This is a genomic window from Gilliamella sp. B14384G12 (genome assembly GCF_016101825.1).
Lineage (GTDB): Bacteria > Pseudomonadota > Gammaproteobacteria > Enterobacterales > Orbaceae > Gilliamella > Gilliamella apicola_N.
Genome location: NZ_JACFPU010000006.1, coordinates 1 through 115,343, shown reverse-complemented (window position 1 = coordinate 115,343; position 115,343 = coordinate 1). Strand labels below are relative to the sequence as shown.

Annotated in this window: 99 protein-coding genes, 1 tRNA gene and 2 pseudogenes (1 of these 102 running past the window's edge); 58 read left to right on the top strand and 44 right to left on the bottom strand. The window is 34.9% G+C overall.

Annotated features, from left to right (window positions below; genetic code table 11):
- The 4 genes in view from H3S73_RS08100 to H3S73_RS08085 are tightly spaced (at most 29 nt apart) and all read right to left on the bottom strand, a layout consistent with a single transcriptional unit that may run on beyond the window.
- Nucleotides 1-2,714, bottom strand: partial view of a non-ribosomal peptide synthetase gene (locus tag H3S73_RS08100; protein ID WP_198236340.1) — the beginning only. The gene continues 3,427 nt to the left of window position 1, outside the view; the window shows 2,714 of its 6,141 coding nt (coding positions 1-2,714); it begins with the start codon at nucleotides 2,712-2,714; the stop codon falls past the left edge of the window.
- Between the two features lie 7 nt (nucleotides 2,715-2,721).
- The gene (locus tag H3S73_RS08095; RefSeq protein WP_198236339.1) at nucleotides 2,722-4,488 is read right to left on the bottom strand and encodes an ABC transporter ATP-binding protein; all 1,767 of its coding nucleotides are present in this window, start codon (nucleotides 4,486-4,488) and stop codon (nucleotides 2,722-2,724) included.
- The gene (locus H3S73_RS08090; RefSeq protein ID WP_198236338.1) at nucleotides 4,478-6,232 is read right to left on the bottom strand and encodes an ABC transporter ATP-binding protein; all 1,755 of its coding nucleotides are present in this window, start codon (nucleotides 6,230-6,232) and stop codon (nucleotides 4,478-4,480) included. The genes H3S73_RS08095 and H3S73_RS08090 overlap by 11 nt, the downstream gene beginning before the upstream one ends.
- Nucleotides 6,233-6,261: 29 nt before the next feature.
- The gene (locus tag H3S73_RS08085; RefSeq protein ID WP_086318649.1) at nucleotides 6,262-8,262 is read right to left on the bottom strand and encodes a TonB-dependent receptor domain-containing protein; all 2,001 of its coding nucleotides are present in this window, start codon (nucleotides 8,260-8,262) and stop codon (nucleotides 6,262-6,264) included.
- Between the two features lie 147 nt (nucleotides 8,263-8,409).
- Between H3S73_RS08085 and H3S73_RS08080 the strand changes: the two genes are divergently transcribed.
- Nucleotides 8,410-9,342 carry an AraC family transcriptional regulator gene (locus H3S73_RS08080; protein ID WP_198227341.1) on the top strand — a complete coding sequence of 311 codons (933 nt, stop codon included), beginning with the start codon at nucleotides 8,410-8,412 and terminating at the stop codon, nucleotides 9,340-9,342.
- An 8-nt stretch (nucleotides 9,343-9,350) separates the two neighbouring features.
- Here the strand turns inward: H3S73_RS08080 and H3S73_RS08075 are convergent, their stop codons facing one another.
- Nucleotides 9,351-10,538 carry an MFS transporter gene (locus tag H3S73_RS08075; protein ID WP_198236337.1) on the bottom strand — a complete coding sequence of 396 codons (1,188 nt, stop codon included), beginning with the start codon at nucleotides 10,536-10,538 and terminating at the stop codon, nucleotides 9,351-9,353.
- Between the two features lie 950 nt (nucleotides 10,539-11,488).
- On the opposite strand from H3S73_RS08075, the gene H3S73_RS08070 reads away from it, so the two are divergent.
- From H3S73_RS08070 to asd, 11 genes and pseudogenes are all read left to right on the top strand, one after another.
- Nucleotides 11,489-12,211 carry a GntR family transcriptional regulator gene (locus tag H3S73_RS08070; RefSeq protein WP_198236336.1) on the top strand — a complete coding sequence of 241 codons (723 nt, stop codon included), beginning with the start codon at nucleotides 11,489-11,491 and terminating at the stop codon, nucleotides 12,209-12,211.
- Entirely contained in the window at nucleotides 12,208-12,891 is a 684-nt protein-coding gene (locus tag H3S73_RS08065) for a GntR family transcriptional regulator (protein WP_025316782.1), read from the top strand. Before H3S73_RS08070 ends, H3S73_RS08065 begins: the two co-directional genes overlap by 4 nt.
- Before the next feature lie 11 nt (nucleotides 12,892-12,902).
- Nucleotides 12,903-13,370: a PTS sugar transporter subunit IIB gene (locus tag H3S73_RS08060; RefSeq protein ID WP_198236335.1), complete on the top strand. Its 468-nt coding sequence runs from the start codon at nucleotides 12,903-12,905 to the stop codon at nucleotides 13,368-13,370.
- 17 nt (nucleotides 13,371-13,387) lie between these two features.
- Entirely contained in the window at nucleotides 13,388-14,221 is an 834-nt protein-coding gene (locus tag H3S73_RS08055; protein ID WP_198236334.1) for a PTS sugar transporter subunit IIC, read from the top strand.
- Nucleotides 14,202-15,023: a PTS system mannose/fructose/sorbose family transporter subunit IID gene (locus tag H3S73_RS08050; RefSeq protein WP_198227351.1), complete on the top strand. Its 822-nt coding sequence runs from the start codon at nucleotides 14,202-14,204 to the stop codon at nucleotides 15,021-15,023. Before H3S73_RS08055 ends, H3S73_RS08050 begins: the two co-directional genes overlap by 20 nt.
- Before the next feature lie 12 nt (nucleotides 15,024-15,035).
- Nucleotides 15,036-16,115: an SIS domain-containing protein gene (locus H3S73_RS08045; RefSeq protein WP_198236333.1), complete on the top strand. Its 1,080-nt coding sequence runs from the start codon at nucleotides 15,036-15,038 to the stop codon at nucleotides 16,113-16,115.
- A 2-nt stretch (nucleotides 16,116-16,117) separates the two neighbouring features.
- The gene (locus H3S73_RS08040) at nucleotides 16,118-17,116 is read left to right on the top strand and encodes an SIS domain-containing protein (protein ID WP_198236332.1); all 999 of its coding nucleotides are present in this window, start codon (nucleotides 16,118-16,120) and stop codon (nucleotides 17,114-17,116) included.
- A gap of 17 nt (nucleotides 17,117-17,133) precedes the next feature.
- Nucleotides 17,134-17,565 carry a PTS sugar transporter subunit IIA gene (locus tag H3S73_RS08035; protein ID WP_198236331.1) on the top strand — a complete coding sequence of 144 codons (432 nt, stop codon included), beginning with the start codon at nucleotides 17,134-17,136 and terminating at the stop codon, nucleotides 17,563-17,565.
- A 214-nt stretch (nucleotides 17,566-17,779) separates the two neighbouring features.
- Nucleotides 17,780-18,523, top strand: a pseudogene (locus H3S73_RS08030) (hypothetical protein).
- Nucleotides 18,524-18,535: 12 nt separating this feature from the next.
- Nucleotides 18,536-19,849 carry a prolyl oligopeptidase family serine peptidase gene (locus tag H3S73_RS08020; RefSeq protein ID WP_198236329.1) on the top strand — a complete coding sequence of 438 codons (1,314 nt, stop codon included), beginning with the start codon at nucleotides 18,536-18,538 and terminating at the stop codon, nucleotides 19,847-19,849.
- A gap of 176 nt (nucleotides 19,850-20,025) precedes the next feature.
- Nucleotides 20,026-21,129 (top strand): aspartate-semialdehyde dehydrogenase, encoded by a 1,104-nt coding sequence (gene asd, locus H3S73_RS08015; RefSeq protein ID WP_025316790.1) that lies wholly within the window; start codon nucleotides 20,026-20,028, stop codon nucleotides 21,127-21,129.
- A 50-nt stretch (nucleotides 21,130-21,179) separates the two neighbouring features.
- On the opposite strand, the gene H3S73_RS08010 is transcribed toward asd, so the two are convergent.
- From H3S73_RS08010 to nagB, 3 genes are read right to left on the bottom strand one after another with little or no spacing between them, the layout of a single operon-like run.
- Nucleotides 21,180-22,412, bottom strand: a complete 1,233-nt coding sequence (locus H3S73_RS08010; RefSeq protein WP_198236328.1) for an ROK family protein — start codon at nucleotides 22,410-22,412, stop codon at nucleotides 21,180-21,182.
- A gap of 35 nt (nucleotides 22,413-22,447) precedes the next feature.
- A complete protein-coding gene (gene nagA / locus H3S73_RS08005; protein WP_198227363.1) occupies nucleotides 22,448-23,590 on the bottom strand; it encodes an N-acetylglucosamine-6-phosphate deacetylase in 1,143 nt (380 codons plus the stop codon).
- An 11-nt stretch (nucleotides 23,591-23,601) separates the two neighbouring features.
- The gene (gene nagB / locus H3S73_RS08000; RefSeq protein ID WP_198227365.1) at nucleotides 23,602-24,408 is read right to left on the bottom strand and encodes a glucosamine-6-phosphate deaminase; all 807 of its coding nucleotides are present in this window, start codon (nucleotides 24,406-24,408) and stop codon (nucleotides 23,602-23,604) included.
- 246 nt (nucleotides 24,409-24,654) lie between these two features.
- Here nagB and nagE point away from each other — a divergent pair, with 246 nt between their 5' ends.
- Nucleotides 24,655-26,148, top strand: coding sequence for an N-acetylglucosamine-specific PTS transporter subunit IIBC (nagE, locus tag H3S73_RS07995; RefSeq protein WP_086325886.1), 1,494 nt, complete (start codon nucleotides 24,655-24,657; stop codon nucleotides 26,146-26,148).
- A gap of 191 nt (nucleotides 26,149-26,339) precedes the next feature.
- On the opposite strand, the gene tusC is transcribed toward nagE, so the two are convergent.
- From tusC to fkpA, 3 genes are read right to left on the bottom strand one after another with little or no spacing between them, the layout of a single operon-like run.
- Nucleotides 26,340-26,693 (bottom strand): sulfurtransferase complex subunit TusC, encoded by a 354-nt coding sequence (gene tusC / locus H3S73_RS07990; RefSeq protein ID WP_198227369.1) that lies wholly within the window; start codon nucleotides 26,691-26,693, stop codon nucleotides 26,340-26,342.
- Nucleotides 26,694-26,722: 29 nt separating this feature from the next.
- Nucleotides 26,723-27,091: a sulfurtransferase complex subunit TusD gene (tusD, locus tag H3S73_RS07985; protein WP_232352458.1), complete on the bottom strand. Its 369-nt coding sequence runs from the start codon at nucleotides 27,089-27,091 to the stop codon at nucleotides 26,723-26,725.
- Between the two features lie 17 nt (nucleotides 27,092-27,108).
- Nucleotides 27,109-27,927 carry an FKBP-type peptidyl-prolyl cis-trans isomerase gene (gene fkpA, locus H3S73_RS07980; RefSeq protein ID WP_198227371.1) on the bottom strand — a complete coding sequence of 273 codons (819 nt, stop codon included), beginning with the start codon at nucleotides 27,925-27,927 and terminating at the stop codon, nucleotides 27,109-27,111.
- A gap of 236 nt (nucleotides 27,928-28,163) precedes the next feature.
- On the opposite strand from fkpA, the gene fabZ reads away from it, so the two are divergent.
- From fabZ to rnhB, 4 genes are read left to right on the top strand one after another with little or no spacing between them, the layout of a single operon-like run.
- Nucleotides 28,164-28,610: a 3-hydroxyacyl-ACP dehydratase FabZ gene (gene fabZ / locus H3S73_RS07975; protein WP_086325882.1), complete on the top strand. Its 447-nt coding sequence runs from the start codon at nucleotides 28,164-28,166 to the stop codon at nucleotides 28,608-28,610.
- 40 nt (nucleotides 28,611-28,650) lie between these two features.
- Complete coding sequence (gene lpxA / locus H3S73_RS07970) at nucleotides 28,651-29,430, top strand: acyl-ACP--UDP-N-acetylglucosamine O-acyltransferase (RefSeq protein ID WP_198227375.1); 780 nt, start codon at nucleotides 28,651-28,653, stop codon at nucleotides 29,428-29,430.
- Nucleotides 29,430-30,572 carry a lipid-A-disaccharide synthase gene (lpxB, locus tag H3S73_RS07965; protein ID WP_198236327.1) on the top strand — a complete coding sequence of 381 codons (1,143 nt, stop codon included), beginning with the start codon at nucleotides 29,430-29,432 and terminating at the stop codon, nucleotides 30,570-30,572. Before lpxA ends, lpxB begins: the two co-directional genes overlap by 1 nt.
- Before the next feature lie 35 nt (nucleotides 30,573-30,607).
- Complete coding sequence (gene rnhB / locus H3S73_RS07960; protein WP_198227379.1) at nucleotides 30,608-31,198, top strand: ribonuclease HII; 591 nt, start codon at nucleotides 30,608-30,610, stop codon at nucleotides 31,196-31,198.
- Nucleotides 31,199-31,204: 6 nt separating this feature from the next.
- On the opposite strand, the gene H3S73_RS07955 is transcribed toward rnhB, so the two are convergent.
- Nucleotides 31,205-31,804 (bottom strand): YiiX family permuted papain-like enzyme, encoded by a 600-nt coding sequence (locus H3S73_RS07955; RefSeq protein ID WP_198227381.1) that lies wholly within the window; start codon nucleotides 31,802-31,804, stop codon nucleotides 31,205-31,207.
- Between the two features lie 92 nt (nucleotides 31,805-31,896).
- Nucleotides 31,897-33,186, bottom strand: a complete 1,290-nt coding sequence (locus H3S73_RS07950) for an NAD(P)/FAD-dependent oxidoreductase (RefSeq protein ID WP_198227383.1) — start codon at nucleotides 33,184-33,186, stop codon at nucleotides 31,897-31,899.
- Between the two features lie 335 nt (nucleotides 33,187-33,521).
- On the opposite strand from H3S73_RS07950, the gene H3S73_RS07945 reads away from it, so the two are divergent.
- From H3S73_RS07945 to rraA, 5 genes are all read left to right on the top strand, one after another.
- Nucleotides 33,522-34,493, top strand: coding sequence for an HlyD family secretion protein (locus H3S73_RS07945; RefSeq protein WP_144092639.1), 972 nt, complete (start codon nucleotides 33,522-33,524; stop codon nucleotides 34,491-34,493).
- Nucleotides 34,475-35,614, top strand: a complete 1,140-nt coding sequence (locus H3S73_RS07940; protein ID WP_086325876.1) for an ABC transporter permease — start codon at nucleotides 34,475-34,477, stop codon at nucleotides 35,612-35,614. Before H3S73_RS07945 ends, H3S73_RS07940 begins: the two co-directional genes overlap by 19 nt.
- Nucleotides 35,615-35,628: 14 nt before the next feature.
- Entirely contained in the window at nucleotides 35,629-36,816 is a 1,188-nt protein-coding gene (locus H3S73_RS07935) for an ABC transporter permease (RefSeq protein ID WP_086325875.1), read from the top strand.
- 72 nt (nucleotides 36,817-36,888) lie between these two features.
- On the top strand, nucleotides 36,889-37,791 hold the full coding sequence (locus H3S73_RS07930; RefSeq protein WP_198236326.1) for a 1,4-dihydroxy-2-naphthoate polyprenyltransferase: 903 nt from the start codon (nucleotides 36,889-36,891) through the stop codon (nucleotides 37,789-37,791).
- Between the two features lie 90 nt (nucleotides 37,792-37,881).
- The gene (gene rraA / locus H3S73_RS07925) at nucleotides 37,882-38,370 is read left to right on the top strand and encodes a ribonuclease E activity regulator RraA (protein ID WP_086308241.1); all 489 of its coding nucleotides are present in this window, start codon (nucleotides 37,882-37,884) and stop codon (nucleotides 38,368-38,370) included.
- Nucleotides 38,371-38,456: 86 nt separating this feature from the next.
- Here rraA and dprA read toward each other — a convergent pair whose 3' ends face one another.
- Nucleotides 38,457-39,563 (bottom strand): DNA-processing protein DprA, encoded by a 1,107-nt coding sequence (dprA, locus tag H3S73_RS07920; RefSeq protein WP_198236325.1) that lies wholly within the window; start codon nucleotides 39,561-39,563, stop codon nucleotides 38,457-38,459.
- Nucleotides 39,564-39,718: 155 nt separating this feature from the next.
- Between dprA and def the strand changes: the two genes are divergently transcribed.
- Nucleotides 39,719-40,231, top strand: coding sequence for a peptide deformylase (def, locus tag H3S73_RS07915; RefSeq protein ID WP_086308187.1), 513 nt, complete (start codon nucleotides 39,719-39,721; stop codon nucleotides 40,229-40,231).
- 56 nt (nucleotides 40,232-40,287) lie between these two features.
- Here the strand turns inward: def and grpE are convergent, their stop codons facing one another.
- Complete coding sequence (gene grpE / locus H3S73_RS07910; protein WP_086308186.1) at nucleotides 40,288-40,872, bottom strand: nucleotide exchange factor GrpE; 585 nt, start codon at nucleotides 40,870-40,872, stop codon at nucleotides 40,288-40,290.
- Between the two features lie 158 nt (nucleotides 40,873-41,030).
- Here grpE and nadK point away from each other — a divergent pair, with 158 nt between their 5' ends.
- Complete coding sequence (nadK, locus tag H3S73_RS07905; RefSeq protein ID WP_232352957.1) at nucleotides 41,031-41,906, top strand: NAD(+) kinase; 876 nt, start codon at nucleotides 41,031-41,033, stop codon at nucleotides 41,904-41,906.
- A 99-nt stretch (nucleotides 41,907-42,005) separates the two neighbouring features.
- Here the strand turns inward: nadK and H3S73_RS07900 are convergent, their stop codons facing one another.
- On the bottom strand, nucleotides 42,006-42,506 hold the full coding sequence (locus H3S73_RS07900; RefSeq protein WP_086328803.1) for a phosphatidylglycerophosphatase A: 501 nt from the start codon (nucleotides 42,504-42,506) through the stop codon (nucleotides 42,006-42,008).
- A gap of 92 nt (nucleotides 42,507-42,598) precedes the next feature.
- The gene (gene argF / locus H3S73_RS07895) at nucleotides 42,599-43,609 is read right to left on the bottom strand and encodes an ornithine carbamoyltransferase (RefSeq protein WP_198227395.1); all 1,011 of its coding nucleotides are present in this window, start codon (nucleotides 43,607-43,609) and stop codon (nucleotides 42,599-42,601) included.
- Between the two features lie 268 nt (nucleotides 43,610-43,877).
- Between argF and carA the strand changes: the two genes are divergently transcribed.
- Both carA and carB read left to right on the top strand, forming a co-directional pair.
- Nucleotides 43,878-45,038: a glutamine-hydrolyzing carbamoyl-phosphate synthase small subunit gene (gene carA, locus H3S73_RS07890; protein ID WP_198236324.1), complete on the top strand. Its 1,161-nt coding sequence runs from the start codon at nucleotides 43,878-43,880 to the stop codon at nucleotides 45,036-45,038.
- Between the two features lies 1 nt (nucleotide 45,039).
- Nucleotides 45,040-48,255: a carbamoyl-phosphate synthase large subunit gene (gene carB, locus H3S73_RS07885; RefSeq protein ID WP_198236323.1), complete on the top strand. Its 3,216-nt coding sequence runs from the start codon at nucleotides 45,040-45,042 to the stop codon at nucleotides 48,253-48,255.
- 60 nt (nucleotides 48,256-48,315) lie between these two features.
- Here the strand turns inward: carB and H3S73_RS07880 are convergent, their stop codons facing one another.
- The gene (locus tag H3S73_RS07880; protein ID WP_025316813.1) at nucleotides 48,316-48,735 is read right to left on the bottom strand and encodes a GFA family protein; all 420 of its coding nucleotides are present in this window, start codon (nucleotides 48,733-48,735) and stop codon (nucleotides 48,316-48,318) included.
- A gap of 993 nt (nucleotides 48,736-49,728) precedes the next feature.
- Between H3S73_RS07880 and H3S73_RS07875 the strand changes: the two genes are divergently transcribed.
- Nucleotides 49,729-49,805 (top strand) — tRNA-Met (locus H3S73_RS07875).
- 40 nt (nucleotides 49,806-49,845) lie between these two features.
- On the opposite strand, the gene metF is transcribed toward H3S73_RS07875, so the two are convergent.
- Together metF and metE are read right to left on the bottom strand one after the other, a co-directional pair.
- Nucleotides 49,846-50,721 (bottom strand): methylenetetrahydrofolate reductase [NAD(P)H], encoded by an 876-nt coding sequence (gene metF, locus H3S73_RS07870; RefSeq protein WP_065738109.1) that lies wholly within the window; start codon nucleotides 50,719-50,721, stop codon nucleotides 49,846-49,848.
- Between the two features lie 112 nt (nucleotides 50,722-50,833).
- Nucleotides 50,834-53,107 (bottom strand): 5-methyltetrahydropteroyltriglutamate--homocysteine S-methyltransferase, encoded by a 2,274-nt coding sequence (gene metE, locus H3S73_RS07865; protein ID WP_198236322.1) that lies wholly within the window; start codon nucleotides 53,105-53,107, stop codon nucleotides 50,834-50,836.
- A 200-nt stretch (nucleotides 53,108-53,307) separates the two neighbouring features.
- Between metE and H3S73_RS07860 the strand changes: the two genes are divergently transcribed.
- A complete protein-coding gene (locus H3S73_RS07860; protein ID WP_198236321.1) occupies nucleotides 53,308-53,568 on the top strand; it encodes a hypothetical protein in 261 nt (86 codons plus the stop codon).
- Nucleotides 53,569-53,739: 171 nt separating this feature from the next.
- Here the strand turns inward: H3S73_RS07860 and H3S73_RS07855 are convergent, their stop codons facing one another.
- A complete protein-coding gene (locus tag H3S73_RS07855; protein ID WP_198236320.1) occupies nucleotides 53,740-54,291 on the bottom strand; it encodes a DUF1440 domain-containing protein in 552 nt (183 codons plus the stop codon).
- A gap of 367 nt (nucleotides 54,292-54,658) precedes the next feature.
- Here H3S73_RS07855 and H3S73_RS07850 point away from each other — a divergent pair, with 367 nt between their 5' ends.
- From H3S73_RS07850 to H3S73_RS07825, 6 genes are all read left to right on the top strand, one after another.
- Nucleotides 54,659-56,011 (top strand): Nramp family divalent metal transporter, encoded by a 1,353-nt coding sequence (locus tag H3S73_RS07850; RefSeq protein ID WP_198236319.1) that lies wholly within the window; start codon nucleotides 54,659-54,661, stop codon nucleotides 56,009-56,011.
- 271 nt (nucleotides 56,012-56,282) lie between these two features.
- The gene (gene recN / locus H3S73_RS07845) at nucleotides 56,283-57,944 is read left to right on the top strand and encodes a DNA repair protein RecN (RefSeq protein WP_198236318.1); all 1,662 of its coding nucleotides are present in this window, start codon (nucleotides 56,283-56,285) and stop codon (nucleotides 57,942-57,944) included.
- Between the two features lie 53 nt (nucleotides 57,945-57,997).
- A complete protein-coding gene (gene coaBC / locus H3S73_RS07840) occupies nucleotides 57,998-59,224 on the top strand; it encodes a bifunctional phosphopantothenoylcysteine decarboxylase/phosphopantothenate--cysteine ligase CoaBC (protein ID WP_198236317.1) in 1,227 nt (408 codons plus the stop codon).
- Nucleotides 59,208-59,666, top strand: a complete 459-nt coding sequence (gene dut, locus H3S73_RS07835) for a dUTP diphosphatase (protein ID WP_025316822.1) — start codon at nucleotides 59,208-59,210, stop codon at nucleotides 59,664-59,666. Before coaBC ends, dut begins: the two co-directional genes overlap by 17 nt.
- A gap of 2 nt (nucleotides 59,667-59,668) precedes the next feature.
- A complete protein-coding gene (gene slmA / locus H3S73_RS07830; RefSeq protein ID WP_307785753.1) occupies nucleotides 59,669-60,256 on the top strand; it encodes a nucleoid occlusion factor SlmA in 588 nt (195 codons plus the stop codon).
- Nucleotides 60,257-60,316: 60 nt separating this feature from the next.
- The gene (locus H3S73_RS07825; RefSeq protein WP_198227417.1) at nucleotides 60,317-61,153 is read left to right on the top strand and encodes a mechanosensitive ion channel domain-containing protein; all 837 of its coding nucleotides are present in this window, start codon (nucleotides 60,317-60,319) and stop codon (nucleotides 61,151-61,153) included.
- Between the two features lie 58 nt (nucleotides 61,154-61,211).
- Here H3S73_RS07825 and cysE read toward each other — a convergent pair whose 3' ends face one another.
- Together cysE and H3S73_RS07815 are read right to left on the bottom strand one after the other, a co-directional pair.
- Nucleotides 61,212-61,991: a serine O-acetyltransferase gene (gene cysE, locus H3S73_RS07820; RefSeq protein ID WP_198227479.1), complete on the bottom strand. Its 780-nt coding sequence runs from the start codon at nucleotides 61,989-61,991 to the stop codon at nucleotides 61,212-61,214.
- Nucleotides 61,992-62,162: 171 nt separating this feature from the next.
- The gene (locus H3S73_RS07815) at nucleotides 62,163-63,398 is read right to left on the bottom strand and encodes an oligosaccharide MFS transporter (protein ID WP_198227419.1); all 1,236 of its coding nucleotides are present in this window, start codon (nucleotides 63,396-63,398) and stop codon (nucleotides 62,163-62,165) included.
- 200 nt (nucleotides 63,399-63,598) lie between these two features.
- Here H3S73_RS07815 and H3S73_RS07810 point away from each other — a divergent pair, with 200 nt between their 5' ends.
- Complete coding sequence (locus tag H3S73_RS07810; RefSeq protein ID WP_198227421.1) at nucleotides 63,599-64,603, top strand: LacI family DNA-binding transcriptional regulator; 1,005 nt, start codon at nucleotides 63,599-63,601, stop codon at nucleotides 64,601-64,603.
- Between the two features lie 47 nt (nucleotides 64,604-64,650).
- Here the strand turns inward: H3S73_RS07810 and H3S73_RS07805 are convergent, their stop codons facing one another.
- A complete protein-coding gene (locus H3S73_RS07805; protein WP_198236316.1) occupies nucleotides 64,651-64,845 on the bottom strand; it encodes a GH32 C-terminal domain-containing protein in 195 nt (64 codons plus the stop codon).
- Nucleotides 64,838-66,307 (bottom strand): glycoside hydrolase family 32 protein, encoded by a 1,470-nt coding sequence (locus H3S73_RS07800; protein WP_198236315.1) that lies wholly within the window; start codon nucleotides 66,305-66,307, stop codon nucleotides 64,838-64,840. The genes H3S73_RS07805 and H3S73_RS07800 overlap by 8 nt, the downstream gene beginning before the upstream one ends.
- Before the next feature lie 320 nt (nucleotides 66,308-66,627).
- On the opposite strand from H3S73_RS07800, the gene H3S73_RS07795 reads away from it, so the two are divergent.
- Together H3S73_RS07795 and H3S73_RS07790 are read left to right on the top strand one after the other, a co-directional pair.
- Nucleotides 66,628-67,587, top strand: a complete 960-nt coding sequence (locus H3S73_RS07795; protein WP_198236314.1) for an aminoimidazole riboside kinase — start codon at nucleotides 66,628-66,630, stop codon at nucleotides 67,585-67,587.
- A 4-nt stretch (nucleotides 67,588-67,591) separates the two neighbouring features.
- Nucleotides 67,592-68,152 carry a sugar O-acetyltransferase gene (locus tag H3S73_RS07790; protein ID WP_198236313.1) on the top strand — a complete coding sequence of 187 codons (561 nt, stop codon included), beginning with the start codon at nucleotides 67,592-67,594 and terminating at the stop codon, nucleotides 68,150-68,152.
- 22 nt (nucleotides 68,153-68,174) lie between these two features.
- On the opposite strand, the gene ispC is transcribed toward H3S73_RS07790, so the two are convergent.
- The 12 genes from ispC to miaB all read right to left on the bottom strand — a co-directional run bounded on the left by ispC (nucleotide 68,175) and on the right by miaB (nucleotide 82,294).
- Nucleotides 68,175-69,353 carry a 1-deoxy-D-xylulose-5-phosphate reductoisomerase gene (ispC, locus tag H3S73_RS07785; RefSeq protein ID WP_198236312.1) on the bottom strand — a complete coding sequence of 393 codons (1,179 nt, stop codon included), beginning with the start codon at nucleotides 69,351-69,353 and terminating at the stop codon, nucleotides 68,175-68,177.
- A 2-nt stretch (nucleotides 69,354-69,355) separates the two neighbouring features.
- Entirely contained in the window at nucleotides 69,356-70,117 is a 762-nt protein-coding gene (deoR, locus tag H3S73_RS07780; protein WP_198236311.1) for a DNA-binding transcriptional repressor DeoR, read from the bottom strand.
- Nucleotides 70,118-70,170: 53 nt separating this feature from the next.
- Complete coding sequence (gene deoC, locus H3S73_RS07775) at nucleotides 70,171-70,836, bottom strand: deoxyribose-phosphate aldolase (protein ID WP_065738126.1); 666 nt, start codon at nucleotides 70,834-70,836, stop codon at nucleotides 70,171-70,173.
- A 244-nt stretch (nucleotides 70,837-71,080) separates the two neighbouring features.
- A complete protein-coding gene (gene frr / locus H3S73_RS07770) occupies nucleotides 71,081-71,638 on the bottom strand; it encodes a ribosome recycling factor (RefSeq protein ID WP_086308174.1) in 558 nt (185 codons plus the stop codon).
- Between the two features lie 30 nt (nucleotides 71,639-71,668).
- Nucleotides 71,669-72,403 carry a UMP kinase gene (gene pyrH / locus H3S73_RS07765; RefSeq protein WP_025316834.1) on the bottom strand — a complete coding sequence of 245 codons (735 nt, stop codon included), beginning with the start codon at nucleotides 72,401-72,403 and terminating at the stop codon, nucleotides 71,669-71,671.
- Between the two features lie 122 nt (nucleotides 72,404-72,525).
- Nucleotides 72,526-73,386, bottom strand: a complete 861-nt coding sequence (gene tsf, locus H3S73_RS07760; RefSeq protein ID WP_144092608.1) for a translation elongation factor Ts — start codon at nucleotides 73,384-73,386, stop codon at nucleotides 72,526-72,528.
- A gap of 85 nt (nucleotides 73,387-73,471) precedes the next feature.
- A complete protein-coding gene (gene rpsB / locus H3S73_RS07755) occupies nucleotides 73,472-74,209 on the bottom strand; it encodes a 30S ribosomal protein S2 (RefSeq protein WP_065738129.1) in 738 nt (245 codons plus the stop codon).
- Nucleotides 74,210-75,023: 814 nt separating this feature from the next.
- Entirely contained in the window at nucleotides 75,024-76,205 is a 1,182-nt protein-coding gene (locus H3S73_RS07750) for a serine hydrolase (protein WP_198236310.1), read from the bottom strand.
- Between the two features lie 13 nt (nucleotides 76,206-76,218).
- Nucleotides 76,219-77,325: a peptidoglycan glycosyltransferase MrdB gene (gene mrdB, locus H3S73_RS07745; RefSeq protein WP_198227435.1), complete on the bottom strand. Its 1,107-nt coding sequence runs from the start codon at nucleotides 77,323-77,325 to the stop codon at nucleotides 76,219-76,221.
- Nucleotides 77,326-77,327: 2 nt separating this feature from the next.
- Nucleotides 77,328-79,265, bottom strand: a complete 1,938-nt coding sequence (mrdA, locus tag H3S73_RS07740) for a penicillin-binding protein 2 (protein WP_198227480.1) — start codon at nucleotides 79,263-79,265, stop codon at nucleotides 77,328-77,330.
- 18 nt (nucleotides 79,266-79,283) lie between these two features.
- Complete coding sequence (locus tag H3S73_RS07735) at nucleotides 79,284-80,303, bottom strand: PhoH family protein (protein ID WP_232352956.1); 1,020 nt, start codon at nucleotides 80,301-80,303, stop codon at nucleotides 79,284-79,286.
- A gap of 563 nt (nucleotides 80,304-80,866) precedes the next feature.
- Nucleotides 80,867-82,294 (bottom strand): tRNA (N6-isopentenyl adenosine(37)-C2)-methylthiotransferase MiaB, encoded by a 1,428-nt coding sequence (miaB, locus tag H3S73_RS07730; protein ID WP_086326513.1) that lies wholly within the window; start codon nucleotides 82,292-82,294, stop codon nucleotides 80,867-80,869.
- A 559-nt stretch (nucleotides 82,295-82,853) separates the two neighbouring features.
- Between miaB and H3S73_RS07725 the strand changes: the two genes are divergently transcribed.
- The gene (locus H3S73_RS07725) at nucleotides 82,854-84,119 is read left to right on the top strand and encodes an N-acetylmuramoyl-L-alanine amidase (RefSeq protein WP_198227437.1); all 1,266 of its coding nucleotides are present in this window, start codon (nucleotides 82,854-82,856) and stop codon (nucleotides 84,117-84,119) included.
- A gap of 45 nt (nucleotides 84,120-84,164) precedes the next feature.
- On the opposite strand, the gene rsmG is transcribed toward H3S73_RS07725, so the two are convergent.
- Nucleotides 84,165-84,764, bottom strand: a complete 600-nt coding sequence (gene rsmG, locus H3S73_RS07720; RefSeq protein ID WP_198236309.1) for a 16S rRNA (guanine(527)-N(7))-methyltransferase RsmG — start codon at nucleotides 84,762-84,764, stop codon at nucleotides 84,165-84,167.
- Nucleotides 84,742-86,634 carry a tRNA uridine-5-carboxymethylaminomethyl(34) synthesis enzyme MnmG gene (mnmG, locus tag H3S73_RS07715; protein WP_086326516.1) on the bottom strand — a complete coding sequence of 631 codons (1,893 nt, stop codon included), beginning with the start codon at nucleotides 86,632-86,634 and terminating at the stop codon, nucleotides 84,742-84,744. The genes rsmG and mnmG overlap by 23 nt, the downstream gene beginning before the upstream one ends.
- Before the next feature lie 950 nt (nucleotides 86,635-87,584).
- Here mnmG and hda point away from each other — a divergent pair.
- Nucleotides 87,585-88,268: a DnaA inactivator Hda gene (gene hda / locus H3S73_RS07710; RefSeq protein WP_065738138.1), complete on the top strand. Its 684-nt coding sequence runs from the start codon at nucleotides 87,585-87,587 to the stop codon at nucleotides 88,266-88,268.
- A gap of 1 nt (nucleotide 88,269) precedes the next feature.
- Nucleotides 88,270-89,049, top strand: a complete 780-nt coding sequence (locus H3S73_RS07705) for a Cof-type HAD-IIB family hydrolase (protein ID WP_198236308.1) — start codon at nucleotides 88,270-88,272, stop codon at nucleotides 89,047-89,049.
- Between the two features lie 73 nt (nucleotides 89,050-89,122).
- Here H3S73_RS07705 and H3S73_RS07700 read toward each other — a convergent pair whose 3' ends face one another.
- On the bottom strand, nucleotides 89,123-90,625 hold the full coding sequence (locus H3S73_RS07700; RefSeq protein WP_198227443.1) for an MFS transporter: 1,503 nt from the start codon (nucleotides 90,623-90,625) through the stop codon (nucleotides 89,123-89,125).
- A 287-nt stretch (nucleotides 90,626-90,912) separates the two neighbouring features.
- Here H3S73_RS07700 and H3S73_RS07695 point away from each other — a divergent pair, with 287 nt between their 5' ends.
- The 4 genes from H3S73_RS07695 to H3S73_RS07680 are packed head-to-tail and all read left to right on the top strand — an operon-like array spanning nucleotide 90,913 to nucleotide 97,556.
- Nucleotides 90,913-92,481: an oligogalacturonate-specific porin KdgM family protein gene (locus H3S73_RS07695; RefSeq protein WP_198236307.1), complete on the top strand. Its 1,569-nt coding sequence runs from the start codon at nucleotides 90,913-90,915 to the stop codon at nucleotides 92,479-92,481.
- Between the two features lie 48 nt (nucleotides 92,482-92,529).
- Nucleotides 92,530-94,095: an SGNH/GDSL hydrolase family protein gene (locus H3S73_RS07690; protein ID WP_198236306.1), complete on the top strand. Its 1,566-nt coding sequence runs from the start codon at nucleotides 92,530-92,532 to the stop codon at nucleotides 94,093-94,095.
- A gap of 20 nt (nucleotides 94,096-94,115) precedes the next feature.
- The gene (locus tag H3S73_RS07685; protein WP_198236305.1) at nucleotides 94,116-95,282 is read left to right on the top strand and encodes a polysaccharide lyase family 1 protein; all 1,167 of its coding nucleotides are present in this window, start codon (nucleotides 94,116-94,118) and stop codon (nucleotides 95,280-95,282) included.
- A gap of 30 nt (nucleotides 95,283-95,312) precedes the next feature.
- A complete protein-coding gene (locus H3S73_RS07680; RefSeq protein WP_198236304.1) occupies nucleotides 95,313-97,556 on the top strand; it encodes a hypothetical protein in 2,244 nt (747 codons plus the stop codon).
- A 291-nt stretch (nucleotides 97,557-97,847) separates the two neighbouring features.
- On the opposite strand, the gene H3S73_RS07675 is transcribed toward H3S73_RS07680, so the two are convergent.
- The gene (locus H3S73_RS07675) at nucleotides 97,848-98,483 is read right to left on the bottom strand and encodes an RpiB/LacA/LacB family sugar-phosphate isomerase (RefSeq protein WP_198236303.1); all 636 of its coding nucleotides are present in this window, start codon (nucleotides 98,481-98,483) and stop codon (nucleotides 97,848-97,850) included.
- Nucleotides 98,484-98,733: 250 nt separating this feature from the next.
- On the opposite strand from H3S73_RS07675, the gene H3S73_RS07670 reads away from it, so the two are divergent.
- From H3S73_RS07670 to kdgR, 4 genes are all read left to right on the top strand, one after another.
- Entirely contained in the window at nucleotides 98,734-99,906 is a 1,173-nt protein-coding gene (locus H3S73_RS07670; protein ID WP_086326199.1) for an oligogalacturonate lyase family protein, read from the top strand.
- 49 nt (nucleotides 99,907-99,955) lie between these two features.
- Complete coding sequence (locus tag H3S73_RS07665) at nucleotides 99,956-100,750, top strand: gluconate 5-dehydrogenase (RefSeq protein WP_065739115.1); 795 nt, start codon at nucleotides 99,956-99,958, stop codon at nucleotides 100,748-100,750.
- A 96-nt stretch (nucleotides 100,751-100,846) separates the two neighbouring features.
- Nucleotides 100,847-101,167 (top strand): cupin domain-containing protein, encoded by a 321-nt coding sequence (locus H3S73_RS07660; protein WP_065601995.1) that lies wholly within the window; start codon nucleotides 100,847-100,849, stop codon nucleotides 101,165-101,167.
- 117 nt (nucleotides 101,168-101,284) lie between these two features.
- Nucleotides 101,285-102,079 (top strand): DNA-binding transcriptional regulator KdgR, encoded by a 795-nt coding sequence (kdgR, locus tag H3S73_RS07655; RefSeq protein WP_198236302.1) that lies wholly within the window; start codon nucleotides 101,285-101,287, stop codon nucleotides 102,077-102,079.
- 6 nt (nucleotides 102,080-102,085) lie between these two features.
- Here kdgR and H3S73_RS07650 read toward each other — a convergent pair whose 3' ends face one another.
- From H3S73_RS07650 to tusB, 3 genes are all read right to left on the bottom strand, one after another.
- Nucleotides 102,086-103,192, bottom strand: a complete 1,107-nt coding sequence (locus H3S73_RS07650; protein WP_198236301.1) for an anhydro-N-acetylmuramic acid kinase — start codon at nucleotides 103,190-103,192, stop codon at nucleotides 102,086-102,088.
- Between the two features lie 4 nt (nucleotides 103,193-103,196).
- A complete protein-coding gene (tsaC, locus tag H3S73_RS07645; RefSeq protein WP_198236300.1) occupies nucleotides 103,197-103,760 on the bottom strand; it encodes an L-threonylcarbamoyladenylate synthase type 1 TsaC in 564 nt (187 codons plus the stop codon).
- A gap of 165 nt (nucleotides 103,761-103,925) precedes the next feature.
- Nucleotides 103,926-104,207: a sulfurtransferase complex subunit TusB gene (gene tusB, locus H3S73_RS07640; RefSeq protein WP_198236299.1), complete on the bottom strand. Its 282-nt coding sequence runs from the start codon at nucleotides 104,205-104,207 to the stop codon at nucleotides 103,926-103,928.
- A 134-nt stretch (nucleotides 104,208-104,341) separates the two neighbouring features.
- Between tusB and tsaE the strand changes: the two genes are divergently transcribed.
- From tsaE to purT, 10 genes and pseudogenes are all read left to right on the top strand, one after another.
- Nucleotides 104,342-104,809, top strand: a complete 468-nt coding sequence (gene tsaE / locus H3S73_RS07635; protein WP_198236298.1) for a tRNA (adenosine(37)-N6)-threonylcarbamoyltransferase complex ATPase subunit type 1 TsaE — start codon at nucleotides 104,342-104,344, stop codon at nucleotides 104,807-104,809.
- Nucleotides 104,810-104,876: 67 nt separating this feature from the next.
- Nucleotides 104,877-105,581 (top strand): annotated as a pseudogene (locus H3S73_RS07630) (N-acetylmuramoyl-L-alanine amidase); the annotation flags it as partial.
- Between the two features lie 20 nt (nucleotides 105,582-105,601).
- A complete protein-coding gene (gene mutL / locus H3S73_RS07625; RefSeq protein WP_198236296.1) occupies nucleotides 105,602-107,461 on the top strand; it encodes a DNA mismatch repair endonuclease MutL in 1,860 nt (619 codons plus the stop codon).
- On the top strand, nucleotides 107,458-108,369 hold the full coding sequence (miaA, locus tag H3S73_RS07620) for a tRNA (adenosine(37)-N6)-dimethylallyltransferase MiaA (protein WP_198236295.1): 912 nt from the start codon (nucleotides 107,458-107,460) through the stop codon (nucleotides 108,367-108,369). The genes mutL and miaA overlap by 4 nt, the downstream gene beginning before the upstream one ends.
- A gap of 304 nt (nucleotides 108,370-108,673) precedes the next feature.
- A complete protein-coding gene (gene hfq, locus H3S73_RS07615; RefSeq protein WP_065738153.1) occupies nucleotides 108,674-108,919 on the top strand; it encodes an RNA chaperone Hfq in 246 nt (81 codons plus the stop codon).
- A gap of 21 nt (nucleotides 108,920-108,940) precedes the next feature.
- Entirely contained in the window at nucleotides 108,941-110,236 is a 1,296-nt protein-coding gene (gene hflX / locus H3S73_RS07610; RefSeq protein ID WP_198236294.1) for a ribosome rescue GTPase HflX, read from the top strand.
- A gap of 23 nt (nucleotides 110,237-110,259) precedes the next feature.
- Nucleotides 110,260-111,477, top strand: a complete 1,218-nt coding sequence (gene hflK / locus H3S73_RS07605) for an FtsH protease activity modulator HflK (protein WP_198236293.1) — start codon at nucleotides 110,260-110,262, stop codon at nucleotides 111,475-111,477.
- A 17-nt stretch (nucleotides 111,478-111,494) separates the two neighbouring features.
- Nucleotides 111,495-112,457 (top strand): protease modulator HflC, encoded by a 963-nt coding sequence (hflC, locus tag H3S73_RS07600; protein ID WP_198236359.1) that lies wholly within the window; start codon nucleotides 111,495-111,497, stop codon nucleotides 112,455-112,457.
- 19 nt (nucleotides 112,458-112,476) lie between these two features.
- Nucleotides 112,477-113,775 carry an adenylosuccinate synthase gene (locus H3S73_RS07595; RefSeq protein WP_198236292.1) on the top strand — a complete coding sequence of 433 codons (1,299 nt, stop codon included), beginning with the start codon at nucleotides 112,477-112,479 and terminating at the stop codon, nucleotides 113,773-113,775.
- Nucleotides 113,776-113,866: 91 nt separating this feature from the next.
- A complete protein-coding gene (purT, locus tag H3S73_RS07590; RefSeq protein ID WP_198236291.1) occupies nucleotides 113,867-115,048 on the top strand; it encodes a formate-dependent phosphoribosylglycinamide formyltransferase in 1,182 nt (393 codons plus the stop codon).
- Nucleotides 115,049-115,343 lie beyond the last annotated feature (295 nt).

Below are 115,343 nucleotides of genomic sequence, written 5' to 3'. Positions count from 1 at the left end.
ACACCACCAATCCAGAGTTCACCAGCCACCCAATCGGGGCAATCCAGTCCTCGCGAATCGACAACACGATAACATTGATTAGTGAGTGGATAACCATAAGGAATTGAGTGCCAGTGAGGCTCTATTTTGCTAACTTCATAAGCATTAGACCAAATTGCCGCTTCCGTAGCTCCCCCCATGGCAATAAAACGCCCATCTTGGCGCCAGGTGTGATAACGCTCGGGTAGATCCAAACCAATCCAGTCGCCAGATAACAACACTAGTCTTAATTGTGCTGGAGCGGTCAGTTCAAATCCTTCGCTATAAGTTAATAGCATATCGAGCAGGGCTGGCACACTATTCCAAATGGTCACATTGTATCGCTCAATTGCCTGACACCAAGCTTCAGGATCTCGCGCCTGTTTTTCTGTCAAAAGAACCAAACTACCACCCGCATTGAGTAAGCCGAAAATATCATATACCGATAAGTCAAAATAAAGAGCAGCCAATGCAAGTACTCTGTCCGCAGGCTTTACTTGATAACGCTGATTGATATCCAGACATGTATTCAACGCCGAACGATGGCTAACAACAACACCTTTAGGAACCCCAGTCGAACCAGATGTATAAATGATATAAGCCGGCTGGTCAGGATGGACATCAATGATTATTGGTAGTGATGTTTCTTTTGCCGTGTACCATGAAATAAAGGGTATTTCACCAGATAGAATATCGTAATCATTCAGTTCTTCTCTGTGATTAATAATCACTGCGGCAACCTCGGCATTACGTAATATTGTTTGAATACGTTCAGTAGGTTGTTCGGGCGCTATTGGTACATAAACACCACCGAGACGTAAAATGGCCAATACGGCAACAATTTGTCCTAATCCTTTTCGCATACAAATTGCGATCCGTTGCCCCGGTTCGCGAATATGTTTACTAAGTACACCCGCCAAACTATCGGCCGATGAACATAATTCTGCATAGGTTATTGTTCGATCGTCAGCAATTACTGCAATAGCGTCCGGGTTCGTTGCCGCTTGTATGAAGATCCCATGATGTAATAGGCTAGCAGTGACAGGGGCACTAGTGTTGTTAACCAACTCCCGATGATGCCGTTGTGATTCAGGTAATTCGATAACTGGCGATATTTGCCATTGTACTTCCTCTTCAATTAGGTTTTCTACCAAAGAGCAATATGCACTAAACATCTCTTCAACAACATCCTCATTAAATAGGGCATCATGAGAATCCCACTGCAAAATAACCTGCTCTTGTTGCTCAAAAACCACTGAGTCAATCCAAACCTGCGGTGTTTGCGATATCCCCCAGCCGGGTTCACCTAAAATATTGTTATTACCATACTGTTTTCTACCTAAGTTGCTAGTAAATACCAAGGGAGCACCATAAGGATGCTGATGCTGCTTTTTTAGCTCTCGCAGGATTTCTACACCAGAAAATCCTCGGTGATCAAATGCGTCTGTAAATAGCATTTGGTTACGTTGAGCCTGTTGCGCAAATGTTGACTCATCAACGTTTAGATTGAGTAAGAGAATATTCGTAAAATCGGCAATCATAGATTCAACAGCAGGATGAAGCGGTTGCCGATCAAACAGTGTCAAATTGATCAGTAAATTGGGCTGATTACTCCATCGAGCACAAACGGCAGCAAAACAGGTTACAAGTGCCATTGTAGCCGTAATACCAAATTGACTGGCATATTGCTGAAAAATAGCCCAACGAACGGCAGAAATAGTATGGCTACGCCGATGCATTCTAACAGTAGTTATTTGTTCCGGTAGAATGGCTAATGGTAGTGCAGGTGCAGCAGGAAACGTATGAAGCAGAGACAACCAATACTCTCTATCTGTTTGATAACTTTGTGCTGTCTCTTGCGCTTTCTGACTTAAATAACTACAAAAATCGTAATGAGGGTCAAGTTCTGGTAGTAAAGAACCCTGTAATATCAAACTTAATTCATCAAAAATCAGAGTAAAACTAGCAGCGTCAGCAATCAGTAAATCTAAATTAACATGAATCCGGCACATTTTATTAGATAATAAACTGACTTGTACATCAAACGTTTCCCCTTCCTCAACATTAAGTCGTCGGTGACTAAGTTGTTGCCTTATCATAAACAATTCATGTTGTTGCGAGTAGGTATCTAAATTTTGTAAGTCATGAACAGTAATCCCTCGCCAACGATCTTTCTCGTGCCAGCACTGTTGTGCATTATCGGTAAAATGAACATGAAACATACGATGACGGGAGGTTAACTGTCGCCAAGCACTTTCCAGTTGTTCTACATTCATGTTAGAACTGTTGAACTCCTGATAAAGATGGCAACCTACTCCGCCTAAAATTTGATGAGACTGACGACCAATAAAGTAGGCATGTTGCACAGGAGTCAACGGAAATGGCCGTTGATCAACCATAACAGGATAATCCGATCTGGTCTGATCAAGCTGCTGATTCTGGGGTACAGAAGATAATAACTGGCTCCAGCCCCTGATTGTTGGGTTTTCATAAAGTTGGCTTAATGCAACAATATACCCTTGTTGCCGAAATTCGCTTAACCACAACATGATTTGCATTGAATCTAATCCGGCATCAAGTAAAGGGCTATCGACAGAGAAGTGTTCAGGAATATCAGACAGCTTCTCAATCACCGCCTGATATAACACATCACATTGTGTAAAATCGTTTAATTTTGTCTGTGTTGAAGTAGTCATCGCGTTATCATTCCTCGTTTGATGGGGTAAGCTGCCATGAGAGCGATTGCTGTTGACGCTGCCACAATTGAGCATAAAGACCATTTTGGCGAAGCAGGGCATCATGATCCCCTTGTTCCACCAAACATCCAGCGTTCATAACAAGTATTTTCTGAGCCTTTTGTATTGTGTTTAAACGATGAGCAACAATTACAACAGTACAATGCTTAGATAATTTTTCTAATGCTCGATGTATTGCCAGTTCAGTGGAAGCATCAATACTGGCTGTCGCTTCATCCAATAAAATGATAGGGGCTTTTTTTAATAATGCCCTAGCAATTGAAAGTCGTTGACGTTCTCCGCCTGATAATGAGTAACCATTATCACCAAGAATTGTTTGATAACCATTGGGCAACTGCTGAATAAATTCATCAGCTTGAGCTAGTTTAGCTGCCTGAATAACTTGCTCAGCTGTAGCGGTATGATTACCCATCAAAATGTTGTCAAATACTGATGCAGAAAACAAAACAACATCTTGAAATACCATGGCAATATTGCGATGTAAGATCTCACTAGAAATTATCTTAGTATCATGTTCACCCCAAAGAATCTGACCGGAGCTTGGTATCCACATTTGACCAATCAGTTGCAACAAAGTGCTTTTCCCTGAACCACTTGGACCAACAATAGCCGTTATCGCATTACTCTGAATGTGGCAGTGAATATTTTGTAAGGCTGGACAGGATTGCTCAGGATAGGTAAAACTGACCTGTTGCACAGTAATTTCATTGGATTCAGGGATTACAGAGGAATTCCCATCATTATATGGTGCAACTGGTGTTTCACTCAGTAGTTTTTTGATACGTTCCATGGCTCGTGAACTAAATCGAAGTTTTATTAATCCATCGCCAAGTGTTTGTAACTGCCGATAGACAATCAGTGAAAAAAAATTGATCAGGATAAAGTGCTGAATATCTAAATGTTCCTGAAACAACAAATATCCACCTGATACGAGCAATAATAGAAAACTGAACTCACTGACAAAACCAAACAGTGCGACTAATGTTGAGGGTTTAGTTTCCAACATAAGCTGCGCTTGATATTGTTGAAACAATGCATTAGAAAGACGCTTCCAGGCTGTACCAAACTGGCCAAAGCAGCGAATAACGTTAATACCTTGTATATAATCATATAACTCTGCTTGTGCATCACTGGCAGTATCCAACATTTTTTCATCATAACGACTAATGACTCGCTGCGTTAATGTCATAACCCAAAAGGAAAAGGGAATCGTTATAATGACAAGCAAAGCTAAAAAGATATCAATCCAACATAGAAATGCCAATAGTAATAACATCGTGACTATTGTACTGGTAAAGACAGCTAAAAAATGCGTCCAAAGCCATTCGATTAGCTCAAGATCGGATGTTAAACGAACACTTAAATCACCTGTTCGTTTGGCTGAAAACCAACCTAGTGGTAAAGCGTGTAGATGGTTAATAATTCGAATTCTAGCTTCAGCCATCATGGCATAAGTACCACCAAAAACGTGGCTTAACGCCAAATTACTTAAATAAATTCGCCCCAGCAGGCAGGACAATAAACCGACCGTGCTTAGCAGGATTATCTGTAATGAAATGGTTGTATTGAAAACGGATAAGATAAGTTGTGCAACAATGTAATAACTTACAGTCAATAAACAACCATCAAGTGCCGCCAGAAATAATCCTTTCGTTAACCGACGATCTTGATAACCAACCAACTGATAACCGGCGCGAATAAATTTAATGATCATCTATTTTCTCTCCATCCAACTCGATATCTTGCCAGAGTTGGCAATAACAGGGACAATTCAGAAGCAGTTCGTCATGGCGTCCCTGACCAACCAATTTTCCTTGATCGACAACGATTATTTGATCTGCATGGATAATCGTTTTGAGGCGATGGGCAATCATTAGAACACTTCGCCCATTGCAAAGATTAGAGATAGCCTGTTGAATAAGCCATTCGCTCTCACTATCTGCATAAGCAGTTGCTTCATCCAGAATTAAAAGAGGGGCATCCTTTAATAATGCTCTGGCAATAGAAAGGCGTTGGCGTTCGCCTCCCGATAAGCGGGCGCCATTTTCACCAATTTGGGTATCATATCCTTGTGGTAGAGAGAGAATAAATTCATGAGCACAAGCTGCCTGTGTTGCTGCAATTACCTGCTCATTATTAGCATCCGGTCGGCCGAGTAATAAATTTTCCATAACTGTACCATTAAAAAGATATACATTCTGAGATACCATTGATATCTGTTTAAACAACTCTTCCACAGGCCAATGCTGGATATTGAGCCCACCTAAAGTGATTTCACCGTTATCACAGTCAAGTAATCGTGTTGCTAAACGTGCAATCGTTGTTTTCCCTGACCCACTGGGTCCAACAATAGCGGTTAATCCATGTGGCAATGTATTAAAGGTTACTTCTTGAAGGGCTGTTTTTTGATGATCGTAACGGTAAGAAACGAGAGAGAACGACAGCACAAGGTTTCCCGTTGGTAAACTCGCTTTATCAATCTTTTGAGATACTGTCATCTGTGATGCATTTACTATCTGGTTAAGACGATCTAACGAACCCTGCCGCTGGGCTTGTTCCGATGACGCAAATACAAGCCGTAAAAATGGCTGAAGTATCACAGGAGTAACCAATAAACACAGCAACCAATCAACTGGTGCTAAATTCCCTTGAAAACAGCGCCAAGCTCCAATAGGAGCCACCAAGACTAAATTGCTTGAAAGTAAACAACTAAAACAATTCCAGCCGAACATATTCTTTTTACAATAGTTTTCTATCCAAGGTGCGACATCACGAATTGTCTGACTGAGTTGACGAAACGAATCAGCTCTCAGCCCAAAGCTTTTAATCACGGCAATGCCACGGATATATTCACTCACCTTTTGGGCTATATTGATCTGCAATTCTCCCCACTGACGCGCTTGTCCGTTACTATCTCGCATAGATAACCACTGGCACCAAACCGCCACTGGCAATAATAGAATCGCAGCAAACGCCATCGACACATCTACGTAAATTAACAATGATAATCCAACGATCGGCAGAGTGAGTGCTGAAGCTACATCAGGCAAAAAATGAGCTAGAAAACTTTCTAATGCGGCGATATCATCATTAATTACTTTACGTAAATCACTTGCTGTATGAGTGCTAAAAAATGATAAGGGAACTAATCCCAGCTTGTGAGTTAAATGCAACTTTAAATTATAAGCTAGTTTTAATGCGCCATGATGAGCACTAACATGGCTAATCACAATTAATCCCCAGCGAAGCAACATTGCAATGAATGCCGCAACCAGGCATGAATAGATAAGTTCAACAGACATTGCGGCAATAGTCAGTTTTCTCACCATAATGTAAAGTATCCAAATGGGTACCAGCGTCATAATGGTTGAGATGATTGCTGTCAGTATTGATATCCAAAAAGCCTTACCCATTAACTTTACTAATAGGATAAAACTCAGTGGTTCAGAAATGTTCATAACTTTCCCCGAACTTATATGAACCAAACTTAAAATAACTCAACTTTTATGTTAACACCCGCAGTTAAGCCTTCGTTGAATTGAGCAAAAGCTCTATTACCTCGTGCGTAACCGTATGTGCGGTAGCGTTTATCAAAAATATTGTTGATATAACCAGACATAGTAATTCTTTCATTGATTTGCCAACCAAGACTAATATCAGTTGTACTATAACTACCTTGACGTAGTTGATTACTACCATCAAAGTAAAGAGGGCCAGTCACATTCACAGCTATTCTAGGCATTACAGCGCCTATTGACGTTGCAACTAAGCCATCTACACTAAACCCAGCACCATACCTAGGAATAAAAGGAACTCGATTATTAGCATAATCATCAGCAGTCACATTACTAGCAAACTTAGAGTGGGCTAAATTGCCATTTAGTGTTGCCACCCATCCGGTTGTAAATAACCATTTTGCATCAGCTTCAATACCAAAGGCATTTGCACTACCTGCATTTTTCAATGTTTGAGAACCCATCGGACCAGAGTAAAGCTGCATATTCCGAGTATGGGTATAGTAGACGGCGCTTTGAAGCTGAAAATCATCTATTTCATAGCGTGAGCCAATCTCATAGTTAATCGATTTTTCAGCAACAAAAGGCTCTGCGTGAGTACCAGCTTGTGGCGTAATAGTAAAGCCGGCAGACTTATATCCTTGTGCGACGCGCGTATAAATACGCCAGTTCGGCGTTAAAAGATAACCAGCAGAAAACTGACCTAATACTTGATTATCACTATTATTCCCGGCGGACCAGAAGCTATTTTTACCATAATGCGTCTTCGCTTTATCATGAGAAGCGCGTAAACCGGCCCCCAAATCAAATAGGGAAACATGCCAAGTTCCATCCATATAAATGGCTAATGATTGCGAGGAGACTGAAGAATCTGTTGAACTGGATTTGCGAGTTTCATCAATATCCAGTCGGTATAACCCCAATACACCATCCCATAAGCGGTTATCACCTTGTGTTGCTGCGCGAATTTCCTGTGTATTTTGATTCCAATGCTCCGAGGATTGCGCTGAGAAAGGACCATAAGGAAAACGACGTTCATATTTCAGTTGTTGCCAAGCACTATTAGCCGTCAGTAACCAATCGCCGAAATCATAACTTCCACTTAGAGTCTGACTATGTGTACGACGATGCATACGCGGATCTAAACTACCCGCAGACGTTAATAGTTTGCGACTGTGTGTATTTTTAAAGTCTAAATATGTATCCTGAGTTGAGTGAGTTCTATCTTCTGTTGCACTAAAATTGATTTCCCAGGGTGCGGCTATTGGAGCTAACCTGAATTTAATATTACCCGTATTTTCATCTGATCCACCCAATCTTTGTGAACCAGTGGATGGGTTATTGAATGCGCCTGGTTGTGACTGACGCAACAATGTGACGCTTCCATAGAATAAATCCTCTACCAAAGGGCCACTGAGATTAAAACGGCTATGATAACCTTTTCGGCTAGCAACACCACCATCAATGTAACCACGAAATAGGTTATTAGGCTTTGCAGTGCTAATATTAACTATACCGCCCTGTGCGCTGCGGCCATAAAGAGTGGCTTGTGGGCCTTTCATCATGGAGACATGATCTACGTCTATCAAAGACTGAACTAAATTAGTCGACAATTGTGGTACGCCATCAACATAAAATGTGATTGCAGGCGTATATAGATCCTGAGCAGAAGAGATACCTCTTAGTGATATCGCAGGAAATAGTAAATTACCACTGTTTTGTATATTCAAGCCGGGCAATACCCGAGAGAGTTTTTTAGTATCATCTACCCCTGCGGCTTCGAGTTCCGCCTGAGAAATAGTATTAGAAGATACATTCAGTGAAGAGGCTGCATTATTAGATTGTTTACTTGCAGTTACAATAATAGTATCAAAGTTAGTTTCTCGATCGCTTTGTTTAGATATTTGTTCTGCTAACAATTCCTCATTATATAACAAACCTAAACCACACAAATATATAAGGGTTTTTTTCATCGATTATTATCCACTGTTACTTTCTTTTTGAGAAAAAACTCATTGTAAAATAGAAATTGGATAATGCTGGTGTACAAAATCTTCAAAAAAAGTATAATTAAGGATAATGATAATTATTATCATTTAATGATGATGGAGAGGTGAGAGATGAAAACCATTCGCTATAGTAAAAATACCCCTAAACTGGTAACAAAAGACAAGCAACTCTCTGAAAGCATTGAATGGTTTAATATACAAGGATTACTTAATGCTGGCTTTGTAGAAATGGCTCCGTTACAAGATATTCGAAATGATACAAAGGTTGATAAGCATTTATCATTAGTGTTTATGCTCAATGGATCAGTGCATCATCATATACATGGTTCTCAATCAGTGGTGTCTTATCAACCCAATAGAGTCTATCTCTCTTACTCACACGATACTATATATGGCACCGATTTTTTCCCTGCTAATTACTGCTATAACATAATATTGTTACAATTCTGTCCTGACAATCTATTAGAGATATTCAATGAGCGCTCACTAAATAGCTATCGTGCTAATATGCAATTTTCTTCACCAAATTTCTGTATTTGGCGGTTAACACTTACACCTATGCTCAAAGATATAGCACAACGATTGCAAGCAGCCAGAAGATCTTCTGATGCTTTATCACAACTCAATATACAAAGATTAAGCCTTAACGCACTGTGGTTAACATTAGAGCAATTAAATTACTCCTCATCGACAGATGGAGAACCGTTCAGGAGCAGCTTAACTGGTCGAGATCGCAAAAATGTAATTAATGCACAATTAGTTATACACGAGCAATTTCACACTCATTTAATCATAAAGGATATTGCTAAAGTTATTGGAGTGAGTGAGTCTAAATTAAATAGAGACTTTAAAAAGATGTTCGATATTGGTATACACCGCTACATTATCAACTATCGTTTGCAACAGGTGACAAAATTACTGAATGAAAGCACATTAACCGTCAGTGATATTGCAACTCGATGCGGCTTTACGTGTGCCGGTCATCTCTCCAGACGATTTGTTGAGGTGTTTGGTATCACACCTCATGCTTATCGTTGCAATTAATACAAAATCTATACTGCTTTTAGAATTGAGCTTCGATACAAAAAAATAAGTACGAATAAAGCACAGCCTAAAGTGAGATTGAAAAGTGTAACGTAACCCATATAATGAGCAACTATACCACCGATATAACCAGAACATCCGGCAGCAAGCGCTGCTCCGCATTGAAATAATGTAAAATCTAATCCAGCTTGCTTCAACGACGCTTGTGTGGTTAGGAACGAGTAAAGACAAACTAAGCCCACGGAAAAAGTGTAGTTAAAAAACAGATAGCTAATAATAAGCCATATTGGATTTATATCAGGTTGAAGACTTAATATGATAAAGCAGCTGATTGACAAGCATTTAAATAGGGTCGCCAATAAGAGTGCCCAGCGATAGCCTATAATCCGGATAAAGAGCATACCTGATAAAGTACCTAGCATCCCGCAAGCAGCACCGCCAAAACTGGTTACTTTGCCTAAATTCTCTAGAGAAAGTCCGGCGTCAATCGCAAAAGGAGATAGCATAGATGAAATTAAACGACCACTAATCTCAAAGAAAAAGACTAAAACGATCGCCTTTAGCATCATTGGTTGCTTTAGTGTTTTAATGAGAGATGGTCTCTGATAGCTTTTTTCTGTAACAGGAAGCTGATTGATACTCGGCGCTAATAACAAAGGTAGCAATAAAAAGAGTAGTAATGCACTATAGACAAGTAAGGAGGATTGCCATCCCCATTTATCACATAGATAGATTAACCCGCCACCGCCTACTGCCATTCCTAAATAACCACATCCAATCCGTAATCCATTGCCGATACCGTATGATTTTGAATTTAAATTCTCAATCATATAAGCATCACAAGCAATCTCACTCGTGCAACAAACTAATGATAATAAAATTAATAGTGAGATTAGTGTGATGAACATATTTTCATGTATGAATGATAGGCCAATTAATATCACCGCCAGAGCCACTTGTCCTGCAATGACAATTTGTTTGCTTCGAACTTTCCCTGATGTAGTAACTCTATAACGCTCAACCCCCCCCGCCCAAAGAACCCGAAGTGTCCAAGGAATCATAGCAAGTGACACTAAACCAATCGTGTACAAATCCACATTATGACTCCGTAGCCAGGCAGGTATCGCTTGAAAGACAATACCACCGATTAATGTTTGAACAAAATAAAATGAGCCAATTGCAAATATAAGTTTCAAAAGAACGCCACCATTAAATATAAAAATATCCACAAAAGTACAAAGTTTTTTTCATCAATTATTATCCACTGTTACTTTTTGGAGCCAAAAACTCATTCTAAAATAGATATTGGATAATACTGGTGTACAAAATCTTCAAAAAAAGTACAATCAAGTTTAATGATAACTATTATCATTTGGTTGTGATAAGGATTACTTTGTTTTTAGTCGTTATTTTTATAATAGTAATGATTAAAATGGTAAGACTTTATTGTGATGAGTGTATCAATTTTCGAATTGATCAGGCTCAGCAATATATTTTTCGAATAACTTCATTTTTTTTATTTCACTTTTATTTGTCATCAAACCTCCAATAGATTATTCATTTCTATTTATTAGAAATTGAAATAAGAAAGTAAGTAAAAAAAAGTAATAAAAGGTATATTTCATCGGAAAGAGCACCATTCATATGGCACTTGATATTATTATTCTTCATATTGTAAGAAATCCCCAAAATATTAATTAATATCTCGCTGTCATCTTTTATTATCTCGATTCCTATCTAGGTTTGGATCGGAAATATGCCATTGAAGCACAAAGGAGCCTATTTTTTGCTAGTAGGTTTCTGGCTTTGCAAATCTGTCGTTAGCTATGCGAGTAATCCTCTCTCGCCGACCAATTTTAAATAAAAAAGCTTACTCATTTGAGTGGGCTTTTTTATTATCTGTCCATTGTTTCTTATATTTAATCACTTTCATTAATTAAAACTAATCATCTGAATTAAATAGATTAATCACCATTATTAATTTTATCTGAATAATTTTAAGAGATTACGATAAAAATTGTGATCTCTATATCAATTTTGGTTCTCAAAATTGACAACATGTATTTTTTTTATTATTTTTTAAAACATCTTATATGGATTAAGATATATCTAATGGATAAAAAAGCCCACAAATGGAGTGTGACCTTTGGAATATCGTGATATCGCTGTAAAAACAGATGTTGAAGAAAAAATTAGAGCTAATCTCAACATAATTAAAGATAAATCGACAGAAAGAGGACTTGCCGAATACTTTGGTGTCAGTCGAACCACGGTACGCAACGCCTTGAATGATTTAGCGATGGAAGGATATGTTTTTCAAAATGATAAAAACTTACCATTCCATAAAGTTTTTGAAATTAATATGCTAAAGATGTCTTCATTTAGTGAAGAAGTTCAAAAAGAAGATGATATTCAAATAAAAATAAAAGTACTTTCCAACCAGATAATTAAAATGCCTGCTGATTTGAGAGAATTCTTTGGTTCAAATGATCAGTTAATTAGAATTATTCGACAACGCTTTTTAAACCAAGATCCCCTCTCTTATGAAATTACTTATTTACCATCATCAAAATTTAAAAATTTAGATAAAATAGATTTAAACGGTACTTCTCTTTATGAATTTTTAAAAGAACACTACCATTTTACACCAAGCCACGGTAGAGAAGAGATTACTTATGAGGCAGCTACTGATGATAAGGCCAAATATTTACAAGTTGCTGAAGGTACACCAATTTATAAAGTATCAAGCTATAGTTTTGATAATAATTTCCAACCATTTGAACACACCGATCAGTATTTAATTGGCAATCGATTTCGATATCATTTATCGGCTAAAAATATCTTCAATTATGAGGTAACACATCAATGAAGTTATTTGAAAAAGTAGCCTCTCATTTAATGGATGAGATAAATACTGGACATTATAGGGTTGGATCTGAATTACCACCAGAAGGACAGTTGCAAAAGGATTATGCCGTCAGTAGAACAACTGTTCGAAAAGCAATTGATTTGCTGGTTGATAAAAATATGGTGGTTAGGAAAAAAGGAGTTGGTTTATTTGTTGCCCCAACCTTATCTACCCAAAATATTTTAGAAATGACAGGGATTATCAAACCACATATTTACCAGAATCATAAAAAAATTATTAAAGAGACCTATTTAAGGCAAGCCGGAAGTTACTATAGCCAATTATTAAAGATAAAACCTTCCGAGCTAATCTATTACATTAGTTTTTTAGAAGTTGCAAAAAACAGTGTAGTTAAAGAAATTTTTCTCTTACCTCTTAATAATTTTCCCGATTTCCAAATATCTATAATCAAAGTTTTATCAGCACTCGAAATTACTAATTCGGGTAAAAAAAAGGTCGATATATTAGAGCAAGATTTGCAGCTAATTGTGGCAAATGCTGAATTAGCAAAACAGTTACGATGCAAAATTAACGATCCATTATTTAAAATTTCTAATCACTATTTTGATATTAATAGAGAACCAATAGCCATTGAATATAAGTTTGCTAGTAATACTAAATATGTGGTTGATTTCACCTAGGAGGTACTCAAATGATTAAATTATTACGTGTTGATCACCGTTTAGTTCACGGTCAGGTCGTTGTTTCATGGTTTGAAAATGTTGGCGCTAATACAATTTTAGTTGTCAATGATGCTGTAGCAGGTGATGAACTTCGTAAATCAGCAATTCGTTTAGCTAAGCCAGAAAACGCAAAATTGGTAATGAAGTCTGTTGATGACAGTATTGAAGCAATTAACTCGGGTGTAACGGATAAATATCAAATGTTAATCGTTGTTGAATCCGTTGCGGATGCAGAAAAATTAATCCGAGGCACTCAAGGAAAAATAACTAGCCTTAACTTAGGAGGAACTAAACCTCGTGATGGAACTAAGAATTACTCTAAAACGATCAATTTAACAGAATTAGAATCAGAACTATTAGCTGGATTACAGCAAGATGGTGTTGAAGTTTATATACAACAAATACCAAATGAATCTAAGCAGAAATTTGAAAAATAGACTAAAAGGAATACAAAATGAGTATTGTTATTACAGCAATTATTTTGGCCTTGATTGCTATGTTAGCTAATGGTGAATACTTTTTAGGTTCATCAATGTTATCAAGACCTCTCGTTACCTGTACTTTAGCAGGATTAGTAATGGGAGATATCACCCAAGGTATTATTATTGGTGCAACCTTAGAATTAGCCTTTGTTGGTTCATTTTCCATTGGAGCATCTATCCCGCCAGAAATTATATCAGGGAGTGTACTCGGAACGGCTTTTGCAATTGGAGCCGGTAAAAGTACGGCTGTTGCTCTAACTTTAGGTATTCCTATTGCTTCTCTGGTACTAATTGTTAAAAACTTATGTTTCTTATTTATTTTACCTTTCTTTGTTCATAAAGCAGATAAGTATGCGAGTGAAGGAAACGGTAAAGGGGTTGATAGGATGAATATCTTCGGTGGTTTCTTTTCCATCAACCTCCCAATTGGATTAGTGGTCGGACTTTCTTATCTATTTGGTAGTGAAGCAATTAAAGGCTTGCTTGAAGTTATTCCAGATTTTGTCATTAATGGTTTAGGAATCGCAACGGGCTTATTACCTGCATTTGGTTTTGCTATGTTAATGAAAATTATGATCAAAAAAACCAATGCAACATTCTTTATTCTTGGTTTTGCTGTAGCAGTATATATGAAAGTACCTGTCACTGGTGTTGCTATTTTTGGCGCATGTATGGCGTTAATTCTTACTGGTTACTCTTCATTTACCGGCAAAAAATTAACAACCTCAGACAATCAAGAAGTTAATAATTATTCAGGCAATGCTTTAGTAGGACAGGAGATCGACTATGAAAATGAAGAATTCTAAACTTTTAACTAAAAATGATTTAATGAAAACCTTTTGGCGTTCTTTTACTGCGGAGTGGTCATGGAATTATGAACGACAAATGAATTTAGGTTATTCTTTTGCGATCCGTCCCGCTTTAGAAAAAATTTATAGTCAAAAACCAGAACAATTAACTAGTGCTTATCAAAGACATTTAGAGTTTTATAACGTTACGCCTTGGCTAGTTACTTTCCCGTTAGGTATTTCCATTGCTATGGAAGAGCAAAATGCCCTGAATGATGAGTTTGATGAAAGTTCAATTAATGATGTCAAAGTTGCATTAATGGGGCCATTAAGTGGTTTGGGTGATTCATTCTTCTGGGGAACCTTACGAGTTATTGCCACAGGTATTGGTACTTCATTAGCAATGCAAGGCAATATCTTAGGACCACTTCTGTTTCTATTAATTTTCAATGTCCCTGCTATTTTAGCTCGTTATTATGGTCTATTCGTTGGTTATAACATTGGTGCATCTTTTATTGAAAAAGTTCAAAAGACTGGCTTGATGGATAAATTATCTTATGGGGCCTCTATCTTGGGGTTATCGGTTGTTGGCGCTATGGTAGCGACGATGGTGACACTCAATATGCCATTAACAATAGGATCTGGCGACGATGCCACATCATTACAGGATATTTTTAATGGTATTGTGCCACAAATATTACCTTTGTTATTTACCTTATTTATCTTTTTATTAGATAAAAAAGGCCTTAAAGCACCTTGGATTTTATTACTTATAGCTTGTATCGGTATTTTTGGCGCTTGGAGTGGATTATTAGGATAATAAGGGGAAAAAATGAAAAGTATCGCTGATTATGTTGCATTAGAGCCTGAATATTATCAGAACATCTTGGATGATTATCAAACACTGTTCACCCAACATATTGACTTAAGTAAAATTAAACAACTTGACTCAATTGTCATATTTGCAACAGGTTCAAGTTCTAATGCAGCTTATGGAGCAAGATCTTTAATGAGTAAAATCTTAAAGATACCTGTTTATATTGAGGATCCATCAATCGCTGCTAATTATTTACATTACAGTGATCCTAATACTTTGTATTTTGCTATTTCACAAGGTGGGGAAAGTTATTCAACGATTCATTTAGTTGAAGAATTTATAAAAAATAACCAAACCATCTATACGCTCACCAGCAATCCCAATAGCCCACTGTATAAAATTAGTAATCATGTGTTATCTATGGGAATTCCCGTTGAGGAAATGCCTTATGTAAGTGCCGGTTATAGCGTAACCATTCTTGATTTAATATTGATTTCCTTAGTGATTGCTCAAAAAAAGGGTAGTTTAAACGATCAACAATTTAACAGCTATCTGGATCAACTTCAGAAAGTAACTCATTTACTTCCTAAAGTCATTGAACAATCCCAAATGTGGGTCAATCAATATCAACATCAGTTTTATCACGCTAAAAGAGTAATATTTATTGGTTATGGCGCAACCTACGGAGTTGCTAGAGAAGGCGAAACAAAATTTACCGAAACCGTACGTAATACCGCTTTTGGTAAGGAACTCGAAGAATACATGCATGGCCCATATTTAGGATTACATGAGGATGATCATATCGTGTTTCTTGAGCCCCACGGCCAGTTAGCTCAACGAGCAAACTTATTAAAAGTATTTTTAGATAAACATGTTAAAAATGTCTCAACCATTTACGCCAACAGCAGTAACAATCTTAAAGAAGAGGACTTGTGCCTTAATGTCGATATAGATGAATTATATGCATCATTGTTTATGACTGTCCCTATTCATCTATTAAGTTACCAAGTTTCAAGATTAAAAGGTCATAACCTTGAAAAATCAACCTATCCAGAATTTGATGAAATAACTAGCTCGAAAATTAAGAGGATCTAAAAATGAGAAAATATGATGAAAAGAAAGAATTAGACAGCATGAATGGTGCTTTAGCATTGAGACCACAAATTAATGAATTTATCGATAAAATCCACGAGCGTGGTTATAGCAATGTTTGTTGGTTAGGTATTGGTGGTACTTATGCATCATCAATGCAAGCGGTTGTCCATATGAAGGAAAAAACAGCCATTGAAACTTTCGTTCAACATGCTGCTGAATATTTAGTCACAGGCAACAAACGTATCACTAAAGACACATTGATTATTATTTCTTCTGTAACAGGTACAACACAAGAAGTTGTTGCTGCTATTGATAAAATTAAAAAAGAAGTTGGTTCAACTGTATTCGCTTTCATGGATAAAGCAGATACTCCATTAGGAAATATGTCAGATCATGTGGTTGTTTACCCAATGAATGAACAATTAAAATTCTTTATGACAGCGGATCGTTTAATGTTTTTAGCGGGTGAATTCCCTGATTATGATGAGTTTTATCAAGAAATGGATCAACATTTTGCCAAAAATATCGTTGCTGTTGCGAAAAAAGCCGATAAATTTGGTCAAGAAGTTGCTGAAAAACACCATAACGACTCAATGCACTATTTTGTTGGTGCGGGTAATCAATGGGGTGCAACGTATTCTCATGCTATGTGTTATTGGGAAGAACAACATTGGTTACGATCAAAATCAATTGAATCAGCAGAGTTCTTCCATGGTACGTTAGAAGTTATCGACCGTGACACTGCAGTCACTGTTTATGTTGGTGAAGATACTCAGCGCCCATTAAGTGAAAGAGTGGCTAAATTCTTACCTCAGATCTGTGGTAATTACACCATTATCGATACCAAAGATTATGAATTACCAGGCATATCAGAAAAATATCGTGGAAACCTTTCACCATTTGTTTTCCGTGCTATTAATAACCGTATTGATGCTTATGTTGAACATTTAAATCGTCATCCAATGACAATCCGTCGTTATTATCGTTGTTTAGATTACTAAAATAGGAACTTAACCCGATGATTTCTGTATTAGTCAGTACACATGGTTCAACAGCGAAAGGCTTAATTGAAACAACTGAAATGATTTGTGGTAAACAATCTCAGTGTGAAGCTGTTTCGTTTGCAATGGGACAATCAACAGATGATTTTCAACAACAACTGCAACAAAAACTAAAAGATTTACAAGCTTTTGGATCAGATATTGTATGTTTTGTTGATTTAAAAGGTGGAACACCATTTAATACTTTAGTTAGATTGATGGCTGATTTTCCTAATATAGAAATAGTCACTGGTGTAAATGTGCCCATGTTGTTAGAAACTTTTATGCAACGCGATGATGTAAATCTACCAACATTGTTGCCAGATATTATACAAGCTGGAACTCAAGGAATTGAGCGGTATAATATGGCCTCAATGAGTGTAGATGAATCAAGTGATGAAGATTTCTAAAATCGACAACTCACCAAACTTAAATAAGCCCGAATTATCGGGCTTTTTTATCAAAATAAATTATTTAAATAGCAATAATAATCTATAGGTATTGGTAAATTGTGAATCAATACAAATAAATAATAATAACCATTTGATATATCATGATATAAATGATAGAAATAGGTAATTACTTAAGTTTCATTTTTTATAAATATGATAAAGGGAAACGATAATGTTCTTATTCAAAAAATATTTTTATATCATTATCATCTTTTTATCATTAATGAACTGCATTAGTTGTGTATCTAAAAACTCTTATTCATCAGTCGACAACTATGGTTGGATGGAAACCGATCAAGCACGAACCAATGAATGGTTATTAACAAAGTCACATGAAACCCAAAAAATACTTAATGCTCTGCCTTGGAAAGCTTCTGTAGTAAAACGATTTAATACCTTAACAGCCTATGATTCCCAACCATTCATATGGAATATTCAGCGTGTTGGCGATCATTGCTTTTACCTGAAAGAAACGGAGAACCATCCTTATAATCGTTTGTTTGTTAAAGATCGACTTGGCAAAGAAAAATTATTAGTCGATCCGCCAGTAGGATATGGTATATATAATTTCTACCCATCAAATGATGGTAAGCATGTTGCTTATGCTATTTCTGAAAATGGCTCTGAAATTTCAGCTATCAATGTGATTAATGTAAAAACTAGAGCACACCTACCCGATAGCATATCCGGCATTACTATGCCAAATTTAGTATGAACGCAGAATAATTCATCTTTTTTCTATCATCGTAATGATCTTGCTGATTCTGATAATCGAAAGTCAGGAACGGAAAAACTTTATCTTCATCGTTTAGGCACCGATATTGAAAAGGATTTAGCTATTTTTGGCAAAGCCAATATTGTGAATTATCAAGCTAATACTGACCAATATACCTACTTATCTCTATCTGCCAACTGAGCCGTTGCTTCAGTGGAATCTTCAATATCCGGTGATACCATAGATTTGTATTTAACCGACTCTACTTCTCTTAATTTGGAAAACAAACATTGGAAAAAGATCATCGATAGAAAACAAAATGTAACGGATTTTTTGGTGCAAGATAATTGGCTTTACTTGGCTAAATATAACAACTTTTCAGGTTATACCATTTCTCGATTAAACCTTGATAATATCCATTCGCCAGAAGAAAAAATAATAGAATGGAAAAAAGGGGAACTGACGGAGTTTACAGCAAGCAAAAATGCTATTTATCTTGCTTATTATGAATCTGGAACATCTAAATTTGTTACTATTCCTTTCGCCGATATACATACTATCAAATCCATTCCGATTACTAATGGTAATGAGGTAACGGCTATTTTTTCTAGTTCAGATCACAAAGAGATTTTATTTACTCAACAAAATTGGAATATACCACCAAAAATATGGCAATATGATCCTGATAGTCAGTTAATTGAAGATTCTAAAATAATAAAGACTGATGCATCACTATTTGCAGATTATGAATCAGAGCAAAAATGGGTTAAATCCAATGATGGCGAGCTCATTCCTCTTACCCTTATTCATCGAAAAGGAATCAAACTTGATGGCAATAATCCAACTTGGTTAACGGTTTATGGAGCCTATGGCGAAAGTAATTATCCTAATAATTATGATACCACCCGTTTAATTTGGCTTGAGAAAGGGGGAATTATTGCTATTGCCCACGTTCGTGGTGGTGGAGAACTCGGACCTAAATGGCATCATGATGGAAAAGGAAAAAATAAAATAAATTCAGTCAATGATTTTATCAAATGCGCGAAATACCTTATTGATCATCGTTACACAAACTCATCCAAGCTAGTCATTAGTGGTGCCAGTGCCGGTGGCATTGTAATTGGCGTGGCATTAGCAACACATCCGGAACTTTTTGCCGCCGCATCAATCACCTCAGGTATGTTGAATATGAGCCGTTTAGATCAAATACCAATTGGTAATGCTAATTTTCTGGAATTTGGTTCACCTTTTAATAAGCAAGAATTTAATAATCTGCAAACGATCGATGCTTATCTTAATCTACGTGAAGATGTTAACTACCCACCGGTTATGATTTCAGTCGGATTGAAAGATGAGCGTGTATTTCCTTGGCAGAGTGCAAAATTTTCAGATCGACTTAATGAGATTAATCACACCTCTTTAGACGAACAGGTCTTGGTAATTGCTAATGAAGATGCAGGCCATTTTGTTAATAATTTTGTCAATATAGTGGTGTTTTTTATGTGGAAAACGAATATTACTGACTAGCTTATGATGTGCTAATTTTTGTATAACATTCAGTTTTGTCTATAAAATTATATATAACACCACGTTATCATATCCGCTACTACAAAAATAATTCTTATCTTACTTGTTTTATTACAATATTTTGTTTTAATAGTAGATAATCTTTACCTATAACATCTACTTATTGGAAATAAACTATGAAAAATGTTGGTTTTGTCGGTTGGCGAGGAATGGTTGGTTCTGTTCTTATGCAACGAATGGTTGAAGAACATGATTTTGATTATATCAACCCTGTTTTCTTTTCTACATCACAAGCTGGTCAAGCTGCGCCTACTTTTGGCGGTAAAACAGGAACATTACAAAGTGCAGATAATATTGATGCGTTAAAAGCATTAGATATTATTGTGACCTGCCAAGGTGGTGATTACACGTCTGAAATTTATAAAAAATTACGTGCAACAGGCTGGCAAGGTTACTGGATTGATGCCGCATCAACTCTACGAATGGAAGATGATGCTATTATTGTTCTTGATCCTGTAAATAAAGCTAACATCCATGCCGCTTTAGACAAAGGAATAAAGACCTTTGTTGGTGGTAACTGTACGGTAAGTTTGATGTTAATGTCACTCGGTGGATTGTTCGCAGAAAATTTAGTTGATTGGATATCTGTTTCTACTTACCAAGCGGCTTCTGGTGGTGGTGCTCGTCATATGCGCGAGTTATTAACACAAATGGGAATGCTTAATGCTGAAGTAGCTAAAGAACTACAGGATCCTAATTCTTCTATCTTAGATATAGAACGCAAAGTTACCCAAAAAATGCGAGATGGTAGCTTACCAACGGATAATTTTGGTGTTCCATTAGCTGGTAGTTTAATTCCTTGGATCGATAAAGCTTTAGATAATGGTCAAAGTAGAGAAGAATGGAAAGGTCAAGCTGAAACGAATAAAATTTTAGGTACTAGCGAAATTATCCCTGTTGATGGACTTTGTGTGCGTATCGGTGCATTACGCTGTCATAGCCAATCATTCACAATTAAGTTGAAAAAAGACATCAGTGTTCCAGAAGTTGAAAAATTACTTGCTGCGCATAACGATTGGGTTAAAGTTGTTCCAAATGATCGTGAACTTTCAATGCGAGAACTCACTCCTGCTGCTGTTACAGGTACATTAACTACACCTGTTGGACGTTTACGCAAACTTAATATGGGTAAAGACTATTTATCTGCCTTTACCGTTGGCGATCAGTTATTATGGGGTGCAGCCGAACCATTAAGAAGAATGCTTCGTATCTTAGCTTAATCAACAAAAAAGCCCGGTTAACGGGCTTTTTACGCTATAAATAAATGCCATTATACAGTTATATCGTTTTCGAGTAATATCATTAATAATGAACCATTAAATAAAGCTTGTTGCACCAATGCAAATGCACCAATTGCCGAACGGTCATTGAGTGATGAACAATTGATAGTAAGATTTTTTCTTAACTCTTCTAAGCTTTGTGCATTTAACGCGCAGTTTACCGCATTTAACAATATTTCTGATGATTTAGTTAATTCACCCGCTAACACGATTTGTTGTGGATTAAAGATATTGACCATAATAGCAACTGCACGACCTAGATTTTCACCCGCATCTTTGATTAACTTGATGGAAAGTTCATCACCTTGATTTGCATAATGACAAATATTAGCAATACTGCATTCATCCAGAGATAATTGAGTTGGGTAGCCTTGTTCAATCATCTGTTTGGCTCGATGCTCAATCGCATTATTAACCACTCGATTTTCTAAACAACCAAAATTGCCACAATGGCAGCGTTCACCTAACGCATCGACTTGAATATGACCAACTTCACATGCACTTTGATTATGATTAGTTAGTAATTGTTGATTAATAATAACACCAGAACCGACTCCTCGATGGACACGTATTAAAATAGAATCATCCACATTCTGTGTCGTACCAAAATAGCTTTCAGCCAATGCCAAACTTTGAATATCATTACCTAAAAAAATTGAAACATTAAATTGTTTTTGTAACTCTTTAGCTAATGGCCATTCTTTAACTTGAATGTGAGGCATATAACGAATCATACCATGTAAAGAATCAATCAATCCAGGAAGTACGACTGATATAGCAATAAGATTTTTTATTCTTTTATTATTTTCTTGAATAAATTGCTCAATTAATTTAATCAGATATTTTTGCGCAAGCTCCTGCGTAAAATGCGTTAATGGATATACATTCGATGCTAAACAGCGACCACCAATATCATAAAGTTCAATTGTTACATGTGAACGACTGAGCTGAACAGCAATAGTCTGATAATTGTTAAATTTAGCTTCAATTGAAACAGCAGGACGCCCTCCCGTTGACTGTTGTGCATCAACTTCTCTAATCAGTTTTTTTTTAATTAGTTGGCGAGTAATCTTAGTAATGCTGGCTGGTGCTAAATGGCTAATTTCAGCTAATTGAATACGAGAAATAGGAGCATGCTGAACGATCAAACGATAAATCATAGCGTAATTTAGCTGTTTGATCAGATCAGCATTTCCAACTAAGTTTAGATAATTAAAGGTCATACGATATCTCAATATTTCATTAATTATCTTACATTCTAGCCGTTGATCTCTCCATTAACAACCGTTTTAGTAATAGTAAAGTTACGATCAAAGATAACTAAGTTGGCTATTTTACCTTCACTAACGCTACCAAGGGTTTTATCAACACCGATTGCTTTCGCTGGATAAAGGGTTGCCATTCTTAATGCTTCGTCCAATGCAATACCAACATATTCGACTGCATTTTTTACTGCATCAATCATGGTTAAAGCTGAACCGCCTAATGTACCTTTTTCATCTACACAACGACCATCTTTATAATAAATGGTTTTACCTGCAAATACCGCTGATGTTAAATTTGACCCAGCCAGCAACATAGCATCAGTAATTAATATCAAGTGATCTTGTTTGATTTTATGGCTGTTTCGGATATTTGCCCAGCTAACATGTTGTCCATCGGCAATAATACCAACATAAACGTCAGGTTCATCATAAATTGCACCAACTACACCTGGTTCGCGCCCAGTAATATATGGCATAGCATTAAATAAATGTGTACCTAAACGAATACCAGCATTAAAACCTCGACGGCAATCATCGTAATGACCGTTGGAATGGCCAACTGAAACATGAATACCAGCATTAACCAATTGTTTAATAAAATGAGCTTCAACTTTTTCTGGTGCTAAAGTAATAATTTTAATAACATCGGCATTATCACAAAGGAAGTCGATCATTTCTTGAGATGGTAGACGGATGATATTTTCATCATGGATACCTTTCTTCTCAGGATTGATATAAGGCCCTTCAAGATGTAAACCCAATGCTTGGTTAGGATGTTTAACTAAGTATTCACGCATCACTTTTACCGCTTTTATCATAAATTCATCTGTTGATGTGATTAAAGTCGGTAAATAGCTAGTACACCCATAAGCAAGATTAGTCTCTTGCATTTTTTCTAATGTTTCAACGCTTAACGCATCAAGTGTTTCATTAAATTGCACACCACCACAACCATTTACTTGGATATCAATAAACCCAGGCGCAACAATAGCACCTTGTAAATCTTCAATAGTGATATTTGCAGATAGTTCGTCTTGTTTACAGATCTTAGCAATCTTATCGCCGTCGATAATAACGGCGTGATTTTCAAGAATTTCATAACCTGTATAGATACGACAATTTGTTAATGCGTACATTGGTTTATCCTTTATAAAACGGTCACTTTTAGATTATCAGCTTCCATTTGTTTAAAATATTTTAAGGTTTTTACTTTAAGATCATCAGTACTTGGCTCATCACAAACAATAAGCGATGCTGGATGCATTTGTAATGCAGTCACAGTCCAAAGATGATTAACCGAACCTTCAACTCCTGCTTGCAGTGCTAAACTCTTATTATGACCACAAACTAATAAAATGACTTCTTGTGCATCCATTAAAGTTGCAACACCAATAGTCAATGCATGTTTTGGCACTTGGTTAACATCATTATTAAAAAAACGGGAGTTAGCAATTCGTGTATCTTCGGTTAATGTTTTAATGCGAGTACGAGAGCAAAGCGAAGAGCCTGGTTCGTTAAAAGCAATATGTCCATCTTGCCCAACACCACCAACAAACACATTGATCTTACCATAACTTTTAATTTTTTCTTCATACTGACGGCATTCTTCGTCAATATCTGCTGCATTACCATTTAATATATGGATGTTGTTTTTATCAATATCAATATGGTTAAAGAAATTTTCATACATAAATGTGTGATAACTTTCTGGATGATCCTCTGGAAGTCCTACATATTCATCCATATTAAACGTAACCACATGTTTAAAACTTACCTTGCCTGCTTGATATTGTTTAATAAGTTGTTCATACATGACCAATGGTGAACTTCCTGTTGGTAATCCCAAAACAAACGGACGATCAGCTGTCGGTTTGAAATCATTGATTTTTTTTACAATGCGCTGCGCCACCCAGGCCCCAACTTCTTGTGCATTTTGTAAAGGAATAAGCCTCATGCGATAATACCTCTTTTGATATAATTAAATAACTTTTTTTTATAAATAAAATATGTTGACTGTATTTTACTATATTAACTAAATTAATCAAAAAAAATCGTGACATAAATCACATAAAATGCATAATTAATTTGCGAAGTAAAATAATATAAGGTGAAATAGGATCGATCGTTTACTACTATTTGAAAATGTATAATAAAAGATCATTTTTAAATATAGTTTTAATAAATATATGAGGTTAAACTAATGGGAATTTTAGCTTATATGCAACGTATTGGGCGCTCGCTTATGGTGCCAGTTGCTGTATTGCCTGCTGCTGCAATACTTATAGGAATAGGGAATTGGATTAATGGTATGCCATGGGGCTCCGGTAGCATTGTTGCAACATTTTTAACTCAATCTGGTGGTGCTATTATCGGTAATATGGCAATATTGTTTGCAATTGGTGTGGCTTACGGTATGTCTAAAGACAAAGATGGCGCGGCAGCGTTATCGGGATTAGTCGGATTTTTAATTATTACCACACTTTTATCAACTAAGTCATATGCCCTTTTTAATGGGATTGATATTGAACAAGCTGGTTGGGAAAAATTAGTACCACTTGCATATGACAAAATTAATAATCAATTTATTGGGATATTAGTTGGGGTTATTTCTGCGGAAATTTACAATCGATTTAATTCGGTCGAATTACATAAAACGTTAGCTTTTTTCAGTGGTAAACGTTTAGTCCCGATTATTGTATCTATTGTAATGCTCTTGGTTTCCTTTATTTTATATTTTATCTGGCCAATGGTTTTTAGTATTTTGACTTCATTTGGTGAACAAATCAAAGATTTAGGTTCAGCTGGAGCAGGTATTTATGGTTTCTTTAACCGTCTACTAATTCCTGTTGGTTTACACCATGCGCTAAATTCAGTATTTTGGTTTGACGTAGCAGGTATTAATGATATTGGTAATTTCTTGCAACCGGAAAAAAGTCTTGCGGCGGGTACGGCAACGATAGGGATTACTGGCCGTTATCAAGCAGGTTTCTTCCCAATTATGATGTTTGGTTTACCTGGCGCAGCATTAGCTATGTATCATACAGCGAAAAAAGGGAATAAAGATAAAACGGCTTCAATTATGTTAGCAGCTTCTTTCGCCGCTTTCTTTACTGGTATTACTGAACCGTTAGAATTTGCCTTTATGTTTGTAGCGCCAGTGCTTTATTTAATTCATGCTATTTTAACTGGTATTTCTCTATTTATTGCTGCAACTATGCAATGGATATCTGGATTTGCATTCAGTGCTGGTTTAATCGACATGTTACTGCAATCAGGCAACCCATTAGCTGTTCATTGGTACATGCTAATCCTTCAAGGTTTAGTGTTCTTTGTTGTTTACTATGTAGTTTTCCGTTTTGTGATTGTTAAATTCAATTTAAAAACACCTGGACGTGAGGATGATGATAGTGCGGACACCACAGTAGAAGAAACACAACAAAAAGCAACAACAAGTGATTTATCAACACTTGCTCAGCAATATTTAGCAATCGTTGGTGGTAAAGAAAATCTAACCAATATTGATTCTTGTATCACACGTTTACGTTTAAGTGTAAAAGACACAGATCTAATTGATGAACAAGCGGCAAAAGCTCTTGGCGCTATGGCAGTAATTAAATTAGGGAAAACAGGTGTACAAATTGTAGTTGGTCAGCAAGCAGAAAAAATCGCCAATCATATGAAAGAATTAGTATAGTAAAAAGTTAATAAAATTATATTAATAAAATAATCCACAATATTTATACAGTATAAAAAATAGCGTGGATTATTTATTTTGCCTCATCCAATCTCATAAAAATTACGTTAATCCTAATCCATTAGCTGTCTCTTTTTATAAATCTTGTTTGTAAAAAAGTTTCAGATTATCTATACGTTTCAGTATAAAAATTAGAATGTTAAGATTACATCTTGGATATTTAATAATTGATTTAATGATTGGTTATTAATAACTTTACAAGCAATATTCTGTGTTACCTTAGCAAGGTTTCGTGTATTAAGTGAAGATTCGCATACATAAACATCTTCAATATCATAAAGTTCAAGCATATTAAATGTCGCAATATAATCACGCATTAAAATGTGTTCTGGAGATTGATTAGGCAACAGATGGAATACACCATCATCAATAAAAAAAACAGAAATATGATTAAATGCGGATGCAGCTAAGGCTATATCCAATGCTTCTCGACCTTTAGCACTGCCATGAGGTGGTGAACTAATAATAATTGCGACTTTTTTCATTTACCAGCCTTAATACTAAAATTTTAATACTAAAATTGAATAGTTCGATCTGTTTCTGCAATAGATGCACTTAATTCACCAAGCCCAGTTAACTGAAAACAATCAGCAAGATTCGTTTCAATAACACCTCGTCTTTGAGCGGCAGCGACACAAATAGTTAACGTTAAACAATACTCTTTTGCCAACGCCTGCCATGCCGATACTAAATCAAATTCATCACTAGCGGGATCGGTAAACTTATTACCATTATAGATACCATCTGCATAAAAAAAGATATTTTTAATTGTATGGGAAGTTTTGGATAGCAAAGTTTGTGCAAATTGATAGGCACAATAAGCAGATTGGGTCCCATATGCGGGACCCATAACAACAAGTGTATAACTTAATGAATCAGTCAAAATTAGTCAGCTAAATCTTATTTAGCACTATTGTTGTTTTTATTTTGATCAGATGTTGATTGTTCAGTTTTATCATTGTTATCACCATCAATACCAAGTAATTCAACTTCAAAGACTAATGTTGATGCTGGTTGAATACCTGCTTTATCATCTTGACCAGGAAAACTTTGATCACCATATGCTAAATCTGGTGGTACCACAAGTTTGATTTTACCGCCCACACCAACTAATTGAATTCCTTCAGTCCAACCTTTAATTACCGCATTAAGAGGGAAAGTTGCAGTTTCACCTCGGTCATAAGAACTATCGAATTTACGACCATCTGTTAAAGTGCCTGTGTAATGAACAATAACGGTGTCATCAGCTTTTGGATGGCGATCTGAACCTTCATTGATGATTTGATAAAGTAATCCAGATTTCGTTTGTTTAACACCTTCTTGTTTAGCAAATTCTTCCCGGAATTTATCACCAGCAGCAGTATTTTCCGTTTTTTCTTTTTCAAAACGAGCTTTACTTTCTTCTTGAATTCGTTTACCAAATGCTTCTAAAACATCTTTGACTTCATCTTTTGAAAGTTGAGAAGCATCACGGAATGTTTCATTAAAACCACTAATTAGATATTCTTTATCTGGACTAATTTCATTTTGCTCCAAATTTGTTGCCATGTATGAAGCAAATGAAGAGCCTAATGCATAAGCTTCTTTTTGTGCATCAGTTGATATGGTCACTTTATTGGTACTGGCGTTGTTATCGGTTGTATTTTTTTTATCATCACACCCAACCAATGCTAATACGATTGCACTACTTACTAATGTCATTTTAATCAATGATTTCATACTACCTCTCCGAGTTAGAAACTTTTATAGCTCAATTTTACTATTTGAATTATTATAAATGATTTAATGTAAGATAATATAGTTTTTACAAATCATTTATGTAAATAAATTATAATAACATAGCATAAGCAGATTCATATAAAAGAAAAGTACTATTCAAATCATTCTTGAGTGAAAGCCATATCCTCAGTTATAATAGGTGCAATTTATAGCAAATAATATAAAGGATAGCTATTTTGACTACCGAACTTAATACCCTTGATATTGAAGAAATCATCAGTTTATTGCCTCATCGTTATCCATTTTTGATGGTTGATCGTGTACTTAGCTATGAAAAAGGCAAAACATTAAAAGCCATTAAAAATGTCACTTTCAATGAACCATTTTTCCAAGGCCACTTTCCAAATAAACCGATTTTTCCTGGCGTTTTAATTCTAGAAGCGATGGCTCAAGCAACTGGAATTTTAGCTTTCAAAAGTATTGAAGAGTTATCTCCGGGACAACTTTATTATTTTGCGTCAATTGATAAAGCTCGCTTTAAACGCCCTGTAGTGCCTGGTGATCAACTCGTATTAGACGTTGAATATATTAAAGAACGTCGTGGTATTGCATTGTTCCATGGTGTTGCAACCGTTGATGGTAATCTGGTTTGTGAAGCCGAAATGATGTGTGCACGTAAATAATATTGATTTTGAAATATCCCAAAAGTATTAAGGAAATGCTATGTCAACGGAAATACATCCAAGTTCAGTAATAGAAAAAGGGGCTAAGATTGGCAATAATGTCAAAATTGGACCTTTTTGCTTTGTTGGTGAAAATGTTGAAATTGGTGATGGGACTTTTTTAAAATCACATGTAGTCATCAACGGTCACACTAAAATTGGTAAAGATAATCAAATTTATCAATTTACTTCAATTGGTGAAGTTAACCAAGATTTAAAATATCGTGGTGAACCAACGCGCACTGAAATTGGTGATCGCAACATGATTCGCGAAAGCGTAACCATTCACCGTGGCACCGTGCAGGGTGGTGAATTAACGCGTATTGGCAATGATAATCTATTTATGATTAATGCGCATGTTGCTCATGATTGTGTTATTGGTGATCACTGTATTTTAGCTAATAATGCAACTTTAGGCGGGCATGTCCAATTAGATGATTATGTAATTATAGGCGGCATGACAGCCGTACATCAATTTTGTGTTATTGGTTCACATGTTATGGTGGGTGGGTGCTCTGGAGTTGCTCAAGATGTACCACCTTATGTTATTGCCCAAGGTAATCATGCAACGCCTCACGGTGTAAATTATGAAGGTTTAAAACGCCGTGGATTTAGTAAAGAGGCTTTGCAAGCGATTCGCAATAGTTATAAAGTTCTTTATCGAAATGGCTTAACATTAGACGATGCCAAAGTAGAGATTGAAACCATAGCTAAACAGTATCCTGAAGTCCAATTATTTATTGATTTCTTTTCACGTTCAACACGTGGCATCATCCGTTAATGATAAATAAACGATTAACCATTGCGTTAGTCGCAGGGGAAACCTCGGGCGACATTCTTGGTGCTGGTTTAATTCGTGCACTCAAAAATCATCATCCCAATATTGAGTTTATCGGTATTGCTGGGCCAAAAATGCAAGCTGAAGGCTGTAAAGCTTGGTATGAAATGGATGAACTTTCGGTTATGGGCATCGTAGAGGTGTTAGGTCGATTACGTCGTATTTTAGCTATTCGTCGCGACATCACTAAACGCCTCATTGAGTTAAAACCTGATATTTTTATTGGTATCGACGCCCCTGATTTTAATCTTTCGTTAGAAGGCAAACTTAAACAAGCAGGCATTAAAACCATTCACTATGTGAGTCCTTCGGTTTGGGCGTGGAAGCAAAAACGAGTATTTAAAATTAAACGCAATACTAATCTTATTTTAGCGTTTTTACCTTTTGAAAAAGCGTTTTATGATAAGTTCGATGTTCCTTGCCGTTTTATTGGACATAAAATGGCAGATGATATCCCACTAAATCCAGATCAAAAAGCAATGCGTCAGCAATTAGGTATCCCTCTTGATTGTCTTTGTTTGGCCTTATTGCCTGGTAGCCGTCACGCAGAAGTCTCTTTACTGTCAGAACCATTTCTAAAAGCCGCACAATTATTACGCCAGCGTTACCCTGATTTGCATATTGTGGTACCGTTAGTTAATACCAAAAGACGTAAAGAGTTTGAACAAATCAAAGCTCAAATCGCCCCTAATCTTGAAGTGCAGCTATTAGATGGTCAAGCCCGTGAAGCGATGATTTCAAGCAATGCCACTATCTTGGCATCTGGCACAGCAGCATTAGAGTGTATGTTAGCCAAATGCCCAATGGTAGTAGGATATAAAATGAAAGCCTTTACTTTTTGGTTAGCTAAAAAAATAATCAAAACGCCTTATGTTTCTTTACCCAATATTTTAGCGGGAAAAGAACTTGTACCCGAACTATTACAACAAGATTGCACACCAGAAAATATCGCCAATCATATTATCCCTTTTTTAGAAGGAGATAATACCGAAGTTAAAAATACCTTTCTCACTTTACATAAACAAATTCGTTGTAATGCTGATGAACAAGCTGCACAAGCAGTATTAGATGTTTTAAAGGATTAGCGTTTTAAAAATACGCTGTTAGAGGATTTATATCGTTGTTAGAATTTACTTACCCTGATGCTACATTAATAGCGGGTGTCGATGAAGTTGGAAGAGGACCGCTATGTGGCGATGTTGTTACTGCAGCAGTTATTTTAGATCCAACTAAACCTATCGTTGGTTTAACCGACTCAAAGAAACTTACTGAAAAAAAACGTGAACAGTTATTTGAAGTGATAAAAGACAATGCATTAGCTTGGTGTGTCGCCAGAGCATCGGTGGATGAAATTGATGAGCTAAATATTTTACATGCTACTATGCTGGCGATGCAGCGAGCAGTATCTGGCTTAAAAATCAAACCCAATTATGTCTTAGTTGATGGCAATCGTTGCCCCAATTTTGGCATTCAAACCCAATCCGTTGTTAAAGGTGATCTATTAGTGGCAGAAATCAGTGCTGCATCGATTTTAGCTAAAGTCACACGAGATCGCGAGATGGTCGAGTTAGATAAACTTTATCCCCAATATGGTCTTGCTAAACATAAAGGTTACCCAACCAAAGATCATTTAATTGCAATAGAAAAACATGGCATTAACCATTTATATCGTAAAAGCTTTGCACCAATAAAAAAATTACTGCAATGCTAAAGTCAACTACCAGCGCTTATCAACAGTGATTAATAGTGGTGAATTAAACATCGCAACAGGTGAAATTACAGTTTCTTGATAAGGTATCTTATTACCATAGCGTTCTTTTAATTTTTGTTTAACCGCTGGTGATGACAGATTAAAATCTTTAATGGTTTGTAATTGACCAATTTTCAGTTTAAGTCCCCGATTATAAATTTTCCAAACTAATTCTGAACAATAAATATAGTTATCATCCCAACCAAACCAAATATCGTAAGGTTTGTTTTCAAATGTTTTGGCGACCTGTTTTAAATTGGTAATTTCTTTTTGTGATAACGTATGATCTTTTAAACGTTTTATCACATATTTTTTATTTTTTCCGCGATTTATCCAATTATCTAAAGGTGTATAAACCACTTTACTTGCTGCTTCAAAAACATAAGGTTTGCCATTTTTAGTAAAAATGATACCCATATGACTATAAGGCGACTTAGTTGCCTGCTCAACGGCTTTACTTTGGTTTGATTGAGAAGATTGGAAAATAATATCACCATCTTGTGGTTGATAATTTGCTAAAGCTGTATAGCTAGCGAAAAGTAAACCAAAAATGAAAATAAAACGCATTAACCACTACCTATAAAATCGAATCAATTAAAGTAGTAGTATAATCTAATAAAGCTACTTAAAAAAATTTTAAGTAGCTGTTATTTTAATAATTAATTACGATTACAAAAAATGGAAGTCGATTTGGTTTTGTACATAAATTTACTAGCACGAGCAAAACGAATCGTTTTAAAGATACCCAATAAACTGGCTTGATGCATTCGATACAATAATCGATGAATAATTAATGCAAACCAACCTTTAACACTCATTTCACTCTTTCCAGCTATTTTGACCACACCTTGTGCAGTATCATGTAAAGAAATGATTGTTCCATTATCGGTATATTTAAATGATTTCAATGGATTGTTATTTAGTATATTGATAATATTTTCATAACATATTTTTGCCATTTGATGTGCAGCTTGAGCGGTAGGTGGTGAGGCATGACCATTCTCTTGCATTGCGTAAGCACAATCACCAATAACAAAAATACTGTCATCACGGGAAGTTTGCAATGTCGGTTTTACCACCAATTGATTGGAACGACTAGACTCTAAGCCTGAAATTTCTTTTAAATAATCAGGTGCTTTAACACCCGCAGTCCAAATCATAATATCAGCTTTGATGATACCGCCATCTTTTGGATAAAATCCATCATTTTCCGCTTTTGTAATCATGGTTTTTGTTAATACATGAATACCTTGTTTTTCAAGCGTTTTAGTAATACTTATCGCTGTTTTTTCTGGCAAAGCAGGTAAAATACGATCAGTTGCTTCAATAACTGACACATCTAGAAGATCCGAACACATTTTGTTACGACCACAGGCGCCAAATTTTTCTACCATATTTGGTAATTCAGAAGCTAATTCAACACCGGTTGCTCCACCACCAACGATTGCAATTCGGATTTTATCTTCATCAGTGCTTTGATGATCATCAATGATTGAACAAAAACTAGTGAATTTATTGATCAAGGTTTCTCGCAAACGAATAGCCGCATTTTGATCATCTAAGAAGATACAATGTTCTTTAACACCAGGTGTACCAAAATCGTTAGAGGTACTACCAATGGCAATAACCAGAATATTGTAATCAATAGAAATAGATTCATCATTATGGTTGATAACCGTAATTCGCTTGCTATCTCGATCAAGATCGGTAAATGTACCTTGGGTAAACTCAAAATTATGCTGTTGACCTTGAGATGCATAATAAATATTATCAACTTGCTCATCAAGGACACCCGTTGCTACTTCATGTAATAATGGTTTCCATAAATGATAACTATTTTTATCAACTAAGGTAATTTGAGCTTTGTCCGTTTTGCCTAATTTATCACCTAGATCAGTAGCGAGCTCTAAACCGCCAGCACCACCACCTATAATAATTATTTTTTGCATAATTAAAGCCTTATTAATTTAATTAAAAATATCTTACTAAATAAGTAGGTTTTTATCTATTTCTTTTGACTGATGATATTCATAAATAAAATCTATTAAAATGGTGGTTTAGAATTATTGAAATTTATTTAAGGGTGAAATAGAATGTAAACAATCAAGTTATTAATTATTCCATGTAATCTTTATTTTGGTTTAAAAATATAGCTTTGTTTGTTTAAGTAAAACACTATATCGTGTGATATAGTAATCATTAATGACGTATGTTAATTCTTGATTGCGTACAATTATCCTAGTTCTTTAGGCCTTTTCTTACAATTGTCATTCAAAACAAATTTATGAATAAAAAAATTTTTATTGTTATAGCATTGATTGTTATATTAATTTCGATGACGATCTTAATTCGTGCTCATCATAGCGAACTTATCTTACAAGGCGAAGTTGATGCGCCTAATGTTAGCATTTCCTCTAAAGCAAAGGGGCGAGTGCAAGTTATTCATGTGAATCGTGGTGATGATGTCAAACTAAATGATGTCTTAATTACGCTTGATAGTCCAGAACTTTTAGCACAAGTTAAAGCGGCCGAAGCAGCACGAGATCAAGCACAAGCACAAGTATCACTTTCTGAACATGGCACACGTGAAGAAAGTATTCGTTATTATGAAGCATTACTTGAACAAGCTAAAGTAGCTTATGACAATGCCTCAAAAGAGTACAATCGTAATAAAGCAATTTCAGCAAAAGGCTTTGTATCACAATCAATATTAGATAATGCGCTGAAAACGCGTGATGCTGCTTATCAACAAGTTTTATCAGCACAGGCTAATTTAGATCAAGCACGAAATGGTGATCGTGTTGAACAACGACAAATTTATGATGCCAAATTAAAAGAAGCTGAAGAACAACTTAAGCAATTACAGATCCAATTTGATGACTTGCAAGTTAAAGCCCCAGTAGATGGAGAAGTAGGTTCGATTCCTGCTGAAGTAGGCGAATTATTTAATGCCAATAGTCCACTATTAACCGTTATTCGATTACCACAAGCTTATTTTGTGTTTAATATTCGTGAAAATATTATGCCTCATATTCATAAAGGTGATCATATTAAGCTAGAAGTTCCCGCACTTGGTAACAAAGAAGTTGAAGCGGAAGTTCGTTTTATTTCACCAATGGGTGATTATGCAACCAAACGCGCCACTCGTGCAACCGGTGATTTTGATTTAAAAACGTTTGAAATTAGACTTTATCCAACTAAACCTGTAGAAGGCTTACGCGCAGGTATGAGTACATTATGGAAAATAGACAACTAGTTTTAGACTTCTGGCATCGCTTTAAAGACGCTTTTAACGATGAAATACCAGTTATATTTAAGCGATTTACTTTCCATTGGTTAATGTGGATTTTACCGCTAATTATCTTTGTGTTAATTAGCAGTATCTTTCACAAAGGTGTACTGTTTGATCTACCGGTAGGCTATGTTGATCAAGATAAAAGCTCTTTATCTCGTGAAATAATACGGGATCTTAACGCTGGCGCACATGCCAATTTGATTAATTATGACAATCAGCTAAAAATGGCTGAGCATGATTTAGAAAAAGCCAAGATTTATGCCGTTCTTTATATACCACCTAATTTTGAAGCGGATGTGTTAGCTGGCCGCCAGCCAACACCAATGCTTTATTATAATGCTCTATATTATAGTGCTGGTTTATATTCAATAATGGATTATTCAGGGTTAATTGCATCATTAAACACCCAATATCGGACTACCATGGCAACCAGTATTGGTTTACCCGTTCCAAAACTTGCTCAAGTTAATTTCAATTATGATGGGCTATTTAATGCAAGTGGTAACTCGATGTACTTCCAACAATTTTCGGCAGTAGTACATTTGTTGCAATTATTTGTGGTTACGACAACTATTTATATTTTGTCGCAATTACCCAAACGCACTCGACCTAGTTATCCATTTGTATTAGGTAAATTAGCCCCTTATACCATTTGGTATACCATGTTATTGATGTTTGAAATAGCAATGCTGGTTTTATTTTCTGATGCTCGAGTATCCGGTTCGCCCTTTGCTATGATGATGGTGGTTTTCTTTTATGTAATTGCGGCACAAAGTATTGGTATTTTGCTTTACACGTTTACCAAAACAACATTAGATGCATATACTTATATTGGGGTTTTAGTAGGGCTTGCATTAACCTATTCAGGCGTGGTTGTACCAGAGTTATCTATGCCTTGGATAGCTAGGTTTATCTCATCACTTGAGCCTTTAACTTATGCGCTCAATAAATTGTTTGATCTATTTTTACGGCATTCTAGTTATCTATCCGTATTAAAAACCTGTAGTATTTTGATGATCTATCCAATAATTATTACAGTGTTAGTTAGAAAACGTTTAGTCAAGCGTTTACATTCACAGTAAGAGGCAATATTTGGATGCTTAAGCTATTTTTTTCTTCAGCTGTAAAAATGTTTTTCTTTATGCTAATGCGACCAATGTGGTTATTGATGCTATTGTCTGTCTCATTAATGAGTCTTGTTTATCTTAATGGTACTATCACTAATTTACCCGTTGCTATTGTCGATCAAGATCATACCGCGACGAGCCGCAGTTTGATTCGTTCTTTAACTACCAGTTCTAAAATCAATGTCCTAACCTATGAAAATTCATTACAAGCTTATGATGATATAAACAATCGTAAATTGTTTGCAGTTTTTACCATTCCAAGGGATTTTGAAAAACGCTTATTAAATGGTCAAGATGTAACCATTCCTGCTTATGGCGATGCTTCTAGCCGTTTAGCTAATGGTTTGATACAAGTTGATATTAAGGGAATATATCAACAAATATTGACCGAATATAATATGCGAGTAATGCGTAATGGCGGGTTTTCTGATCAGCAGATTAATATCATTTTATCGCCAATAAAAGGGCAAACGATGCCACTTTATAATGCTGGTATCAGCTTTGCAGCAATAACCTTTCCTGGACTATTAGTCATGTTGTTGCAACACTCCTTTTTAATTGCCTCAACGCGAATCAATATTACCCTACACTCCTTGCCACAAGGTAAGCCACCAAGGATTGTTATATTCGGAAGTCTATTCGGTATTATTCCAATATGGTTATTTTTATCTATAGTCCTATTTGGATTATGGCCATGGCTACTCGGTTATCGGCAATTAGCCAGTATACCTGAAATTATTATTATGACATTTCCTCTATTATTAGGAATTTTGGGCTTAAGTAAATTGCTTACAGAGTGTTTACGCCGAGCGGAGATGATCTATTTAACTTTAGCTTTTTTAACCACGCCCGTATTTTACCTATCTGGTACCATATGGCCACTTGATGCGATGCCTTTATGGGTACAAACAGTATCGAGAATGCTGCCATCAACATGGGCAACGAATATGATTGCCGGCGTAAATCAGATGGGATTAGGTCTGTCAGACAATTTATTTAATATATTTATGATTCTTTTTCTCGGTGTAATGTATGGTTCATTAGGCTTTTTTATTGCTGCACTACGAGAAGGAAAAGTCAGAGGATATTTCAAAAAATTAAAGAAATTTTTACGGCCTAAAAATCCAAAAATTCATAATAAACCGTCAATTAGTTAGTACTAAAACGTGAATATATTATTGATTACTGATATGATGAATGCATGATTTTTTAAATAAATAATATGTTGTATGCCCAATAAATATTATCCATGGATTATTAGTTTACGCCCTAAAACATTAGTATTATCACTTTGTGCCATTTTGATGGGTAATACGCTTGCGTATTGGGGTCGGTCTTTTGATCCACTGATTATGCTCTTATCAATTATTACCGCATCATTACTACAAATTTTATCGAATCTAGCCAATGATTATGGTGATGCGATTAAAGGCAGTGATGATCAAAACTTAACTGGGCATAAACGGGGTTTGCAGTTAGGTTTAATTACGCTTAATCAATTAAAAAAAGCATTATGGATTAATACTTTTTTATGTATTGTATTTGGACTGACTTTAATTTATTTAGCTTGTAATAATATTTATGAAATTTTAAGTTTTATACTATTAGGAATATTATCTATTATTGCAGCAATAACTTACACGGTAGGTAAAAAACCTTATGGTTATATAGGTCTTGGAGATCTATCTGTTCTTATCTTTTTTGGTCTAATTAGTGTAATAGGAAGCTATTACTTACAAACCAAAACATTACCAATACCAATTATTTTACCAGCTTTAGGCTGTGGATTATTGTCCGTTGCAGTACTTAATATTAATAATCTTCGTGATATAGACAGTGACAGAATGAATCACAAACGAACACTGGTAGTTTTAATGGGCAAAGATCGTGGGCGAGTTTATCACCTTCTATTATTGGTGAGCTCATTATGCTCATTTAGCATATTCTCCTATAGTTATCTAAATCCTCGTTGGGGTTGGCTATTTATGCTCGGTCTACCTTTGTTAATTGAACATATCTATGCCGTTTTTCATTTTAAAACAGCAAAAGATGCGTTCCCTTTACTATTACAAATGGTCAAACTTGCTTTATTGATTAATTTACTTTATTGTTTGGGGATAATTTTGAGCTAGCTCACGATTATTTAATTTTAATATCGTTTTACTTGATGTTAGCGTTATACTATATAGTATTAAAATACGACAGCAAAAGGAGACCTGATGATGGAGTTTGATACTTCAATTCTTTGCGATTACTACCCAGAAGATGTTAACGTAGTGGAACCTATATTTAGTAATTTTGGTGGTGTGACATCATTTTCTGGACAAATTGTGACAGTTAAATGTTTCGAGGACAATGGTTTACTTTTTGAAACTCTGCAAACTGACGGCACAGGAAAAATTTTAGTAATTGATGGCGGTGGTTCAGTGCGTCGTGCGTTGATTGATGCAGAACTAATTGATATTGCACTGCAAAATCAATGGGAAGGAATTATTGTTTATGGTGCCGTTCGTCAAGTTGACTATTTAGCTGAAGCTGAAATTGGTATTCAAGCACTTACCGCAATTCCTGTAGGAGCTGAAAATCAAGGCGTTGGTGAAGTTGATATTCGTGTTAACTTTGGTGGCGTAACATTCTTCTCAGGTGATTTTGTCTATGCTGATAATACAGGTATTATTCTGTCTGAAATTGCCTTAGAAATAGAAGAATAAGATATCATTCTTGCCGCCGATAAATATCGGCGGTTTTTTACTGAAACACGGTCATCACCTCAAACTTTTTGACAATAGTTTATCTATTATTTGATCGTTCGCTTGCGAATATATCCCCCTGTTACCGTCATAATTAATCCAGCGATTTCCATATCTAATAATTTACTGGTAAGTTCAGGAATCGATAAATTAACCAATGATGCAATTGTATCAACTGCAATAGGTTGATGATGAATGACAGCAAAAATTTCAGGATACAAAATATGATTATTGAGGTCATCCTCGTTTTTTGTTTGTCGATTTATTGTTGATAAATAACGACTATAATGCTCTAAAATATCAATTGGCTCAGTAACTAAATAGGCACCCTGCTTAATTAAAGAATGTGTTCCAACACAGTTTTGATTATCAATATCTCCTGGCAATGCAAACACATCACGATTTTGCTCAAGTGCATAACGGGCCGTTATTAGCGAACCACTTTTTTCTGATGCTTCAATAACAAAAGTCCCTAAACTTAGCCCACTGATAATTCGATTACGCCGAGGAAAATATTCGGTTCTTGCTTTTTCAAAAGGTAAAAATTCTGATATTATCGCACCATGTTGCGCTAAAATATCATTCACTAAATTTAGGTTTGACCTTGGCGCTATATTAGCTAATCCGCTACCGAGTACGGCAATAGTATTACCGCCTACCTCAAGTGCACCACGATGGCAAATCGCATCTAAACCCAGTGCCAAACCACTGGTAATGGTTAACCCATTAATGGCTAATTCACCAGCGAAATATCGTCCCCATTGAGCGCCATATTCACTAAATTCACGGCTGCCAACCATGGCAATTTGTGGAGAATGTAGTAGCTGACAATTTCCCATAATAAATAAAAATATTGGTGGTGAATTAATTTGCTTAAGCAAAATCGGATAATCTGAATCACAATACGCAATCAAATGCTTTTGAGGATAAGGAGTATCGAGCCATTCAAGTATCGGTTCAAAATGAAAATAAGAAGTAGCTAAAAACTTTTCTTGTTGCTCTTGAGTTAATGCTAATTTCTCAAGTAAAAACGATACATTATTAATTATATTAGGCAGATCTGTACCAAAAATTTGGCTAATTTTTTTAAAAATTGCAAGTTTTCCTTGTCCAAGCATTGAAATTCGTAATAAGAATTCATATTTACTCATCATAACTTTTTGCACTCATGTTAAATAAATTTAATTTTCTGAATAGATAAGATAAATACTACCAATAGCCAATAAGGGCTATTCAATGACATGATAAATGTTTACAATGAGTAATAAACTGAACTAATCTGACTTTTGAGGAGTAGATCGAAGAATTTATGGCTATTTTACCGGTATTACGTTTCCCTGATGAGCGACTCCGCAAAGTTGCTAAACCCGTCACCCAATTTACGCCAGAGTTACAAACCATTATCGATAACATGATTGAAACCATGTATGCAGAAAAAGGCATTGGTCTTGCATCAACACAAGTGGATATACATGAGCAGATCATTGTAATTGATGTAACCGAAGACAAAAGTCAACCTTATGTGATTATTAATCCTGAAGTGATCAGTAAAGAAGGCGAAACAGGAATTGAAGAAGGTTGCTTATCAATACCTGATTGTCGAGGATTTGTACCAAGAGCGGAAAAAATTAAAATCAAAGCACTAGATCGTGATGGAAATCCTTATGAAATTGATGCCGACGACCTACTTGCTATTTGTATACAACACGAAATGGATCACTTAAAAGGTAAATTATTTGTCGATTACCTTTCACCATTAAAACGTCAGCGAATTGAACAAAAGATGAAAAAACTGACGCGTGAAGAGCAACGTAAAAAATAAAATTAACCGCCATTGATAAATGGCGGTTAAATTATCTACTATCTACAACGATACTATTATTTAGCAACAATAACCATCGCAGGGCGAATTAATCGACCATTTAAAGTATAACCTTTTTGGATTGTATTAACGATTTGTCCTGATTGATGTTCTGGTGATTCAACCATGCTAATTGCTTGGTGTACATCAGGATTTAGTTGAGAATCTTCCGTGCTAACGACTTCAATACCAAACTTTTTAACCGTGTCTAAGAACGATTTTAATGTCAGTTCTAAACCTTCAACGGTTGCTTGATGTTCTGGATTATTTTTGTCAGTAGATAATAGAGCACGTTCTAAGTTATCAATGACGGGTAATAATTCATTTGAAAACTTTTCTAACGCAAATTTACGTGCTTTATCGACATCTTGCTCAACACGTTTACGCACATTATCAATTTCAGCACGCGCACGAATCATCGCTTCGCTTTCATTCTTTTTAGCTAATTGTAAAGCTTGTTCAAGCTCGGCAATACGAGTATCTTTTGCTTTCAATTGCTCTTCTAAATCCGGCTGCGCTGCCGCTGGTTGTTCTGTTGTTTCTTCTGCTGGGGTGTCAATGTTAGCTTCATTTTCTGACATATTTTTATCTTGTTCTGTCATAAGGTACTCCAAATGTAGTCGAAAACTTAATGAATAACGGTTATTATGGGGACAATTTTTATTATTACAAGCTTATCGAGACATTGATATGTATTTTTTTTAATTTATACCCAAAAAATACAGATGTTTATGAAAAAATAAGGTAAGGATATTTTATAATGATTCCATTTAAATGCATTGGTCTAATTGGACTTCCACGTAAATTAGAAGCAATTGAAACCCATCAAGTGCTTTATGATTGGCTTGTTAAACTCGGTATTCGTGTATTAGTAGAAGATAGATTAGCCGAATATATTCAATTCCCAGTTAGCCATTATGCTTCGTTGGAAACAATTGGTGAGCAAGCTGATTTAGCTATCGTGGTTGGTGGAGATGGCAATATGTTACGCTCAGCACGATACTTATCTCACTATAAAATCAGAGTGATTGGGGTTAATCGAGGTAATCTAGGTTTTTTGACTGATATTTCGCATGAACAGGTAATTGAACAATTAAGCCCAGTTATTGCAGGTGAATATGTCGATGATCCGCGTTTTTTATTAGAAGTATCCATATTTGATAACGGTAAAATGATTAACTCAGGCTTTGCCGTAAACGAAATTGTGATAACTCCAAATACAGTTGCGCATATGATTGATTATGATGTCTATATTAATGAACGCAATGCATTTTCGCAGCGTGCTGACGGGTTAATTATTGCTACTCCGACTGGCTCAACAGCGTATTCACTATCGGCTGGTGGACCTATTTTAGCGCCCCATTTAGATGCCTTGATTATTACACCAATGTTTCCGCATTCTTTAGCGGTTAGACCATTAGTGATTAAAGGGGATAATCCTATTCATCTTAAATTCCCAACAACAGCCTTGGATTTGAATATTGCCTGTGACAGCCAAATCATTTTACCCGTAAAACCATCACACGATGTCATTATTCGCCGTTCTTCATATGAATTTAATTTAATTCACTCAAAGGATTACGACTATTTTAATAATCTTTCAAGTAAATTAGGCTGGTCACAAAAAATGTTTTAATTAATGCATCGTTTCTGTCTTAAGACAAATCGCTTTTACTCTTCTGTTTTAATGCGGTTGATTACAATCAATTTCTATTTATGTTAGCAATAAAAGTTGTTACTTAATTAGCAAAGCTATCACATAAACAGTAACTGAAGAGAAGATAGCCGCAATGACATCATCAACCATAATACCAAAACCTCCTGGTACTCGTTTATCAAACCAACGAATCGGCCAAGGTTTTGCCATATCAAAGACTCTAAAAGCAAAAAAAGCAATAGCAATCCATAAAACAGAGATTTGTGGAATAAAAAATAGGGTGATCCACATACCAACAAATTCATCCCATACTATATGTCCTGAATCATGAGTATGGGTATCATCCGACGTTTTTTGACATAAAAAACAACCAAAAATAAAAGCGACAACAATTAACACCCAATATAAATACGGTTGCAAACCATTAAATAGCAGCCAAAGTGGTATTGCCATTGCCGATCCCATCGTACCGGGCATAATAGGTGACATACCAGACCCTAAACCCACCGCAAGTAAATGGATAGGATTGGTTAATTGCACATATTTTTTAAAGTCTTTATTTCGCTCTTGTTTTGTCATTATGTTAAAGGTCTTTTAGATAAAATAATGCCGACTTTAAGTCGGCAAAAAAGTTGCTTAGCAAAGCTAAGTATTTATGATTATCAACTATATTATTCGTCTTTCGCTAACGTTGCAACCATTACCGCTTTAATCGTATGGAGGCGGTTTTCAGCTTCATCAAATACGATACTGTGTTTCGATTCAAATACGTCATCAGTCACTTCTAAGCCATTTTTTAAACCGTATTGTGCTGCCATTTGTTTGCCAACCGTGGTATTCATATCATGGAAAGCAGGTAAACAGTGCATAAATTTCACATTTGGGTTATGAGTCAAATTAATGACATTTTGATTGACTTGATAGGGCGTTAATAATTTTACACGCTCATCCCACACTTCTTTCGGTTCACCCATTGATACCCATACATCGGTATAAAGAAAATCAACATCTTTAACACCTGAAGCAACATCTTCAGTTAAAATAATTTTAGCACCTGTCGTTTTGGCTATCTCTTGACACTTCTGTACCAATTGAGCTTCGGGTTGACAGGCTTTTGGCGCAACTAAACGAATTTCCATACCCATTAATGCCGCCCCTTCCATTAACGAATTTCCCATATTATTTCGCGCATCACCTAAATAGGCAAATTTAACACTGCTTAATGCTCTATCGCCAATATGTTCTTTCATGGTCATAAAATCAGCTAAAATTTGGGTTGGATGGGCTTCAGTAGTTAAACCATTCCATACAGGTACACCCGCGTATTTTGCTAAAGTTTCAACAATTTCTTGCCCATAACCACGATATTCAATGCCATCATACATACGACCAAGTACACGTGCAGTATCAGCAATTGACTCTTTATGCCCAATTTGGCTACCACTCGGCCCTAAATAGGTAACGTTTGCGCCTTGATCAAAAGCACCAACTTCAAATGCACAGCGCGTACGTGTTGAATCTTTTTCAAAGATAAGAGCAATATTTTTACCGAGTAAATACTTTTGTTCCAGCCCTTGCCGCTTAGCTTGTTTTAATTCAATAGCCAGATTAATTAATTGATTAATTTCGGCAGGGGTAAAATCGAGTAGGCGTAAAAAGTGACGTTGATAAAAACCGTGCATAATATGGCTCCTAATAACCGTAAATATTCACACGATTCTATTTGAATAATTATGCAAATTCAAGTTAAACATCAAAATAACCTTTATATTTTATTAACTCGTCAAAAAGTCTCAAAAATTAGATTTAATTATTAAAATAATTTTTATAATATTGCTTTTTTTGTATAAAAAAGTGTAATAAAATGCCAATCACTGTAACTTAACAGATAAGTAAATTTGAATTTTTATTCAAAAATAATGACAACTTATTCAAAAGGCCTTTTTAATCATGCAAACTTATGCCCTCCTTATGTTACAAGATGGTTCGCAATTTATTGGCAAATCAATTGGTGCTAATGGACAGACTGTTGGGGAAGTAGTATTTAATACTTCAATGACAGGTTATCAAGAAATCCTAACCGATCCTTCTTATTCGGAACAATTAGTTACTCTCACTTATCCCCACATTGGTAATGTAGGAACAAATGATGCGGATGCCGAATCTAACCAAATTTATGCAAAAGGACTGATTATTCGCGATCTGCCGTTAATGGCGAGCAACTACCGAAGTGAAATGGATCTTTCCAGTTATTTAAAAAAGCATAACGTAATTGCAATTGCGGATATTGATACGCGTCGTTTAACCCGTATTTTACGTGAAAAAGGGGCACAACATGGTGTGATCATTACGGCTAATGATAAACAGACCTTATTAGATAAAGCCGAAAATGCCAAACAACAGGCACTAAATTATAAAGGGTTAAGTGGATTAGATTTGGCTAAAGAAGTGACTTGCAAGGAAAGTTACACATGGACTTGCGGTATTTGGACAAGACAACAAGAGCATCCTACACCCAAAGCGGACAGTGAATTGCCTTATCATGTGGTTGCTTATGATTTTGGCGTTAAACAAAATATATTACGGATGTTAGTTGAACGAGGATGTAAATTAACAGTTGTACCCGCTAAAACACCTGCAAATGAAGTATTGTCATTAAACCCAGATGGAATATTTTTATCAAATGGTCCTGGTGATCCCGCCCCTTGCACTTATGCCATTGAGGCAATTAAGCAGTTTTTAACCACCAATATTCCAGTTTTTGGTATCTGTTTAGGACATCAGCTTTTAGCGCTCGCTTGCGGTACGAAAACCGTCAAAATGAAATTTGGTCATCATGGTGGTAATCATCCTGTTAAGGATCTAGAAAATAATCGTGTCATGATTACCGCACAAAATCACGGATTTGCTGTCGATGAAAGCACCTTGCCCGCACATTTACGAGCCACACACAAATCCTTATTTGATGGTTCATTACAAGGGATTCATCATAATCAAAAACCTGCATTTAGTTTTCAAGGACACCCTGAAGCCAGTCCGGGTCCACACGATGCTGCGCCACTTTTTGATCACTTTATCGAATTAATTAAAATTTATAAGCAGGAGCAATAATATGGCTAAGCGAACAGATATTAAAAGTATTCTAATTATTGGCGCAGGCCCAATTGTTATTGGTCAAGCTTGTGAATTTGATTATTCAGGCGCTCAGGCATGTAAAGCATTACGTGAAGAAGGATACCGAGTAATTTTAGTTAACTCTAATCCGGCAACCATTATGACCGATCCTGAAATGGCGGATGCCACCTATATTGAGCCAATTCATTGGACATGTGTGCGCAAAATTATTGAAAAAGAGCGACCCGATGCCATTTTACCAACGATGGGCGGACAAACGGCATTAAATTGCGCATTAGAACTTGAAAAACAGGGTGTATTAAAAGAGTTTAATGTTGAAATGATCGGCGCTACCGCAGATGCGATTGATAAAGCTGAAGATCGCAAACGCTTTGATCAGGCAATGAAAAAAATTGGGCTGGATACCGCACGTTCAGGCATTGCTCACTCATTACAAGAAGCTTATGCGGTACTGGAACAAGTGGGCTTTCCTTGTATTATTCGTCCATCATTCACGATGGGCGGAACAGGCGGTGGCATCGCTTATAATCAAGAAGAGTTTGAAGAAATCTGTACTCGTGGACTTGATTTATCCCCAACCAATGAACTCCTGATCGACGAATCACTGATTGGCTGGAAAGAGTATGAAATGGAAGTTGTGCGTGATAAAAACGATAATTGTATTATTGTTTGTTCGATTGAAAACTTTGACGCAATGGGCATTCATACCGGTGATTCAATAACGGTTGCACCGGCACAAACTTTGACAGATAAAGAGTATCAAATCATGCGTAATGCCTCAATTGCAGTATTGCGTGAAATTGGTGTTGAAACGGGTGGTTCGAACGTGCAATTTTCGGTTGATCCACAAACGGGACGATTAATTGTTATTGAGATGAATCCTAGGGTATCACGCTCTTCGGCATTAGCCTCTAAAGCTACAGGTTTTCCTATTGCCAAGATTGCAGCTAAATTAGCCGTCGGTTATACACTTGATGAGCTTTCCAATGATATTACTGGCGGTAAAACTCCTGCTTCTTTCGAACCATCTATTGATTATGTCGTGACTAAAATCCCACGTTTTAATTTTGAAAAATTTGCCGGTTGCAATGATCGCTTAACCACACAAATGAAATCAGTGGGTGAAGTGATGGCAATTGGCCGAACATTCCAAGAATCGATGCAAAAAGCACTTCGCGGTTTAGAAGTCGGTGCGTGCGGATTGGATGAAAAAATTGATGATGTTAGCGATGAAAAGAATCTTGCTAAAATTCGTTACGAATTACAAGAAGCAGGTAGCGATCGCATTTGGTATATAGCCGATGCTTTTCGAGCGGGTTTTACCGTTGATGAAGTGTTTTTATTAACTCATATTGATCGCTGGTTCTTAGTACAAATAGAAGAACTAGTGCAAATAGAAAACCGCTTAAAGCAACAAACCATTAATGATCTTGATCAAGAGACATTATGGCAACTTAAACGTAAAGGCTTTTCGGATCTTCGTATTGCTAAACTGCTTAATACTCAAGAACAAGCCGTGCGAGATCTGCGCGTACAATATGATATTCACCCAGTTTATAAGCGTGTGGATACTTGTGCAGCCGAGTTTTCAACCGATACCGCCTATCTTTACTCAACCTATGAACAAGAGTGTGAGGCCAATCCACAATTTAATCGTAAAAAGATTATGATTTTAGGAGGAGGGCCTAATCGTATTGGACAAGGGATCGAATTTGATTACTGCTGTGTACATGCTGCTTTAGCTTTACGCGAAGATGGCTTTGAAACCATTATGGTAAATTGCAATCCCGAAACAGTTTCAACCGATTATGATACTTCCGATCGACTCTATTTTGAGCCAGTTACCCTTGAAGATGTGCTTGAAATTGCCCACGTTGAAAAACCTGATGGCGTGATAGTGCAGTATGGTGGACAAACTCCGCTGAAATTGGCGCGAGCCCTTGAAGCTGCTGGAATTCCTATTATTGGCACTTCACCTGATGCCATAGATAGAGCTGAAGATCGCAAACGCTTTCAAGAAGTAGTTGATAAATTAAATTTAAAACAGCCCGTTAATGCCACCGTAACCGATATTGATGAAGCGGTAATCAAAGCAGAGCAAATCGGTTATCCACTCGTGGTGCGTCCATCTTATGTATTAGGCGGACGAGCAATGGAAATTGTATACAATGAACAAGATTTACGACGCTACTTTAAAACCGCAGTAAGTGAATCCAATAATGCGCCAGTACTGCTTGACCACTTTTTAGATGATGCCATTGAGGTGGATATTGATGTGATTGCAGATGGCGAACAAATCGTTATTGGTGGCATTATGGAACATATTGAACAAGCCGGTATCCACTCGGGCGATTCAGCTTGTTCACTGCCAACTCATACCTTAAGCCCTGAAATTTTAGCTGAACTGCGAAAACAAGCGAAACAATTGGCGTTTGAACTTAATGTAAAAGGTTTAATGAATGGGCAATTTGCGGTCAAAGATAATCAAGTTTATCTGATTGAAATTAATCCACGTGCAGCCCGTACGGTGCCGTTTGTCTCGAAAGCGACTGGCTTACCACTGGCTAAAATTGCTGCCCGTGTCATGACAGGGCAATCGCTGGCCAAGCAAAATGTTACTCAAGAAGTCATTCCGCCTTATTATTCCGTTAAAGAGGTAGTATTACCATTTAATAAATTTAGCGGTGTTGACCCAATTTTAGGCCCAGAAATGCGCTCAACCGGCGAAGTCATGGGAATTGGTAAAACATTTGCAGAAGCCTTTGCCAAAGCACAGCTTGGCAGCTTGTCGAATATGAAAAAATCCGGCAAAGCATTACTTTCTATTCGTGAACAAGATAAACCACGTCTATTAGAAGTTGCTAAACGATTAATCGCTCATGGATTTAGTATTGATGCCACACTTGGCACAGCAAAAGCATTGCAACAAGCAGGAATTGCCTGTCAAATTGTCAAGAAAGAAAATGAAGGTCGGCCAAATATTCATGATCATATCAAAAATGGTGAATACAGTTATATTCTTAACACAACCTCAGGGCGAGCTGCTATTGAAGCCTCTAAAATCCTGCGCCGTAGTGCTATCCAATATAAAGTCCATTACGATACCACTATGAATGCTGCTTATGCCACAACATCGGCACTGGATTACGATCCTGCTCACAGTGTGATACCATTACAGGCACTTTATCAATAACCAAAAAGACGAGCAATGCTCGTCTTTTTTTATAAATACATCAAGTTATAATTTATTTTTTTAAGCCTTTCCTTCCGCCATGGCTAAAATATCTGCTTCGGTTAATTTGTGAGTCTGATTAGCAAACGCATAGCAAGTTGGTTTTTTATCGATAAAGACTTCAGCCGTGAATTTTAAATCCTTAATATCATCAAAGATCCAAGCAGCAATATAATAATTTTGCGTACCTTTTAAATGATAATAAAGATGAGAGCCACACTCTTTACAAAATGCTCTTTCCGCCCATTGTGATGAGTTAAAATGGGTAACGTTTTCTTGCCCTTCTATTGTTAAATCACCACTGTGCGCTAAGGTCATTAAAGGCCCGGCACTCCATTTACGACAAGTTTGGCAATGGCATGCACTAAAATCCGTATTGGCAAATGGAACAGATAATTTAACTTTTCCACACAAACAAGATCCATGATATTGAGTTGACATATTTTTTTCCTTTTCCAATTAAATAAACATTATGTAATTTTAATGATGTTAGCATAATAGTAGTTAAACCATAAAATGGAATTTTGTTAAAATATTCAGCCTAATAAAACGGTAAAATAGAAAATAAGTATAATCTAAATATGGATGAATTTTTACGTCGTATCATTACCAATATCAAACATAATATAGACGCGATAGAACTACAGATAAAACATCTATCAACTCATGACAGAATTGATATCTAAAACAAATTTATGGTGAATATCGAAAATGAGAAACACATTTTAATTAATCATTTTAAAGAAATAGAGCAATGGATTAAAAATAATTAAAGTGATTTTGTAAAAATTATTCAGGAGGATATACCGTTTCAGCATTTAAATTACTTTTATTTATAAATAATGCCTTATTAATCGTTTTAATCACACCAAACCTAAGTTAATCAGTGAACTCATTTAAGCAGAATGATTGTAAAAATTATTCAGGAGGATATGCCATTTCAGCATTTAAATTACTTTTATTTGTAAATAATGCCTTATTAATCGTTTTAATCACACCAAACCTAAGCTAATCAGTGAACTTATTTAAGTAGTATTTTGTAAAAATTATTCAGGAGTGTATACCGTTTCAATATTTAAATTACTTTTATTTATAAATAATGCTTTATTAATCGTTTTAATCACACCAAACTTAAGCTAATCAGTGAACTTATTTAAGTAGTATTTTGTAAAAATTATTCAGGAGTGTATACCGTTTCAGTATTTGGATTACTTTTATTTATAAATAATGCCTTATTAATCGTTTTAATCACACCAAACCTAAGCTAATCGGTAAACTTATTTAAGCAGAATGTTTGTAAAAATTATTCAGGAGTGTATACCATTTAGTATATAAATTACGCTCATTTGTTAAGGAATGTGTAAAAATAATACGTTCAGTAAAGAATAGTATTGCTTTATTATTTTATTACTATAATATAACTCACCTCTCTGACGCGGGGTGGAGCAGCTTGGTAGCTCGTCGGGCTCATAACCCGAAGGTCGTTGGTTCAAATCCAGCCCCCGCAACCAATTCCTCCAAACCCTATTCTAAATTTTCTTAATGATAAAACTATATTGATTTTGGAACGGCAAGTAACGTTGATACTGCTTCACTAATTCTTCGAGCGATATAGCTATTATTCATGGTATATAAATGGATACCGTCAACATTTTGCGAAACTAGGTCAACAATCTGATCGATAGCATAAGCAATACCTGCATCACGGAATGCATCTGGATGATGTTCATATTTTTCCATCATTTGCTTAAATTTCTTAGGTAGATTAACACCACACATTGAAACCATACGTTCAATTTGGTTTTTATTCGTTACTGGCATAATTCCCGCTTCAATGGGTACATCAATGCCCATATCACGCGCTTTATCTAAAAAAGCATAAAAATAATCATTATCAAAAAACAATTGGGAAATCAGTTGATCGGTACCTGCGTTCACTTTTTCTTTCAAATGAATTAAATCTTGTTTAATGGTTGCCGCTTCAAGGTGCCCTTCAGGATAACACGCACCAATTACGTTAAAATCGCCATTTTCTTTAATAAAAGAGACAAGTTCACTTGCAAAACGAAAATCATCTTTCGGTTTTACGTTTGGATTGATATCACCTCGTAACGCAAGTACATTATCAATACCCGCACATTTAAGATCGTGAAGGATTTTTTTCATCTCGGTTTTATCAAAATTGATACCCGGTAAATGGGCAACACTTTCGATACCATAGGTATGCTTAACTGAGTGAGCAATATCAATAGTCGTTTGTCCATTCAAGCTACCACCTGCTCCATAGGTAACACTAATAAAATCAGGTTTAAAATAACCGAGTTCGCGCAAAGTACTGTAAATTGTTTCTAAAGGTGATGTTTTTTTAGGAGGAAAAACCTCAAAGGAGAACACCGTTTTTTGATTAAAAAGTAGATTTGTTTTCATCTGCATTATCCATTGGTTATCATTACTATTTTTCCTTATTGACGTTTCCGCCGCCTAATGAGGCGGCGGCAATATCAGATTTAACAAAGTTAAATTATTTTGAAAAACAGTATTATTTGAGTGTTTTTCTTACTTCTAATGTGGCTTGAACTAAGTGTTGTAAGCTTTCAACCACCTCTTTTTCACCACGCGTTTTTAAACCACAATCTGGATTAATCCATAATTTTTGTTTATCGATCTTCGCAAGCAATTTCTCAATAGTTCCTTTAATTTCAGCCACAGGCGGTACACGTGGTGAATGGATATCATAAACACCCGGTCCCACTTCAGTTTTAAAATTATTGGCTTTAAGCACATCAATCAACTGTAAATTAGAACGTGATGCTTCAAACGAGATAACATCTGCATCCATTGCATCAATGTCTTTGATGATGTCAGCAAATTCGCTATAACACATATGAGTATGAATTTGCGTATCTGCTTGAACTTTACTATGTACTAATCTGAATGCTGGAATTGCCCAATCTAGATATTCGCTGTTCCAATCTGCCTTACGCAATGGTAATTTTTCTTTAAGTGCTGCCTCATCAATCTGAATGACTTTAATACCAGCCGCTTCAAGATCGAGCACCTCATCACCAATAGCTAAACCAATTTGGAATACAGACTCTTTTTGTGAAATGTCTTCACGAGGGAATGACCAGTTAAGAATCGTTACTGGACCAGTTAACATGCCTTTAACTGGTTTATCTGTTAAACTTTGCGCATATTTTGAATATTCAACCGTAATTGGTTTTGAACGTGAAATATCACCCCATACAATTGGTGGCTTAACGCAACGAGTACCATAAGATTGCACCCATGCTTTTTCAGTAAAGACAAAACCATTTAGGCTTTCACCAAAATATTCAACCATATCATTTCGTTCAAACTCACCATGCACCAATACATCAATACCGATCTCTTCTTGCAATTTGATACATTCGGCAATTTTTTTCTTATTGAATTCAGTGTATTCATTCAAACAAATTTCACCTTTTTTGAATTTAGCACGATTTAAGCGCACATCTGGCGTTTGTGGGAATGAACCAATCGTTGTAGTTGGTAACAATGGTAAATTAAATGCTTTTTTCTGCTCTGCTTCACGTACTGAAAATTCAGGTAAACGAGTAAAGTCAGATGCACTTAACGCCGCAACTTTTTGACGAACCTCTTGATTTGCCCCTTCACGTTCACGAGTAAACAGTGTTTGGTTAGCTTTATAAGTCTCACTATTTTCTGGGTTAGCTTCATTAAATAACTGACCAAGCTCTGCTAATTCTTGCAGTTTTTCTTGTGCAAAAGCAAAGTAAGCACGTTGTTGAATAGTTAGTTTAGTCTCATTTTGTAATGTATAAGGTACATGCAACAATGAACACGAAGTATTAATTACAACTTTAGCTGCCTTTTGCTTAATTTTCCCAAGTAATGCTAACGTTTTTTGGTAGTTATTTTTCCAAATATTTTTACCATTCACTACGCCAGCAAATAATACTTTATCCGAAGGGAAACCATTATTTTCAAGCAATGCTAATGACTGTTTACCTTCGACAAAGTCAAGACCAATGCCATCGAACGGCAGAGCCACTAACTCTTTGTAGCAGTCACGTACATCACCAAAATAGGTTTGTAGAACCACTTTAGTAGTAGCTTTAACAGATAAGATTGCTTGATAGAGCTCTGTAAATAAAGCGATATCATCTTGATTAAGATCCGTCACTAAAATTGGTTCATCAATTTGAATCCAATCAGCGCCAAGAGCTGTGAATTTTTGAATAATTTCTTGGTAGGCTTTAATAATATCAGCTTTAAAGTCAACAAACTGTTTATTACCTAAATATTGTGCTAATTTGAAAAACGTTAACGGACCAACAACAACAGGTTTAGTTTGTATACCTAACGCTTTGGCCTCTTGATATTCGTCAAATGGTTTGCTACCAGCTACTTTGATCTGCACTGAATCTTCTATTTCAGGTACTAAATAGTGATAATTGGTGTTAAACCATTTTTTCATTGCTAGCGCACGCACATCGCCTTTTTCACCTTGATAACCACGAGCCATAGCAAAATAACGATCAAGTTCTGGTAATCCCAAATCTTGGTAACGTTTAGGAATAACATTAAGTAAGCAAGCGGTATCTAATACTGCATCATAAAATGAAAAGTCATTAGACGAAATAAATGCAATTTTTTGCGAAGCTTGTTGTTGTAAATGCTCGGCACGTAATGCTTTAGCTTCACTTAATAATTCGGTTTGGGTTTTATTACCTTTAAAATAGGCTTCGGTTGCAAATTTCAATTCACGAAGTTTACCAACACGAGGATATCCAATAACTGCTGTATTCATTTTATTTTCCTTTAATCACGGTTCTTGCGTGGTTAAAAAGATAGCAAAAAAAAATGTTATTGAATAATTCTAGTTTTTTATTAATTGATATAGTTTTTAACTATATCAAATTGCTTTTTTATCGTTATAACGAATAATCATTAGCAGATTTTAAGGATAACAGTATAATGTAAAACTAGTTTTTTAAAGGAATGACAAAAATGAAATTTTTATATTACCTTTATATTTTAGAAGTCATTTTAATTTTGCCTATGTTGGGTGATAACAATAATGTCGTTTTATCTTCACAAATAATTCACAACTTTTTTATTACCATTATTTTTGGTTTTAACTGTATTGTGAATTTATGTTTCTGGGCATTCAAATCCAACAAGCAACGCATTGATTATATTGTGATTGCATTATTATTTTCAGTTATTCTTTTTGTACCCATTAACAATATTATTATTGCAATTAAATAAAAAGAATGTTGATAAGCGGGGGTTAAACAAAAAATTAATATCCTAAATGCTGATAGAATAGTTAAAGTTAATCCAACCGTTTTATAAAAATAAAATTTAAAAAATAATCAATATGGTTAAGATTAACAATCCTCCTATTTTTTAGAATAGAAGGATTGCAAAATAAGTCAATTATTTACGCCACTGACCATAAATTGGTCTTGAAAAATGGGCAAGTACAGCAATCATACAGATTTCAATGGAGACGCCCCAATAAATATGACCTAAAATTTCACTCCATAATTCATAGCCATTTAAATTCCATAACCAGCCAACGGTACCTTCTGGATCATAAGCGGGATGACGGAAGCCTAACAATGGAATAAAAAAGCCATGCATAACAACCGTAATAATCAACCCATAAAAGGCACCATACCAAAGTCGAATTTTATTCCAAAAATAGGCAATAAATACATAAACAAATGCAAAAGCAAAACTAAATAGCCAGTGATAAAGTGTCACAGCACCTAAAACATTTGCCCCTTGATAAATATAATCAAGGGAATGCGAATTAATACCTAACCAACCAAGCCAAGCATCAATATGTGCTGCTGGTGGCGAAATTTCACCGGGAACACGAGGCGGCATATTAACTTCCGATCCCCACTTAACTAATGAACTAATAAAACCACCAATGAGTGTAGTCCAAATGATAATTTTACGATTTATTTTATTTCCAAACATTTGAGTGATTCCTTACTATTTTTAATAGATATTTAATGGATATTTAAATGAGAATGCACAATAAATTAGTTAAAATAAGTTTTACTTAAGACTTGCAGGATACGTTTTAGAAATTTTTTTATTTAAAACAGATGATTGCTTTTTGTTCTTATTTTTGAGAAATCAAACAATATCTATTTAATCAATCATAACTGGTATAGCCATACCAATATATAAACTCAATTAGAATAAATAATATACACTTTTAAGTCTAAATAATACACATTACCGCAATTATAATTTTAAAAAAACAAAATAATTATTTATTAATTGATAATGATTCTCATTATCAAATATAATACCACTATATTAATTTAGAGGTTTAATTATGTTAAAAATATCCACAGTAAGTTTAGAAGAGATCAATAATACGGTTCATATTCCCGATCCTAATGCGAGTTTTCTTCGAAAACTGTGGGCTTTTTCTGGTCCGGGGGCTTTAGTTGCTGTTGGTTATATGGATCCAGGAAACTGGATTACGTCCATTCAAGGTGGTGCGCTTTATAGCTATTTATTACTATCAGTAATACTCATTTCTAGCTTAATTGCAATGCTCCTTCAGGCAATGTGTGTGAAAATAGGCGTAGTAACGGGTATGGATCTTGCCCAAGCCACAAAATCAATGGTCGGTAAAAAAATAGCTTTTTGTTTATGGATATCGACTGAATTAGCCATTATTGCCACAGAAATTGCTGAAGTCATTGGTAGTGCAGTAGCTTTAAATCTATTATTTGATATTCCATTATTAATTGGTGTGTTATTAACCGTTTTTGACATTGTTATCCTTTTAATTTTGATGAAGTTTGGTTTTAGAAAAATAGAAGCCATTGTCTTTTGTTTAATTGCGACAATCTTTATTATCTTCGCTTATGAAGTTTTAAGAGCCTCTCCTGAACTTAGTGATATTTTAAATGGATTTATTCCTAGAAGTGATATTTTTACTGCCTCAATCAAAGGACATGATTCCGCATTAGTGATTGCACTTGGTATTGTGGGTGCAACCGTTATGCCGCATAACTTATATCTGCATTCGTCTATCGTTCAAACTAGAAAATATAATAGACAAAACAGAACAAGCTTAAAAGATGCAATTAAATATGCAACGATTGATTCCAATATACAATTGTCGTTTTCATTTATCATAAACTGTTTATTATTAATTCTTGGGGCTGCCCTTTTTTATGGCAATGATCCCGACAATCTTGGTCGATTTACCCAACTTTATGATGCATTGAAAGATCCATATATGGTTGGTCCTGTGGCAAGTTCAATTATGGCAACTTTATTTGCCGTTGCTTTACTCGCATCGGGTCAAAACGCAACAATTACAGGCACACTGACTGGGCAAATAGTCATGGAAGGTTTTATTCATTTATCGATTCCGCTCTGGGCTAGACGAATAATCAGCCGAGGATTAGCGGTTACTCCTGTGATTTTATGTATTTATATCTGGGGAGATAAAGAAAATATTGTTGAAAATTTATTAATCTATACTCAAGTCTTTTTAAGCATTGCTTTACCAATTTCAATGATTCCTTTAATTTTAGTCACCTCAAATAAAAAAATCATGAAAGAGTTTGTGAATTGCAAATTAACCATTATTTTAGGTTGGATAGCGACGATTTCGCTTATTATTTTAAATCTACAATTAATTTATGAAGTGATTAGTTCATTGTATTAGTTAACTATCTTACCAGCCATTGAGATTTTTCTGATCAATGGCTTGTTTAATTTTTTTCTCCTTAATTATCATTCATTGTTATCTACTTGCTTATTTATTAAATGAGGTAAAGAAACGTTGCAAGCAAGATAAAATCTAGGTAACACAACCATTCCATCAGGTAGACCAAAACAAAATCATTATTTTATTTAAAAAACTGTATTTATTTACAGTGTTTTTGTTGATATACTCGTTTCAATTTTAATCAGCTGCATGTATTTATTTAATTATTATGATAACTCAACTTACTATTAATAATTTTGCTATTGTCGATCAGTTGTTAGTTGATTTTACAACAGGGATGACCGCAATTACCGGAGAAACAGGAGCAGGGAAATCCATTGCGATTGATGCTCTAGGACTATGTTTAGGAAATCGTTCTGATGCCTCAGCGATTCGCAATGGGGCAAATCGGGTAGATATATCAGCAAGTTTTATACTGGATGACACACCCGCGGCATATGAGTGGTTAATAGAAAATCAACTTGATGAGGGTAATGAATGCATCTTACGCCGCGTGATTAATCAAGATGGTCGTTCTAAAGCGTTTATTAATGGTCGAGCCGTGCCCATATCCCAACTTAAAGATGTAGGGCAAATGCTTATTCAAATTCATGGACAACATGAACCTCAACGACTATTACGCAGTGACTATCAGCAACTGCTGTTGAATCATTATATGAATGAACCAACGCTACTTGCACAAATGCACCAAGCTCATAAGGATTGGAAAACGGCCTGCCAAGCTTATCAGCAATATGAAACCACACGACAAGACCGTGAAGCACATCTGCAACTTTTACAATATCAATTAAAAGAATTAAATGAATTTTCGCCGATTGAAGGTGAGTACCAACAGATTGATGAAGAATATAAACGACTATCAAACAGTGAACAGTTGATTAATCTTAGCCAACAGTCAATCATGGTATTAGATGAAGCTGATGAATATAATGTTAGCAATTTACTTAGCAGTGTTAAAAACAGTGTGCAAGAATTATCCGAGCTCGATCCAACGTTAAATAATATTCTTAACATGCTGGAAGAAGCTGCCATTCAAATCAAAGAAGCCAGTTATGAACTTCGTCACTACAGTGAGAGTTTAGAGATTGATCCCGCACGGGTCATGCAACTTGAGCAACGGTTATCGAAGCAAATTGCATTAGCACGCAAACATCATATTGCACCAGAAGCATTACCTGAATTACATCAAAATTTACTCAATGAATTTAAACAGATTAATCAACAAGATGAACAAGGCGAACAGTTAAAAGCTGACATTAGTAAATATCATCAAATTGCCCTAGAACTTGCCACTAAATTACACCAAAAACGGGTAACGGTAAGCAAAACATTAGCCAAGAAAGTAACGACAATTATGCATGAACTCTCTATGCCAAATGGGCAATTGAGTATCGATATCACTTTTGACGAAAATCGATTAAATGAAAGTGGAGCCGATCAAGTCACCTTTTTAGTCAGCACCAATGCAGGACAAATTTTACAACCGCTGGCTAAAGTTGCATCCGGCGGTGAATTATCACGTATTGCCTTAGCAATTCAGGTACTGACAGCGCAAAAAATGGATACTCCAGCATTAATTTTTGATGAAATTGATGTGGGTATCAGTGGACCAACTGCCGCTAAAGTCGGACAGCTCTTAAGGCAACTTGGAGAATCGACACAAGTTATCACCGTAACACATTTACCGCAAGTTGCTGGACAAGCTAATCAGCATTACTTTGTCAGTAAACAAACGAGTGGTAAACAAACCACCACAGACATGCAAAAATTAGATAAAAATGGACGTTTAAATGAGCTTGCTCGGTTATTAGGTGGAGATAAAATTACCGATGCAACACTTGCCAATGCGAAAGAGTTACTTATTATCTAATTTAATTATGGTAATATAACGCCTTTAATTTTGGATGGGAGAATAGCAAGATCATGAGTCTATCTGGTAAACATATTTTATTAGGAATAACAGGTGGCATTGCTGCTTATAAATGTCCTGATCTTGTCCGTCATTTAAAAAAAGCAGGGGCACAAGTACATGTCGTACTGACTGATTCGGCAAGTCACTTTGTTACGCCAATGACACTGCAAGCGGTTTCTGGAAATCGGGTATCCAATGATCTATTTGATCCATCGGCAGAACTGTCTATGAGTCATATTGAATTGGCAAAATGGGCTGATTTAGTATTAATTGCACCCGCGACAGCAAATATTATCGCTAAAATGGCTAACGGCATTGCAGATGATTTATTATCAACGCTCTGTTTAGCAACCCCCGCCCCAATAATCATCGCGCCAGCCATGAATCAGCAAATGTATAAAGCGGCTGCGACACAACATAATTTATTCGTACTAACATCTAGAAATACCTTAATTTTAGGGCCTGATAGTGGCTTTCAGGCTTGTGGTGATGTTGGTCCGGGTCGTATGCTTGAACCACAAACGATTGTGGAAAAAATTGAGAATTATTTTTCCACAACATCAACACTTACTGGGATCTCAATAACGGTTACGGCAGGTCCAACCATTGAAGAAATCGATCCTGTACGTTATATTAGCAACTACAGCTCAGGTAAAATGGGCTTTGCTATTGCCAAAGCTGCAGCTCAAATGGGTGCAAAAGTGACCTTAATTAGTGGTCCTGTTCATCTAGATACACCAAATAATGTCAATCGTATTGATGTAAAAAGTGCTAAACAGATGTATGAAGCAGCATTAAGTCATGCCCAAGAATCAACAATTTTTATCGCTTGTGCCGCGGTTGCTGACTATCATGCTAAAACAATTGCCCCTCAAAAAATCAAAAAAACTGATGATAATGATGAATTAGTTATAAAGTTAGTTAAAAATCCTGATATTGTTGCAAGTGTAGCGGCATTAAAGAATCATCGACCTTTTGTCGTTGGATTTGCCGCTGAAACCAATAATATCAAAGATTATGCACTGAAAAAATTAACGACAAAAAACTTAGATTTGATCTGTGCTAATGATGTTTCAGACCAAACAATCGGGTTTAATTCTGAACAAAATGCATTAACTCTTTATTGGCAAAATGGAGAGCAAACATTACCATTAAGCAGTAAACAACAACTAGCATCACAGCTACTTGAAGCTGTGATAACACGATATAAAGCGAGTCATGATGAAAAGAAAAATTGATATTAAAGTATTAGACAAACGTTTAGGTAATGAATTTCCACTACCAACGTATGCAACTGAAGGATCCGCTGGTATTGATTTACGTGCCATGTTTGATAAAACGACTGAAATTAAACCAGGTGAAACCATTTTAACCCCAACCGGTTTATCAATGCATATTGCCGATCCGAACTTGGCAGCTTTGGTACTGCCTCGTTCTGGCTTAGGATCAAAAAATGGTATTGTGCTTGGTAATCTAGTTGGTTTAATCGATTCGGATTATCAAGGCCAATTGTTTGTTCCTGTTTGGAACCGCAGCCAAACACCTTTTGTTATTGAAGCAGGTGATCGTATTGCTCAACTAATTATCGTACCTGTTGTGCAAGCAGAATTTAATATTGTTGATGAATTTACGGAATCAGCTCGTGGTGAAGGTGGATTTGGGCATTCGGGTAAAAAATGATTGTGAATAACAAAAATAAAAATCGCAAAGAAGATATCTTACAAGCATTAGCAACAATGCTTGAATCTAATGAAGGGACTCAGCGAATTACTACCGCCAAATTAGCAGCCACAGTAGGCGTTTCTGAAGCGGCGCTGTATAGGCATTTTCCGAGTAAAACAAAAATGTTTGAAAGTTTAATTGTCTATATTGAAGATATCTTACTGTCCCGCATTAATATCATCATGCAAGATGAGCCAAATACCTTGACTCGATTAAAACTTATCCTTGCATTAATTCTAGGTTTTTCTGAAAAAAATCCAGGATTAACTAGAATTATGACAGGCCACGCATTGATGTTTGAGCAAGAACAGTTGCAAGAACGCATTAGTCAACTCTTTGAGCGAATCGAAACACAAATAAAACAAGTTATACGAGAAAGGAAGATTCGTGAAGGTGTTGCTTTTACTACAGATGAACGCATTTTATCTAGCCAATTACTTGCATTTTGTGAAGGTATGATGGTGCGTTATTCTCGTTCGGGTTTTAAATATCTACCTACAACTAATTTTGATACTCGCTGGACATTATTATCTAAACAGCTCGTTTAATTTGTTTTGTAACTAGATATTTTCCCGTAATGTCTATTACCGATTGATAAGGATAATTAAATGAATTTTGAAGATCTAATCAATAATGCCATTTCTATTATTGAAAAATATGATGGTGTAGTACTCAGTTATATTGCTCATTTTTGCTTTGCCATTCTTATTTTTATCATTGGACGAGCCATTGCTAGATTTGTCGCTCGTCAACTTAGAAAAATATTAACCAATCGTCATGTTGATCCAACAGTAGTTAAATTTGTAAGTTCTCTATCCTATTATGCCATTATTGTAATGACTCTGGTGGCGGTGTTGGGGCAACTTGGTGTACAAACCGCATCAATTGTTGCCATTATTGGTGCAGCTGGTTTAGCCGTTGGTTTAGCACTACAAGGTTCACTGTCTAATTTTGCTGCTGGGGTTATTTTAATTATTTTTCGTCCGTTCAAAGTGGGTGAAACCGTGATTATTAATAACCAAAAAGGGGTTATTGATTCGATTCAAATTTTTTCAACATCCATCGTTACGCCAACCAACGAATTAGTAGTAATACCCAATAGTCAGGTAGTGGGCGCCAATATTATTAACTATACAAGATTACCAGAAAGACGTTTAGATTTAGTTGTAAATGTTGGGTATGATTCTGACATTCGAAAAGTTTATCAGGTGTTAAAACAAGCTGTTGATAAAACCAGCAACATTTTAACAAAGAAAGAGCCAACTATTCGCTTGGATCAATTAGATGCTTCATCAATGAATTTCAATGTGTTAGTTTGGACAACAAATACCAATTATGGGCCAGTTAAGGCTGAATTGCTTGAAAATATTAAAAATGGATTAACCGAAAATGGTATTAATATTCCATATCCTACAATGGATGTAAATCTAAACACCCAGTCATAATTTTCAATTAATGTATTCCGTTGTTAATCAGCAACGGAATACAAATCCCCTTATAAAACTAAATATCTTGATCCATATTTAATGCAGGTTTATCGCAGTCAGGGCAACCAACAATTTTAGCAGGAACGCCCGCAACTGTGGTATGTTTCGGTACAGATTCCAAAACAACTGAACCTGCGCCAATTTTAGCCCCTTTTCCAATTTCAATATTACCTAAAATAGTCGAATGGGCACCAATCATCACCCCTTCACGAATTTTTGGATGGCGATCACCATTTTCTTTGCCCGTACCGCCTAACGTCACTGATTGTAAAATAGAGACATCATTTTCAATAACAACAGTTTCACCAATGACAATACCCGTTGCATGATCAAACATTACCCCACAGCCAATCTTAGCCGCAGGGTGAATATCAACGCCAAACACTATTGCAATCTGACTTTGTAAAAAAATCGCCAAAGACTTGCGATTTTGCCGCCAAAGCCAATGTGCGATTCGATAAGCTTGTAATGATAAAAAACCTTTATAATACAGAAGTGGGGTTGAATAATGATTGGTCGCGGGATCACGAATATAAACGGCTATAATATCACTTATCGCCGACTTAATAATATTCTCATCCGCTTGATAGGCTTGCCGAGCAATTTCACGAATTTCAATAGCGGGCATAACCTGCGTCGAAAGTTTATTCGCTAAAATATAACTTAAAGCACTGCCTAGGTTTTCATGATTGAGTAAAGTAGCATGGAAATAACTAGCAAGCATCGGTTCACTTTCAACCAATTTGGATGCTTCTTGTCGGATGGTTTGCCATAATAATTCAGGCTTAACAACTATTTTTGTATTGTTCACAACAAGTCCCTATATTAAACAGTATTGCTAACATTGTTTCGCAAACTCATGTAGGAAGCAAGTTTTGTATTCATTTATCCTAATTTAATAATCAAAATGGAAAGCAACTGTTCCCATTTTGATACTAAATAACACAGCATTGCATACGTTTTAATATTATGGTTGTTTGGTTTTTTTATCATCACTCAAGGTAAATATCGCGATTATCAAAATAAATAGCACAATGCTTGCCAATACATAAAATGTAGTTGAATAGCCTGTTTTATCAAATAATTTACCCACTAACCATGATAAAACAATCACACCAACATTTGATGAAATATTAAAGCCGACTAAATACAAAGTAGATGATAATCTTTCATCAAAATTACCTACCACGTATTTGAACACAGCTAAGATAAATAGTGGTGTTTCAATTGCATGAAAGAGTTTAACTAACGAAATCAGATAAACATTGTCTAAGGTTGCTGATAATGAAATTCGGCAAATCATCACCATAGCCGCCACTAATAATGATTTTTTTGCCCCTATTTTATTAATAAAGAAAGGTGCTAAAATCATACAAGCTGCTTCTAAAAATACCTGGAGCGAATTTAAATAACCATAGACTTGATAGCCTTCCTCTGGTTTATCAAAGAAACTGGTATAAAAATTTGGAAACAGTTGCTGATCATAAATAGTATAAAAGCTATTGGTACCAATGATAAAAAAGACAAATAACCAAAACTTTTTCATACCAAATAGAGAAAGAATTTCACTCAGAGTTGGAATGGTTGGCTTTTGTATGACTGCTTGTGTTTCACTGTTTGCGGAAAACTCTTGGTTAGGTTTATAAACTAAATTGATTATAAAATAGATAGCCGCAATGCCAGATGCCATCCAAAAGTTAATATGGGGATCGATACCAAATAAAATACCCGCTACAAAAGTTGCAGCAGCATAACCAAACGATCCCCAAAATCTTGCAGGACCAAATTCAAAACCAAACAATCGACTAATTCGCTCAATAAAAGAGTCAATCAAAGCGCATCCAGAAATAAAACCCGCACTTAACACTGGTGCACCAATACAGACACCTAACAAAAAATCATTTCGTAGTAACGGTTCATACACATAAATTAAAAACGGCCCAATAAGTATCATAACGATACTTTGAAAGGTAATTACCGCTTTACCTATCTGTAATTTATCTTGAATAATGCCATAAAAAATCATAAAAAACATAGCAGCAGCAGAGTTAGCTGCATAAACAATACCAAGTTGTTCACCGGATAAACCTATTTTACTTTTTAACCAAATAGCATAAAAAGACCACCAGAGTGACCAAGCGGCATAGAAGGTAATAAGATAACCTGACGAGAACCAATAATTTCTATTTTGCATCATATTCATGTTTATTACTCTTTTATTGTTGAAGTTTAACGTTAACATGTTAATGTTAACATTATTGTCATATTTGGCACGAAATAGATACAATCGATTATCATAATTGTTACTTAGCTCACACTTTTTATCATTAATTTTTGTGGTATCATCACATTTAAGCAATGATTGATAATAATTTTTAGTATATTGAGCAAAAGGATCTAACTATGGCTTCACTTAAGGATGTTGCAAAATTGGCATCAGTATCACTGATGACAGTTTCTCGTGCAATTAATAATCCTGAAAAATTAAATAAACAGACATATCAACGCGTAAAACAAGCCATTGAGCAACTTAATTATGTCCCTGATCTCTCAGCCAGAAAAATTCGTGGTGATAACTCAGGCCCTTATGCTATTGGTGTTTTAGCTTTAGAAACAGCAATGACACCATTTTCCGTAGAATTATTACAAGCTATAGAAAAAACTGCCCAAAATCATGGTTGGAATACTTTTATTGTTAATTTATTTGATGATAAAGATCCTGATCATGCAATTAATACTCTTTTATCCTATCGTCCTAACGGTATTATTTACACTACGATGGGACTTAGGAAAGTTGATCTTCCAGAAAAGCTGCTTGGCAAAAATATTGTTTTGGCAAATTGTGTTACTGATAGTGAAAAACTGGCTTGCTATATTCCCGATGACTACACTGGTCAATACCAAGCGATGCAACAAGTGATACAAAAAGGCTATAAAAAACCGTTATGCATCTATTTATCAGAAAAAACATTAGCTGGTAAAACCCGTCGTAAGGGTGCAGAACAAGCTTGGCTTGATGCAGGTAGAAATTTGAAAAAAATGACCAGTTATCATATGCCGATATTGGAAAATAATATCGCCCAAGAATATATGATGACAATTGATATATTGAAACAACATTGTAATAACACACCGGATTTTGATGTATTGATTTGTGGTAATGATCGCATTGCTTTTGTTGCCTACCAATACTTACTTGGTCAAGGGTATCATATACCCAAAGATGTGGCCATATTAGGTTACGACAACATGGTCGGCACTGGCGAACTATTTTTCCCACCGTTGACGACGGTTCAATTACCGCATTATGAAATAGGCGAGCAAGCAGCGCTACATATCATCAATGGTCAAACAGAAACAGAAATCAGCTATGTGGCTTCGCCTTACTTAGAAAGGAATTCTTTGTAATAAACATAAATGAATTGACCGCTATCAAGCGGTCAATTAAATACACATTAAGCATAAATAGATTTTAATTGCCAACTGTCAAGTTGAGTAATTTTGGCACTACCATTTTCCGCAAATAAATTTATCTTACGTTCTGCTGGTAATTTAGAATAGATACGACTCGAAAGACTATACAAATCATTATTAACAAATATAAATGAATTGACCGCTATCAAGCGGTCAATTAAATACACATTAAGCATAAATAGATTTTAGTTGCCAACTGTCAAGTTGAGTAATTTTGGCACTACCATTTTCCGAAAATAAATTTATTTGACGTTCTGCTGGTAATTTAGGATAAATACGGCTAGAAAGACTATACAAATCATCATTAACAAAAACTTCAACCGATGATGCATCAATAAAAACATGTAATGATAGTTTTTTCGTTTTTGGTAATGGCACACTACGATAGCCTTTTAACTCAAGTCCAGAAAGACTACGATCAAGAACAATACGTTTTGATTGTAAATCCACATATAACAATGTTGCTTGTTCACCATTTTTGGTTGCCGATAGCTGCAAACCAAATCGTTCTGCGGTACTTTGTGATAAATCAAACTCAACATTGAGTTCACAACTAATCGATTGAATATGGGTATTTTTCAGTTCATTATTAAGGATTATTTCACTTAATGATTGTGGTTGTTGACGCAGCGCTACCAGCTCTTTAATTGGGCGATTACGTACATTATTGTTGTTATCCAATATTAATTCACGAGGAAGCGTAAATGAACCCATCCATTTATCCTGTTTACTTGGCATACTCGATTCCCACATATCCATCCAAGCAAACACAATGCGTCGCCCATCAGCAGCTAGAAACGATTGTGGTGCATAAAAATCATGACCAAAATCCATTTCTTGAAATGGTTTGATTATTGAAAACTTTTTACCTGGTTGCCAATCACCAACAATATAACCAGATTGAAAACGATTTCGATACTGATAGCCTTTAGCTTTCATACCTTGTGGTGAAAACATCAAAACCCATTTATCACCAAGCTTGAAAAAGTCAGGACATTCAAGCATATATACATTGGGATCGATATTGCTTACAACAACATGGTCGAATGTCCAACTTTTTAGATCTTTTGAATGATAAAGTAAGATTTGTCCAACATCATTTGTATCACGTTGTCCAACAACCATCCACCATGTATCATCCTGTAGCCAAACTTTCGGATCTCGAAAATGCATAATACCGTTTTCTGGCACAAGTATGGTTCCATGTTTTTTAAAATGAATACCATCTTTACTGGTTGCTAAACATTGAGATTGAGAAATTTTTTCATCATTACCCTGTCCTGCTAACCAAATATGACCAGTATAGATCAAGTATAACTCGCCATTATTGTCGACAGCCGAACCAGAAAAACAGCCATTTTTATCCCAATCATCACCCGGTGCGATAGCAATAGGTAACCTTCGCCATGTCACAAGATCATCGCTAACAGCATGACCCCAATGCATGGGTCCCCAATTTTCATCATAAGGATGATGTTGGTAAAAAGCGTGATATTGACCTTTAAAATAGATCAAACCATTGGGATCATTCATCCAGCCAGATTGTGGCGCTAAATGAAAATGTGGATAATATTGTTTGTTCATCACTTTCTCTAGTTTTTTCACAGCTAAATTAGCTTTATCAACGGCTGTAGACATAAAACCCCTCTCTTATCCAGTATTACATATCATGATTAATAATACTACTCCAAATAGATTGTTAACGTTAACTATTAATGAAAAAATAGATAAAATTTGTGATGAAAGTCACACATTTTTAACGTTAACAATGAATTTTTTGGCAAATGATTTAGTCTATAACTAATTTTAAAAAAGATTTTTATTAATTATCATAATAAACTGCACATCAACTATTTTGTTAACAAGATAAAAGATGGCTAATTTCACGGAATTTGGCAAAAACCTATATTTATACTAAGCTAAATTACCGTAGCAACTAACTATAATCGAGTAAAAAAATGAATAATACTAAAGTTTGGTCTCTTGGAGATGCTGTTATCGATTTGTTGCCATTTGGTGATATGAATTATCAAGCTTGCGCTGGCGGTGCACCAGCTAACGTTGCCATTGGTGTGTCAAAATTGGGGCTACCTTCCGCTTTTATTGGTCGTGTGGGTAACGATCCATTTGGTCACTTTATGGAAAAGACGTTCCGTGAATATAATGTTGATTGTCAGAGTCTTGAAAAAGATGATCATCATAGAACCAGTACAGTGGTCGTAGATTTAGGGCATAATGGTGAGCGAAGTTTTACCTTTTTAGTTTCTCCCTCTGCTGACCAATTTCTATCAGAACAAGCAATTCCTAGTTTCAATCAAGACATATTACATTTTTGCTCTTTAGCGTTAGTCGGTCATACCTGTCGAAAAACATTAAAAACGGCTATCGAAAATCTTACTGCTAAAAATGGTTTAATCAGTTTTGATGTTAACCTTCGTGAACAAATGTGGGAAAATAAAGATGAAATGCGCACAACTATTACTCAATTTTGCCATGATGCCGATATACTCAAATTATCAGATGAAGAGCTGTTTTGGCTAACCGAAAGCAATGACTGGCATATTGCCTTAAATAAATTACAACAACACTATAATGCACCACTAAAACTGGTCACTAAAGGCAAGAATGGTAGCATTGTGTTATGGCAAGGCAAAATATTCTCTTTTGATTCATATCATGTTAATAGCGTTGATACAACAGGTGCGGGAGATGCTTTCGTTGCGGGTTTACTTAGTAGTATCGCTTCATCTGGTATGCCTGAAGATAAATTAATGTTAGAAAGTATGATGACCATTGCCAGTGCCTGTGGTGCCTTAGCCACCACCAAAAAAGGGGCATTAACAGCACTACCTGATAGCGCATTTTTGCAATCATTTATAAGCGATAATCCCGCTTTATGTGCTAAACAAATGGCATAATAAAATGACAGAAAAAGAGAAGATGTTAGCAGGTTTGTTATACGATCCTTGTATCAATTTACTTGCTAAGGAACGGCTTTATGCGCAAGATATCTGTTTTCAATTAAATCAATTATCACCATTAGCTGAAAACCAACGGCAACGTCTTTTTGAAAAACTATTAGGAAAAACAGGGCAGCAATTTACAATTATGCCAGGGTTTCAATGTGATTATGGCTATAATATCGAAATTGGCGAAAATTTTTTCGCTAATTTTAACTGCATTATATTAGATGCAGCCAAAATTTCATTTGGTGATAATGTGCTGGTGGCACCCAATTGTGGCTTTTATACCTCAGGACATCCAATTGATAGCCAAACTCGAAACAGTGGCTTAGAATTTGCCAAGCCAATTACGGTTGGCAATAATGTTTGGATTGGTAGCAATGTAATTGTATTACCTAATGTAACAATCGGTGATAACAGTGTTATTGCAGCAGGGAGCATTGTTGATCGCGATATACCAAGTAATGTGGTTGCAATGGGTAGCCCTTGCCGTGTACATAAAACATTAAAAGAGTATTAACACTAAACTTTTTGACGTGTTACTATAATTTTGAGCAGGTTTCTCTTGCCCATAGATCAATAGCAAATACGTCTTCAATCGTTGTTGGCTCTGGAAAAGTAAGCTTTTCTAAAACCTTTGATACCTGCTTAGCAATGTCCATAAAACCGATTTTATTTTCTAAAAATGCAGCTACGGCAATTTCATTAGCGGCATTCAATGCTGTTGTTGCTGCTTGACCTTGATTAGAAGCATCAATGGCTAATTTTAAGCATGGATAGCGATCAAAATCAGGCTGATTAAAAGTAAGTGATGCTATTTTAGTAAAATCTAACGCTGGAACAGTCGAATTAATACGTTTAGGATAAGACATTGAATAAGCAATTGGCGTACACATATCAGGTACACCTAATTCAGCAATCACACTACCATCTTGATAACGAACCATTGAATGAATAATCGATTGAGGATGAACAATAATCTCCATCTCCTCTGGACTTGCATTAAATAACCAGCGTGCTTCAATGTATTCAAGTCCTTTATTCATCATGGTTGCAGAATCAACCGAAATTTTTTTACCCATTGACCAGTTCGGATGTGCAACCGCTTGTTCTGGCGTGACAAATGCCAACTTATCAATAGGAAAATCTCGAAATGGACCACCCGAACCGGTTAATACAATTTTAGTAATACCATGATCGGCTAACTTGGCAAAACCTAGATCTTGTTGAACTGATGCTGGTAAACTTTGAAAAATGGCATTATGTTCACTATCAACAGGTAATAACTGAGCACCATAACGTTTAACAGCCTGCATAAATAAATGACCGCAAGTGACTAACGATTCTTTATTGGCTAACAAAATACACTTACCTTTTTTTATAGCAGCAAGCGTTGGTTTTAACCCCGCAGCACCAACAATTGCAGCCATAACCTGATCAACTTCGGGTAATTGAGCTAAATCACAAATCGCTTCATCACCAGAAAAAACATCAATATCTAAATTTAAGTTAATTAGATTGGCTTTAAGTTCATTTGCAGCATGTTGATCAGCCATAGCCACATATTTTGGTTTAAATTCTTGGCATTGCTGTGTCATTTTGACAACATTTTTACCGCCGACTAGCGCATAAGCCTTATATAAAGTCGGATTTTGCCGAATAACGGCTAAGGTACTGCAACCAATTGATCCCGTTGAACCTAAAATTGTGATATTTTTCATAATTAATACATTAACCCAATGTTATTTTCTTTAAAATAAGAGATATATTGCGATTTCGGCACTCTATCAGTGATAACTAAATTAAATAAATTAAGATCCCCAATTAAAGCGGGCTTAACTTGATTAAATTTAGTATGGTCGGCGATCAAAATATTCGTAGAAGATTTTTGTATTGCTTTGTGCTTCATGCTAAGTTCATCAAAATTATAACAAGTGACACCTTGTGTAAAATCAATGCCAGCAGCTGAAATAAAGGCTTTATTAGGGCAGATAGTATCTAATTGGTTATGCTGATTGATACTGGTAAATATGGCATTATTAATATGATAATTGCCCCCACATAAAATAATTTTGCAGTTAGGCTTATGTTGTAATGCTAAAAAAGCATTGAAAGAATAACAAATGGCGGTAAACGATATTTGATCATCAATTGCATCAATGATAAATGGCATAGTCGTGCCACAATCGAAAAAGATTGTATCATTTTCGCTTACTAATTGGCTCACCAGTTTTGCAATATGAAGCTTTTCTTTGACCTGTTTATCTTGCTGATCGGATACAAAATATGTGGCGATAGAATGGCGAGCTTGATTAACAATATAACCACCAAGAACCGTCAATGAGGTTGATAAATGATTAAGATCACGACGAATTGTCATTTCAGATACAGCGAGTAATTGTGCAGCATCTTTTAAGTGAATTTTATCCATCGTTTTTAAGAGTTCAATAAGTGCATTTACTCTTTTTTGTGGTTGTGATTGCATTACTATTCCATAAACAGCAATAAGCTACCTGATAAAGGTAGCTTAAAGGTAAATTAATAGTTACCTGACGATGTTCCGTTACCTGATACGATAGCGATGCCTGCGCTTGCACCTAATCGTGTTGCGCCAGCTTCAACCATTTTTTCAGCTGTTGCACGATCGCGAATACCGCCAGAAGCTTTAACGCCCATTTTATCACCGACGGTTTCACGCATCAATTTAACATCTTCAACCGTTGCACCCGACACACTAAAACCTGTTGAAGTTTTAACAAAAGCAACACCGATCTCTTTACAGATATTGCAAACTTTTACAATTTCGTCTTTGCTTAATAAGCAGGTTTCTAAAATCACTTTCAATGGTACATCACCACATGCGTTAAACACAGCTTCAATATCATTTTTAACGGCTTGCCAATCGTTGCTTTTTAACCAACCAACATTGATAACCATATCAATTTCTTGTGCGCCCGCTTTAACCGCCATTTCAGTTTCAAACGCTTTAGCTGAAGTTAACATTGCGCCAAGTGGAAAACCAACCACTGAACACACTTTTACATCACTGCCTTTTAATAAGCTTGCAGCTAAAGGTACATAGCCTGAATTAACGCAAACAGAATAAAAATGATATTCTTTCGCTTCATCACAAAGTTTACGAATTTGATCTTCTGTCGCATTCATCGCCAGTAAAGTATGATCAATATACTTTGCATAACTCATAATGGGATCCTTAAATTATGTTAATAATGATGTCTAATATAAATATTGTTGTATGTAAATGAATAACAATGTTATAAAAATAACAAACATGGGCAAATATTGTTATTTTAGTAACATTATATACTTAAATTATGATAATTTAAAATCAAGATAATGGTTAAAGATGATCAATTTAGTTGAAAAATACCAAAAAAAACGCCCAGTTAAAAACTGAGCGTCTTAGCAATAAAATTATAATTTGAGATTAAAATTCCATTAGCTCTTTTTCTTTATCAGCAAGTACTGAATCTAATTTCTTAATTGCCGCATCGGTTGCTTTTTGAATTAAATCTTGTGATTTGCGTTCATCATCTTCAGAAATTTCTTTGTCTTTTAACAATGCTTTAATTTGATCATTGGCATCACGACGAATATTACGAATTGATACACGACCTTGTTCAGCTTCATTACGCACAATTTTAGTTAAATCACGACGGCGTTCTTCAGTCAATGGTGGCAATGGTACACGAATTACCGTACCTGCTGATGCTGGATTAAGTCCTAAGTCTGAAGTTAAAATTGCTTTCTCAATTAGAGGTGTTAATGATTTATCAAAAACAGTAATTGCTAACGTTCTGGCATCTTCCGCAACCACATTAGCTAACTGACGAAGTGGTGTTGGGCTACCATAATATTCAACCATAATGCCATCTAATAAACTTGGCGATGCACGGCCTGTTCTAACTTTAGAAATATGAGTTTGAAACGCATCAATACTTTTTTCCATGCGCGTTTGCGCTTCTTTTAAAATCTCATTTAACATAATAAAAACCTTATATTGAAATAAAAAAGACTAACAGCTAACTGTTGCCTGATTATTAATTAATGTCCCTTCTTGTTCACCTAAAATGACTCGACGTAATGCACCTGGCTTATTCATATTAAATACACAAATAGGTAAATTATGATCGCGCGCTAGGGTAAAGGCAGCTAAGTCCATCACTTTTAATTCGTCATCTAACACTTTTTCATAATTTAATGTTTTATACAATGTCGCCGTTGGATCTTTAACAGGATCGGCAGAGTAAACACCGTCAACTTTAGTCGCTTTTAAAACCACGTCAGCTTCAATTTCAATACCACGTAAACATGCAGCAGAATCAGTTGTAAAAAATGGATTACCAGTACCTGCAGAAAGAATAACCACTTTACCATGACGAAGCAAGCTAATCGCTTCAGTCCAACGATAATCATCACATACACCATTTAAAGGAATGGCTGACATTAAACGCGCATTAACTTCAATTCTGTGCAACGCATCACGCATAGCAAGACCATTCATTACCGTTGCCAACATCCCCATATGATCGCCAACAACGCGGTTCATTCCCGCTTTAGCAAGACCCGCACCTCGGAATAGATTTCCCCCTCCGATAACGACCGCAACTTGAACATTCATTTCAATCAGTTCTTTAATTTCTTGTGCCATACGATCAAGAACGGTTGGATCGATACCAAAACCTTCGTCGCCTTGTAGTGCTTCACCACTGAGTTTAAGTAAAATTCGTTTGTAGAAAGGGGTTGCCATATGAAGTCTCACTATTCGTTATTTCGATACTTAATTACCTGACAAGCTATACTTGTTAACAGTAATTTTAAAATATTTTGTAGATAAACAAAACCGCCTTAACGGCGGTTTTTATGAAACAATTAAGATTGTTTCGACATCGCAGCAACTTCGGCTGCAAAATCAACTTCGACTTTCTCGATGCCTTCACCCACTTCAAAGCGGATAAATTTAGCAACTGTCGCTTTTTTCTCTGCTAGTAAATCACCAACTGTTTTGCTTGGATCCATAACGAATGGTTGACCAGTAAGTGAAACTTCACCAGTGAATTTACGCATACGGCCTTCAACCATTTTTTCAGCGATTTCACGTGGTTTACCAGATTGCATAGCGATATCAATTTGGATATTACGTTCATGTTCAACTACATCAGCAGGAACATCGCTTGGGCTAACATATTCTGGTTTGCTTGCAGCAATGTGCATAGCAATATGTTTAACTAATTCTTCATCACTGCCACTGCTTGCAGCAACTAAAACGCCAATACGGGCACCATGTTGATAACTACCAACAACGTCACCAGCAATTTCTTGAACACGACGAATACCGATGTTTTCACCGATTTTAGCAACTAAAGCTGTACGCTCTTCTTCAAATTTTGCTTGTAATGCAGCAAGATCAGTTAAGCCATCATTTAATGCTGCTGTAGCAACTTTTTCACTAAATTCTAGGAAACCAGCGTCTTTAGCAACAAAGTCTGTTTCACAGTTGATTTCTAAGATTACACCTGATTTTTTATCAGCAGCAATTTTAGAAATAATTACACCTTCAGCCGCAACACGACCTGCTTTTTTAGCCGCTTTAGCTTGACCAGATTTACGCATGTTGTCGATAGCAAGATCGATATCGCCATTCGCTTCAACTAATGCTTTTTTACATTCCATCATACCTGCGCCAGTTCTTTCGCGCAGTTCTTTTACCATAGAAGCGGTAATTTCAGCCATTTTTAAATCCTCTAGTTAACCATTGTGATGATTGTCATTAGAATGGGTCGATATTTATTATCGACCCTGAAAATATTTGAGTTTATTACTCAGCTGCTGGAGCTTCTTCAACGAAGCTTTCTTCAGATACTGGAGATTGGTTTTGCTCACGACCAGAACGTACTGCTTCAGCTACTGCATTTGCATATAATTGAATTGCACGAATCGCATCATCATTACCAGGAACGATGTAATCAACACCATCAGGATCTGAGTTAGTATCAACAACAGCAATGACTGGAATACCTAAATTGTTAGCTTCTTTGATAGCGATATGTTCGTGGTCTGCACCAATAACAAAAATCACATCGGGTAAGCCACCCATATTTTTAATTCCACCCAAGCTATTTTCTAATTTAGCCATTTCACGAGCACGCATTAATGCTTCTTTTTTGGTTAATTTGTCAAATGTACCATCACTAGCTTGTGTTTCTAAATCTTTTAGACGTTTAATTGATTGACGTACTGTTTTCCAGTTAGTCAACATACCACCTAACCAACGGTGATTTACATAGTATTGCCCACAGCTTTCAGCCGCTTGTTTGATCGCTTCGCTAGCTGCGCGCTTTGTACCAACAAATAAAATTTTACCTTTACGAGCGGCAATCTTGTTTAATTCAGCTAATGCTTCGTTGAATAAAGGAACTGTTTTTTCAAGATTGATGATGTGAACTTTGTTACGAGCACCAAAAATAAATGGTTTCATTTTTGGGTTCCAATAACGAGTTTGGTGTCCAAAGTGTACACCCGCTTGTAACATATCGCGCATTGATACTGTAGTCATGATTTCCTCATTTTGACGTTGGGGTTATGCCTCCACATATCCGCTTTATCCGACCTATTTGTACTAAACAAAAGGCACCCCGGCAAAGAGTAATGATATGTGTGTGTTATAACGTTAATTAATAATTAAATTTAATGCCATTTGTTCGCATTAACTTTTCAAAAAGATAATGCAAAAAGTAGCGCGCGTTTTATACCACATTTAGGTAAATATTACTAGCTTTATTTAAAGCTAATGTTGATTAGATTACATTCTGGCTATCCACTTTCTATTTTTGTTGTTAATTTACCTTTTGAAAGGTTTGAAAATTAATTGTACAAAAAAGAATTTAGAAAGTTTTGTAAAAATTATTCAGGAGTCTATACCGTTTCAACTTTTATTTATGTTTTAAGTCAATATTAAAGAAAGTAAAGTGTTTATCTGCTATCAACTAAATTTAAAATAACATCGTAAAATATCAATAAGTTACCTATAAAAAGATATCTGATTACTAACCTAATAAATGAGTTTTAGAAAAATAATCATTCGAATATTAACAAGATATTTATCGTTCTTTCATTATAAGCTCAAAGACAACTAAACAGCTTGGTTATGGCTATCTATCCTAGTTAAGCTTATCCTATTACCTAGTGAGAAGATAATGGCAGGTAATTTATGTAACAGAAATCCAGTTGAATTTCGCTAGATAGGTTGAATTAAAGTAAGTGAGAAAAAGCAAGTATATATGAAAATAGATGATTAAAAATTTATAAAAATACAAATTAGCATCATAAAAAAGGGCTTTAATAAGCCCTTTTTTAAATAACAATCAGAATTAACTAAATAGTTTATTGAATTGAAGAGCGATCCAATCACAGATTGTGCCAAAAAAGCCGCTTTCTTGTACATCTTGTAAAGCAACTAGTGGTTGTTCATTAATTACCTTGTCATCTAATATAAATTGCATTTTACCAACACGGGTACCTTTAGTGATTGGCGCATAAATATAATTATCAATGGTATATTGTACTTGTACATCAGTAGCACGTCCTTTTGGTACAGAAACGTAAGCACCATCAATTGATCCTAATGAAATTTTATCTTGATCACCATACCAAATGGTTTGATTCACTAATGAACTATCTGCTTTAACAGGATTGGCCGTTTCGAAAAAACGGAATCCCCAAACTAATAATTTTTTACTCTCTTCTTCACGACCTTTAAAAGTACGACCACCTAATACCGCTGAGATTAAACGGGTATTTCCATCTACAGCAGAAGCCACTAAATTATAACCGGCTGCATTAGTATGCCCTGTTTTAATTCCATCAACATTTAATGTCGTATCCCAAAGTAAACCGTTACGATTTAATTGCGGTTTAGAGAGATTATAAGTAAATTCTTTTTCTTTATAGATGGCGTATTCATTGGGTAGATCACGAATTAATGCTTGCCCTAAAAACGCCATATCTTTGGCCGTTGTATATTGTCCTGGCGCATCAAGCCCATGTACGGTTTCAAAATGGGTATGCTCTAATCCAATTTTTTTAGCATATTCATTCATTAAATTAACAAAAGCACCTTGACTACCAGCAACATGTTCAGCCATGGCAATACAAGCATCATTACCAGATTGAATGATAATGCCTTTATTTAGATTATCGACTGAAACGGTTTTCCCCACTTCTAAAAACATGAGTGATGACCCTTTTAGTACAGGATTGCCCGTTGCCCAAGCATCTTTGCTTACAACAACCATATCATCATTTTTTATACGACCTGATTGTAATGCTTGACCAATAACGTAACTGGTCATCATTTTAGTTAAACTGGCTGGATCGCGTTGTTGTTCCGCATTATATTGCGCTAAAATTTCACCCGATTTGGCATCAATTAAAATATATGCCTCTGCATTTAGTTGTGGAATAGCAGGAATAGGAAAAGCCATTTCAGCTGACGCAGTTGAACAAATCGCGAGTGCTAAAAACGCGAAGGATAATTTAAATTTCTTTTTCATTATTTGAATTCCGTTAAATGTTTTTAGATAACATGTATCGATGTGTATGAATAGACATCATAATGCCAAAACTTGCCATTAAAACGACTAAAGAAGAGCCACCATAACTTATTAGCGGTAATGGTACACCAACTACTGGTAAGATGCCACTGACCATACCAATATTAATAAACACATACACAAAGAAGACTAAAATTAGCCCACCCGATAAGATTCTGCCAAAGGTTGTTTGAGCTTGTGAAGCAATAATCAATCCACGAATAATTAAACATAAAAATAGAATAAGTAGAACGATTGTGCCAACAAAACCAAATTCTTCTGCAATAACCGAAAAAATAAAATCGGTATGTCTTTCAGGTAAAAATTCTAATTGTGATTGAGTGCCACTAAGCCAACCTTTACCCCAGATCCCTCCCGAACCAATCGCTATTTTCGATTGGATGATATGATAACCAGCGCCACTAGGATCGAGTTCAGGATTAAATAACATTAAAACCCGAAGTCGCTGATAGTCATGCATTAAGAAAAACCACATAATCGGTAAAAAAGCAGCAATTAAAACAACAGCAACCAGAATAAAACGCCAATCGATTCCAGCTAAAAAAATAATAAAAATACCAGACATGACAATTAAAATAGCCGTACCTAAGTCAGGTTGCATCGCTACAAGTAAGGTAGGTACACCAATGATAGCCAATGTCTGTAAAGTTGTTTTTAGTGGTGGTGGGCAACCATCACGATGAATGAATTTTGCCACCATTAATGGCACGGCTATTTTGGCTATTTCTGAAGGTTGAAAGCGTAAAATCCCCAAATCTAACCAACGCTGTGCTCCTTTACTGGTATACCCAAAAATATCCACTAAGAGTAATATGATAATACAAATTACATACAGTGTTGGCGCCCATGTTTCATATGTTCTAGGTGAAAACTGCGCAAAGACAATCATCACAATAAAACCTAATACGATTTGGATGACGCGTTTTTCAATCATATTGATATCTTGGCCAGTTGCACTCCAAAGAATATAGAGGCTGTAACCAAGTAATAAAGTAATAAATAGAAAAAATAGCGGATCAATATGTATCTTTTGCCAAAAAGATTTTTTGATATTACTCATAATTAATCTTCAGTTCCTGTATTTGGTGATGATTCATCTAACTCGGTTGAATTATTACCAAGAAGGTAAAAATCTAAAATTTTACGCGCCACGGCACCGCCGTTTGAGCTTCCGCCGCCACCATTTTCTAAAACAATAGCCAAAGCAATTTTGGGTTTGTCATAAGGTGCATAGGCAACAAACAAGGCGTGGTCACGTAAATGTTCAGGAACATTTTGGGCATTGTAAACTTCATCTACTTTTAACCCATAAACTTGTGCAGTTCCCGATTTACCTGCTGCTTGATATTTGGCATCAGCATAAATTTTACGTGCCGTTCCTCTCGAACCAAACATAACACGATACATACCTTCTTTAGCAAGTGCCCAATAGCTTGGATTAACATCTGATAAACTATTATTTTCTAGATATTTTTCTGGATTAATTATCGGTTGCTGCTCATTGGAGTTTATAATGTCGCTCTTTTTATATAATAAAAAGTGTGGGGTATAGGTTTTACCATTGTTGATTAATATCGTTAATGCTTTTGCCATCTGTATTGGGGTTGCGGTCCAATAACCTTGACCAATACCAACAGGAATAGTATCTCCTTGTAGCCAAGATTTTTTATGGCGTTGTATTTTCCATTCTCGACTTGGCATGACAGCACGACTCTCTTCATTGGTTGAAATATCAATCCCCGTTCTTTCACCAAAGCCAAATTTAGTCATCCATGCATTTAAACGATCAATACCCATATCATAAGCAACCTGATAAAAATAGGTATCAACGGATTCTTCAATTGCTCTTAATACATCAACTTTCCCATGCCCCCATTTTAACCAATCTCGATAACGTCTTTCGGTTCCTGGTAATTGCCACCATCCGGGATCGTTTACTACGCTTTTTGATGTAACAACACCTTCGCTTAAAGCAGCAATGGCAATATAAGGTTTGACCGTTGAAGCAGGTGGGTATGAACCAAGTAATGCTCGGTTATAAAGAGGTTTATTAGGATCATTAAGTAATGCTTTATATTTATCACTCGATATTCCTCCTACAAATGGATTAGAATCGTAAGTAGGGCTTGAAACCAAGGCTAAAATTTCACCATTATTAGGATCAATGGCAACTACGGCAGCTTTACGACCTGCTAACAATTTTTCTATATAAAGTTGCAACTTAAGATTGATAGATAAATAGATATCCTCACCTGCTTGGGGTGGGAATTGATTAAGTTGACTTACGATTCGTCCTCGACTGTTAACCTCTACTTTTTCATAACCTGGGATGCCATGTAATACATCTTCATAATATTTTTCAATTCCCATTTTACCGATATTAAATGTAGCGACATAATTACTACTTTTGTTTTCCTCCTCTAAACGTTGTTTATCTTGGCTATTAATTTTCGAAATATAGCCAATAATATGAGTCAATGATGCTTCATATGGATAATAACGATGCTGTATCCCAACAATAGAAACATAAGGAAAGCGATGCTGATCAACAACAAAATGCGCTATCTGTTGTTGAGTTAAATTATCTTTTAATGGGACAGGACGATGCGCTTTATAATTTCGGCGTTCCTTTTGAAAATTTTCAATATCTTCATCAGTTAAATCAACAATGGCTTTTAACTGATTAAATTGTTCATTCAGATTTTTGATTTTATCAGGAATAATATTAAGTTGATAAGTGATATTGTTAATGGCTAATGGTGTACCATTACGATCATAAATCATACCACGACTAGGTGGAATAGGAATAATTTCAATACGATTATTATTAGATTTAGTACTGTAATAACTAAAATTAGCAATCTGAAGATCAGCTAAGTTAACAAGTAAAACTAATAATAATAAAATAATTACAATAAAAGCAAACAGTGCTCGCCGCAAAAACAAATTGGTTTCTGCCGAGTGATCACGAATATTGCCTTTCTTTTTGTTACTTGAGATAGGGATAGTAATACTCCTTTAAACACTTTTAGCAGCCTGCTGCTGTTCTTCTTCCCATTTTTGATAAGCATTAACAATTCTGGCAACGACTGGATGACGAACTACATCATCACTATTAAAAAAGTTGAAACTAATTTCGTCAACTTTACTTAATACTTCTATAGCATGACGTAAGCCAGACTTTTGATTGCGAGGGAGATCTATTTGAGTAACATCACCCGTTATTACCGCTTTGGAATTAAAACCGATACGGGTTAAAAACATCTTCATTTGCTCGATAGTCGTATTTTGACTTTCATCAAGAATAATGAAAGCATCATTAAGTGTGCGTCCACGCATATAAGCAAGTGGTGCAATTTCAATAATGCTTTTCTCAATGAGTTTTTCAACTTTTTCAAAACCGAGCATTTCAAATAAGGCATCATAAAGAGGTCGTAAGTAAGGATCAACTTTTTGACTTAGATCGCCAGGTAAAAAGCCAAGTTTTTCACCAGCTTCAACGGCCGGACGAGTTAATACAATTCGACGAACTTGTTGTTTTTCTAACGCATCAACAGCCGCAGCCACAGCTAAATAAGTTTTACCCGTTCCTGCAGGACCAATACCAAAAGTAATATCATAATCCAATATATGGGCAACATATTGTGCTTGATTAGGGGTTCTCGGTTTTATAACACCACGTTTAGTTTTTATCATAACCAATTTAACTGCTTGATTATGGATGTATATTTGTTGTAGATGTTCACTTATTTTTTGAAGTATACCTGACTCTTTTATGGCTAAATGAACCTGCTCAGATTCAATTTCTACAATTTTATTTTTGCTTATGGTATGCCTATAAAGAGACTGTAAAATATCCTCTGCAGCTTTAACGCAGGCAGCATTACCGATTATGGCAAATAGATTACCTCGATGATTAATTTCAATACCTAATCGACTTTCAAGTTGTTTAATATTGTCATTATAAGGACCACAAAGGCTATTAAGCCTATTATTATCGGCTGGTTCAAGTACAATTTCATGTGTAATAATATCCAAAGTTAAGTCCCTCTTAATAGTAATTTAATCACTAAGGCGCTATTCACATAAATAGCACTTTTCCACCCCTTTTAAACATCCATTTTTAACGGTTACAGCCAACAATATTGCCTAATATAATATTATTAAAGACTTTTTTTAGATTGCTGTTTATTAAACCTTGCACTTTTATTTTATTAACTAACATTATAATTGGCATTTCGCTTTTTTTATTCTTTTTCAATATAACATACTGTTTGTTGTTCAAATGTTAGCTACATATTATAGTACTTTTTCATTATAATCAGAATTACAGTGATTATATTTTATATGTTTTATTAATATTTCATAACTAAAAATAGGGATAAAAAAGGTAAAATATTTGGTTACTTTTATTTAAGTATATTGTTGTTCTCATCACCAATAATTTTTTCGTTGCACAGCTACTGGGATAATGACATTTCCGCTGTAATCATTAATTTTCTATCCAAAAGTCCACAATATAACAAACTAATTATTTTCCTTTCATCCCTATTTATATAATCATTTTTATATTAATAAGTTAATTAAATATCTACTTTTTACTATGGATGATAAATTCCCACCCCTAAATCATTTTCTTTACGAGTTCGAGATATCACAGACATTGGTGATTGACTCACTCGTAAATCCATTTCATCTTCGGTTCGAACCACTTTACCACGTAAAGAATTTGGATAAACATCGGTAATTTCAACATCAACAAATTTTCCAATCATATCAGGATAACCTTCAAAATTAACAATACGATTGTTTTCAGTTCTACCAGTTAATTCCATCAAATCTTTTTTAGATGGACCTTCAACTAAAATACGTTGTACTGTATTTAACATACGACGGCTAAATTGCATTGCTTGTTGATTAATACGTTCTTGAAGAATATACAGACGCTGTTTTTTCTCTTCTTCTGATACGTTATCTTCCATTTCTGCAGCAGGCGTACCTGGACGAGCAGAATAAACAAAACTATAACTTAAATCGAAATTAACATCAGCAATGAGTTTCATGGTTTGCTCAAAATCTTCTTGCGTTTCACCAGGAAAACCGACAATAAAATCCGAACTTATTTGAATATCAGGACGTACTTTACGTAATTTACGAATAATGGATTTGTATTCAATTGCCGTATGGGTTCGTTTCATTAAATTTAATACTCGATCAGAACCACTTTGTACTGGTAAATGTAAAAAATTAACCAGTTCAGGCGTATCACGGTATACATCAATAATGTCATCAGTAAATTCAATTGGATGGCTGGTGGTAAAACGAATACGATCAATACCATCAATGGCAGCCACTAAACGTAATAACTCAGCGAATGAACAAATATCACCATCAAAAGTTGGTCCACGATAAGCATTAACATTTTGACCCAGTAAATTTACTTCACGCACACCTTGTTCAGCCAGTTGTGCGATTTCATAAATAACATCATCACAAGGTCGACTTACTTCTTCACCACGAGTATAAGGTACCACGCAATAAGTACAATATTTGTTACATCCTTCCATAATGGAGACAAATGCTGTTGGACCTTCACTGCGAGGTTCAGGCAAACGGTCAAATTTTTCAATTTCTGGAAAACTAACATCAACAACATGCTGACCTTTACCACTACGAATTTGCTCTATCATCTCAGGTAAACGATGAAACGTTTGTGGTCCAAAAATAATATCGACAAAAGGGGCTCGTTTACGAATATGAGCACCCTCTTGAGAAGCCACGCAACCACCAACTCCAATAATAATATTAGGATTATGCTGTTTAAGATTTTTCCAACGTCCTAATTGGTGAAATACTTTTTCTTGGGCTTTTTCTCGAATAGAACAGGTATTAAGTAATAGAATATCTGCTTCTTCAGCATTTTCAGTCAATGTTAAACCATGGGTGGATTCAAGGAGATCAGCCATTTTGGTTGAGTCATACTCATTCATTTGGCATCCCCATGTTTTTATATGTAATTTTTTGCTCATCAATAACTCAGCTATAATTAATTGTTAAAATGAAAACGGGTTTAAATCCGCGATTTTAGCGCCTTATATTGTAATCCTTTGTGATTGTAGGGTCTATAATAAAATAAAAAACGGTAAAACAAGGTAATACTTTATATTTTTTAATAAAATTTACGGCTATATTGCAGATTATAAATTAACCCCAGTTAAAATTTTCATAATTTCGACAGAAACGCTAATATTTGGTTAACTATCTATTTCTGATTAATTCGATATATAGAAAAGAGATAACTAAAACAATGTTTAATTTAAAATACTAAGAGCAAATCACATAAAAATTAACTTCATGTTGAATTTAAAGCAGTTTTTTTGCATTATTATATTTATTAAAGTGAATCTATTAATAAAAAAATAATAATAAATTAATCATTTATTAAGAATAACAATTCTTCTAAAATAGCAAATATAGATAAATCTTCTATCAAAAAAGTAGGTGAAGATGATAATCATTCTTTTTAAAAAATAAATATTTTATGTTATTATTTGCGGTCAATTGTCTCAGTAAATAAATAGTTTAGATATGCCCAATACACACAGTCCAACAAAGCGCCTATTAATTAAAGGCATCATTGCGACATGTTTATTATCTGTCACTCGTGTTGGCTTTGCTGCTACATTAGCGAAAGTGGTTGCAGTACGTGTTTGGCCTTCATCAACCTATACAAGAATTACAATAGAGACCAATACGCGTCTAAAATATAAATATTCTTTACTAAATAACCCAATAAGACTAGCTATTGATATTAATGATATTAATTTAGATGCGACTTTAAAAAAGATATCATCAAAAGTGTTAAGTCACGATCCTTATATTAAATCGATAGATGTTGTTAAGCTAAATAACGAAACTGTAAGAATAATGGTCAATTTAAAACAGGATGTTAATCCAAATTCTTTTACACTTCCACCTATTGAAAAATATAAGAATCGTTTAGTTATCGATCTTTATCCATCCAAAGTAGCTTCAACTGAAGATGATGATCCTTTACTTGCTCTATTAGAAGAGTATAAAGATGGTGAGCTTATTAAAAAACAGTCTGAAATCAAAGTTGATAACAATAAAAAGAAACCACCACAGAAGAAAAACACACAAAATAAAACACCACCAGTAATAGTAGTACTTGATCCTGGTCATGGTGGTGAAGATCCGGGCGCTATTGGTTTGAAAAAAACACGAGAAAAAGATATCGTATTGCAAATAGCTCGACGCACTTATGATCTACTTAAGAAAGAACCCAATATAAAAGTCTATATGACTCGTAATGAAGATGTATTTATACCTTTAAATGTGCGAGTAGCGAAAGCTCGATCTTTACAAGCGGATCTTTTTATTTCGATTCATGCTGATGCCTTTGTTGATCGATCCGTAAAAGGATCAACTGTTTTTGCCCTATCTACTAAAGGAGCGAGTAGTTCAGCTGCAAGCTATCTAGCACAAACGCAAAATGAAGCCGACCAAATAGGTGGAGTAAGTCGCAGTGGCGATAAGTACTTAGATAACACTATTTTAGATTTAGTACAAAAAACTACGCTTAGCAATGGTGTAATTTTAGGTAGTTCAATTTTGAATCGCATGAAGAGTGTCAACAAATTACATAAACCATCAATTGAAAAAGCCGGTTTTGCAGTATTAAAAGCGCCTGATATTCCATCTGTTTTAGTTGAAACAGGCTTCATTAGTAATGCCGATGAAGAAAAGAAATTAAATACAGCTGCATTCCAGATCCAAATATCTACCGCTATTGTTAATGGTATTAAAGATTACCTGAAAAAACGTAAAAAATAAGTTTGTTAAGAAGTTTCAGGTAAACTATACGTTTGAGTAATAAAACTATTGAATAATAACTAAACTTCTCTCCGCATCTAATTGTGGAACGGTAAGTTTAATATGTTGTTTAAGTGTAAAACCGACAGGAATAGCATCAATATCACTGCCTTTTAGAGCATAAAAAGCGCCTTGTTGATTAGGCAGATGTTTACACCAACTAAGCATATCTTGCAAAGAAGCAAAAGCACGACTAATAACACCATCAAATTTTTTATCGGTATACTCTTCAATCCGGCTTTGCACTGGATTGATATTGGTAAGTTTTAATTCGAATTGTACCTGTTTTAAAAAACGAATACGTTTACCTAAACTATCAACCAGATCAAATTGCTTATCAGGATTAATAATGGCTAATGGGACACCTGGAAGTCCAGGACCTGTTCCCACATCTATAAAAGATTGACCCATTAAATAAGGCGACACAACTAAGCTATCCATAATATGTTTAATGAGCATCTCGTTTGGATCGCGCACCGCAGTTAAATTATAAGCCTTATTCCATTTATTAAGCATTTCAACATAGTTAACCAGCTGATCAATTTGTAGATCAGAGATCGAAAGATCCGTTTGATCAATAAGACTAGTGAGTTTCTTTTTTAACATAATTCTTCTTTTTTAAATAAACTAATAGCATTGAGATCGCTGCCGGCGTAATACCTGATATACGTGAAGCTTGTCCAATTGATACAGGTTTATGTTGCTTTAATTTGGCAACAACTTCGTTTGATAAACCTGAAATTTCCGCATAATCTATATGATCAGGAATAAGTGTTTCTTCATTACGTTTTTGGCGTTCAATCTCTTCTATCTGTAATTTGATATAGCCGTCATATTTGACCTGAATTTCAACTTGTTCAGCAGCTTGCTCATCAGACAGTCCAGGCGCAAAAAGTGACAGTGATTTTAAGGTTTGATAGCTCATTTCAGGACGTTTAAGCAGCTCTTCACCATTGGCTTCTTTGGTTAGATTAGCACTTAATACCGCATTTACTTCATCGATTGTTTCAATATGCGGGTGTACCCATATATCACGTAAACGCGCTCTTTCTTGCTCAATAGCTTCAAATTTTTCATTAAAACGTTGCCAACGATAATCATCAACCATACCTAATTTACGGCCAATTTCCGTTAAACGAATATCTGCATTATCTTCACGAAGCATTAAACGATATTCTGCGCGTGAAGTAAACATACGATAAGGTTCATTGGTACCAAGTGTACAAAGATCGTCAACTAATACTCCTAAATAAGCTTGATCACGCGTTGGATACCATTGATCTTGATCATAAACAAAGCGTGCGGCATTTAATCCTGCTAACATACCTTGAGCTGCGGCTTCTTCATAACCCGTAGTACCGTTGATCTGTCCTGCTAAAAACAATCCTTTGATCACTTTACTTTCAAGCGTTGGTTTGAGATCTCGAGGATCAAAATAATCATATTCGATCGCATACCCCGGTCTGACAATATTCGCATTCTCTAATCCTTTCATACTTCGAACAAAAGCAAGTTGAGTATCAAACGGTAAACTTGTTGAGATCCCATTTGGATAGATCTCATTACTGTCTAATCCTTCTGGTTCTAAATAGATCTGATGCGAATTACGATCCGCAAAACGCATAATTTTATCTTCTATTGATGGGCAATATCGTGGTCCAACCCCCTCAATAACGCCTGTATACATAGGGCTGCGATCCAAACTATTACGAATGATCTCGTGTGTCGTTTCATTGGTGCTAGTGATATAGCACGGGATCTGTCTAGGATGTTCACTTGCTTTACCTAAGAATGAAAATACCGGAACAGGATCATCACCATATTGTGTACCTAATTGTGAAAAATCAATTGTTCTGGCATCAATTCTTGGTGGAGTACCAGTTTTTAAACGTCCCATTCTAAATGGATATTGATGCAATGCTTTAGATAGACCTATAGCAGCAGGATCGCCTGTTCGTCCACCACTATAATTATCAAGTCCTATATGGATCTTACCGTCTAAAAACGTACCTGTGGTTAATACTACGGCTTTTGCTTTAAAAGAAACACCCATTTGAGTGACAACACCTGTGATCTGATCGTTTTCAATGATCACATCTTCAACTGATTGTTGAAATAACATCAAATTTTCTTGGTTTTCAAGTGTCGTTCTAATTACCTTTCGATATAAAGATCGATCTGCTTGGGCGCGTGTTGCTCTTACAGCTGGTCCTTTACTGCTGTTTAATATTCGAAATTGGATCCCTGCTAGATCAATAGCATGTGCCATTAATCCTCCCATAGCATCAATTTCTTTTACCAAATGACCTTTACCTATACCACCGATGGCTGGATTACAAGACATTTGTCCTAATGTATTGATATTATGGGTTAAAAGTAGTGTTTTCCGCCCCATTCTTGCTGATGCCATAGCGGCTTCGGTTCCAGCATGTCCACCACCAACGATAATGACATCAAAAAGATCTGGATAAAACATAAAAAAGCCTCGTTTGTTATTTTATATATAGGTGATCAATTTTTTTGATCAAGTGATTTGGTTTTATTTAGCGTAAGGAATTTTACTCATCTTTTTTGTTACGTCAAATGATCTATTTTGATCGCGATCTAAATTAAATAAGATCTTTTATATGATCTTTTTATTTTTATTACTATTAGTGTGGATCCTTTATGTTGATAACTTTTATTTCTAATTATTTTATAAGATCTTATTGAAGAATAAACTCTGTTAATTGATCGGATCTTTTCCTGTTTAAGATTGTTGATAAATATATTACTTATCCACAACAAATTTATTTTTTTAGGTTGTTAATATGCTTATCACAGCTTATGATCCGGTTTTACCACAGAGTTATCCACAAAAAATAAGTTTGTTTGCTTAATTTTTAGCTTTTTATTGAGTTATTTTTACACTTGGTAATATGATCTATTTTTATAATATTGATTCAGGGATCAAATTAATAAGAGGATCTTTGAAAATATTTTTAAATTTTTAACTTAACGGAACTACTTTTAGATCAGAAAATATAGCTCAGGTTAATTCAATGATTTTATGATATATTAAAGTTCGTTTATAATAATATATAACAGTATTTGTGCTTAAATTATTTATTATAAAAAAACAAAATTAGCGTGATGAAAATTGTGTAATGATATTTGAACGACTCAAAGTATTTTTATGTAATTGAACATAAGTTATTTTGTTCTTGATAAATAATAATAATGTGATTAATTTCATACCAATACAAATTGTATATTTAATTATTTGAAGTTATAACTTAGAAAGTTTACAAAGTATTTTGTTGCTTTAAAATTAAATATTTTATAGACATTTATAGGATCTTATTTACTTTTCCATAAAAGGGATTGATTTTTATAAAAGCAAATTTATACTTAATACGATTCGTTTTTTTATTGTGAGGTTTCTTTATTACTCTTTCACAGCTACCTTTACCTTTTTCATTACCTAATAATGAAACTTTTGATAGTTTTTATGTAGGTGATAATCAATTATTGTTTGATTCTTTGCAAACCTTATTGGGTAAAGAGAGTTTTAATGCCTTTTATATATGGTCAGCAACGGTTTCTGGCCGTACTCATCTATTACATGCATCAAGTCAAAATAAGTTAGCCAGTTATATTCCTTTAAAACAGTATTATCATTTAGTACCAGAAATTTTACAGGGATTAGATAATTATGATTTAGTATGTTTAGATGATATTGATGCTATAGCGGGCCATAGGGATTGGGAAGAGGCTATTTTCGATTTATTTAATCGATTAACAGAAAAGAACATTACTAAGTTATTAATTACTGCAAGTGCTCCACCTAAACAGATCTCTTTTATCTTACCAGATTTGGTTTCTAGATTGTCTTGGGGGCAAGTTTATCAATTAAAAGAATTAAGTGATGATGATAAACTTAAAGCTTTACAGCTAAGAGCTCAATTAAGTGGGTTTGAATTATCAACAGAAGTTGGGTTATTTTTATTAAAACGTGTAAATCGCGATATGCGAACCTTATTTTCGTTATTAGAGAAATTTGAGGTAGCAACATTAGCTCAACAACGTAAGTTAACTATTCCTTTTATTAAAAATATCTTGGATTTGTAATATGACTAAAAAACCTGAAGCTATCGTATTTTTTGACTTAGATGGTACTTTATTTAATAGCAATATAGATCTATTGCCGAGTTCTTATGATGCAATAAAAAAACTTAAGAAAAATAATATGATACCTATGATTGCAACAGGAAGAACTCCGCTTGAAGTTGTTAATTTGATGAAAGAAACCAACATAGACTCGATTATAGGGATGAATGGACAAGTTGTTGTTTATGAAAAAGAGGTGATATTTACCAATAATATTGATAAAAACGTTATCACTCGGTTATATGAATTTTCTAGAGAAAAGAAAAATATTCCTTTGTCTTTTTATAATTACAAAACAATGCGAATTAGTGAAAATAGTCAATCAGCACAAAAATTTTATCACTATTTAAAACAAGATGTTCCTCCTGTTGATGATGAAATCTATTTAAAAGAACCTATTCAGATGTTGCTATTACTTTGTGAACAAGGTGAATCGGCTTATCGTCAGTTGTTTCCTGAACTCACTTTTATTCGTAATACTCCTTATTGTGTTGATGTCTTTAATCATGGTGGTTCAAAAGGCAGAGGTATTAAGGAACTTTTAAAAATGAAAGGGTTTGATGATGTGCCAACTTATGCCTTTGGTGATGGTATGAATGATTTAGAAATGTTTCTTACTGTTGATCATCCAATCGCTATGGGAAATGCGGTTGATGGGTTAAAAGACCAAGCTGAATATATAACAGATACCAATAATAATGATGGTATTGCTAAAGCATTAGAAAAATTTGGTTTAATCTAGAATATAAAAAAAATCATCTAATTGGTTAGATTAGATGATTTATAATTGATTATATTATTATTATTTATTTTTATTAGTGTTGTTTAAAACCAACGTTATTGTTACCAAAACAGTTATCATAATCAAAACCAGTTAACTCTTTAACTAAGCTTCTTATTTCTGGTGTTGCATCTTCTTTTTTACCACCATTTTTCAATCTATCAAGCTCTTGAATAATAAGTGCATGAGTTGATTTGTCTAATTTCATACGATATGTGAAGAAAATACCTAATAATGCCATTCCACACACACCTATGACTAATACTAAGTTAATTGCAGTAATTGCACTTTGTGGTTGAACTGCATCTACACCAGATACAAAACCAGAGTATTTCAATACAATACCTAAGACAAAGACAATTGTTGCACGCATTAATTTACCCGCCATGGTCATTGCTCCAGCATAAATACCTTCACGGCGCCTGCCTGTTAGTACTTCATCGATATCTGCTAAGAATGTGTATACGCTCCAAGGAATATAATAGACACCGCCTGTTCCTAAACCGAACCAAATAGTAATACCAATAACAATCCAAGTAACATGAGGCATGTTAAGGTAGTAGACACCGATATAACCGACTACTGAAGAAATTACGATTAATATAGCAATGACAAATGGTCTTTTAAATCCGCGTTTTACACACCAAGCCATAAAGAAAGCGGTTGAAATTAATTGGCAAATACTACTTAAACTGTTCATTTGCGAAACAAAAGTTCTTGGTTGACCTAAGTTAAATACAACGAAATAAGTAAACGTTGCAGCAAATAACCATTCTGCACCAAAGCCAAATAGATACATACCTAAGTGGTTTCTAAAGGTTTTTAAACGGAAAGTTGAAAAGACATCTGAAAATAATTTAACAATGCTTTCTCCAAGACCAGAAGTTGTTTCATCTTCAATTTCATCAACTGATTTTTCCCAACTGTTTAAGTAAAGTAAAATGAGTGCAATTGCCATGATAGATGCGTAAGTTATACCCGTTAATAAAAATGGTAATGGAGAGTCTTTTCCATCAAATAAATAGAAAAATACGCCAGGGATAGCCGCGGCTAAGAAGTTAGCAACTTTACCAAACATTGCTTTTGAACCCGCTAAATAAGTACGTTGATCAAAGTTTTTAGTCATCTCTACTGGTAACGTATTATAGGGGATCATAATCATGGTATAGATGAATTCAAATAAAATATAGGTCGTTAAGTAGTACCAGAAATTCATTCCATCAAGCCAAAGTAATGGGTAAATAATCATACATGGAATGGCAAATAAGATAAAAAATCGACGACGCCCAAATCGACGCCCAAGCTTAGTATGGTTAAAATTGTCAGTAATAAATCCCATTAATGGATTTAAAATCACATCTAAATAAGTCGCAATTGAAAAAATTAACGTTGCTTGAAATGCCGAAAGTCCACAAAAGGTTGTATAAAAGTATAATAACCAAGCAGCACTAATTGCTAATGCACCACTTCCTATTAAATTACCACTACCATACGAAAATCGAGTTAGTAAGGTTATTTTTTTCTGATTATAAGCCATAAATCTATTTTCCTTAACAATTATGAAATACTGTTTTAAAAATATTATTAAAATAATATTTAATTTATACAAGTTTATTCCAAATTTTTTTTTAGAAATGTGATTTTGGTAACAATTTATTTAATGTGAAAATTACTATATGCGTAGTATTAAAAACTAACATTATAAATATCATGTTTTTATTATTTTTTTAGAACTGTTTTTTTAAATTGTGATCTTATTAACAGAAAATATTAATAAAATATTAAAAAATATAAAACAGCATTTTAAAAAATAGGAAAACAATAATGAGTAATTATAAATTAAAAAAAATACCGCTTTTAATGTTTCTATCTACCTTTCCTATCTGTAGCTTTGCTGGTTCTGGTCAAACCGTTTTTCAATATGAACATAACTGGAAATCAATGGATAGAATTCATGGAGACACTATTAAACTAATACATAAAACAGATAGTAATTGGCAATATGAATTCAAATTTGGTGTTACTGAAGGTGGAGGAAACAAACGTGATGTTTTATATGATGATATGCATGGTGGATCAGGTGGTGTTGTTATTCAAAAAAATATCACTCTTGATAATGGATGGGGATCGATAATTCCAGCATTAGAATTAGGATTTAGTAAAGATTTAGTTCTATATCAGCCGGGTTTAAAATACAGTTATAAATTTAATAGCGATTGGTCAAGCAGTATACGTTATCGCTATGAATGGAAAAAAATATCCCAAGCTGAACGCTACAAAACAGCAAAAGTATCTGGCCAGCAAGTTAAATATAAAGCCACAAGTAATAGTGGTAGACACCGCTTTGATTGGGCATTGAACTATTCTGGATTTAAAGCATTCAATCTTGCTTATACTTTTAATTATTACCTTGGTGATTTTACTAATAATTCTTATAAATTTACTAAAGGGGCATTTGATAAAAATAAATATATCGCTTATAACAACAAAAAAAATGATTATGAACAAGAATTTAAAATAACCTACAATTATTCAAAATTATTTCGTCCTTACTTTTCTATTTCTGATGTATCAAAAAATAAAACAACCGATACAAGGCAAGCTAAGTTTAAAGTTGGTTTCAATTATGCTTTTGGTCAATCAAATAGTAAAGATTCCGATTTTTCCTACAAAACCTATTTTAAATATGCACACCATTATGGTTTAAGTTCTCATTATCATGGCGATAGTTTTGGTTTATACGCAGATTTTAATAAAAAAGGCTATATCGGCCTTAGTGTAAATACCTATAACCAAATAAAAAATAGAATTTTATTTGATGATCTTGTTTCAAGTCATTATCAAATCTATGGCGGTTACAACTTCTATTTAGCTGATCAATGGGTTGTAACACCAAATATTGAAGTTAGATTCTATTCTGGCGGTGGTTATAAAGCGAAAAGTGTCGAAAACTTACCTCATTATCAGTTGGGTGATGTAAGTGATTCACAACGCCCAGGTGTTCGATATTCTCCAGCATTAAAATTGACTTGGTTACAAAGCGATGATGTATCGTTTTATAGTCAATATCGTTTTGAATATCGTAAAGTTTCAAGAAGCAAACGCGAAGATAGTGTTCAAGGTTATGTCGATAATCGGTCACGTAATCGCTTTGATGTTGGAACGGATATTAACCTATCTCCTGATTGGAACATTGGTTATCGCTTTTCATACTTAAAAGGGAACTATGTATTACAAAATGATAAACGACATGATTATCAGCAAGAGTTAGATATAAATTGGCAAGTAACGAAAGCTTGGCAAGTGAATTTTGCTGCAGAAGATGTGGCTAAAAGTGTTCATTCTGACTCAAGGGAAACTAAATTAGCCCTAGGATTATCATATTTATTCTAATTTTAGTGAATTAATAAAAAGTTAGGAAAAACAGTTAGTGGTGAAAAGATGATGAAGAAAACCTTTTTTGGACTTTTATTAGTTGGCGTTTCAATTAATCAAGTATCAGCAAATACAATCATACAAGGTTATGCTTATGCAAATAAACCCATAGACGCATCCGTGATTATTCGTGATGCTAATAATAAAGTTTTACAAACAACCACCAACAATGATGGGTTTTATCGGCAAGATGTATCAAATCTTACACCACCACTGATTGTTTTTACGAACAAAAATTCGCTAGAACGTAAAGTAAATGGTGATCAATTTTGTAATGGTAATTGTCTGTTTTCATATGTATATACATTACAACAAGATAAAAAAAATACGGTTAATATTAATCCGTTAACTGATTATTTAACCAGTGAGCTGGCTAAACAAGTTAATCTTATTGGTCCTGAAAAATTTGTTGATAATCCGTTACCTTCTCTTGTGGAAGATGATTTATTAAAGAAAACGTATAATAAATTTCATCTATTATTTGATAAAGCATTGCTTCAAGTAGGTATTAAGGATAACTCTTTTGATCCAATTACGACGAATAGTCCAAAAATAAAAGATTTACTTGATGTTATGTTATTTAATCGAGGATATCATTCAGCAACAGGTCAAATAAGTGAAACGGTATTGCTTGATATGCGTTTTAAACCTATAAGCCAAGATTCACCTTTTGATTATCAACAATCTGTTAAACAAAAAAAAGAAAATATAAACGCAAAAAAACGCATTTTCATTTTGGGAGATTCAACAGCCTCTAATTACGATAAAAAAGTTTATCCAAGAATGGGGTGGGGACAAGTTTTTGATCAGTTCATCAATGATAAAGCAGATACCATTGTCATTAATGGTGCGCAATCTGGTCGTTCAAGCCGTAGCTTTAAAACAGAAGGTTGGTTTCACTTGATGAAGCCTTTTATGAAAAAAGGCGATTATATGATCATTGCTTTTGGACATAATGATGAAAAATGTGATAGTAGTAATCCGAAACGAGGTAAAGTGGATGTTGCTAATTTGTGTACTTACCCTAATGACGATAACAATCAAAAACAACATCCATTAAAACAAGAGAGTATGTCATTTCAATCTTCTCTGGAAGATTACCTTGCTGTGGCAAAAGAGTTAAAAATGACACCTATTTTAATGACGCCAGTTACTCGTTTTAAAGATAAAAATAATAAAATTGCTTATCAAAATCAGAGTAACGATCCTGTTAGTCATATGCATTATACCGCCAATAAACCCGGTTTTGCTTATTGGGGGGATTATTCCAATACCATTAAACATACCGCTAAAGTCAATCAAGTAACTTTAATTGATTTAGAATCATTAAGTATTGACTTTGCTAATCAACATAAAGATGACTGGCAGTCTTACTGGTTAGTTATTGATCCTAATGATCCTAAATACCCCTACTATAAAAATCAAACTTCTGGCGTGATTAGTAACCCTGATGCTACCCATTTTCAAGAAAAAGGTGCACAAGCGATAGCTAAAATTATCGCGACAGCTATCAACAACGATCCTCAGTTAAAACAAGATTTGGTTGTTGATCTTAATAAAATTCATCAATAAAAATTAAGGTATCAATTAAAATGAAAAAACTACTTATCGCTGTGTTAATTCCATTAGCAATTAACTCATATAGCTTTAACAGTTACGCATTATCACCCGCACCAATAAAAGTTAAACAGGCACTTGATGTTGCACCTGACAATGGCTTTGGCGGATTCAATTCCGCAACAAAGCGTGGAACAATAGGTGGTTCTAAAGCGAAAAAAGAGATGATCTTTCTGGTGAATAATAAGAAAGATCTTCTTGAGGCTATTAAGATCAATAAAAATCAGCCACGGATTATTCAAATTTCAGGAGTGATTGATGTTAGTGAAAATAAACCTTATAAAAATTTTGAAGATCAAAAATCACGTTCCCTGATCAAAATTCCTAGTAATACGACATTAATTGGTGTGGGTGAAGATGCGGGTTTTATCAATGGCTCAATTATTTTATCTAATGTAGAGAATATCATTATTCGTAATTTAAAAATTGAAGCACCAATTGACGTTGAACCAAAATTTGAAGAGGGTGATGGTTGGAATGCTGAATGGGACGGCATTAATATTATTTCTTCAAGTTATGTTTGGGTGGATCATGTCACTTTTACTGACGGTAAATTTACTGATGATATGTATCAGGAAAAAGATGGCTGGAAATATGTACAACATGATGGTTTATTAGATATTAAACGCGGTAGCGATTTGATTACTATTTCTTATTGTTTATTTGAAAATCATGATAAAACCATGTTAATTGGGCACAGCGATAAAAATGCAGAACAAGATGAAAATAAATTAAATATCACTCTTCATCATAATGTTTTTTCTGATATTACTCAGCGAGCTCCACGAGTTAGGTTTGGCAAAATCCACATGTATAACAACCTTTTTAAAGGGGCAGTTAATAAATCAAAAACAATCTATCCTTACCAATATTCAATTGGTCTAGGCTATAGAGGTAGTGTTATTTCTGAAAATAACCAATTTATGATTGATGGTTTGAAAGATCATTGCAAAGTAGCTAAACAATTTAAAGGTAATAATCTTGTAGATAAAAAATCTTTATTTAATGAATCTAAATTGAAATTATCTTCTTGTGATTTTGATGATAATTTGAATTGGTCTGTGCCTTATCAATATAACTTGGATGATATCAAACAGTTTAGCAATAACTACAATCAATTAGTTGGTAATGGAAAGCTTTAAAATTTGTAATAAAAAATGTTAGGACCCATAATGAAAAAAATATTAACTTCAATACTTTGTCTATCTATGCTTTATGCTAACGTTGCTTCTGCACAAGAATGGAAAACGATAGCCTTTGGTCAATCGACAGACTTGAACTTTGCATCGCTTATTAAACCAGAAAAAGTGGGAACCAATAATGCTTGGATAGCTGGTCAAAACGATTATTTAATTCCAAATCAATCTTATCAGTTACCTTCTGATTTTTACTTAGAAAGTCGTGGAGGTAAAATTGCTAACTCACATGATGGAATGGTGGTGTTTTATACCCAATTACCGGTTGATCAAACTTTTATATTAGAAAGTGATGTTACCTTAGAGCAAATCGGACCTGAAGTGGATGGTAAAACTCCTGCTGCTCAAGAAGCGGTTGGTTTATTTGCTCGAGATACAATTGGCGTTGCTAGAAGTGAACCACAGCCAGCAGGTTACGAAGAGTTTCCTAATGCTTCAAATGTAATTATGAATGCATTAATTACTCAAAATCAAAAAAATGATAATTTAGTAAAAGTAACCGGCTTAGTACGTGATGGCGTAAAAAAAGCATGGGGAAATGAAGGCATATCAATTGAGAAAGTTGGTTATGTTGAAAATGTTAACTATGTTAATGTTAAAAGTATGCATTTAACAATGACAAGAACAGACAATCAATTTATCTTATCGATGAAAAATAATGCGACAGGTGAAGAGAAACAGTGGGCAACCAATGATTATTCAGGATTTTTAAATCAACAAGATAATAAAAATATTTATGTTGGTTTTTTTGCATCTAGAAATGCAAAAGTTGAATTTAAAAATTCCAAATTAACGCTTAATGATGAAAAAGTTAACTATGATAAATTACCGGCTAAACCAGAAGTTATTGTGGATATTAAGCCAACTTTAACCTTATCATCATCAGAAAATGTATTTAGTAAAAATTATACATTACAGTTTTTCCCAAATACTTCAGGTACTGTAACCGTTAAAGAAATTAATAAAAAATTAAAGGCGCAAACGGGTAAATTATTACAGTTCCCAACTCAGCTAAAAGAGGGTAGTAATGTCTTTACTGTAGAGTTTAAAGATAAAAGAAAAACTAATACACAAACCTTTACAGTAGATTTAAATCAATCATCAATTGAAGATTTATCTAACATTATTGTTTCACCAGAAGGTAAAAAAGATAATAAAGGTACCGAGCAATCACCAGTGGATTTTAAAACAGCCGTTAATAGCGTTGTTCCAGGTGGTGTTATTCATTTGATGGATGGCTATTACGACGGTATAACTCTTCCAGCTCAATTAAGCGGATTGCCAGATAAATTAAAAACGATACAAGCAATTAATAAACATAAAGCCATTTTTATCAATAACACATTTAAGTTAGACAGCAACTATTGGTCTATTAAACACGTTATCTTTGATGGAAATATTGATGATAAAGATAATAAGCCAGCCTATTTAAGAATTTCGGGTAGTCATAATGTCATTGATCAAGTTATTACCCGTAATAATAGTGATACAGGGCTTTCAATATCAGCCAAAAATAAAAACGAAAATAGAATTTATTGGCCATCTTATAACTTAATTCTTAACTCTGATTCTTATAATAATATGGATAAATCAGGTAAAAATGCTGATGGCTTTGCCGCTAAATTAGGTGTTGGTAAAGGGAATGTCTTTAGAGGATGTATTGCACATAATAATACCGATGATGGGTTTGATCTTTATAATAAAATTGAAGATGGTCCAAATGAACCAGTATTAATTGACAGTTCAGTCACTTATTCAAATGGTTTTCCTTTCTCTAAACCGAACATTGCTAAAGGAAGTATTGGTAATGGCTTTAAATTAGGTGCTGAAGGACAACCAGTAAATCATAAAATTATCAATTCTATTTCATTAAACAATAATATGGATGGATTTACAGATAACTTTAATACTGGTTCTTATATAATGAACAATAATATTTCGATTAATAGTGCAAGATATAATTATATTTTACGAGCTAATCCTTATGAGTTTTTAAAACCAAAGGTAACGTTTGAACATAATTACTCTATTCGTGATAGCTGGGAATCAGCAATAAAAGATTCATTTGGACCACAGATCAAAAGTAAACATTTTAAATCAGTGACCAGTGATGAATTATGGCAACGTGATGTTGAATTTAAAATAACTCGAGATGAAAATGGTAATATTGTATTACCAAAAGAGTTAAAAATCTTAATCGAAAAAAATAAAGCAAAATAATCAAACGATATAATTAAACGACAGTGCGCTAAGTCTAATATCAGGCTTAGCGCTTTTTTTATCTTCAAATTTTCCTTTTCCAATCCAATTCCTCAATTTTTATTACACGATAATTAATAGTGTTTAAGATTTGTTGCTAAAAAATAATTAAATTTAATAATGATATTTAATACCATTCTATTTGGATTTATTAAATAAAGAGATTATTAGAAGTAATGAGAAATGTGCCATTTCATCAATTAAGTTGAAATGACACAAAATTTTAGGATGCAGTAAATAATTAATTCTAAATTAAGCTAGTAAACTTTTGATAAAATCTGTAATCTCAGGATTTTGACTGTTTTCAAATAAACATTTTTGGAAACGTTTGCCTCTGATTGCATCTTTAAGTAATGATTGATCAATTGATTTCAAGGCTTCAATTAAACTTTTTCCTGCTGCATTTTTCATATCATTTAAAATTACGGCATTAGCGTTTTGAGATTCGCGACGCTCAGGCGGATAACCTAATCCTTTTTCGCCATCGAATGCTTTTTCAAAAATATAACGAGCATTCAGTTCTGCGCCCCAACCAAAGCCTTTAGCAAAAGCAAGTGATAAAGCATTACCATTATTCACTTGTGCAAATAAGTAAGCATCAGTAGGCTCAATACAATAACCACAGTTAACACCTGGAAATGCATTTAATGCCATTAATGCGCCTTGTCCCGTTCCACAGCCTGTGATAACAAAATCAACAGCTTTGCTGTTTAATAAAATAGCGCTAATAATACCTAAATGAACATAAGTTAATTTTTTATCATTGTCGCCATCCATCCCAACATTAAAAACCGTATGCCCATGTTTCTCAGTTGCGTTTTTTAATTCATTTAAAATAATTGGATTCTTAGCTGCTTGGCTAAATTCGTTCATTAGTGCTATTTTCATAATTTCCCTCTATTTTGATTGAAATAATAACTTATTACATAACAAAGTGTTGTAATTGGTTATTAGTACATTTTACTTTCATTATAAACTTGAAAAAAAATATATCAATTTTTTTAAGTAAAATAAAACGATGTTTTAATAAATTTATTGCAATGTGATGAAAGTCACAAAATCATCAATCTTTTTATATTACTATATTTATAAATGAATATCTTTTAAACATTTGTGTATTTCTATTCAGGGAGTTTATATGGCTAAGGGGAATATCGTAAAGCTATCATATTCATCATTTACTGATGAAGATTCAAAAAATGAAATTATTCGGTTAACGCCAGAGGGTATTTTATGCCATCGCAATTATTTCTATCAAAAGTGCTTTACTAATGATGGCCAAAAGCTACTTTTTGCTGGTGAGTTTGATACTAATCGTAACTATTACTTACTTGATATTGAAAACCAAACAGCAAAACAACTAACCGAAGGACCTGGTGATAATACCTTTGGTGGTTTTTTATCGCCAGATGATAAATTTTTATACTATGTAAAAAACGAACGCAATTTACAACAAGTTAATCTTGAAACTTTAGAAGAAAAAAATGTTTATACTGTACCTGATGAATGGGTAGGTTATGGTACATGGGTTGCCAATAGTGATTGTAATGAAATTGTCGGTATTGAAATTGATAAAAAAGATTGGACACCGCTTACCGACTGGACAATATTTAAAGCATTTTATGATAAAAATCCACACTGCCGTTTAATCAAGATTGATATTGAAACGGGTGTAGCTAAAACAGTAATTGATCAAAATGTATGGTTAGGACATCCAATTTTTAGACCTTTTGATGATAATACTATCGCATTTTGCCATGAAGGGCCTCATGATTTAGTTGATGCAAGAATTTGGTTGGTCGATCGTGATGGTAAAAATGAACGAAAAGCCCATGATAATTTACCTGGTGAGAGTTGTACTCATGAATTTTGGGTTCCAGATGGATCAGGACTTGCTTATGTGTCTTATATGAAAGGACAACAAGAACGATATATCCGTCTTTATAATCCTGTGACGAATGAAGATAAAGAAATTATGGAGATGCCAGCTTGTTCACACTTAATGAGTAATTTTGATGGTACGCTGTATATTGGAGATGGAACTGGCAGCCCAGTTGACGTAATTGATACCAGTGGTTACAAAATTGAAAATGATCCATGGCTTTATATTTTAGCACCTAAAACAAAAACAGCACATAAATTGGTTAAGCATAATAGTACATGGCGAGTTTTAGATGGTGATCGTCAAGTGACTCATCCTCATCCATCATTTTCACCTGATAATAAATACGTTTTATACTCATGTGATGCACAAGATGAACCCGCACTTTATTTAACCAAAGTGCCAGCTAACATATTAGAAGAAATGTGATAGACCCTTTTTGTCTATCATAACGATAACGGAGAATATAATTATGTCGATTTTAAATAAATTTTCACTCACCAATAAAATAGCGCTGGTAACGGGCGCGTCTTATGGCATCGGTTTTGAGATAGCAAAATCATTAGCGAGTGCTGGAGCGAAAATCGTATTTAATGATGTGGTACCTGAAAATTTACAAAAAGGCCTTGATGCTTATAAAGAGGCTGGTATTGATGCACATGGCTATCTATTTGATATTACAGATGAAGCTGTTGTTGAAAAATCCATTGCTCAAATTGAAAAAGAACATGGTGTGATTGATATTTTAGTGAATAATGCCGGCATTATTCAACGTAAATCAATGCTTGAAACAAGTGCTGCTGATTATCGAAAAATTATTGATATCGACCTTACTGGTCAATTTATTATGGCAAAAGCGGTTCTTCCTTCAATGATCAAAAAAGGCAGTGGTAAAATTATCAACATCTGTTCAATGATGAGTGAGCTTGGTCGTGAAACGGTTGTTGGTTATGCCTCCGCTAAAGGTGGTTTAAAAATGTTAACTAAAAACATCTGTTCTGAATTTGGTCATGCTAATATTCAATGTAATGGTATTGGCCCAGGTTATATTGCCACCCCTCAAACTGCACCATTACGTGAAAAACAAGCAGATGGTTCTCGTCACCCATTTGATCAGTTTATTATTGCTAAAACACCAGCAGGACGATGGGGTACTCCTGATGATTTAGCCGGTGCAGCCGTATTTTTAGCATCTGAAGCTTCAAATTTTGTTAACGGTCATATTCTTTATGTTGATGGTGGTATTTTGGCTTATATTGGTAAACAACCTTAATTAAATAAGCTTAAAAATTAGTTAATTTAAGAGATAATAAAATAAAGATATATTTTTATTATCTCTTGTTTATTTTATGAATTTAGGAGTGATGTCATGTTTTGTTTTAATTCGGATATCGAATTAATTGATTTAGGAAATGGCGTTAAACGTAAAGTTTTAGCGCATGATGGTAATATGATGGCGGTTGAAGTTCATTTTGAAACAGGCGCTATTGGTGCAATGCATCATCATCCACACGAACAACTCACTTATGTTTTATCTGGTGAATTCGAATTTACTATTGGTGATGAAACCAAAATTGTTCGTACTGGCGATACGTTATATAAAAAGCCTAATATTGAACATGGTTGCGTTTGCAAACAAGCGGGTGTGTTGCTTGATATGTTTACTCCGCAGAGATTAGATTTTTTATAAAATAGCTAGTAACGACTCATTATTAATTATGATATACTTTCGATAGTTTTTATTTGTTCTAGTTGATCGTTTAATAATAGAATAATGACTAATTTTTAGTAAGGAGATGTGCTAATAATGAATGATAGCTCACCAGAATCGGTTGCTTCGGTTTTAAAAGTTTTCGGAATTTTAGAAGCTTTATCTGAATCTAAAGACATCGCTATATCAGAATTATCGCAAAAAGTAATGATGCCAAAAAGCACAGCTTATCGATTTTTACAAACCATGAAATCATTAGGTTATGTTAATCAAGAAGAAGATTCAGATAAATATTCTCTTAATTTGAAATTACTTGATTTAGGTAACCGTGTGCTTTATCACCAAAACTTCTTAGCTATTGCTGATTTAGAGATGAGAAAGTTAAGGGATAAAACAAAAGAAACGATTCATTTAGCCGTTCGTGAAGGTGACCAAATTATCTACATTAATAAAGTGGCATCAGAACAATATAGTCTGTGTTTAACGTCTAAAATAGGTAATCAAGCGACTGTTCATGCTAGTGGATTAGGTAAAGTATTATTAGCTTGGTTAGATGATGAAAGCAAAAAAAGTTTAGTTGACGGTATAGATTTTGTTCAATACACAACTAAAACTATTACAAGTAAAGAGGCATTTTTTGCTGAACTTGATGAAGTTAAACGTTTAGGCTATGGCAAAGATGATGAAGAATCTGAGCTTGGTTTACGTTGTTTTGCGGTACCCATTTATAATCGTTTAGGCAATATTATTGCTGCTTTAAGTTTATCAACCTCAATTTTTAGATGCAGTACTGAGGAAGATGAAGCTAAACTAGTGAGTGAAATTAGTCAAGCTGCAGCAAAAATATCTGAATTAATTGGTTATAATAAGCAGTCAAAATCATCAGATTAAAGATAATTATTGATAAATAACCCCTAAACTTACTGCTTGGCTTGCTCCTGTTACTTCTGGAATATTTGATGGGAGATTATTGATTTTACAATAAGCAAGCCAAGCAAAAGCAATCGCTTCCATATCATCACCATTTATGCCTTTTGTATCTGTTGTTAATACTGTCCATGACGGAAGCAATCGAGATAAACGCTCCATAAGAAGAGGGTTTTTTGCGCCACCTCCACACACTAACAGCTCACAAGATAATCTATTTTCTATCGGTAATTTCTTTATTTCATTGGAAATAGATAAAGCTGTCAACTCAACTAAAGTTGCTTGGATATCTTGCGCAGCTAAATTGAAACCTGCTAATTTATTGTGTAACCAAGGTAAATTAAATAGTTCTCGACCCGTACTTTTAGGTGCAGGCATTTGAAAATAATTTTCCTTATAAAGATAATCTAATAAATCTTGGTTAATGTTTCCCGTTTTTGCCCATAATCCATCTTGATCATAGTTTTTACCTAACTGCTCTTTGATCCATCCATCGAGTAATACATTACCAGGACCTGTGTCATAACCTATTACAGGGTATTGAGGTATTAAAACAGTGATATTACTTATTCCTCCAATATTAAGTATCACACGATTGATATGTGGATCTTGTAATACTGCTTTATGAAAAGCCGGCACCAGTGGTGCACCTTGACCACCATAAGCCATATCTTTACGTCGAAAATCTGCAATGGTGGTTATACCTGTTTTGGCTGCAATAATATTGGCATCTCCAATTTGCATGGTAAACGGATTTGCGCCACTTGGTGCATGGTAAATGGTTTGCCCATGACATCCTATAGCTGTAATTTGGTGTTTTTTTATCTGATTATCTTTTAAAAATTGATTTATGCTATCAGCAAAAAGCTGCCCAAGTATGTGATCAATTTCACCTAAATTTTGCAATGAGGTTTGTTTGGTTTCGCATAACGTCAGTAGAAGTTGTTTTAAATGGGCTGGCATTGGATAACAATCACTAGCGATTGATGTAACTTTTTTTTCTGTTATATTCACTAAAGCAATATCAATACCATCCATACTGGTACCAGACATTACACCAATATATAAATTTTGCATAATGTTATCCTTGTCGAATGATTTTACCCGTTCTTATGTCTCTAATTTCAGAAGGTTGTAAGCGATGACCGGTTTCACCTTTTAATACAGGAAAATCGTCCCCAAATTGTCTTTTGACTTCAAAAACAGTTCGACAGGGATTATGACCTGAAAGATTAGCACTTGATGAAACGAGTGGTTTACCAAATAGATCACAAAGCTGACAAACTAAAGGATGATCAGTGACTCGCACCGCGATAGAATCAAATTTACCTGTTAAAAAATAGGGAGTCGTTCTATTTTTGGGAAAAATCCAAGTGACTGGTCCGGGCCAGCTCGTAAATGCTAACTGCTTTTGTTCTTTATTAAGGGAGGAATCATCAATATAAGGGAGTAATTGTTGATAATGACTTGCAATTAAAATTAGCCCTTTATCGATTGAGCGCTGCTTTAACTTTAGTAGTGTTAGTACAGCAGCCTCACTGTTAGGATCACAACCCAATCCAAAAACGGCTTCGGTAGGGTAAGCAATAACATCACCCTTTTTTAAACGATCATTACATTCTGATAGTGTTAATAAATTTGTCATTAAGATTTAAATGTTAATAAAAACGATTGAAAATTATATTAAACCTAGGGATTTAGATTTGCAAATTAGCTGAGATTAATTTAAAACATCACAATTATCGATAATAAAACACAATGATTAAGATAATTAAAACTGATAGTTTGGGCTGGTTTACAAATAACCTTATTATTGCCAATTCATTTGTGGGTAATTGATTGCTGTTAATTCAACTGCTTGCTGCATATTGATAATTTTGACTCTTGGATCAATAAATGGCTGTAAACCACGAGCTTGAATATCATTATCAATAATGTAGCAATGTGCAGTTTTCTTGATAATTTCATCTAATAATGGATTATCTTGTAGCGCAATAATCACACCGTTTTGCCAAAATAAAACGGCATCTTGTTGCGATATTACTTGTGTATCTACGATTGATTGGTTAGCGGTTGAAATAGTATGTAACATAATTCTCACTTTTTATACTGAAACGTATAGTTAACCTGAAACTTTTTGACAGAAAAGCAAGTTAATCTTGTTTGGTACATCTTTAATGGTTATTAGTATATAATAAGGACTATTTATTGAGCAAAGAATTCATCATGAAACCTATTATTTTAGCCGATGAGCAAGCAACCATTTCATTGGGTGGCAAACTTGCTAAGCAATGTTTAAACTATTTATCCACACATGATGATACGATAGTTATTTATTTAATGGGTGACCTTGGTGCAGGTAAAACCACCTTTAGTCGTGGATTTTTACAACAATTAGGTCATATAGGTAATGTCAAAAGTCCAACATATACTTTAGTTGAACCTTATCAGTTTTGTGATTTCTCTGTTTATCATTTTGATTTATACAGGTTAATTGATTCTGAAGAACTTGAGTTTATGGGTATTCGTGAATATTTTTCTTCGCGTTCGATCTGTTTAGTTGAATGGCCTGAACAAGCACAAGGTATATTGCCAAGTGCAGATCTCGAAATTCATTTGGCTTATTTAGCCTGTGAGCGTACGGCTTGTGTGCAAGCAAAAAGCGAAAAGGGTCGAACTATTATTAATCTTTAACAATAAACATTAACGGTAAAAGATCATGAAAAAATTACTTACTTTCTTAATGTTATTAGTGTTTTGTAGTTCAGCTTATGCAACTAAAGTAGTGATTGCCGTTGATGCAGGGCATGGTGGTAAAGATTCTGGTGCAATAGGTCAAAGTAATTTATATGAAAAGACTGTTACGTTTTCAATTGCCAAAAAATTGACTAATTTATTAAATAAAGATCCTAGTTTTAAAGGAGTATTAACCCGTAGCAATGATACTTTTATCTCGGTTCCCCTGCGTTCAGACATTGCTCGAAAAAATAAAGCTAATTTATTAGTTTCAATTCATGCTGATGCAGCGCCAAATCGTAATGCAACTGGTGCATCAGTTTGGGTTTTATCGACCAAACGAGCCGATACTGAGCTTGGTCGATGGCTTGAACAAGATGAAAAAAAATCTCAATTATTAGGCGGGGCTGGAGATGTTCTCGCTGACGATAATAATCGTCACCTAAATCAAGCGGTGTTAGATTTACAATTTTCTTATTCTCAGCGAGTAGGTTATGAATTAGCAACGCAAGTTTTAAAATCAATCAAAAGTGTAACTAATCTTCATAAAAATCTGCCGGAACATGCAAGTTTAGGTGTTTTACGTTCACCTGATATCCCATCGATTTTAATTGAAGTTGGTTTTATTTCTAACCAAGAAGAAGAGCGTCTGTTAAGCAGTAATGCCCATCAAGATAAGATTGCTAAAGCCATTTATCAAGGTATAAAAAACTACGTAAAACAGAACCCTAAATTTGGAGAACAACATTAATGGCAATCCACATTCTATCTCCCCAATTAGCAAATCAAATTGCAGCAGGTGAGGTAGTAGAGCGCCCAGCATCGGTTATTAAAGAATTAGTTGAAAACAGCCTTGATGCGGGCAGTACTCAAATTGATATAGATCTTGAGCAAGGCGGCTGTAAATTAATTCGTATTCGTGATAATGGTTGTGGAATTAATAAAGATGAATTAGCCCTTGCTTTAGCTCGTCATGCAACCAGTAAAATCAGTACGTTAGATGATTTAGATGCAATTATTAGTCTTGGATTTCGTGGCGAGGCATTAGCAAGTATTAGTTCTGTTTCTAGATTAACATTAACATCGAGAACCGCTGAACAGTCTGAAGCATGGCAAGTTTATGCAGAAGGGCGAGATATGACGCCAACTATTAAACCAGCGGCTCATCCCATTGGCTCAACAGTTGAAGTTCTTGACCTATTTTATAATACTCCAGCAAGGCGCCGTTTTTTAAAAACAGAAAAAACCGAATTTATGCATATCGAGGAATTTGTACGTCGCATTGCACTGGCTCGTCCTGATGTCTCTTTTAATTTGCAACATAACGGTAAATTGGTTAAACAGTATCGAGCATCGGAATTAGAAAAAAGAGTGGAATTAGTTTGCGGCCGAGCGTTTATGCAAAAAGCGGTAAAACTGGATTGGCAACACGATGATTTAGTGATTCAAGGCTGGGTTACTAGTAGTGAAAGTAGCGAACTGCAATACTTTTATGTTAATGGTCGTGTCATAAAAGACAAATTGCTTAATCATGCATTACGACAAGCTTACAATAGCCGTACTCATGAACAACAGAGTTATGTTGTATTTTTACAAATTGATCCTAAGCAAGTCGATGTTAATGTGCATCCAGCAAAACACGAAGTGCGTTTCCATGAAGCGAGATTAGTACATGATTTTGTTTATCAAGCAATTGTCATGGCACTTGAATCAAATCAACAGCTGACATATAACGAAAAAATGGTAATGGCTCCAAATCGACAAGCTGCTGGTGAAAACATCTTTAATCAAAAAATCGAAACTGAGCAGAAAAATTATCCAACAATTGACTCGTTACCTAAAAAACCAATTAATCATATTAAAGAAAATGCAATTTATGGTCAGTTAGTCGAAACTAAACCAAAAGTTGAAATAGAAAAAACTCAGCTACAATCCTTTCAATCGACAGAAGATAAGGATTCAATAACCGCACCACAACAGGCAGTTATTGAGGCACTATTTCCTAAACGAAATGTGCCATTACAATCATTACAACAGCAACTTGACAGTTCATCGTTAGTGCAATTTGGCCGAGTATTAACAGTTATTCAATCTGATGTAGCATTGCTTGAAAAGTATGAAGATAATCAGCAAAAATTAATGTTGATGAAATTACCTGTTGCCCAACAAAAAGTAACGGCAATTAAATTATTATCTCAAGAATCTGAAAAATTATTAATTCCTTTAACGATATTAATTGATCATAAAGAACAGCAAGTTTTTACGAGTTATCAAAAACAATTAGATTTTTTAGGTTTTGATTTTTACGTAGATAAAGCAAAATTACATTTACAAAGTGTGCCCAAAATGTTGCGGACTATGAATTGGCAACAAATCTTGCCAGCATTAATTAGTTTTTTATCAGAATCAGAACAGGTAATATTAGATCCAACACAGATAGCTAATTGGTTAGCCAATCAATATGATGACGGCCATGCAGTATGTTGGAGTGTAGCGAAAGTGATTCAGTTATTAGCTCAATTAGAACAGATAGATATTAATCTGTTACAGCAACAAACATTTTTATATCCAGTTAATATACAATTATTTACTCAATCGATTTTATCATGAACAAACCAAAAATTATTTCTTTAATGGGGCCGACAGCATCTGGTAAAACGGCATTTGCTATGGCTCTTTATGAGCGTTATCCTGTTGATATTATAAGTGTTGATTCAGCGCTCATTTATCGTGGCATGGATATTGGAACAGCAAAACCAACAAAAGCAGAGCTACAGAAATATCCACATAAATTGATTGATATTTGCGATCCTGCACAAAGCTATTCGGCAGCTAATTTTCGGCATGATGCGATTGTCGAAATCGAAAAGACTCTAAGCAAAGGACGCATTCCATTGTTAGTCGGTGGCACCATGTTATATTTTAAAGCGTTAATTGAGGGGCTGTCACCGCTTCCTGTTGCTAACATGGAAATACGTAAACAAATAGAGGAAAAAGCCAATAAAATGGGGTGGCAAGCGATTCATGAAGAATTGCAAAAAGTTGATCCAGTATCGGCTGAGCGTATCCACCCTAATGATCCACAGCGCCTAAATCGTGCTTTGGAAGTTTATCTTATTACAGGTAAAAGTTTAACTGAGCTAACCCAAGAAAGTGGTGAAGCTTTGCCATATGATGTTATGCAATTTGCTATCATGCCAGATGATAGGGCTGAACTTCATCAGCGTATTGAGCAGCGTTTTTTACAGATGTTAGATCAAGGTTTTGAAAATGAGGTCAAGACGCTTATGCAACGATCTGATTTACATTTAAACTTACCCTCTATACGCTGTGTTGGTTATCGCCAAATGTGGGAATACTTAAATGGAGATACCAGTTATGATGAAATGGTATTCAAAGGAATTTGTGCTACTCGTCAATTAGCAAAACGGCAAATTACTTGGCTTCGTGGTTGGAAGCAACCTATAACGTGGTTAAATAAAAATAATATGGAAAATATTTTCAATCATCTCTTTTAATTTCAAATAGATATTTTTGTTGCTTATTCCTTGGTCTTTTTATTTATTGATAGTTTATTTAGTTTTGTTAAAATATTTTAAGTTAATGAGGCGGTTTCGTATATTTTTTTGTCTAGTTAATGTAAATTTATTAAAATTTTAGTTATTTGTGCATAAATTGCAATTGATCGGTTCAAGTGCCGTGTTTTTTATGTTATTTTGGTATTTACTTACGTAAATATTCTATAATTGCAATTACAGTAGATATTTATTTTTGAAAATATAATTTCAATCTTCATATTATTTCATTTTAAAGGATAATCTCATGTCAAAAGGGCAGTCATTACAAGATCCTTATTTGAATTTGCTTCGTCGCGAGCATATTCCTGTATCAATTTATTTGGTTAATGGTATTAAATTACAAGGTCAAATCGAATCATTCGATCAATTTGTTATATTACTAAAAAATACTGTAAGCCAAATGGTTTATAAACATGCTATCTCAACAGTTGTACCATCAAGATCAATTTCTGGATTAGTATCTCAGCCAGAAGAGGAAAATGGAAACTGATTAAATCAGCGGAGAATCTGATTGTTTGAGCGATATAAGGGCGGAGAATCTGCCTTATTAGTCCATGTTTTCCTTCCTCAAGAAAGCGATATCGAGGATCTAAAAGAGTTTGAAGTATTGGTTACTTCTGCTCAAATAGAGATTCTCGATATTGTGACAACATCAAGAAAAACCCCTCAAGCCAAATATTTTATTGGTGAGGGTAAAGCCCTAGAAATTGCAGAAAAAGTTAAAGAACTACAAGCTTCAGTTATTTTAGTTAATCATACATTGACGCCTACTCAAGAACGGAATCTAGAAAAACTATGTGAATGTCGCGTTGTTGATCGAACAGGTTTGATTTTAGATATTTTTGCTCAACGAGCAAGAACGCATGAAGGTAAATTACAAGTTGAATTAGCACAATTGCAATATTTATCTACTCGTTTAGTTCGCGGATGGACACATTTAGAACGACAAAAAGGTGGTATTGGTTTACGAGGACCAGGTGAAACACAGTTAGAAACCGATAGACGATTGATTCGTCATAGAATTCAATTAATTTTATCAAGATTGGCTAAAGTAGAAAAACAGCGTAATCAAAATCGTCAATCAAGAAATAAAGCCGATTTATCTACGGCATCTTTAGTTGGATATACCAATGCAGGTAAATCAACACTATTTAATATTCTAACGAATGCCGATGTTTATGCGGCTGATCAGTTATTTGCTACACTTGATCCTACATTAAGAAGGATTACAGTCGATGATGTAGGCGAAGTTGTATTGGCTGATACAGTAGGTTTTATTCGTCACTTACCTCATGATCTGATTGCGGCTTTTAAAGCAACATTGTTAGAAACGCAAGAAGCTGCTTTATTGCTGCATGTTATAGATGCGGCGGATCCTAATATGTTGGATAATATACATGCAGTAGAAGAAGTACTATTTGAAATTGATGCACATGATATTCCAACATTGTTAGTAATGAATAAAATTGATTTAATTGAAGGTAGACAGCCAAGTATTGATCGTGATGAAGAAGGAGTCCCAATTCGTGTTTGGATTTCTGCTCAAAATGGTTTAGGATTAGATCTATTATTTATAGCATTAAAAGAAAGGCTTGCTAAACAGATTCAAGTTTGCCAGTTGAATTTACCAGCTCATTTGGCAAAACTCAGAAGTCGTTTTTATCAGTTAAATGCAGTAGAACGTGAATTTATTAATGATGATGGTAGTTTTCGACTAGATGTGAGAATGCCTTCTATTGAATGGAATCGTCTCTGTAAACAGGAGCCAGATCTGTTATACTTAATTAATACGCAAAATAACAACTAATCGTTAAATGGAGCATATAAAATATGGCGTGGAATCAGCCCGGAAATAACGGACAAGATAACGATCCATGGGGAAGTAACAACAAAAAACCTTCCAATTCAACAAATGATATATTGGATAAAATTAAAGATTTTCTAAAAAAAGGTAATTTAGGCAATAACAATGGTGGTTCATCAAAAACTAAATTACCGATGAGTCCGTCAAAAATTATTGCTATAGCATTTATTGCTATAATTTTTATCTGGGGTCTAAGTGGGTTTTATACCATTAATCAAAGTCAGAGAGGTGTTATTACCCGCTTTGGTCAAGTTCAACCTGAAATTGTTCAACCAGGACTAAATTGGAAACCTACCTTAATCGATAAAGTCTATGTTGTTGACACCCAAGGTACTCGAAATTTCAATGTTCAAGGCTTTATTGTTACTACAGGTGAAAACCTTGTCTTTGTTGAGATGAATGTACAGTATCGTATCAGCAACCCATTAAAATATTTATTCAATGTTACTAATGTTGAAGATAGCCTACGCCAAGCTGCAGATAGTGCACTTCGAACCGCTGTGGGTAGCTCTAATATTGATGCTATCATTTCCGATGGTCGTTCAATTCTTGAAAGTAGCACCAGAGATGAACTCGTTAATGTAATAACCCATTATGATATGGGAATTAATATTGTTGATTTAAACTTCCAAGTGGCTCGTCCACCGGATGAGGTTCAAGATGCTTATGATGATGCAATTCGTGCTCAAGGTGATAGTGAGCGTGAAATCAAACAAGCTGAAGCAGATAAAGTCCAATTAGTTCAGCAAGCTGAAGGTAAATCGGCAAGAATTTTAGCTGATGCTAATGCCTATAAAGTCCGAGTAGAACTTGAAGCGGCAGGTGATGTTGCACGTTTTGAACAAATTTTACCGCAATATAAAGCGGCTCCTGAAATAACTAAAGAGCGTTTATATATTGAAACGATGGAAAAAATATTAGAGAAAACGAATAAAGTCATCGTTAATGATAAAAGCGGTAATTTAATGGTGTTACCATTAGAACAATTATTAAAAAATAAAAGCGAAAAAGTATCTACACCAACTGTAAATCAAAATAGTGACTATAATTTTAATATGCCAAGTTCTTCTGAAGCGATAAAAAGTATACCTCAAACAGCAAGTGAATCACAAAAAAGTGCCACAACAAGTAACAGTAGTTCTACTGGTAACACAGCAAGAACTATGCGAACTATGGGACAATAATAAGGAGAAAGATGAATATGCGTAAATTATTGATTCCTATTGTTTTAATTTTAATTGGTATGTTCTTTTCAAGCGCTTATGTGATAGAAGAAGGGACACGTGGTGTTGTTTTAAGATTTAACAAAATTATTGGATTATCTAATCCAGGATTACATTTTAAAGTTCCGGGTATGGATAGCATCAAAGTTATTGATGCAAAAATTCAAACAACTAATAGTTCTAATAACAGCAAAGAACAACGATTTTTTAACGTACAAAAGAAAGAATTGATTGTTGATTATTTTGTTCAGTGGAAAATTGTTGATTTTAACCGTTATTATGAAACAGTTGCTGGTGGTAATAATGTTGAAGATTTACTTTTAGCGCGTTTAAATGGTCGCCTAAGAGCTGAAATCGGTAAATTAAGCAATAAAGACATTATTAATGATTCTAACGCTGATACTAAATCACGAAATTCTTTGATGATTCGAGTTAAGGATGCTTTAAATGGCAATCATCAAGACTCAGTTGACTCAGCACCAATTGACAAATTGGTTGCTGACACCCAAAAAGATCCTGAAAGCAATAAAACCAGCTTAAGAGCATTTGGTGTTGAAGTGATTGATGTGCGAATTAAACAGATTAACTTCCCTGCTGAGGTTTCTGGTTCCATTTATGCAAGAATGCGAGCAGAACGTGAAGTTATTGCACGTGATAAACGTTTTGAAGGTGTTAGAAAAGCTGAGGAAACAAGAGCAACAGCTACACTTGAAGCAACCAAAATATTATCAGAAGCAGAGCGTCAATCTCGTATTATCCGCGGTGAAGGTGATGCTAATGCGGCAAAACTATACGCTGATGCCTTTGGCAAAGATATGGCGTTTTTTAGTTTTATTCGTAGTTTAAAAGCGTATGAACAAAGCTTTACAGGCAATGATGTGATGGTCATTAGTCCGGATAGTGAGTTTTTCCAGTATATGAAATTGAAATCAAATAAATAACAGAATGAGTAAACAGTCTATGAGTAATAATGTTGTTGTGTTAGGTACACAATGGGGTGATGAAGGCAAAGGTAAAGTTGTCGATTTACTTACTGAAAAAGCAAAATATGTTGTTCGTTATCAAGGCGGACATAATGCAGGTCACACATTAGTTATTAATGGTGAAAAAACTGTACTACACTTAATTCCATCAGGAATTTTGCATAATAATGTTATTAGTATTATTGCTAATGGCGTAGTGCTTTGCCCTGATGCTTTAATGAAAGAGATGAAAGAACTTGAAACTAGAGGTATCCCCGTTAAAGAAAGACTACTCATCTCTGAATCGTGCCCATTAATTTTGCCTTATCATATTGCATTAGATCAAGCTCGAGAAAAAGCTCGTGGTAATAAAGCTATTGGTACTACCGGTCGCGGCATTGGACCTGCTTATGAAGATAAGGTTGCGCGTCGTGGACTTCGTGTCGGGGATTTACTTGATAGAGCGGTATTTGCTGAAAAATTAAAAGAAGTGATGGAATACCACAACTTTCAATTAGTTAATTACTATAAAGCCGATGCAGTTGATTATCAGAAAGTTCTTGATGACACATTAGCAATTGCCGATACTTTAGTGTCTATGATTGCCGATATTCCTGCTCTTTTAGAAGATGCACGAAAAAAAGGCGAAAAAATTATGTTCGAAGGAGCGCAAGGTACATTACTTGATATTGATCATGGTACTTATCCTTACGTGACTTCTTCAAATACAACCGCGGGTGGCGTAGCAACTGGTTCTGGTTTTGGTCCTCGTTATGTTGGTTATGTATTAGGGATTGTTAAAGCCTACTCTACACGAGTTGGGGCAGGACCTTTCCCTACAGAATTATTTGATGAAACGGGTGAATACCTTTGTAAACAAGGGAATGAATTCGGTGCAACAACAGGTCGTCGCCGCCGTACTGGATGGTTAGATGCGGTTGCTGTTCGAAAAGCGGTACAACTTAATTCTGTTTCTGGATTTTGTCTAACAAAACTGGATGTACTCGATGGTCTTAAAGAAGTTAAAATTTGTGTAGGCTATCAATTACCAAATGGTGATGTAATAAAAAATGCACCAGCAGCAGCTGAAGATTGGAGTTTAGTAAAACCAGTTTATGAATCAATGCCTGGTTGGAGTGAATCAACATTTGGAATCAAGAACTATGATGCACTACCACAAGCTGCAAAAAACTATATCAAACGAATTGAAGAATTAACGGAAACACCAGTTGATATTATTTCAACAGGTCCGGATCGTAGTGAAACCATGATTTTACGAGATCCATATTCAGTATAATTTTAAATTAAGAAAAATCGGGATAATTATCCCGATTTTTTATTTTAAGCTAATTAACAAAGTATAATGATTAAACCTATAAGAGGATATTATGACAAAAATAGGGACACCATTATCACCTAGTGCAACAAAAGTTTTACTTTGTGGCGCTGGAGAACTAGCTAAAGAAGTTGTGATTGAATTACAACGATTAGGTTGTGAAGTTATTGCTGTTGATCGTTATGCTAATGCTCCTGCGATGCAAGTTGCACATCGTTATCATATAATCAATATGTTAAATGGTGATGAACTAAGAAACGTCATTGAAACTGAAAAACCTGATTATATTGTTCCTGAAATAGAAGCAATTGCTACTGATACCTTAGTTGAAATGGAAAAAAAAGGTTTTACTGTAATCCCAACGGCCAAAGCCACTCAATTAACAATGAATCGTGAAGGAATACGTCGCCTTGCGGCTGAAAAATTAAAGTTACCAACTTCATCTTATCGTTTTGCTGCAAATAAAACAGAATTTAAACAAGCGATAACAGAGATCGGTTTTCCTTGTTTTGTCAAACCAATTATGAGTTCTTCTGGTAAAGGTCAATCATTATTACGAAGTGAAGTGGATATTGATTCCTCATGGACCTATGCTCAAGAAGGCGGTCGAGCTGGTGAGGGAAAAGTAATAATAGAAGGCTTTGTGGATTTTGATTACGAAATTACCTTACTTACTGTCAAACATATCAATGGTATTTCATTCTGTGAGCCTATCGGTCATCGTCAAGAAAAAGGGGATTATCGAGAATCTTGGCAACCACAGCAAATGTCTAATCAAGCCTTAAATCTAGCAAAAGAAATTGCAACGAAAATAACTGAAGCGCTAGGAGGACGGGGTTTATTTGGTGTAGAATTGTTTGTAAAAGGTGATCAAGTTTGGTTTAGTGAGGTTTCACCTCGTCCACATGACACAGGTTTGGTGACATTAATATCTCAAAACTTGTCCGAATTTGCATTGCACGCCAGAGCTATATTGGGATTACCTATTCCTAATATTGAACAATACGGCGCTGCAGCTTCAGCAGTGATTTTAGTAAATGGTTCTTCAAAACAAGTTACATTTGCTAATTTAGAAAAAGCATTACAAGAACCACATACAGATATACGTTTATTTGGTAAACCTGAAGTAGAGGGTGTAAGACGAATGGGAGTCGCATTGGCGAAAGCCGAAACGAATTCCGAAGCGGTGAATAAAGCAGTAAGTGCAGTTAAACAACTCAAAATAACGCTATAACGCACTGTTTTGAATAAAAAGCAATCAATCAATTCAAAAATAGCAAAATTTCTAAAATAGGGGTTGACGAGTGCAAGTGAAGTGAGTAACATACGCAACCCTTGAGACAGCAAACTAAATAACAAAACATTTAGTTAAATGAAAAAGCTGTCAGCTCTTTAAAAAAGAAGAAACAGACAATCTGTGTGGGCACTTGCGAGACGAAAGATTAAAGTCTACGGACTAAAAAATTAAGTCTTGATAAGTGACACTGAAGATTCATTTGAATTATGTCAGAGACAGTTATTGAGCATCA

Excerpts from the sequence above, each read along its gene's own strand:
- H3S73_RS08095 (WP_198236339.1), bottom strand. The coding sequence starts at position 4,488 with ATGATCATTAAATTTATTCGCGCCGGTTATCAGTTGGTTGGTTATCAA.
- H3S73_RS08090 (WP_198236338.1), bottom strand. The coding sequence starts at position 6,232 with ATGAACATTTCTGAACCACTGAGTTTTATCCTATTAGTAAAGTTAATG.
- H3S73_RS08085 (WP_086318649.1), bottom strand. The coding sequence starts at position 8,262 with ATGAAAAAAACCCTTATATATTTGTGTGGTTTAGGTTTGTTATATAAT.
- H3S73_RS08080 (WP_198227341.1), top strand. The coding sequence starts at position 8,410 with ATGAAAACCATTCGCTATAGTAAAAATACCCCTAAACTGGTAACAAAA.
- H3S73_RS08065 (WP_025316782.1), top strand. The coding sequence starts at position 12,208 with ATGAAGTTATTTGAAAAAGTAGCCTCTCATTTAATGGATGAGATAAAT.
- H3S73_RS08060 (WP_198236335.1), top strand. The coding sequence starts at position 12,903 with ATGATTAAATTATTACGTGTTGATCACCGTTTAGTTCACGGTCAGGTC.
- H3S73_RS08055 (WP_198236334.1), top strand. The coding sequence starts at position 13,388 with ATGAGTATTGTTATTACAGCAATTATTTTGGCCTTGATTGCTATGTTA.
- H3S73_RS08050 (WP_198227351.1), top strand. The coding sequence starts at position 14,202 with ATGAAAATGAAGAATTCTAAACTTTTAACTAAAAATGATTTAATGAAA.
- H3S73_RS08045 (WP_198236333.1), top strand. The coding sequence starts at position 15,036 with ATGAAAAGTATCGCTGATTATGTTGCATTAGAGCCTGAATATTATCAG.
- H3S73_RS08040 (WP_198236332.1), top strand. The coding sequence starts at position 16,118 with ATGAGAAAATATGATGAAAAGAAAGAATTAGACAGCATGAATGGTGCT.
- H3S73_RS08035 (WP_198236331.1), top strand. The coding sequence starts at position 17,134 with ATGATTTCTGTATTAGTCAGTACACATGGTTCAACAGCGAAAGGCTTA.
- asd (WP_025316790.1), top strand. The coding sequence starts at position 20,026 with ATGAAAAATGTTGGTTTTGTCGGTTGGCGAGGAATGGTTGGTTCTGTT.
- H3S73_RS08010 (WP_198236328.1), bottom strand. The coding sequence starts at position 22,412 with ATGACCTTTAATTATCTAAACTTAGTTGGAAATGCTGATCTGATCAAA.
- nagA (WP_198227363.1), bottom strand. The coding sequence starts at position 23,590 with ATGTACGCATTAACAAATTGTCGTATCTATACAGGTTATGAAATTCTT.
- nagB (WP_198227365.1), bottom strand. The coding sequence starts at position 24,408 with ATGAGGCTTATTCCTTTACAAAATGCACAAGAAGTTGGGGCCTGGGTG.
- nagE (WP_086325886.1), top strand. The coding sequence starts at position 24,655 with ATGGGAATTTTAGCTTATATGCAACGTATTGGGCGCTCGCTTATGGTG.
- tusC (WP_198227369.1), bottom strand. The coding sequence starts at position 26,693 with ATGAAAAAAGTCGCAATTATTATTAGTTCACCACCTCATGGCAGTGCT.
- fkpA (WP_198227371.1), bottom strand. The coding sequence starts at position 27,927 with ATGAAATCATTGATTAAAATGACATTAGTAAGTAGTGCAATCGTATTA.
- lpxA (WP_198227375.1), top strand. The coding sequence starts at position 28,651 with ATGTCAACGGAAATACATCCAAGTTCAGTAATAGAAAAAGGGGCTAAG.
- lpxB (WP_198236327.1), top strand. The coding sequence starts at position 29,430 with ATGATAAATAAACGATTAACCATTGCGTTAGTCGCAGGGGAAACCTCG.
- H3S73_RS07955 (WP_198227381.1), bottom strand. The coding sequence starts at position 31,804 with ATGCGTTTTATTTTCATTTTTGGTTTACTTTTCGCTAGCTATACAGCT.
- H3S73_RS07950 (WP_198227383.1), bottom strand. The coding sequence starts at position 33,186 with ATGCAAAAAATAATTATTATAGGTGGTGGTGCTGGCGGTTTAGAGCTC.
- H3S73_RS07945 (WP_144092639.1), top strand. The coding sequence starts at position 33,522 with ATGAATAAAAAAATTTTTATTGTTATAGCATTGATTGTTATATTAATT.
- H3S73_RS07940 (WP_086325876.1), top strand. The coding sequence starts at position 34,475 with ATGGAAAATAGACAACTAGTTTTAGACTTCTGGCATCGCTTTAAAGAC.
- H3S73_RS07935 (WP_086325875.1), top strand. The coding sequence starts at position 35,629 with ATGCTTAAGCTATTTTTTTCTTCAGCTGTAAAAATGTTTTTCTTTATG.
- H3S73_RS07930 (WP_198236326.1), top strand. The coding sequence starts at position 36,889 with ATGCCCAATAAATATTATCCATGGATTATTAGTTTACGCCCTAAAACA.
- rraA (WP_086308241.1), top strand. The coding sequence starts at position 37,882 with ATGGAGTTTGATACTTCAATTCTTTGCGATTACTACCCAGAAGATGTT.
- dprA (WP_198236325.1), bottom strand. The coding sequence starts at position 39,563 with ATGATGAGTAAATATGAATTCTTATTACGAATTTCAATGCTTGGACAA.
- def (WP_086308187.1), top strand. The coding sequence starts at position 39,719 with ATGGCTATTTTACCGGTATTACGTTTCCCTGATGAGCGACTCCGCAAA.
- grpE (WP_086308186.1), bottom strand. The coding sequence starts at position 40,872 with ATGACAGAACAAGATAAAAATATGTCAGAAAATGAAGCTAACATTGAC.
- nadK (WP_232352957.1), top strand. The coding sequence starts at position 41,031 with ATGATTCCATTTAAATGCATTGGTCTAATTGGACTTCCACGTAAATTA.
- H3S73_RS07900 (WP_086328803.1), bottom strand. The coding sequence starts at position 42,506 with ATGACAAAACAAGAGCGAAATAAAGACTTTAAAAAATATGTGCAATTA.
- argF (WP_198227395.1), bottom strand. The coding sequence starts at position 43,609 with ATGCACGGTTTTTATCAACGTCACTTTTTACGCCTACTCGATTTTACC.
- carA (WP_198236324.1), top strand. The coding sequence starts at position 43,878 with ATGCAAACTTATGCCCTCCTTATGTTACAAGATGGTTCGCAATTTATT.
- carB (WP_198236323.1), top strand. The coding sequence starts at position 45,040 with ATGGCTAAGCGAACAGATATTAAAAGTATTCTAATTATTGGCGCAGGC.
- H3S73_RS07880 (WP_025316813.1), bottom strand. The coding sequence starts at position 48,735 with ATGTCAACTCAATATCATGGATCTTGTTTGTGTGGAAAAGTTAAATTA.
- metF (WP_065738109.1), bottom strand. The coding sequence starts at position 50,721 with ATGAAAACAAATCTACTTTTTAATCAAAAAACGGTGTTCTCCTTTGAG.
- metE (WP_198236322.1), bottom strand. The coding sequence starts at position 53,107 with ATGAATACAGCAGTTATTGGATATCCTCGTGTTGGTAAACTTCGTGAA.
- H3S73_RS07860 (WP_198236321.1), top strand. The coding sequence starts at position 53,308 with ATGAAATTTTTATATTACCTTTATATTTTAGAAGTCATTTTAATTTTG.
- H3S73_RS07855 (WP_198236320.1), bottom strand. The coding sequence starts at position 54,291 with ATGTTTGGAAATAAAATAAATCGTAAAATTATCATTTGGACTACACTC.
- H3S73_RS07850 (WP_198236319.1), top strand. The coding sequence starts at position 54,659 with ATGTTAAAAATATCCACAGTAAGTTTAGAAGAGATCAATAATACGGTT.
- recN (WP_198236318.1), top strand. The coding sequence starts at position 56,283 with ATGATAACTCAACTTACTATTAATAATTTTGCTATTGTCGATCAGTTG.
- coaBC (WP_198236317.1), top strand. The coding sequence starts at position 57,998 with ATGAGTCTATCTGGTAAACATATTTTATTAGGAATAACAGGTGGCATT.
- dut (WP_025316822.1), top strand. The coding sequence starts at position 59,208 with ATGAAAAGAAAAATTGATATTAAAGTATTAGACAAACGTTTAGGTAAT.
- H3S73_RS07825 (WP_198227417.1), top strand. The coding sequence starts at position 60,317 with ATGAATTTTGAAGATCTAATCAATAATGCCATTTCTATTATTGAAAAA.
- H3S73_RS07815 (WP_198227419.1), bottom strand. The coding sequence starts at position 63,398 with ATGAATATGATGCAAAATAGAAATTATTGGTTCTCGTCAGGTTATCTT.
- H3S73_RS07810 (WP_198227421.1), top strand. The coding sequence starts at position 63,599 with ATGGCTTCACTTAAGGATGTTGCAAAATTGGCATCAGTATCACTGATG.
- H3S73_RS07805 (WP_198236316.1), bottom strand. The coding sequence starts at position 64,845 with ATGCTTAATGTGTATTTAATTGACCGCTTGATAGCGGTCAATTCATTT.
- H3S73_RS07800 (WP_198236315.1), bottom strand. The coding sequence starts at position 66,307 with ATGTCTACAGCCGTTGATAAAGCTAATTTAGCTGTGAAAAAACTAGAG.
- H3S73_RS07795 (WP_198236314.1), top strand. The coding sequence starts at position 66,628 with ATGAATAATACTAAAGTTTGGTCTCTTGGAGATGCTGTTATCGATTTG.
- H3S73_RS07790 (WP_198236313.1), top strand. The coding sequence starts at position 67,592 with ATGACAGAAAAAGAGAAGATGTTAGCAGGTTTGTTATACGATCCTTGT.
- ispC (WP_198236312.1), bottom strand. The coding sequence starts at position 69,353 with ATGAAAAATATCACAATTTTAGGTTCAACGGGATCAATTGGTTGCAGT.
- deoR (WP_198236311.1), bottom strand. The coding sequence starts at position 70,117 with ATGCAATCACAACCACAAAAAAGAGTAAATGCACTTATTGAACTCTTA.
- deoC (WP_065738126.1), bottom strand. The coding sequence starts at position 70,836 with ATGAGTTATGCAAAGTATATTGATCATACTTTACTGGCGATGAATGCG.
- frr (WP_086308174.1), bottom strand. The coding sequence starts at position 71,638 with ATGTTAAATGAGATTTTAAAAGAAGCGCAAACGCGCATGGAAAAAAGT.
- pyrH (WP_025316834.1), bottom strand. The coding sequence starts at position 72,403 with ATGGCAACCCCTTTCTACAAACGAATTTTACTTAAACTCAGTGGTGAA.
- tsf (WP_144092608.1), bottom strand. The coding sequence starts at position 73,386 with ATGGCTGAAATTACCGCTTCTATGGTAAAAGAACTGCGCGAAAGAACT.
- rpsB (WP_065738129.1), bottom strand. The coding sequence starts at position 74,209 with ATGACTACAGTATCAATGCGCGATATGTTACAAGCGGGTGTACACTTT.
- H3S73_RS07750 (WP_198236310.1), bottom strand. The coding sequence starts at position 76,205 with ATGAAAAAGAAATTTAAATTATCCTTCGCGTTTTTAGCACTCGCGATT.
- mrdB (WP_198227435.1), bottom strand. The coding sequence starts at position 77,325 with ATGAGTAATATCAAAAAATCTTTTTGGCAAAAGATACATATTGATCCG.
- miaB (WP_086326513.1), bottom strand. The coding sequence starts at position 82,294 with ATGAGCAAAAAATTACATATAAAAACATGGGGATGCCAAATGAATGAG.
- H3S73_RS07725 (WP_198227437.1), top strand. The coding sequence starts at position 82,854 with ATGCCCAATACACACAGTCCAACAAAGCGCCTATTAATTAAAGGCATC.
- rsmG (WP_198236309.1), bottom strand. The coding sequence starts at position 84,764 with ATGTTAAAAAAGAAACTCACTAGTCTTATTGATCAAACGGATCTTTCG.
- mnmG (WP_086326516.1), bottom strand. The coding sequence starts at position 86,634 with ATGTTTTATCCAGATCTTTTTGATGTCATTATCGTTGGTGGTGGACAT.
- H3S73_RS07705 (WP_198236308.1), top strand. The coding sequence starts at position 88,270 with ATGACTAAAAAACCTGAAGCTATCGTATTTTTTGACTTAGATGGTACT.
- H3S73_RS07700 (WP_198227443.1), bottom strand. The coding sequence starts at position 90,625 with ATGGCTTATAATCAGAAAAAAATAACCTTACTAACTCGATTTTCGTAT.
- H3S73_RS07695 (WP_198236307.1), top strand. The coding sequence starts at position 90,913 with ATGAGTAATTATAAATTAAAAAAAATACCGCTTTTAATGTTTCTATCT.
- H3S73_RS07690 (WP_198236306.1), top strand. The coding sequence starts at position 92,530 with ATGATGAAGAAAACCTTTTTTGGACTTTTATTAGTTGGCGTTTCAATT.
- H3S73_RS07685 (WP_198236305.1), top strand. The coding sequence starts at position 94,116 with ATGAAAAAACTACTTATCGCTGTGTTAATTCCATTAGCAATTAACTCA.
- H3S73_RS07680 (WP_198236304.1), top strand. The coding sequence starts at position 95,313 with ATGAAAAAAATATTAACTTCAATACTTTGTCTATCTATGCTTTATGCT.
- H3S73_RS07675 (WP_198236303.1), bottom strand. The coding sequence starts at position 98,483 with ATGAAAATAGCACTAATGAACGAATTTAGCCAAGCAGCTAAGAATCCA.
- H3S73_RS07670 (WP_086326199.1), top strand. The coding sequence starts at position 98,734 with ATGGCTAAGGGGAATATCGTAAAGCTATCATATTCATCATTTACTGAT.
- H3S73_RS07660 (WP_065601995.1), top strand. The coding sequence starts at position 100,847 with ATGTTTTGTTTTAATTCGGATATCGAATTAATTGATTTAGGAAATGGC.
- kdgR (WP_198236302.1), top strand. The coding sequence starts at position 101,285 with ATGAATGATAGCTCACCAGAATCGGTTGCTTCGGTTTTAAAAGTTTTC.
- H3S73_RS07650 (WP_198236301.1), bottom strand. The coding sequence starts at position 103,192 with ATGCAAAATTTATATATTGGTGTAATGTCTGGTACCAGTATGGATGGT.
- tsaC (WP_198236300.1), bottom strand. The coding sequence starts at position 103,760 with ATGACAAATTTATTAACACTATCAGAATGTAATGATCGTTTAAAAAAG.
- tusB (WP_198236299.1), bottom strand. The coding sequence starts at position 104,207 with ATGTTACATACTATTTCAACCGCTAACCAATCAATCGTAGATACACAA.
- tsaE (WP_198236298.1), top strand. The coding sequence starts at position 104,342 with ATGAAACCTATTATTTTAGCCGATGAGCAAGCAACCATTTCATTGGGT.
- mutL (WP_198236296.1), top strand. The coding sequence starts at position 105,602 with ATGGCAATCCACATTCTATCTCCCCAATTAGCAAATCAAATTGCAGCA.
- miaA (WP_198236295.1), top strand. The coding sequence starts at position 107,458 with ATGAACAAACCAAAAATTATTTCTTTAATGGGGCCGACAGCATCTGGT.
- hfq (WP_065738153.1), top strand. The coding sequence starts at position 108,674 with ATGTCAAAAGGGCAGTCATTACAAGATCCTTATTTGAATTTGCTTCGT.
- hflK (WP_198236293.1), top strand. The coding sequence starts at position 110,260 with ATGGCGTGGAATCAGCCCGGAAATAACGGACAAGATAACGATCCATGG.
- hflC (WP_198236359.1), top strand. The coding sequence starts at position 111,495 with ATGCGTAAATTATTGATTCCTATTGTTTTAATTTTAATTGGTATGTTC.
- H3S73_RS07595 (WP_198236292.1), top strand. The coding sequence starts at position 112,477 with ATGAGTAATAATGTTGTTGTGTTAGGTACACAATGGGGTGATGAAGGC.
- purT (WP_198236291.1), top strand. The coding sequence starts at position 113,867 with ATGACAAAAATAGGGACACCATTATCACCTAGTGCAACAAAAGTTTTA.